This is a genomic window from Acaryochloris sp. 'Moss Beach', from assembly GCF_021497025.1.
Lineage (GTDB): Bacteria > Cyanobacteriota > Cyanobacteriia > Thermosynechococcales > Thermosynechococcaceae > Acaryochloris > Acaryochloris marina_A.
The window spans coordinates 288,358-394,275 of the sequence record NZ_CP071718.1 but is presented as its reverse complement, the minus strand read 5'-3'; the positions used below and the strand labels follow the sequence as shown (position 1 = coordinate 394,275).

The following is a 105,918-nucleotide window of genomic DNA, read 5'->3' as shown; positions in this document are numbered from 1 at the left end:
GTTCGGGGGGTGAGGCGTAAGGTCAGACTGGAGATTTGCTGAGGGGAGGGCATTAACAAGCAGTTGGCAAATCTTTCTTAAATAGACTATCCAGATAAACACGAGCTGTTCTGCGGTCTGATTGCCCGTACTGCATCAGGAATAGCGATAGTGCTGCTGAGAAAACCCGATCTTGATCCCAGTCAGGATGGGTGTCTAGATAACCTTTCAAGGCATCATGAAGCTCTTCAGGGATATCGGCCAGAATACTTATTGTTGTGGACATAAATTCGGTCATCCTTGAACAACAGTGAGGTCGGTAGTGATGGTCTAAAAACCAAAAAATTAAGCACGCAAATAGATGCCCTCTTTTATCAAACAAGTCAGTGTCGAAGAACGTTCTTCGGCCCTATAGCTTGCTCAATATTGAGTGCACGCACTTAAGCCTGGGAACACCATCTTGCGATCAACATGCGTGAATGTCAAATCCATTTTGAGGAAATTGAATTGAACTCTAACCTATACACACTAATGGATTAGACTGAATCAAACTTATATGATTTTCCACAGAAAAAGCCAAAAACCTTATCCTGCCGTTGGAACTTGTGGAAAACAACCTGTAGTCTGTGGAGAACTTTAGATATATTGTGACTAACCTGTGGAGAACTCACAATAATATTCTCAATAAAGCAGTCTAAAAATAGTCATTCATCAAAAACCAGAGTCTCTGTAAAGATTACTGCTTCAACCAAAATCTAATATGGAGATCGGTTAACATGTTCACTGAGATAGTTAGTATCGGATTCCCGTTAGTTTTCAGAATTGCTTGATTTTTTCCAGTTCAATTTTCAAGGCCACGCACCGAAATCTATATCTCTACACATTATTGATTTTGGGAATTAATTCATGTCTATTTACGTTGGCAACCTTTCCTATGACGTTACAGAGAAAGACCTAAGCTCAGTTTTTGCGGAATATGGAACTGTCAAATCCGCTAAGCTTCCTACTGACCGCGAAACAGGGCGGATTAGAGGATTTGGTTTTGTCGAGATGGGTGATGATGCCGAAGAAGCTAAAGCCATTGAAGAACTGGAGGGGGCTGAATGGATGGGACGTACCCTGAAAGTGAATAAGGCAAAGCCCCGTGAAAATAGAGGTGGTGGTGGTAATCGCTGGTAGAGCTAATTTGAAGTAAGGGGATTAGCGCTCATAGCTCAATCGTTTTAGGGCTATGAGATTACCTGATCAGATTTCTCCGCTTCACTCATAACAGCTTCCACACCCACCACCGTGACCGTGACTCCTTTTCGCTGACACTCAAAACGATAGAGTTTTCTATCCTCCAACTTCTCCAAGCACTCCTCACTGATCAGAGGTGAGTGCTGAAGAATCCTCCTATTGTTATCCAGCTTCTGATCACGCTGGACCAACACTCTTTGCTTGTGTGCATTCCACACTCCGATCAACACCCAAGCTTCAGGCTTCTCAGGGGTTACCTCAATCGCCCCTGCGAATTGTGTGAAGAGTATTTGACCATCAATAATCTGGGGATAGCATTTGACCATCAAGGGTCTATGCAAGGCGGCTTTAGTAAATTTTGCGAATCGATGCTTTACTCTCAAGGGAATCTGATGACCGTCAAGCTCTAGAAAGTAATTGGGTCGTTCCTTCTCCCCCTCAACCTCCTGAATTCGGATGATTCCCGGAAGTCGGCACCAGGCCCGATGGGTGCCATTGCCAGAGAGCAGAGGCTGTCTCTTATTTCGCTGCTTTCGCTGCTTAGATTTTGCCTGGGGAGTTTTTGTCGCCTGCTGTTGCTGGGGTGTTGCTTTGGGTTTTCCCTTGGCCGGATCCTGGTCTGTGGATTGACGTTTGGTACTAGCCTGAAAGGCTTTTGGTATTTCTTTTGATGGTGCTTTGGCAGAACCTGTTGTGAGTTGTTCTATCTGGAGCTGAGATTCGAGTTTCGCAATCGTCCGTTTTAGGAGAAGGGCAGCAGTTTCGTTGTTGCACTGCTCAAGCTGAACTTTGAGTTGGTTGAGCTTGTCGATAGTTGCAGAGGGCATAGGAAACCTCACTAGGGACAGACTTGCAGCTATTCTAGTGTATGAAGTGAGGCTTTGGGTGAAATTTAGGTTTCTTGCCAGGATACGTCATACAACCCTTGCCCAGACTTAAGATCATAGACATTATGAATAGTTGAGCTTTCCAAGGAATACTCCTAGAAAAATCCTTGCGATACACTCAGGAAAGACGTGCCATCGCGGAATTTGTCATTGCCATAGATCCATTGCGGGAGGAGGACCCCACGGAAAATCTTAAGGCACTCTATTGGGAAGAGAATGGGGAGAAGGCACGCAATGCATCAGGGCTGTTTTACGTTACTCCTAGAAAAAATAGGATGGTTCTACAGAACACCAGTAGAGAGACCTATGAGCCATCTAATCGATACGTTGAAGCAAGTCCCTGACTTCCGCAGTGCCCATGGCCGTATTCATCCGTTGTGGCTTCTGTTGCTATTGATGGTGATGGGCATGCTTGCTGGATATCAGGGGTATCGTCCATTAGAAACCTTTGCAACCGATTATCGCCAGCCTTTAAGTAAGCTATTGGGACTTGAGAGCTTCCAAGTTCCGTCTCACTGTACCTTTCGTCGAGTGATGAAGGGGCTTGACTTCCAATCGTTGAGTCACCAATTTGAAGCATGGATGCTTTCGAAAGCCCAGACTCACTCTCCAGATACTTATGCGGCATCCATTGATGGCAAACGGATTCGTCAGGGGCTCACAGATGAAAACGGCAAGCAGCGTTTTGTGGGATTGGTGAGTTTATTTGCGGTAGAAGCGGGCATCACCCTTAAGCTCGAAGCCCTTACTCAAGAAGATAATAGCGAAATCAAAGTCGTCCAGGCTTTGTTGGAAACACTCCAACTCGATGGCTTGTTGATTACCATGGATGCCTTACACGCCCAAAAAAACACTTCAGCAGATTGTGGCTTCGGGTAATGACTATCTTATCGCTGTCAAACGCAATCAGAGCCGCCTTTATAACCACCTACAAACTTACTTTGAATGTCTTAAACCTATGGCCGAGCACACCCACTCTATGCATAGTAGAGGACGAGATGAACATCGGTGTATCCAGGTTTATGAGCCTGTCGGCATAGCCCTGCAAGAATGGGAGGCCATTCGCTCTGTGCTTTGTGTCCAACGATGGGGCACTCGTCAAGGCAAGAATTATCACAACACCGCCTATTACATCAGTTCGGCTGCCACCTCACCCCATCATTGGCAAGCTCTGGTCCGAGACCATTGGGGCATCGAAAATCGCTTGCATTGGCCAAAAGATGTTGTCTTTGGTGAAGATGATTATCGACTTGAAGATGAACAAGCTCTGCTCAATTGGTCAGTGCTTAGAACCATTGTGATTAATATCCTGCGTCTAAACGACTATCAATCCCTCAAAACTGCCATGACTAAGCTTGCCAATCGGGTCGACATCATTTTTTCGCTGCTAACTTAAAACAGCCCTGCGCAATGCATTGCAAATAGGCGACCAACTGATTTTGCAAGGTCAACTTAGGATAAACAAGATGACTCATAAGACGGGCAATAAGGAATATATGGAGCAGCAGGCAAGTCTAATCATTGATAAGGTTAACCGAATCCACAGTCCAGATTGATCTATAGCAATCTGAAATCAATCGTGAGATGTAGAGAGGCTGAAATCTTTACCAGTATCCATTTAGGTTGAATATAATTCTCACAACTCACGTCAGATCGCTATAGGAAATAATGTCAAAATTTTCAGTAGATATTTAGGCTTAATGGTAGTTTCAAAAAAATAAAATAATTACTTATCAGAAATCAAAACTAGATGTTACTTATACTGATTCTTCAACTGCTTTTGCTATATCCAAATACTTATCTGGCCGTCTATCAAGAAAGAGATTATTCCTTGATGTAATTGATTTATCCCTAGCTAGACTCAAATCAATATCTGAGATCATTACTTCTTCTTGATTATTCGAAGCTTGGGTCAGAATATCACCTCTGGGGTCACAAATAATTGAACTACCTGTAAACGTAAGATTACCCTCGGTACCTATACGGTTAGCCGTTACGACAAAAATTCGATTGCATATTGAATGGCCAGGTATGGTCTTTTGGCACAAACCAGGTAAAACAATATTTGAAGGATGACAAATAATATCAGCCCCTTTAAGAGCAAGAATTCTCCATGCTTCAGGGAACACCCAATCAAAACAAATTAACATCCCTATTTTACAGATACCAATATCATATACAGAATAATCTGTATTTCCAGGAGAGAAAAAAATCTTTCTCATTTAGAAAAAGATGTGACTTTCTATAAACTTCTATATATCCATTTGGTCCAACTAGAATAGAAGAATTATACAAATCATTATTAGATTTTTCACAAAAAACCTGAAACGATATACAAATTGTAGTCATTAGATTTTTGGTGAAGAAAATGAATAAATTTACTATCCGTAAGAGATTCACTTAAATCTAGAGCTTGTTGCCTAGAGTTAAAGGCATATCCAGAATTACACAATTCTGGTAGCACAAGAATATCTGAATTTTTTGCCTTTATCAATTAGGTATTCTAGGCGTTCTAAAGTTCGAGTTGGCTTACCGAGAATAGGTGAGAACTGTATAAAACCTACTTTCATTTCATTAAGCCCAAGAAGTAGAATAATTTTGAAGATAATTAAATAAACTGAAGCAAACCAATATTATATAAATCTGGATTAACGACTCTTCTCATATCAGGTTGTAGAACTTCTACAATAAGCATTTCAACCAAAAAAAAGTACTTTAGCACTTAATAGATGACTTGTATGTCCAGAGGCAGAATAATTTTTTTATTCCAGTACTAACATGAATATGAGGAGATATTTTATCTTCGTCAAAATCATAGGCAATAGTACCACATCCACAAGCTTCTACATTGTTTAAGTGCACCTTATCCCATACTGGAGCATTGACATCATCAATCTTGCTGCAAGTTCCCACTAATTCTACTTCTGAGAATCCAGCAATAAACATTGGGATATATCCTTGATTTACTTTATTTTCTTTGCAAAAGCTTGAAAGCTCTTGAAAAAAATCTGATTGATGTTCGAAAGTAACACCAAAAGTTCTCCCTGTTTTTAGCTCTGTACTTTTCATATGATCAATTAGGTAATATTCCAAGAAACTCTTTAACAGATGTTGAGCAACTAATTTTTTTTCAAATAGTTAATTTGATTTTCAATGTCAGAAAAGAACGAACTACTTAAATTGCTAGTAGATATTATTTTATCAACATCTTCACATAATCTATCATCATCAAATAATTCATCATAAAAAAGAGCTAAAGGCTGAAATAGAACAATAGTCTAGAAGAAGTTCTGTAATCTCACAATCTTCAGAAAAGTAATATAAAGCTATTAATTCCTTATCATGTACAGATATCATATCTGCATCGACAAACATTTTTATTTTGCAATCGATATTGTCTAAAATTTTAACATCAACACCCATCTTCTCATGCAAATATGCGTTCATAATAGCATTATTTCTTACTCTAAAATCTAATGAATTCAATATAAATATTCGTTTAATCTTAACTCCATTTTTTTAGCAAGTTGACATTAGTCGCCATATACATTTTTCCTGCAATAGATGACCACCACTTCTTTAGCTCAGTATCTAAAACCATCGCTAGTAAAGTTTCTCTTGTTTCACTCACAAGCTTATTAACAATTAATTGCCACTCATCTCTAAAACTCATTCTTTTTGTATTAGAGCTGAGAAAATCTTCAGTGAAACCTTTTTTTAGAAAATATTTTTTTTAAAAAGTTCACTAATAATATCTGACTTGATCTGGCATGAGCCAACATAGTTATTTTGATTCTTTTCATAGTGAATATAAGAAGTCGGTGATGAACAAGCTTCTTTCTTGTTAATTTTATACTGACTCAGCAAAATTGGAACTTTGTTCCAGCGCATTCTATAATTTTCTGGTAGGTTTAATAATAAACTTAAACAAGGAGGCTCTCCGGGAATTCCCGTGGTGCCCCCCCCTACAGATAGTGTTTATTCCTTTGTCATCCCTATGGAATGATCTGAGGAGGTACTTCAGAACGATAGTGTCATGGATAACTCAATTCGCATCCCGCTCAACCTTCCTGATGTCCGAGTTCTAGAGCTATCAAAGACTGAGCGAGGAGATTGGCTGATCAAAATTGAGAGTACTCTCCCAGGTACAACCTGCCACCAATGTGGACGTGAGATTACCAACTTTCACGGTCATGATCAGGCGATACGACTTCGTCACTTGCCTTTATTTGAAGTGCCCGTTTATTTAGAAATTCGACCCAAGCGCTATCGATGCGGATATTGCGATAACCATCCCACCACAACCCAGCATTTAGACTGGCACGAACCTCGCAGTCCCAATACGCAAGCCTATGAGCATTGGCTGTTGCGAATACTGATCAACTCAACTGTCTCAGATGTTTCCCAAAAATTAGGCGTCGGTGAAGATGTCGTTAGTGGCACTATCGACCGCTGGATTGCCCATCAAGTTAACTGGAGCGAATATTTAGACCTCACAGTCATCGGTATTGACGAGATTGCTCTCAAGCGAGGCCACCGCGATTATGTAACTCTGATCACGGTTCCTACCACAGATGGAGTGGATATATTGGCAGTTCTAGCCAACCGTAAACAACAGACAGTAGCAACTTTCTTGCAATCGATTCCCTTTCACCTCCGTCAAACCATTAAGCGTGTCTGTACTGACATGTATCAAGGATTTGTCAGTGCCGTCCGTGAACAACTCCCTCAAGCGAAGATTGTCATTGACCGCTTTCATGTGGCAAAAGCCTATCGCAAGTGTGCTGATACGGTTCGTAAGCGGGAGGTTAAACGTCTACGACAAGAACTTTCTAAGCAGGAGTATGACACTATCAAAGGCGCGATGTGGGCCTTTCGAAAACAGCCTGAAAATCTCAAGGACTCGGAGCGAAAACTGCTGGAGCGATTGTTTGCTTATTCTCCTGAGCTGAAGCAGGCGTACAACCTCCGAGAGGAATTGACACAGATATTTGAGAGCAGGTACACCAAGCACGGCGCTAAATGTGCCATCCGGGCTTGGTGTAAACGAGTAATCAACAGTGACATCAAAGAATTTGATAGTTTCCTAACCACTATCAACAATTGGATGGACGAGATCACCAACTATTTCCTGGAGGGATGGACCAGTGGGTTTGTGGAAGGATTTAACAACCGAGTCAAGGTCTTAAAAAGACGATGCTACGGCATTTTCGATATTGATAGACTTTTCCAAAGGATTTCTCTTGATCTCAATGGGTATCAGACTTTTGCCGTAACCTAAACACCATATCTAGTGGCTACCACGGGAATTCCCGGAGAGCCAACAAGGATAAACATCTCTCGACAAAACCGTTCTAATGGTCCCTGATGATTGTCTGCTTTCAGGATTAAAGGTTTCAGCAATATTCGATGGAGATTGTCCTAGCAAAGTGCATTCTAAGTATTGCTTGGCACTATTTGACAAGCTCCGTTTATTCACCATCTCTAAATCAGAGTACAATCTTTGAAGATCCCACTCTTTATCCACTGGTGAAGTATTTCTATATTGAGAATAGGGTATTTCCATACTCCGTAATAGAAATCAACAAGCTCAATACAAGAGTACCATATAAATAGTTCTATAGTTAACATGTAAATAATTAGATAAAAATACATTTATTTATTCAATAAATTCATCTTTTGTAAGAATTATTTTGTGATATACAACATGTTTTATAAATACTCTTATTCATGTATAGAGTTAGTAGTTATTCAAATAATTACTTAATTCTTTTATAGGCAATTATGTCTCATTTTTTTAACTTACTTATGCTCATGCATTACTGCACTGTTAGCAAGATAAACTCATCTGCATAGAACTATTGACAGCGCAACTAACAACTTGTTAACAAGAACGTCAACAAGTTGTTAGTTGCGCTGTCAATAGCTTTTATTCATACTGCATTCATATGAGTTCTTATTGGCCTGATCTGATGTGTATTTTTCATATCAATGATTTTTATAGCCTTTGAAGTCTTCAATCATGAGCTTAAGGTCCTATCTATTTAGGTCTTCAACTTATATATTTTCTACCAGGAGTTTAATTAATGAGCTATTTAAAAGTTGATAATTCATTTACAAAGTTGAAACTATCAGATATAACTCTTGATAATGAAATACAACCCCGGCAACAACTCAATCAGGAGGTGATTACTGAATATGCTGAGGCTATGAAGCAGGGGGGCTACGTTCCCACCAGTGGTTGTTTTTTACGACGATTCTAAGTACTGGTTAGCTGACGGATTCCACCGAGTAAGTGCTAAAAAGAGCATTGACGAATGCATGATAGTTGCAGAAGTACAATCTGGTTCTCGGCGCGACGCAATACTTTTTGCAGCAGGAGCCAACTCAGCATATGGCCTGCAAAGATCCAATGCCGATAAGCGTAGAGCTGTTGAGAAACTATTGCATGATTCTGAGTGGAACAAGTGGAGTGACAATGCAATCGCTAAAAAATGTGGTGTCAGTAATACATTCGTTGGAAAACTAAGACATCAGTTGCCGTCCACTTTCAACGGTTGGAAGTCAACTTCTCGAAGAGGAACAGATGGACGGGTCATCAACACAAAAAATATTGGGCTGAATGGGAAAATCTCAAGAATGAAGCCTAGTCCATACCAAGAATCAAAACAAAGAAGGATAAACGCTGATTGCCTGACAGAAGTAGGTCAAAGCCTTTATTTACATAGTTTATGAGAAAAGAGTGGAGAGACATGTGAGGCTAGATTTAATCACAAATCAGCGTTATTCAAATGTCAGGCCCCACCCAAATTTATCGTCAACTGTTTTCCTTTTTACGTCAACACAGCCATTATCGAGATTTGCGCCATCTCATTGCTCTGGGCTGGATGGTAAGCGCCTTAATCTGTAGTGAACGCTTAAGCTTATCTGCCTGGGAATCCTATGTTCCCTGCCGAGCCAGAAAAGCCCAAAGTGTCGAGCGTCGGTGGCAACGATTTATAGCCAATCAACGCATTGATATTAACAAGCTATATGTACCTCTAGTCCTGCTAGCCCTTAAGAACTGGCACTCTCATCGTCTATACCTGGCAATGGATACAACGGTGTTATGGAATGAATATTGCATGATTCATCTATCCGTCGTCTGCTGTGGCAGAGCAGTACCATTGTTGTGGAAAGTATTAGAGCACAAGAGTGCAGCTGTCGCTTTTGAGGAATATCAACCGTTATTGCGCCAGGCCCGTTGGTTATTGCGGCAGCATCCAGATGTCATGGTGTTAGCAGATCGTGGGTTTGCGAACCATCAACTGATGAGCTGGTTACAACAGAGCCATTGGCATTACTGTCTGCGTGTCCCTTGTGATGTCCTTCTCCATGGTCCACGTCAATGTCCAAGAGAAGTCCGACAATTGTGGCCATCCAAAGGCGAAGCCCTCCTCTACCGCAATGTCGGTCTTTGGGAAGATGGCATCTATCGGTGCAATCTGGTGTTGGCTAATATCCGAGGAGTGAAAGAACCATGGGCGGTGATTACAGATGAATCACCCACGCTACAGACCTTGTGGCAATACGCTTTGAGGTTTCGGGTCGAAGAATTATTTCTCGATAGTAAGTCTGGAGTGTTTGAGCTAGAAGAGTCGAAAATTCGCTGTGCTGATGCATTAGAGAGGCTTTATCTGGTTGCTGCTGTGGCACTGCTGTCGAATGTCAATTACATAGTCCGAAAGTATTTTGATTTTCCTCCTGCTATTAGAGATTTGATTTGAAGCTTTGTCACTTGTACTTGAGATCGATGATCTTCTGCCTCGGTGATGGCCGAAGGCCGGTCGGAGACCATCGCGACAGAGAGCAAATGACAATTATCAATAAAACCACCATCAATAGAGATGCTTTCGAGTAAGCATCTCTATTGATGGTGGGGTAAAGGAGGTTTATTCTCGCTTGGGATTAGCTAGAAGTCTTTGGAGAATTGGCCGCGTTTTTAGCAGCTGCTTGTTTTCGAAAACTCTCAGCCTGCATCTCGAAAATGGTGGCATGGTGAATTAAGCGATCAATAGCAGCCACTGTCATCATCGAGTTGGGGAAGATCTTATCCCATTGGCTGAAAGGCTGATTAGCCGTGATGAGTAGGCTCTTTCGCTCATAGCGATGAGCAATCAGTTCGAATAGGACCGAGGTTTCAACATCAGACTTTTGAATATAGCCGAGGTCATCAATGATGAGCAGATCGTACCGGTCGAGCTTAGACAACAGGCTCTGCAATTCCAGTTGGAGTTTTGCCAGTTCCAGCTGTTGCACCAACGCTGTGGCCGTGACAAACTTCACCCGTTTCCCCAACTCAACAATAGAAGTCCCTAATGCAGAGCTGACATGTGTTTTCCCTGTTCCGCTTGGCCCAAATATCAAAATATTACTGCCCGACTCTAGCCAGTGAGTTGTTTGGGAAAACTCCATGATGGCTGCTGGATTGAGACTGGGAATATGGTCAAACTCAAAATTGGTCCAGGACTTGCCGTAGGGCAGCTGCGCTTCGGTTAGCGCGCGGGAGATCCGATTCTGTTCTCGACGGCTGGCTTCCCCTTGGGCTAAAGCCAATAGAAACTGGGCGTAGGACCAATTCTCCTGAGTCGCTTGATGCTCGATGCTCTGCCACTCGTCGAGGAAATGTCTTAACCGGAGCTGCTTGAGCGTCATCATCAAATTGTCGTATGGATTGTCCGGTGCTGCATTGGAGGAGTTGGTCATAGTCGGAGAGAGCGTGCTGTTGTGAAATGATGTCAGGATATTGCTCAGTCGAGAGCTTGAACTCAAAGGCTTGTTTTAATCTACTCAAGGTCAGGGTGGACTGTTCCAGTTGGGTTTGTAGATAGTCAGCTACCTGGGATTCTTGATCCTGAGTTGCAGCAATGTAGAGGGCTTCTGTCATCAAACGGGCAGCCTGGTCCCGCTCAAAGTCAGCTTTGAGGGATTCCCATAGCTGATGCCATTGAAGATTGGGCAGTAAGTCTGCTTGCCATTGGCAGTAGAGAAACGCATGGGGCTTTCTCCTGAGACTTTCTGCCACATGCTTGTAATCGATACTACGAGCCCGTCTCTTCTTCCCAGAGCCATGGACATGGACCCGCGCCAATTCCACTACGGGAGTGGTGCCTAAGAAACCGACAAGGCGGTCATGGTATAGGTGCAGTTTCAACCGATGACCAATTAAGCGAGAGGGGACTGTGTACAGGACACAGCGGACGGCAATCGTGCTGTTGCAGCTGACTTTAGCGCTGCGGATTTCATAATCAGGGGTGCGATATTTGGGCAAAGGTTGTAATGTGGGGAGCTCCAGTGCAAACTTCTTTTGACACTTGGCATTCAGCTTAGCGATGACTTGCTCGATGAACTGTTGATACTCAGCTACGGATTCGAAGTCAAAGCTGCCTCGACGATACAGGGCCTGGCATAATCGCCGCTTGAAATAGCCATGGGAGCCTCTCGATGCCGCCATTCTCATGAGAGACGCCCAGATTGTTGCGGGTCGGCTCCATCCGGTAATGGTCACACAGAGTGGAATACAACTGAGTCAGCTGGGGGTTACGACCGCCGGTATTGCGATAGGCGGCACTCAGACTATCGGTACGGTGGGTCTTAGGAACACCACCACAGGCAGATAAGGCATTTTGTAGTCCTTGAGATAAGCCGATAAAACTCTCTCCGCCTTGAATCACCTGCACGTACTGCCAGCCGCTATAACTCAGTCGATAGTGATACAAGATATGGTGAAAGGTTTCACCCTGAACCGTCACACTGAAACCTTTGAGCTGGGTGAAGTCTGACTGTCCCATCTCTCCAGGATGATGTTGAATTTTGAACATCACTTCTTTGGGCTTGCCATGAGCTGCCTTCCATTTAGCGGTTCGGCGTTGCACGGTTCTGATCTTGTCATCATATTGCCCAGGATGGTCCTCTTGTAAGGTCTCAAATAGAGTAGTCGCTTCTAATCGAGGCTCACGCTCTAACATCGGCTCAAGTTCTAATTCCCATAATCCATCCAGCGGATCTTCACGGGTTTTCCAGTCATGAGGGCGGCCTCGTTGGGGACGATGGGTGCCACTATCAATACGACGGGCAGTGCGGGTTGAGATCCCTGCTTTGGCAGCTGCAGTGTCTTGGGAAGAGCCGGATTGTTTTGTTTTCATATAAAGCTGTACCTGTTGAGGTTTAATAGGAGCTGGCACTAGAGGTCCCTAATCGTCTTAGGTGTACAAACCCTAGTGTCTTTCCTGTATGGAGTTATAAAAAAAGTGAAAAGGTATAGATGCTCTCTGAACTGATTTGAGATCTCTTGTGTTTTGAGAATGAGATCCTGATTTCTAGAGAGGTCTACGTAATTGTCAGGCGGTCATGTATTCGGTCTATGCAATTGTCGCCTATCAGGCACTGCTATTCAGCACGACTCAAGGAATGGCTGTTCACATTAAAGGGCTGCGCCAACAGGTTGATCCACATTGGCGGCGAGGCATTAGTTATCTCAAAATTGGATTGCGATGGCTCAAGGGGGTAGTCCATAAAGGACGGGAGTTGTTGATGCCAGTCCCCTTGCTCTGCCATGATCCACAACCGTGTTTTGCGTCTAAAAAAGCTCAAAAGAAACACTACAACAAAATCTGGTTCTCTCGCATCCGCTCTTTACAGTGCAAGGCTTTATGAGCAGGGGAAGGCGAAGATCTGTCAGGCAGTCAGGGATAAACGACTCTAAATCACCCAACACTAATTCAATTGCTATCGAAATATATTAACGGATCGTCTAGTTTCAAGAAACTTGTGACTTAACTTGACTTAATAATAGACTTACGATTCTCTGGATTGCTTGTTGCTTATGGGTTTAAATGCTTTCATGGCGTTATACTGTTGTCTATCGCTAGCTCTGAATGCCGCCCCAAAAGCCCTCAAACGAATCTTCTGAATCGACTATCCAGTCAATCGAGATATCTAATATTCGTATGGATGGCGGGACTCAGCCTCGCTCTCAGCTATTTAAAGAGGTGGTTGCTGAATATGCTGAGGATATGAAACAAGGGGCCAATTTTCCCCCTGTCACTATTTACTATGACGGAGAAGAATACTGGCTAGCAGATGGCTTTCATAGAGTCCGGGCTAAAGAAGCTATAGAGGCAACAGAAGTCACTGCTGAAGTCCATCTCGGGACACAACGAGATGCTGTTTTATATGCTGTCGGCGCTAACGCAGCACATGGATTAAGGAGGACAAATGCCGATAAACGCCGATCTGTAGAAAGACTATTGCGCGACCATGAGTGGAGTTTATGGAGTGACAATGCAATCTCTAAGAAATGTGGTGTTAGCAATACATTTGTAGGAAAAATCCGTAACGAACTCATGCTCACTAACAACGACAACACTGCTACCCTTCGCAGAGGTATAGACAATCGATTAATAGACACCTCTAAGATTGGTGGTAAATCTCTTCAAGATACAAAAGACACTACTAAACGACAACGAAAGAAGAAGCAGGCCAGCAAAATTACCTCACCCACGCCTCTCGTTCAATCTAAGGAGGTTGTAAGAGGTGATACCTGGAAGTTGGGTAAATCTCACTATTTATTCTGTGGTGACTCATCTTCTAAGAAATTCCAAAAGCTCATACCCTCTGAGATTGGCCTTTTCATGATTTTTATTGACACAAAAGAGCATTGGCCGCAATTCCTCCCAGAAAACACAATGAATGCTTTCTGTTTTTATTCTTCCTATGGAGAAGACATAGACCTAAGAAATTTACGACAAATTATTGAGAATTGCCTTGCTACTACAACAGACGCTGATGACACTGTTATTATGATTAACCTTCCAGATCCTTCTTTGTTTATTTTAATGGAGAGTCTATATTGCCCCTGCTACTGTGCGGAGCCAGATCCTCAGCGCTGTACAGATGCTCTTACAGCTTGGGCTGCAATCAACCAGCCAGTGAAAAAACTATGAATTGGATGAAATCTATATATCTTCGAAATTTAAGATCACCTTACTGTGTCATTGGGAAAAAATCTTGCTTGTGGCAAATCCTGATTTTTCAATCACTTTTAATTAAGATCATAAGTCTTTCATGTTCAAACCCTTTGAGTTTGTTGCAAAATAATGATTATTGTATCTGGCTATTGATATTTCGCTTGAGGAGCGTGAAATTCAGTGTCTGCTTCTGATATACATCAAACAACACAAAAAGTGGACATCAGGGTGTATGACTTTAACCCTGATGAACTGGTTACACATTCCGATATGACAATTAGTCTAGATTGTCATGCTGATGTATTAGCTGCTGATAAGACAAGAGAACATCTCTCTTCAAAATCTCATCACTTACCAACTTTAAACTCTGAAGATCAAAATTTCTTCACCAATTTATTGATTGATGTTGCATTAGAACAATTTGTATCTTTAGATTTTCTGGATCAGTTGATCGACTTTTTGCTTGAAAGGACTGATCTATCAAGATTAATCATTCAACATCTTTACTTGCACTTACTTAAGGTTTATAAGTTTAAGATTGAAGAAGTTATTAAAGAGAAAGGTGTGAGTGCTCTAGATACCAATCTGACTCACATTCAGATTAATGCTGATATACCTCATGAATCTCAAGTACTACATTTGAATATTGATGAAATAACCGTTAAAAAGTACTTGAATGAATCACTTTCTGACTTTTTCACTCATGACTCATTTAAAGAGACCATCTCAAATACCTTTTGTAGAGAATTGTTGAATTTGGCTTTGCAGCAATTAGAGTCTGAATTTGGAAGTAAGGCTTTGCAAGAAATGCCTGCATCACAACTACAACAAAGAATTCTAAAATTTCTTAAGTCCATTAATGCTGGCCCTACTAGTGATCAAATAAGTTTAAGTGCTTCTTTTCATAGTCAGGGAATTTCGTCGATTTTAATTGAGCGGTTAAATTTACCTAGCTGCTCACTTGAAGATATGCATGCTTTATTAGGGCTTCGACGTTCGCCACTGCCTAAAAGAAAAGCCCGAGTGGAACTACCTGCTGTAACTGCTTTGCCTACTTCGATCCCCATTGCTAGCAGTATAAAGGCACAGCTTCGCCCCGATCTATGGCGGCAAGATGAGAATGCGAATGCAAAATTTCAGTATCGTAGCTTATCTAATCCAGGTAACTATATCGAACATTACATTACATCTCCAGGGGATATTGCCCTGTTACCCTGGGAAGCTGCGGAACAGATAATTGATATTTTTGGGTTTGATACCGTTAAACTTCAGCTTATTTTTGCTGCGAAAACAATGGAGCAAAAAGAGCCTTGGAATAGTTCATTCACCATTAATGCGACGGATATAATAAAGCTTCTCGGATGGGATAAGAATCACAATACTGCGCTACCAGAAAAGAGAATTGCCGTTGCTAGCACAGCCTATGCACTTTCTTGCTTATTGGTAAGGTCAGTATGGATAGAGGGTAGGGGTAAAAATAAAATCGATGCTAGTACTCCTACAGGAAGGATGTGGGACGTTTTGATTGAGCCTACGGGACAGTTTGACTTTGTGACGAAGAAAATTGAAAAGCCAGAAGAGGTGTTTATTACCGTTTCTCCGGGCTTGTGGACAATGAATTTTCTTAATCGGGCTGGTCTTAAAGCACAAGAAGCACTATACCAATTTGGCTACCTTGCTAAAGATATTTTACAAATCGATCCATACCATAATGAAATGGCTCTGCGATTAGCCATCCAACTTACGCTTGATTCTCGTATTAGAGCTAGAAATGAGAATCCATATGACTATACCGTGGGAAAACTTCTTGAGGAAGTAATTCCACTTTCAGAAATAGAAGCGGCACGAAATCTAAAAAGCAAGGCAAGAGATCTGAGAAAACGGTGGGATAAATCCTTGAAAATGCTTAATAAATTAGGATGGCTTTTACAGTTTGATCCTGACTCGTACCCAAGCTGGTTACAACCTGATAGTGAGACTCCGAAACCGAAGGATTGGCGAAAGGTCAAAATAATGGATCGATTGCTTGATGCAAAGTTGACAATTAGTCCACCAAATCCTATCCCTGAGCTCCTAACCAAACTAGGCTCACCTAAGAAAATGACTCTTGTGGTTAGCCGTTTCCAGGAAGTTGATATTGCACCAAGGAGCTTACTTAATGCTCGAAAAGCTAAAGGACTCAGTCGGAAGCAGCTGGCAGGGTTTATTGATGTGAGCCCTGACTATATCGGCAAGATGGAGAGAGGTGATCGTCCTATTACTCTTGAGATTGCTGAAAAGCTTAAGCGTATATTGGCTTTTTGAAGTGCATTATTGGTTGAGACAATTCAAGACAATTTTCTCCCTATCTCTACACCTACTATCCCAACCACATTTATCAAATATAAAGCGAAGTAATAAGTTAAGTTGAGACAATCTTCTTCTTGTTCCAATACCTCTGAAGTAAATGGTTGTATAAATCTCAATCGAGGTTGGAATAGTCTTAGATAAGCTTCACGGCATTACAGTAGGTAATCCTTGTAAAGCAATGGTGAAGTAGACTTTTTTATCCTTCGATCGATTCATAGAGTATCTTTATCAGCGTGTAAGCCATTGTTGAGACAAACGGAGACAAAACTCTCCGTATAGATGCACCTTGTTGATATAAGCCTTTATATATAACTAAAAAAGCCTATTGAGACAAACGGAGACAAAACTCTCCGTATAGATGCACCTTGTTGATATAAGCCTTTATATATAACTAAAAAGCCTATTGAGACAAACGGAGACAAAACTCTCCGTATAGATGCACCTTGTTGATATAAGCCTTTATATATAACTAAAAAGCCTATTGAGACAAACGGAGACAAAACTCTCCGTATAGATGCACTTTAGACTAATAACCTTAACATCCGTATTACAGCACTTGAGAGTATTGTTGTATCAATAAAAAAAAATTGCATAATTTTGCACATAAGCGATGCTGGGTAGTTATTTAAGGCAAAGACAAAATTCTCCGTTTCTATGTACTAAGTTCTCCGTATGTCTACACTAAACTCTCCGTATCCATACACTAAGTTTTGTAAAAACCCTTTCTACTACTGCTTTGTAGCTTCCTAAGACAACCTAATTATTTAAAATAATTTAAATGCAGATATAAACAAGACAAAATTTTTTTCTGTGAAAATACCCCAATCCTAAATTTGGGAGTATTACAAAGACATGCTTAAGCGTCAACATGGCTCACCTTCCCATGTCTTTGGGTCTTCTATATCTCTACATCCCAGACGCTCTCAAAATGACCCATTACCAGTTGATCCGGTGGGTAAGCATTTGGCCACCCTTTTTCCCAACGGTTGGGACTGGATCTTTGCTTCAGCACCAACCCCAGGAGATCCAATCGATTGGGAAACAGTGAAGAAATTCCCCCTCTCCCCCGTGGAGTTGTGGTCACTGCATCAAGATCCAGAATGCCTAATCGGCATCAGACCCAGTGCCCAAACCCGTTGGTTAGTCCTCGACATCGACAAAGACAGTCGCTATCACCCAGCCAGCGATCCCCAGTGGCTCCCTCAGATACGCCATGCCCTAGAAGACATTGGTATTTGCCGCTCACTCCTTTGCCAAAGTAGCCACAGTAGTGGACTCCATCTATACCTCCCCCTCCCTGAAACCGTCAGCAGCTTTTGGCTGAGCAACTGCATCAAGCTCAACCTAGAAGCCATTGGCATCAAGTTCTATGGGGGGCAGTGCGAACTCTACCCCAACCCCAAACGGTATGTACCCAAAGGCAAAGGCTTTAGTCTCTTTGCCGCCTTCCGACTCCCCATGCAGCCTGGAAGCGGCTTCCATCCCCTCGACGCCGATCTAAATCCTTTACCCTGGTCCCTGGAACATTGGCTTGACGCCTTCGAGCTATGCGCCGATGGCCAGGACATGGGGCGTCTCCATCATGCGATCTCAGATGCACAACAGAACTTCAAAGTCCGTAAATCAGGCCATGCCAGCTCCCTCGCCACCTGGCAAGAGCGGATCCATGAAGAGAAAACCCAAGGCTGGACCGGCCCCGGCCAAACCAACGAGAAACTAAAGATCCTCGCCTGCGAAGCCCGTGTATTTATGGGCATGGACTCCGAAGACCAGATAGCAGAATACGTATGCCAAACTGCCCAGAACACCCCCGGCTTCTATGAGCATTGCCGCCACCAGCATGAGATAGATAGAAGAAGTCATGAAGTAGCGATCTGGGCCATGCGGTATTATTGGCCCACCGGCACAGCTCCATGTAGAGAAGCTAAATACCACGACAAGCAAGTCGCTCCCGCTGACTTCGGATACCACCAAAGCAAGCGAGAAGCCGCCCAGACTCGGATCAAAAAAGCAGTCTTAGAACTGAAGCGAGTCGATAAATTTCCCCCTGGAATTACCGCTCGTGCCCAAGCCATCTCAAAGCTAGCCCACTGTAGCCAGAAAACCTTATACAGACGGTCAAACAAGGAATTATGGCATCCACATCATTTAGTTGAAGAAACTCCTCAGAAATCCCCAGAACCCATACAGGAAGGGGAAATTACACAACAAGGGTCAAACAATCATTACCTTGTAAACCAGCGAAAGCTGGAACTACTGATATTAAAGGATCTTTTACAACTCTATATAAATGTAGGGTTTGTAATAACAACGATGAAGATCCAAGCCACCGTCACCCTGGCCCTCAAAGGCCAAAGGGTGGCGAAAGTGGCGCTTACAGATTCCGAAGTCCCAGATCAGGGGGGGGGGTTGGGGGGGAAATTCTAAGGTCGTTCCCATTCAAAATTGGGATCAGTTGAAACTCTCTTTACCACCGGGATTACAGAACAAAATTGGTAAAGCCAAGCAGCAACAGCGACGACAACAGGAAGTGGTACAGCTGCGCCAGCAGAGGAAGAAACAAAGAAGGCAATCCCCAGTTGAATCTGTGAGTTTGGTCCCAGAACCATCCCCACAAAACCTGAACTTAGAACAGCTTCCCTTGAAACTGCTTGAGACTCAGGAACCCACACAGGAAAGGATTGTACGTCAAAGTGAACAACAAGAATTTGATACTTGGTATCGAGCAGCTCAACGATGCAGGCTAGTCACTGACTACTCCTGGAGAGAAGGAGAGTACTGGGTACTGACAGAAGAACAGTGGCAACCCTATGCAGAAATAGCTGCCGTGTTCACCTTGAAATCGATGAATAGAATGTTTGGAATCTCTATGGATATCGAAAGTGAACGAGGTGACTAAAATTCTGGTTTTTTTCTTAAGAAAAACGATTTGGCTTTTGAACAAATCTTGGGAAAGAGCAACAGTATCCATATCAGCTAAAAGTCGGTTACGGCACCTTCCGTTACACAAATTTAAGTCGTTTGAACCTTGGGTGAATAATGGCTGAAAGCTAGGTATTGAAAGAAATAGGGTGATTGAACTAGTGTTGTCGGTGTAGCTGCTTTCGAGCTGTCTTTACAGATTGCAACAATTATTTTGACGTGAATCCGTGTTTGCCGTTATGGTGACCCCAAGTGAAATAAGTGATTATTCACCCGTCCAAATTTTTTTAGTTTTCTATTTCCACTATTGCCCACAAAAAAACAGCAAAGGTCTAGCCTTTGCACTGTCTGTTTTTAAAAAGTCGATTCTTACCAGGATTCTCTGACAGGATTCCTGTTCGTTTCTGTATTGCACAGAAATATTTCACTTAAAATAGCAAACCACGGCCTGTCCAATTACCACATCGATCAAGCCGTGATTCTCGCTCCCTGACAGGAGTTATCACTATGGTATCCACAAACCCTGAATTGGGTAAGCCCCTTGGTACTGATCAAGGGACTCAACTCTATGTCCAGTCCAGTTCTCCAGGGATTAACGAGAACTGCCTAGATATTTATCTACAATTAGCGGTCATCGCTCAGAGCTTTATACCTGATATCACAACATTGGATACCTATGAGGCCCTGTATCAGCTTGGTTGTGATGATCCTCAGTTAAGCCGAGAGATTGATGAACATATTGCTTCTAGATTAAAGCAGAGTGCATATCACCCTGATGATCGTTTCAGATGTCTATTTCAAGGCCCCTATATTCAGTCTCAGATGCTACACCACCACCTTTCTAAAGAAGGTGCAGAACAAATTGTACGTAAATTGCTTGAAAAGCCACCAGTACAGAGACTATTTCAACCCCAAACTTTGCCTACTACTGCTGCGTAGTAGCCTCTGAATTTTGGGCACCTGCCCTCTTCTCTAATAGTTTGATTAAATCAATCTTTCAACATTCACGCCACACAGGAGTTGAAGAATGCAATTTGCGATGGCAGAAATTGGCGATACTCATCTTTTAGTTAATGCAGATGGAACGCCCATCTCGCACAAGGATAGTGATACTCCTATCTTTCATATACTCCCCAGGCTCTTCAATCCTTTTTCATAATATTGGCTTGGAGAGCATCAGGTTAAGCAAGGTAGAGATATTCCTGCCCGGATCTAAGGAAGCCCTTTCCGTCTTACCAGAGAAAGTGGTGATCCGACGCCCCTATCCGAATGTGACCATGTGTGTTGCTGGAACTTCAGATAGAAAGATGGGTTGGTCTATTCCCCTGGAAATGGATACCCTTCCTCAGTGGTTGAGACTGGAATGGCTTATCCAGCTTCCGGTTGATTGTGAACACAGTCTGATGACTATTCACCATCAATTTAAGCTGGACTTCAACCTCACCCAGCAAGGTCATGTCTTTTCAATGGATCAAACCAGCACTTTTTATGATCCGAATGCACGGGCCGTCAGCTTTTTAGATCTAGATCATATAGAAGAGAGCTTTACGAAGGGTGATGAATCCTTTAAGCCCTATGTATTGGACGAATCATGTGGTTTTGGTTTTGCTTATTTTCAGACCCTAAACCTGAATTCTTGTGCTTGGTCAGACCTGATTTGCGATCAGATTGAGGACATGGCATTAGAGCGGGATATTGAACCCGCTACTCAGTTCACTACTTATATAGAAGAACACCATAACAATGCCTGTTGTGAGATCCTGGCAGCAGATTTCTATAACGCCATCAGACTGGCAAGAGAGGTCATTGTCCCTGAACAGGCCACCTACTTCAACGACTCTGAAAAACACCCTGCCATCAAACTTATCTGCCAATGGTGGAACGATCTTGCCCCAGACCCTGCGACTCGGATAGCTGCCCAGATCCAAATCGACGTAAGGATTGCGGATGACAATCAGTATTGGAGTGGCATGGATGAAAAGCCCCCTTGGCCGATCGATGGAGAATGGCGGGCGAAATCTAGAAATGCCTGTGCCCGGTGGGATGAATTTGTCTTAATTGAATTCGCCCAGTCTAAAGCTGCCAATTTCTATAATGCTCACTCATTTCAGGTATTCAACGTTGCGGGCCAAGACTTTTGGAGTGGCGATGGCGTTGCTGGTGAAGAAGCCCAAACTTGGGACTTTGCTCGGGAAGGATTAGAAGCTCTGAGGTCTTTCCCCGAACGCTTTCCCGTTGCCTGGGAAAAGCTGAAAGCTGCACTTTAAGAATCCGACTGCATAAAGTCCACTCTCTTCAACCTTGCACGGAGGATGAGCCATGACTGATAAGAACTCTTCAGAAAATATTTTTAAGCTGAACCAAATTCCGAGTCACACCCAGATATTGGGCGAAACGGGCGGTGGCAAGTCAGTTCTTGTAGCCTCAAAACTGCTCGATGAACGTTCCAAAACGCCTAGCCACCTAAAGATTAACTTCCATCCCAAACCCTCTTACTAATTGCAGTCACCTTCTTCAGGAGGTTGGACCTATGACCGCTACGATTGCTAATTCTGCTTCAGACGGTATCTTTTTACCCGAATACCTTGCTCAGTTCTTGGGCCGCTTCCCCATCCCCGACCCAGAGCAAGAGTTGGAGCTGATCCAAAAAGCTAAACGAGGACATGAAAACTCTCTGTCATGCCTGATGCTGGGGCATATTCGTTTAGTGTCCAAACTTGCCAATCGATATGCCCCGACCCTTGAGGACGGTCAAGACCTCTTGCAAGAAGGGATGATGGGCATTCGTCGTGCAGTTGAGAAATTTGACCCTACCAAAGGATATAAATTCTCTACCTATGCGCGGGGCTGGATTCGCGGATATATCCGTAGATTTTGCTATAAAAACAGACCCAAGCAACTGAGATTACCTGAGAAGAAACAGATTCATCTAGATAAGGTATATGAATTCCAAAATCAGTTTCCTGATGCCAGCCTGGAAGAGATTGCCCAAAAAACCAATCTAAAGCTGGAATATATCGAAGATTTACTCTATTGGGGCCGTTCATTCCAAGAAATCACAGACTGGTATGAGTTTACGATTGATGATGCGTCTTTTTATGCAGATGACGATGAGTCTTTTGATTTCGAGATTGAACCTAAGACAAAGACAAATCTCGTCCTAATCCAAGCACCTCCACTTTTTATCCCACCGAAATATCAAATCCCTGTCCATCTCCTCAAGCAGTGGTTCCGGGTTGGCATGGCGCAGTTCGTAAATGCAGCCAAAGGCCAAGTGAAAGCCGCTCGACTGGGATTTTCCCAATGTTTCAGCAGCTACTCTCAACCAACCGCACCAGAAGCAGACCAAGAGCGAGTAAACCTCAGCACTTGGCCTGCTTCTCTTTCCTTCTGCTACGGAAACAGCACTACTCCTTCTGCTTATTCCCAGCATCTTCCCCAAACTCCCCCCGCTACAGAGTCTCTTCCTGCCAAAGCCGTCAACTTAGTCAAAGGAGCCGTTGCCCATGCTCAGAAATCTCTTTTGGTTCTTCGTGGGTGTCGCAGTGACGGGCCTACTGATCGACCGAGGCATCAATCTCCCTCAGCGGATCAGCAATGCCGTGGACTGGGAGAGCCTGGAACGTCTGGGGGAGGACATCTGGGATTCGGCCAAGCAGTAACCCGATTTATCTACAGACCATTAGCAACGATATCTCAAAGCATTCGAGGATTTCCATCACGGGCTGGCCCTGACTCCAGCCAACAACCACAACGAGGGGCTGTCTTTGATAGCAATCCCCCTCCCCAGCAGACAAACTTGCCAAGGACAACCACTATGTACAAGACTATTGCCGCCATGATCGCGGCCTGGTTGGGGCTGCTCATCTCCCCAGCCACAGCGGAAACCATCAAGATTGCTCCCGGTCATGGTCACTTGATTGACCTCACCTCCAGCGGGTGCCGAGTCTCTAAAGCCTATATGGGCACTAGGGGCATCTTTGACCTGAGCTTGGATCAGCCCCAACCCCAGACCCAAAAGATTTACCTGACCTGGAAACCCAACGCCCAGGTGAAATCGACCAACTTGATTCTAGATTTAGTGGGCTGCATGATAGGCGACAATTGCATAGACCGAATACATGACCGCCTGACAATTACGTAGACCTCTCTAGAAATCAGGATCTCATTCTCAAAACACAAGAGATCTCAAATCAGTTCAGAGAGCATCTATACCTTTTCACTTTTTTATAACTCCATACAGGAAAGACACTAGGGTTTGTACACCTAAGACGATTAGGGACCTCTAGTGCCAGCTCCTATTAAACCTCAACAGGTACAGCTTTATATGAAAACAAAACAATCCGGCTCTTCCCAAGACACTGCAGCTGCCAAAGCAGGGATCTCAACCCGCACTGCCCGTCGTATTGATAGTGGCACCCATCGTCCCCAACGAGGCCGCCCTCATGACTGGAAAACCCGTGAAGATCCGCTGGATGGATTATGGGAATTAGAACTTGAGCCGATGTTAGAGCGTGAGCCTCGATTAGAAGCGACTACTCTATTTGAGACCTTACAAGAGGACCATCCTGGGCAATATGATGACAAGATCAGAACCGTGCAACGCCGAACCGCTAAATGGAAGGCAGCTCATGGCAAGCCCAAAGAAGTGATGTTCAAAATTCAACATCATCCTGGAGAGATGGGACAGTCAGACTTCACCCAGCTCAAAGGTTTCAGTGTGACGGTTCAGGGTGAAACCTTTCACCATATCTTGTATCACTATCGACTGAGTTATAGCGGCTGGCAGTACGTGCAGGTGATTCAAGGCGGAGAGAGTTTTATCGGCTTATCTCAAGGACTACAAAATGCCTTATCTGCCTGTGGTGGTGTTCCTAAGACCCACCGTACCGATAGTCTGAGTGCCGCCTATCGCAATACCGGCGGTCGTAACCCCCCAGCTGACTCAGTTGTATTCCACTCTGTGTGACCATTACCGGATGGAGCCGACCCGCAACAATCTGGGCGTCTCTCATGAGAATGGCGGCATCGAGAGCCTCCCATGGCTATTTCAAGCGGCGATTATGCCAGGCCCTGTATCGTCGAGGCAGCTTTGACTTCGAATCCGTAGCTGAGTATCAACAGTTCATCGAGCAAGTCATCGCTAAGCTGAATGCCAAGTGTCAAAAGAAGTTTGCACTGGAGCTCCCCACATTACAACCTTTGCCCAAATATCGCACCCCTGATTATGAAATCCGCAGCGCTAAAGTCAGCTGCAACAGCACGATTGCCGTCCGCTGTGTCCTGTACACAGTCCCCTCTCGCTTAACTGGTCATCGGTTGAAACTGCACCTATACCATGACCGCCTTGTCGGTTTCTTAGGCACCACTCCCGTAGTGGAATTGGCGCGGGTCCATGTCCATGGCTCTGGGAAGAAGAGACGGGCTCGTAGTATCGATTACAAGCATGTGGCAGAAAGTCTCAGGAGAAAGCCCCATGCGTTTCTCTACTGCCAATGGCAAGCAGACTTACTGCCCAATCTTCAATGGCATCAGCTATGGGAATCCCTCAAAGCTGACTTTGAGCGGGACCAGGCTGCCCGTTTGATGACAGAAGCCCTCTACATTGCTGCAACTCAGGATCAAGAATCCCAGGTAGCTGACTATCTACAAACCCAACTGGAACAGTCCACCCTGACCTTGAGTAGATTAAAACAAGCCTTTGAGTTCAAGCTCTCGACTGAGCAATATCCTGACGTCATTTCACAACAGCACGCTCTCTCCGACTATGACCAACTCCTCCAATGCAGCACCGGACAATCCATACGACAATTTGATGATGACGCTCAAGCAGCTCCGGTTAAGACATTTCCTCGACGAGTGGCAGAGCATCGAGCATCAAGCGACTCAGGAGAATTGGTCCTACGCCCAGTTTCTATTGGCTTTAGCCCAAGGGGAAGCCAGCCGTCGAGAACAGAATCGGATCTCCCGCGCGCTAACCGAAGCGCAGCTGCCCTACGGCAAGTCCTGGACCAATTTTGAGTTTGACCATATTCCCAGTCTCAATCCAGCAGCCATCATGGAGTTTTCCCAAACAACTCACTGGCTAGAGTCGGGCAGTAATATTTTGATATTTGGGCCAAGCGGAACAGGGAAAACACATGTCAGCTCTGCATTAGGGACTTCTATTGTTGAGTTGGGGAAACGGGTGAAGTTTGTCACGGCCACAGCGTTGGTGCAACAGCTGGAACTGGCAAAACTCCAACTGGAATTGCAGAGCCTGTTGTCTAAGCTCGACCGGTACGATCTGCTCATCATTGATGACCTCGGCTATATTCAAAAGTCTGATGTTGAAACCTCGGTCCTATTCGAACTGATTGCTCATCGCTATGAGCGAAAGAGCCTACTCATCACGGCTAATCAGCCTTTCAGCCAATGGGATAAGATCTTCCCCAACTCGATGATGACAGTGGCTGCTATTGATCGCTTAATTCACCATGCCACCATTTTCGAGATGCAGGCTGAGAGTTTTCGAAAACAAGCAGCTGCTAAAAACGCGGCCAATTCTCCAAAGACTTCTAGCTAATCCCAAGCGAGAATAAACCTCCTTTACCCCACCATCAATAGAGATGCTTACTCGAAAGCATCTCTATTGATGGTGGTTTTATTGATAATTGTCATTTGCTCTCTGTCGCGATGGTCTCCGACCGGCCTTCGGCCATCACCGAGGCAGAAGATCATCGATCTCAAGTACAAGTGACAAAGCTTCAAATCAAATCTCTAATAGCAGGAGGAAAATCAAAATACTTTCGGACTATGTAATTGACATTCGACAGCTGCAACCGCTCCTCAATGGAGTTAACCCTCAATCGGTCTGACAGTGCCCCCAGGACTGCCATCACTCGGATTGGAGCGCCCACCCCCATTGCTCACACCCCTGAGCAATCGCGAGTTCTCACAGGTCGCCAGGGTCAGCCCCCCTGTGAGAACTCGCTTCCCTCAACCCGTGGCATCAGGTCAACAACCTTTGACCTTGAAGCCCCAGGCCGAGACACGTCCTGAGCCGAAGACCGTTAAACCTACTCCTGTGCGGCGCATTCGTCTCACACCGAAGGCAAAGCCCGTCCCCGTGGCTAAACGAAACGTGTCCGATAGTAGCATCACTCCACAGACTCTTTTGAAGGGGCTAAACGTCGCTAGAGCGTCAGGAAACAAGACATATCGCTATCGCTCGGAGATGCACTGGCGAGTCAACGGCATGATTCGCCAGATGCGTTGGGGGAAGTCTTCTGAAGACGCAGCAAAGCTAGCCAATGTATCCCCTGACCAGCTCCAGACCTTGATTGATTACGCCCAGCAATAACACCTTTTCCCAATGACCCATCAGAGGCAATTGCCATGAGACTCCTTAGAACCTGTTATCACCGCCTTGATCGCTTTCCTTGGTGGTCAAGCCAACTCTTCCTCGTCAGCATCGGGATGGGGGTGGGCTTACCTGGCATTGTTTGGGCAGGCATTATTCAGTTTTTGATGCTGCTATCGGGACTGCTGTGGAAGCGATTAGCGGGGTCACCCCCAGTGCATTATCTGCTAGGTGCCTGGGCCTTTATTCTCAGCATCCTCATCCATAACTCTGCCTTTGCCCAGAACATCACCATCACCGAAGTGGCCTGTGTCGAGATTGGCCCCATTAAAGGTGCAGCCTCCACCATCAAACAATTACTGGGACAAGTCACCGTCGGGTCCATCAACTTCGCGGGGATGACCTGTGTGATCATCGGGGCCATCGTTGCCTTTGTATTCGTGACTGCCGTGGCCTATGGAGGCAACGCTATTTTCCAGCATAACCATAACGGCACGGGGTATCACGAGATGCTGCGGCCTTGGATCGCCATCTTGATCTTTGCTGCCTTTCTAACGATGGCAGCATTCATGTTCTTTGGCGTATAGGAGAGAGAGTTATGAATCGAGACATGCTCAACGAGGGAGATGTCAACACCATCATGGGCACCAACGTTTTGTTTGGAGGCGTCCATCCCATCGTTCTCCTTGCGGGAGCGATGTTGTTCTTTCTGATGACCCCCATCATCTTCAAGAACCTATTTATCGGCATCCCCCTATTCATGCTGGCGTTTGTGCTGATGTTTCTGTTTTTAGGGAATAACCCCCCACAGAAATTGCAACGCCGCACCGTCCCCAAGCAATACCGTTCCGGTCATCCCACTCTAGAGTATGACCGGGCGGGCCTGCCCAAAATGGAGCTGCCCTCTGTGAAAACCAACTACAACTTTATCGAATCAAACTACAAATCCTTCAAGAGCTTTGGGCAGATGGCCTATGAAGGTCTAGACATTGGCTACTACCTGCTGCAACGGGGAAGCGAGAGCTGATGTTCATCTTTGCGTTTCGAGTCAAGAAAGGCCAGGAGCCAACCCTCACAGATGACATGGCATGGAGTGGTCTCAAAGGGGGCACTGCTGCGGTCACAGGGGCGACAGGGATTGATTTTAAGTCCTATTGGCACATCCATCGGAGTGCGGATGAGCCAATGGTGCAGTTGGCTGATGAGTACGAGACCAGTAATGACCCCCCTCTCCCAAGCTTTAACCCAGAGTGCAGCAGAAAACCTAGACCGCTTGGAAAGCGAGGGGCGACTCGTCAAAAGTGACCTGATCTACTTCGCCAAGTACCGGATGATTTTGGGGGCTGACTTTGAGATTAACCAAGGCTGGATGGATGCGATTGCTGAGAAAGTGACCCTCGTCCTGTCCACCCTCAAAGATGACAACTTCGACTCCCTACCGGGATGGGGAAAAGCCATTCGCCAAGCCTATGTGCGGGGCTATCGTCGGGCCTTGATTGCCCTCACCGCCTCTGATGGCTTCGGCTTAGACGTGGAAACCTTGGGGGTTCAGGAGATCATGGATATCCCCTATCAAGCTACGGTGTACACACAAGTCTGAATTAGACTGTAGTGAAGTCGTATAGAGCATCCTCATAGATATGGAAAATCCTATTTTGGTGCACGAAGAACTGATTAATGGAACTACCTTTGGCGACCTTCGTTTGCTCAAAAGGGGGCTTCATTATTCGATGCCATTCATCACCATCAGAGCGTAAGCATCCGTCAAATCAGCCAAGGTCGCGCAGAGCAAGTGGGCTTCTATCGCTTCTTAGAGAATGAAAACGTGTCCATATCTGAGTTGGTCAAAAGCCTCTGTGACCACTGCCAGCAACAAGTCAAAGGACGACACGTTTTAGCCGTCAGTGATACAAGTGAGGTCAACTTACAATCTCATTCAGGACGCTTAAAGCTAGAAGAGTTGGGTGTTGTCGGCAATGATCGCGATGTGGGCTTTTTTTATTCACCCGACTCTCGCCTTAGATGCAGGGGACTGGTTTCCCGTTAGGATTGAGTGCACTTCAACTGTGGACTCGGGACCCGAATCGTCCAACCGTCAAAGATAGAGGAGGATATCAAAACCTGCCGATTGAGGAGAAAGAATCCTTCAAATGGTTAGCATCTGCTGAGCGAAGTCAACACTGTCTGAAGACAGGAGGGGCTAGCCTGGTCACTCATATCGGTGACCGAGAATCGGACTTATATGAAGAGTGGGCAACGGTTCCCGATGCATTCAATCATCTCCTAGTCAGGGTTCGTCAAGACCGTCGTCTGCTAGGTCAATCCAAATCACTCTATGGATATCTCAAATCACGGTGGGGGATTGGATTTACCACGATTACGATTGAGTACGAATCCCGTACTCAGCGGATGGCTAGAGATGCAAAGCTACTGATCCGCTGTGCTCCAGTCAAAATTCAACGACCTGAACATTTGAAGGAATTGGACTATCCACCGAGTATTCAACTGTATGCCATCGAAGCGGTAGAACAGACAACGCCCAAAGGTCAGAACCCGATTCATTGGCGCTTATTGACCACTCACACGGTGGAATCCCTTGAGCAAGCGCTACAAATTCTGGAATGGTACAAATTCAGGTGGAGAATTGAGCGGCTTTTCGCGCAACTCAAGAAGACGGGGTTAGATCTTGAATCGACGCAACTCGAATCGGGTGAAGCAATTCAGCGCCTCACCGTCTTAGCCTTATCGGTTGCGATTGCGACATTGCAAATGGTGGAAGGACGAGACGAGCCACAATGGCCTGCATCTATCACTTTTACCGATGAACAGCAGCAATACCTGAAACAAATTGCCCCCACAGTCCAAGGTAAAACTACAAAGCTACAAAATCCTTATCCGATTAACTCCTTGGCCTGGGCAACTTGGATTGTTGCCCGCCTGGGTGGATGGAAGGGGTATCAGTCTCAAAGACCTCCAGGCACAGCAACGCTAACCCATGGCCTAAAACGGTTTGAGACGATGTTCTTTGCATGGGAAATAGCTCAAAACCGACTTATGTGTACACCGTAGCCTATCAAGCCTTACATCCTGGGGAGAGCGCCCCCCTCGGCCAATACATCCGCACGGATGACCATTCAGAGCAGCCTGAAGTCATTATCCAGGACTACGGAGATCATGACTTGGGAGCCATCTTTGAACCCTATCAAGGACTCCCCACCACTCCAGACTTCACCCGCTCCACGGTCTATATTCCCAGTACCGGGAAGCATTGGGCCTTTGTCCGTTTAGGTAAAGTGCGCCACTATCCCGTCGATGGTCAATCCGTCCCTCGGGGCTATCTGAAATTTTTTGTGGACTCGGCTAACCACCCCCCACCCCCATTCTGGGACTGCCAAGTGATTACGGAGCTAACGGAAGACCCCTCCGACATCGAGATCAACAACATGGACTTGGTGATGAAGAACTCCATGAAGCGGATTGCCAAGGGCCTGCAAGAGCAAAGCCCGGATGTCACCGCAGAGATGCGCTTGACGGAAGCCAAGGAACTGCAAGGGTTCATAAAAAGCGGCTGTCGTCCCTTTTGGGCTAGCTGCGGCATCTGGGTCTATCGGGATAGTAAGCAGGAAGTGATTGAAGCATGTAACGAGCTGATTGACCGACTCAAGACCGTACCCACCGAACTCGTCACCGAGCAGATAGAACAGTATTGGTTTCAGTCCTTCCCCTTTGAATGGAACAGCCTACTCACTAAACCCTTTGTCCAACGGCCCAAATACCTCAACTACCAGGCCGTGCCTCTGCTGCCCCAAGTGCAGATGCCGAAAATGGACGACAAAGGGCAGATGTTTTTGGGTCAGGAACTGCCCTGCCCCTTGTACCTCGATTTGCTCAACAAGTCCCCCAACCACACCGCCATCTTCGCCACCACGGGGAATGGAAAATCGGGAATCTTGTCGGGAATCTTGTTCAGCTACATCCTCAATCGCCGGGTCACCATCGTCTTTGAATACCCAAGGCCCAACGGTGAGAGTACCTATACAGATTTAGTCAACACCTTTAATCGGATTGGCGTGAGTGCGGCCTACCACAACGTCAAAGAGCATGTCATCAACATCCTAGAATTGCCCGATATGCGATGGGTGGATGCCCTGCCCAAACCCGGTGAACCGGGCTATAAATCCACCCTCGCCACGAGGGCAGACCTGTTTGAATCGGCCTTCAACAACCATCTCGCCATCCTGCAAGCGCTGGTCATGGGCACGACGGATGATCCGACCACAGAGTTAATGGTCAGCTCCTTCCTCTCCCGTTGCTATGAAGCCTTTCATCACATCCCTGAGATTCAGCACCGCTATCAGGTCGCCAGTGAAGCCGCCTTTGGCACCCCTGAATCTCAGCAGATGCCTATCTATGAAGAATTCGTCGGCTTTGCTGAGAACTGGTTTATCCAAGAAGTGATGCGTGAGGACATCTCCGACCTGGAGAAAAATACCATTGGCCTAATTCGTACCCAGCTTAAAGGCGTCCTGTCCAAAGCCCTAGGCCGCTCCATCAACGGCATCTCCAGCTTTGATAGCAACGTCCAATGCCTCGTTCTCGCCATGACCAACGTCAGCGACTCCATTGACTCCTTGATCTACTCAATGGTGGGCTTTAACCTGCTGCTCCGCAAGGCCATGAGTACATTAGGGTCTGCCCTAATTACCGATGAAGGCACCCGCATCTATAAATTTGCCTCCTATGCGCGGCAGGGGCAGCGCAAGAAAAATGAAGCTGTAATATGCTATGGAACTCCATTCTGTTAAAAGGGTTTCCCCATGGCTACAGGATTCAGCAAGCCGCCTTCCTCACCAGCTTCCACTGACTCATCCTCGTCACTCCTGCCTGCCAGTGATTGCGATCAGGCTTATCAACAGTTGTCCGAGTGTTTTGAAGATTTGCCTGATCCACGGGGAGGCCAAGGTGTCCAGCATCCGTTTGTCAGCATCGTCGTGATTGGACTATTGGCAAGTTTAGGTGGCGCACAAGGGTGGGAAGACATTGAAACCTATGGTCTAAGCCATCAAGATTGGTTGTCGAGTTTTCTGAGCCTACCGTCTGGGATGCCGACAGCAGACACCTATCGACGAGTGTTTGAGCGTATTTGCCCCTCCGCTTTTGAGCGGAGTTTCAATCACTGGTTGGATCAGGTAGTGACAACCCTCGGCGCTCAAGTGATACCGATTGACGGCAAACAACTCAGAGGTTCCTATGATCGCAATCAAGACCAATCCGCATTGCATCTGGTCAGTGCTTGGGCCAGTGAGTATCGGTTATTTCTAGGACAGGTCAAAGTTGCAGACAAGAGTAACGAAATTACCGCTATTCCAGCACTGCTAGAGCTATTAGACATTGCCGGGTGCATTATTACCATTGATGCAATGGGAACTCAGCACGAGATTGCCCGCCACATTCAAGCTAAAGAGGCTGACTATGTGCTGGCCCTCAAGGAGAATCATCCCACGCTGTTTGAGCAGGTTGAGCAATGGTTTGAAACGGCTGAAGCGAATGAGTTTAAGTGCATTGAGCACAGCTATGATGCGCGGGTGGAAGCAGGGCACCATCGTCGCGAGAAACGACAAGTTTGGGCCGTGTCCCTTCAACAGATGGGTCCTCTGTACAAGCAGGCGCAGTGGAAGGGCTTGCAAACCATCGTCAAGGTCGCTCGAACCCGTCACTTGTGGAACAAAACCACCTATGAGGTGATGTTTTATATCAGTTCTCTACCGCCAAATGCTCAGCAGTTGGGCAAAGCCATCCGCCAGCATTGGTCGATTGAGAACCAACTCCACTGGGTCTTAGACGTGACCTTTGGCGAAGATGCTAGCCGCATTCGCACAGGACATGCGCCGGAAAACATGGCCATCCTGAGACGCTGGAGCATCAACCTTCTCAATCAAGAAACGTCCTTTAAGAAAAGTACCCGTCAAAAACTAAAACGGGCGAGCATGGATGAAGCGTATATGCTCAAAGTTCTAGGCGCTTCTATTCCTTTACAGTCTAGCCTTTCAGAGGCTTGATTTTCTTGCGCTTACCCTGCTATGCGCGGCTGTCCGGTCGAGTGCCGTCTGAGGGCCGCAAGTGGGCCTGCAACTATATTGTTGCCGCCACAGAAGTGGAAACCATCTATCAATCCGTCGCCGGCAATGAAATCTTCACCAACCTGCAAAACATCTTTTGTGGGGGATTGCAGGATATCTCCATTAACCGCCTGTGCAACGATTTGGGATTTAGGCGAGAGATTTTAGAGAAATATGTGGGTAAAGGGATTTCCCATACCCGGCAAGAGAGCTACTGGTATTGGAAACGAGACAACCAGCATGTGGAGGTCAGCTTTAACCCCTCCAGCATGTTGATGGGCCTCGTCGCCACGGACAAAAAAGAAGTGGAATTGAGGGACCGCATTTTAGAGCATTATCCCCATGACCCGATTACAGGCTACCGCATCCACGGTGACCTCCTCGCCCGTGCCCACCGAGCGGGCCTATGCCCATCCACCATCACAGAGGAACAGTATGTACCCCTTCCCCCAGCGTCTGAAGAAGCCCCTGCTGATCGTGATTCTGTGGGTATCCGTTAACCCCCCGATTCATGCCCAGAGTTTTACCCAGCCAGATTATGACTACAGCAGTGTGATTAGCAACACCGCGAGTCAACCCGGTGACAGTCCTTACAACGTCGGGGATATCTATTCCAGCTCGGATAAGGGCAACGGTCAGCCCAAAGGACTGCTCGACCGCATCTTGAGCAAGAAAGCTCAAAAGAGCCTGTTCAAAGTGATTGAGCATGGGTCCAAAGCTCTTAAAGCCGCCAAGGTGGGCCGCAATGTCTACCGGGCCGTCACGGGTAAACGACTTCAGCCCGCCCTCAAAGGCGTCACCGATATCTTGGTGCTATATGGCATCATTGATCCCCCCAAGACTACCGCTCAAGGAGGCAGCTCCACGGATGGACGCCCCATCTATAAAGGGCCATCCTATGAAGATAATCCGTCTCGGTTGGACATCGAGCCGAATAGCCCTCGTGAAGTCTATGCCATCGCCCGTAATGTCCGGGCCATCGGTGAAGAGTTCCATGAGAAGCTGACCCAGATTGTCCTCAGTGACGAGGGCCAAGAACTGATTCAAGCAGAGGAAGCCACCGCTGCCCTCGCCCAAGAAGAGGCCATTGCCGCTCAAGACAGCATCACGGAAATCGTGGGGGTGAGTGAAGAACAAGCGAGTGCCAATGTCTCCGCTGCTGAAGAAATCCAAGTGCTCGGTGCCGAAGCTCAGGGAGATAAAAGCTCCCAAAGCATTTTGAAACGCCTCTCTCTCCAGCAAGCCTTTAGCTCCAGCATTGGTGCCCAGACCTCCCAGCAGCTCACCGGGCTGACGGCAGCATCGGCCCATCAGAACCGGAGCTTGGGAGCCATCGCCAGCCAGAACCTTGTACAGACGCGCAAATTGAGCAAGCTAGAACTCCTTCAGGCATCGGGGAACCAGCAGCGTACCCAGACCAATTTCATGTTAGAGGCATTGAAGAATGGAGAAGACCTTAAGCAGGATATCCAGGCCGCGAGTACCAAATACTCCTTCTTTACCCCGCAGATCCCTGGACTGGGTGAACCGGAATCAAAATAAGGTTCTGCTGTTAGCGTTCCTATTCGCCTTTGTCTGGGTGCTGTTGACTGCCCACCCTGCATGGGGCAAGGAATCGCTGAATTACAATGGCCTCGATTACCTCCAGAGAATCACGGAAAACATCACCAAAACCGCTGCCTGGTGGGATGACCTGTGGGACGACACCTTTAATCCTGACAATGCGGGGAATACCATCAACAACCGAGCCGTCATGGATGTCGTCCGGTATGTACTACTGGCGGGATTTATGACCTGGAGCTGGAAGATTGGTCGCAAGATCTTTGAGAAAGGGAGCGATATTGGCGACTGGGTGAAGTTCATCATCCCCGTGGTCTTAGTGTCCTTCTTCCTCGCCAACTCAGGACAAGCCATCTACTATACCGCTCATGGCATGAGGCAGATCGTCAATGCGGCCCCTGCTGTGGTCGCTAAGGCCCAAGTCGCAGGCTTTAATGTCCGTCTAGCCATTAACGATGCCCTGTTCTCCCAAGTCACCCGGACGGTCATTTCTCAAGAGGCGAAGAAATGCGCCCAACTCCATCCTCCAGGCGTCAATCTGACGGAAGAAGAAAAGACACAGCTGAGCCTCAAGAAATTGGGTCGAAGGCAGGACGTCAGTCGACAAGTGGGGCGAGAACTGACGGGGGAGGAGGTTGCGACAGTCTACAAACAAGCCTCCATGAATCAGCTCCAGTGCCTCCAGTCTTTAGATGTCTTTATCTTGGAACAGAAAAAGATTATTAAAGACGGTTGTCCCGACTGTAAGACCGCCCTGGAATTAACCGAGCGGAGTCAGGAAGCGGCTCAAGAAGCCATTAAAAGGAATATGGAGGGCCTCGCCGTCAAGGGCTTTGATATCGCCGCATCAGCCGCCTACAAAACGGCCCTATTCGCCATCAATCCAGGGTTAGCCCTAGCGGAGATGATTGCCCCGGACTGGCAGCAAGTCTTGACGGAAATCGCCATGATGATGGCCTGGATCTTTATCGCGAGTCAGGAATTGTCTCTACTGCTTGCGGCCTTACTTGGCCCCATCGCCTTTGCTTTGGGCACGATCCCCCACGGCCAGAACGCCATCGTGGAGTGGTTGCTGTTCTTCGCCCGCGTCCTGCTTGTGCGCCTCGCCTACGTCATCCTGATTGGGTTTGTGGCCGTGATGTTAGCGGGCGTGGCTGCGACCCCCTTAATCTTCCCCCTATTCTTCGGCATCTTTGCTCCCTACATCGCCTACAAAGCTGTGAACGATGGGGTGGGTTTAGCAGGAGATGCCTTCCGCTCCAAGGCTACTAGTGCCGCTACAGCGGGGGCAGGCATTGTGACGGGGGGGGACTGATTACCCTCAACAGCGTTATGCAGACCAGAGCGATGCGAAATCGTTAGGAGAAACCACCATGCTCACCAAAATCACCATCCCGAAAAACCCCCTGCAAGCCGTGGAGAAAGGCAAGTGGATGCCCTATCTAATCATCGGTTTAACGGTACTCAATACCGGCCTGCTCTTTCGAGTGGGCCTCAGCAGCAAGCAGGCTGCTCAACGAGAACTCTCCAATGTGTTTGTGCAGCTTCCCAACAACCAGACCGTGGAAGCGAAGTCCGTAGACAAACGACATCGGGAAACCTCCCATATCCAAGACTTTGCTCATAAGTGGGTGAGTGCGGCCTTCTCCTGGAGCAAGGGAGAGGGGAAGACCGAGGGCAAGATTGAGTACCCGGCCCAATTCTATGACGTGTCCTACGCCATTGACCTGTCTTACCGGGTGGGGTGGATGGAGTCGATCCACAAAAAAGTATGACCAGGACTTTCCCTTTCGCAACTACACCTCTGGCAATTGGGAAGCTCAAGTGCAGATTCTAGATCGGCAAAAAGACATCGTTGTCGAGCAACTCAAACCGGGACTGTGGAAAGTGACGGTGATTGCGACCCGACTCCATAACCGAGATAAAGAACGAGACTTCATCGAGCGGTTGAACCAAGAGCTGATCCTCAAATCCGTTGATTTTGTGAAAACCGAAGACCAAGACCAGACCCAGCTTGCCAAGTTGATGCGCGTGGGCCAGGAATATGGCCTGCAAATTGTTGAAATCCGAGACGTAAAGGTGACCTTATGAACACGACCCAAAAAGCCAAACATGCTAGAGATGTACTGCTCAAGCGCAAACCCGCCCCATCCGAGGGAACATCTAACGCGAAGCAGGATGACCCTAAAGAGACCCGTACACCAGCGGTATCCCTCGCTAACCTAGCGATGCCAGAGACGAAGACCACCGTCCCCAAGAACAAGCTGTATAAGCGGCTGTGGTTTCAGCTTTTGCTCCTCACCGTCGTGGGGACACCCTTTGCCTTACTCGCCACGGGGATGCTGTATGGGAGCGCCCCTCAACAGGCTGAGTCAAATCCTCAAAGTGAAGAGACGGGTTCTACGGTAGCTCAGAGTCAAGAAGAAGTACTCACCCAAGAGAATGCGGATCTGAAGGTGGAACTCGCGGCATTGCGGCAGTCCTTGGACGGTCAGCCCGTTTCTCCTGCTCAGAAGAAGGGGCCAAAGCCCGCAGCCGTTCCCCCGACCCCCAAGCCTCAAGGGAGACCTCCCAGTCCGACCCATCGAGTGACCCGACCGATTCGTTATCAAAGCGCCGTTCCTCGGACCCAGCCCAAGCCCCGAATCGTCTACAGAGATAGACCCGCACCCAAGACTCAACCCGTGGTTGCGGCTAGACCTCCAGCACCTAGACCACAACCTCAGCCCGTTGCTCAAGCTGCCCCCCCCAGCCTGCTAGTAACTTCAGCCTCAGCAAACAATCGGCTTTTGCCCCCTAAGCCCATCCACCCCAAGCCCGTCCGTCCGATTCAGGTTTCCACCTCTCACCCTGTCCGTAAACCGATAACCACGAAACCCATTGCTCAAAAGCCACCAGCCCCACCCCAAGGCGTTCTGGTCGCTTCCCTCACGGGTGACTTGCTGGAGGATAACCAAGTCGTCACGGATTCACCCACGGCCCTATACCCAGCAACCAGTAACCCATTGGGTAAAGGATTGATTGCTGCTGGCACCACGGCTAAGGCGAAGCTGGACAATCCCATTACCTGGATACCCCAGAACAGTGACGCGATCATCGGTCAGCGGTATCTATTAACCCTCAATGAAGACTTGGGGACAATGGCGAAGAAAGGTTCCAAAGTCATTGCTGAAGTGACTAGTGCCGAGGGTGACTTTTTTGAGTATGCAAGTCGTGGAAGTCAACCAACAGCCCATTGAGCATATGGATCTAACGGGTGAGTCACCAGAGTCCAGGAAGACCCCTGTTGCGGTTGTCCAGTACAAGCAGTCTCCGTACCTGCAAGCCAAGCTCAAAGGTCAGGGTGAAGGCTTTGGTAACAAACTACTCAGGGCGGGCCTGAATGTGGGGATTGACCAGCTCCGCTCCAGCAGTGTGGGAGATCGAGCCTCGTCTGTCGTCAATAGTCTAGCCCCTAGCCGTTCCTCCAGTGGTTCTAGGAATGGCCTCTATCACTTCAACAAGGAAGTTGAAATCTATTTTATGGAGGGCGTGTAATGAAAGGTTGTCTCGTCATCGTTCTGATCGTCTTAACGCCCTTCCTATTCCTTGCAGGCCCCATCGGTTGGATTTTGGGGGTTATCGCCTGGATTCTGCTGCTCAAAGACTCTGGAAATGATCAGTAAACCTCAATTCGTTGAGCTTTAGTTTTCCCTTCAAATATGGGTTCAGATAGCGGCTCCAATCGGGGTCGTTTTTCTTGAGCGGTACATTCTTACATCGCACCAAAGCCTTCCCCTTATGAAACAGAAATTACTTGCATTTTTCCTGGCTAGCCTGCCCACCTTGACGCAGATAGCCCCCGTCCTAGCCCAGCAGCAACAGACGGCTGCACTCAGCCCGGATACTCCAGTCAACTTACCGGGCCTCTACTATGACCCAGACCCTGGCCCTTCCCCGACATTCCAGCAGCTCACGAGTGCAGAGCAGGCAGGGTATGTTGAAATCCCACCTTTACCCAATGGGGTGCAGCTTCCCTATCAAATAGACAGAGCTTGGCCGCAGGGGGCAACACCAGACCAAATCCTCAAATTTGGAGACTTGCAGCAGAACCCTGTCACGGCTGGGTTTACCAAGCTCACCTTGAGAGATATTTCCGCTCAGCAAGGGACAAATATCGCTGGGGTGCCCATTGGAGATGTGCCCCTTGTCTATGGCTTAACGGTTGATGAAGTCGATAACCTCTACACCAAGCTCAACAATGGCGAGAAAGTCACCGTTGATGATGCCGCCCCTGCCATTCAAGCAGCATTAGGAGTGTTGCATGACCCGTCTCAAGCAGGGAAGCACCTTCAGCAAGCGGCATTGACCACGGGCCAGAAAGAGCTGATTACCAAGCTCAGTAGGGTTCCCGCTCTCAAAGGCATTCCTCTCCAAGACCTAGCGCGGGGTAACTGGCAGGGGGTAATCTCAAAGGCTGAGCAGATTGAGCTAGCGGGCATTGGCAAGAAGATTGGTCCCACCCTCAAGAAGCTGCCCGTCAATCAGATTGTCCCTCTCGTCGGTGATGTGATTAATGGCAACTGGCAACAAGTCCGACAGCGGGCACAAGCTTACGTTCTGGCAAAAGGGACAAATATTGCCGTCAAAGAAGTGATCAAGGCTGTCCCAGAACTGAAAGATTTACCCTTGGGCGCGGTTCCCGATCTCGTCAATCAGCCTGTAGAGCAAGCCTTACCTAAGATTGCAGACTTGGCGATTGAGGAAATACCTGGAGTAGAGGATGAGCTGATCAACTCCGTTCCGGGTCTGTCTGAGATTCCCGTCAACAAGCTGCCCTTTGACCTGGCCTTTAGCTTCCTTGCTGGAGACTTATTTGCGAGGTTTGATATCGCCTATAGCGGTGTAGAAGGGCCAGAGGAGCCATCCGTTCAACATGCCTTGTCGGGTGGCAGTGAAGACCAGAAATTTAAACCCATCAAATGCACCCTAGGCAAAACCAAAAACCAGAGAGCAGACAACTGTCCTCACTTTGAGATGCGGAAGTTTATTAGCTCTCCTCTCGCCCAAGTGACGGGGGATGATGATATTGAAGGTAAGCAATGGGTACAGGGGCACTCCAAGGGCAAGAACGGTCAAGGCGTGAAGGGTGGTAAGGGACTCATGAAGTGGGTGAATGGGGGTTGGGAACCCGCAGGCATCCATCCCTTTGGTACAGGTTCTCACACCAAGTTTGTGTTGAAGAATATTAAAGAATATCCTGATAAGCCCAGCACGGCGAGGCTGCATCTTGCTATCCAGTTCTGCTACTCCATCCCGATCCTGGGAGAGCAGTGTACCCCCCACTTCATTGTGATCCCCACACCGTTCACCGTCCGGGAAGGGGGCTTGTTCCTAGTGGCGAGTCGAAGAAGTCTGCCTGCTGAGATTGCCAAGTTCAGAGACCGGGCGTTGACGGCAGCGGGCCTCAATCAGGTGTACTGTGACCCCAATCAGCTTATTGCCGCGTCGGGCCAGAGTGATGTCTCTCCATCGAATTCAAAATATGGTCACTTAGCCTATGCAGAAAACACGGGTCAATTGGTCAACGTGACCTCCGTCGATGGAGTACAGGAAACCCTAGCCCCAGATGCAGCCCAAGCCTTTGAGCAACTGAGAGCAGATGCAGCGGCTCAAGGGTTGGATATTAAAGCAGTCTCAGGCTTCCGATCCGTGTCTGTTCAGCAGTCTATTTGGGATGATAAGGTGGCGAGTGCTTCTCCTGAAGTGGTTGCTAAGACTTCAGCTCCTCCCGGTCATTCAGAGCATCACACGGGTCTAGCGGTGGATGTGGGCAATAACCAGAATGCGGGTCTGAATGAGTCTTGGGCACAGACACCTGAATATGCCTGGATGCAAGCCAATGCCGGGAAGTACGGGTTTGAGTTGTCATTTCCCCAGGGGAATAGCCAAGGCGTTATATTTGAGCCTTGGCACTGGCGGTATGTGGGGACAAGTCAGGCGCAACAGACCTTTGCGAATGCTGCTGGGAGTCAGAATAAAGGTACTACTGCGTCATCTAATGGCGTCCTTCAACCGATTGATGGAGCGTCAGGTGCGCCGCAATTGCAGGGTATTCCGGGTAGACCAGGTTCAGTGAGTCGCCAGGGAAGCACAACCTCAACCCCTGCTGATCCTGACCATAATCTCAGGCAGTATCTCGCCCGCATCAGAATTGGAGAGAGTACTGACGGGACCAATTGGAGACCCCATCCTGAAACGGGTGCTTATGGAATTTATCAGTTCACTCCAGAGTCTAGAACTAGTCTTCTGCAACGAACAGGAATAGATGGCTGGACACGAGACCGGGCGGTTGCGGCTCAAGCAGCGGTGGAGTGGATCAAGATTATTGGTGCTGAGCAAAACGTTGATTTGATGGCCGCAATTCAGAGAGGGGATTTTGCCTTGGCGGATCGGGTGTTAGCTCCTTGGCAGTTTACCTCGTTGCCGGGTGGTCCTGAACAAAGTGAAGTGTGGAGTAATCCAGCGAATTTTGAGAAATATGGTCCGACTGGAGACGCTTCGACGAATGAGCCTGTTGGTGTGGCGTCTAGTGGACTGCCTTGTAAGCCCGTTGCGATCGCGAGTGCGGGAAGACCTCTTGGGAAATTGCTTCGAGGCAAAGGGGAACCTGGAAAAACGTATCCTGAATATTATGATCCTGTTCCAGGAGTTTCCATAAATTCTGAACGAGGATGGAGATGGGGTAAATGGCATGCTGGTGTTGATCAGGCAGCTCCTGAAGGCACACCTGTGCTAGCTACAAATGGTGGAAACGTAGTAGCTGTATTCAATACATGTACGAATAATGGTGATCAAGGCTGTGGTTATGGCTGGGGAAACCACATTATCATTAGGCACGAAGACGGTACACTTTCAAAATATGCTCATCTATCTCCAGGTACGACCGCTGTGGAAGTAGGAATGGATGTAGGAAGAGGTGACCAAATTGCGGGTATTGGCAATACAGGACATAGTACAGGCCCTCATCTCCACTATGAGCAAAGAATCAACACTAATCCCAATGACCCATATTCAGGAGAAGATGTAGATCCAAGAGATTATGTTATTTTCGGAGGTTGAAATGAAGAATATTTTTATGCTGACGATGTGCGGATTTTTTATCCCTTTCTTAGATGTTGTTGTAGCTCAAGAGCTTCATAAAAACTGTGTTATGAAAGCACTAGGACCAAAGTCTGAATATGCTCCATTGAATATAAAAAAATGTTGATTTACTTCATTCAGAACAATATAAGGGAGATATGTATTATTTATTAGTCGCAAAGACAGGCAGCTCACCATATAGTGGATCACGAGCACTGCTAAAAGGTTGCAAAGTTGAATTTTTTTGATGGTCCGGGCAATGGAATTAACTATGGAGCATTACCCAAAAGTATCGTAGGTGTTTTTGAGGCTAAGTCAAACGAATATTGGCAAACCCATAAATGATTTCTAAAATATAGTGTTCTAATTAAACTTGAATCTCATGGATATGAGGATAAAAATAGTTCCTGTTTTTTGCTATTTTATCTATCTTTCTTCAAGCTAACTCGAAGCCTATAATCTTAAAGCCAGTTGGCAAGGCTTTTGCAGGTCAAGATTGCCCGCAAGGTTATCAAAGTGCGATAGACAGACTTAATGAGGAAAAGCCTGCAAGAGTTGTCTACGCTCAGATATATGATTTGTCGCGTACATACGGCAAGAATACTCCTGCGTATCGCACGTATGGCCAGGGTAAGCGCAAGAAAATCAAGCCTCTGAAAGGCTAGACTGTAAAGGAATAGAAGCGCCTAGAACTTTGAGCATATACGCTTCATCCATGCTCGCCCGTTTTAGTTTTTGACGGGTACTTTTCTTAAAGGACGTTTCTTGATTGAGAAGGTTGATGCTCCAGCGTCTCAGGATGGCCATGTTTTCCGGCGCATGTCCTGTGCGAATGCGGCTAGCATCTTCGCCAAAGGTCACGTCTAAGACCCAGTGGAGTTGGTTCTCAATCGACCAATGCTGGCGGATGGCTTTGCCCAACTGCTGAGCATTTGGCGGTAGAGAACTGATATAAAACATCACCTCATAGGTGGTTTTGTTCCACAGATGTCGGGTCCGAGCGACCTTGACGATGGTTTGCAAGCCCTTCCACTGCGCCTGCTTGTACAGAGGACCCATCTGTTGAAGGGACACGGCCCAAACTTGTCGTTTCTCGCGACGATGGTGCCCTGCTTCCACACGCGCATCATAGCTGTGCTCAATGCACTTAAACTCATTCGCTTCAGCTGTTTCAAACCATTGCTCAACCTGCTCAAACAGCGTGGGATGATTCTCCTTGAGGGCCAGCACATAGTCAGCCTCTTTAGCTTGAATGTGGCGGGCAATCTCGTGCTGAGTTCCCATTGCATCAATGGTAATAATGCACCCGGCAATGTCTAATAGCTCTAGCAGTGCTGGAATAGCGGTAATTTCGTTACTCTTGTCTGCAACTTTGACCTATCCTAGAAATAACCGATACTCACTGGCCCAAGCACTGACCAGATGCAATGCGGATTGGTCTTGATTGCGATCATAGGAACCTCTGAGTTGTTTGCCGTCAATCGGTATCACTTGAGCGCCGAGGGTTGTCACTACCTGATCCAACCAGTGATTGAAACTCCGCTCAAAAGCGGAGGGGCAAATACGCTCAAACACTCGTCGATAGGTGTCTGCTGTCGGTATCCCGGACGGTAGGCTCAGAAAACTCGACAACCAATCTTGATGGCTCAGACCATAGGTTTCAATGTCTTCCCACCCTTGTGCTCCACCTAAACTTGCCAATAGTCCAATCACGACGATGCTGACAAACGGATGCTGGACACCTTGGCCTCCCCGTGGATCAGGCAAATCTTCAAAACACTCGGACAATTGTTGATAAGCCTGATCGCAATCACTGGCAGGCAGGAGTGACGAGGATGAGTCAGTGGAAGCTGGTGAGGAAGGAGGCTTGCTGAATCCTGTAGCCATGGGGAAACCCTTTTAACAGAATGGAGTTTCATAGCATATTACAGCTTCATTTTTCTTGCGCTGCCCCTGCACGTATGGCCTTGTTCTCGTGATGGGTGGAGATAATAATATGGCCCACAATATTCTTTGTTCTTCTGCAATCTTAAATGATACCAGTCATAGAATAATCACCAACTGTCCTAATATTTGGACAGTTGATTTTGCTGTTTACAGAACTGGTTGTGGTCGAACATTTGGAATATTAAATAATGAAACGATAAAAGAATTTGATTGTATAAGTGAACTGTATCCAAACCATAAAGGTCGTGGTCCAGCCCCTTCTGGTCTCGAATACAAATAGGGATATACATGGTGTTAATGTCTACCCCTCGCTATCCCCAAAGCCACTCCAGCTCCAGGCTAAACCCCGGCAGGACCGTCTCTCCAGGCACCATCTCTAGAGATCTCAGTACCTCGATGCCCGAAGGGCGGTCTTAGACCATCGCGCCAGGAGCCGAGCCATCCGAAGAGCTGAGCAACGGGTGATGGTCTTACGCCCAAGCTGAAGAATTGGGGGAAGACCAGGAGGAGTCCGTTAGTCAGGTTGGTCGGAAGGGGTGGAGTTAAGGAATAGCGGGCTATGGCGACTGTGACATTTCCACTTCTAATCGAACGTCAAACTAAAGGCTGGAATCATTTTAGTCTGTGCTGATGAAATATTATGCAGGGCAAGGCAATCAGATAAGTATACCCATGGAATAAAATCCGAAATGAGTTGATAGTTTATTTTGCTGTGCAAGTGTAACCTAAAATCTACTGTTTATAAACCATGCCTCAATCGCTCAAAATAGCTATGCAAAGGCTTACCAACCGGGTCGATAATATTTTTTCGTTGCTAACTTAAAACAGCTCTGCCTTCAGGCGAGTAAGCTTTAGAAGTCTATGTTGTAGCCTTTACCTTTTCATATGCCTGAGCCAGCTAATAGACTAACGCAGGAGAAATTAAAATTTGTATGTATAAATGTTCTTAATCATTCATTAACTGGCATCGTTGTTGGCTTTATACTTACAGGTGTGATCGGAACTTTATTGTCAAACTATTACAGTAATGAGCAGCTCGATCGCCAGAAATTTCTTCAGATAACGACTTCACGCCGCTCTGCTATTAAAGATTTTGCTAGCTTATTATACCTTCGTCTTTCTAGAGCTGACATGTTGGCTTCTTCACTAAAACGTTCAGCTCCACTTGAAGAGACAAAAGAAAGGAAGAAACTATATGATGACGCTTTTGTTATACTGCAGACGACTTGTGACTTAACATTGTAGCGGAGAGATTTGGCACACTGGGAGTATCCCCCACCTACTCTCTTACTTGCATGATTAAAATTGATTTCACCGCAGAGGAAATCCAACACCTCAACTACGAACGCTATCATCATCCTCACCCACGGGTGCAGCGACGGATGGAAGTGCTCTACTTGAAAAGTCAGGGTCTTCCCCATGCCCAGATTTGTCAGCTTTGTCAGATTAGTCGTCCGACCTTAGCTAAAACCCTTCGTCAGTATCAACAAGGCGGAATTGAAGGACTGAAGACCCTGGAATACAAAGGTCAACCTAGTTCACTCAATGCTCATAGCGATAGTGTGAGAGCCTACTTTGAGCACCACCCGCCCCGCACCAGTGCAGAAGCCCAAGCAGTCATTGAACAATTGACAGGCATTAAGCGTTCTCCAACCCAGATCAAAGCCTTCCTCAAGCGCATTGGTTGTCGCTATCGAAAAGTGGGGTATGTGCCGGGAAAGTCGAGTCTGCCCGAGAAAATTGAGGAGCAAGAGCAGTTTCGACAAACTCGCCTTGAACCCTTATTAGAGGAAGCTCAACGCCAAGAGCGTCTTGTCTTTTTTGTGGATGCTGCTCATTTTGTTCACCGGGCTTATCTGGGGTTTCTCTGGTGCCTTCGTCGGATCTTCATCCCGTCTCCTTCTGGCCGTCAACGATTCAATGTTCTGGGTGCACTCAACGCTGTCACCAAAGAAGTCACCAGTATCACCAACCACACCTACATCAACTCTCATAGCATGTGTCTGTTGCTAGCCAAGCTGGCACTACTCGACCCAGTCATACCCATCAGCGTCATTTTAGACAATGCCCGATATCAAAAATGCCAGCTGGTGACTGACTTTGCTGAGATCGTCGATATTGAGTTAGTCTATTTGCCCTCCTATTCACCCCATTTGAATTTGATTGAGCGGCTTTGGCGCTTTGTGCGCAAGGAATGTCTCTACTCGAAGTATTATGCCGATTTTCACTCTTTCAAAGGGGCCATTCAACATTGCATTGATCAATGCAATGGAGAGCACAAGGCGAAACTAACAAGCCTTCTATCACTCAAGTTTCAGTCTTTTAAAGAAGTTAATATCTTAGCCGTCTAGAGTATAACTGGAATTCCAATTTACAGGCGAACCTGTTTCTTATCCGAAGTGTAATAGGTTCTCAAGGCTATTCAGATTTTGAAAGACATGTTGAATTTCGCTTAACCCCCAAGACTTGCAGAGGTTGATGCCTGTTTAACCCAAGCTTATGACCAACGACTAAAAAAATATAGATCCTAAAAAAAATATTAGACGATTGCAAAATCAAATATATTCTCAGTTTTTCTCAAGATTGTAGCTATGCCATCACAGATGGATTATTCAAAATTGCAGCACCTATCGAACCGTTTCCTTCAGACAAAGTTAATCAAATGCTAGAAGCTGAGAATGCAGAGGTGATTAAACAATGTCCTTCTATCTAAATTCTGTAGCAAGTGAGGTAGTGTAGATGCCGCAGAGCTAATTGTTAGTAATTATAGAACTACAAAATAACTTATTTCTTAGAGTTCAGATCACAGTGAGGCTTTCCCAATGGGAAGAGAAAATAATGAAGTGCTGGAATTAGTTGCACCAATAGGGCTTGTATTCTTAGCATTATTAACAGCGTTAGGCGCAATTATTAGAATGTTCTTTGCGACTGAAATAATATTAGAGCGAATTGACAATACTACCCTATTTTACTTAATTATTTCAGGTGCTTTATTACTACTAAGGCGAGTCAAAACCTTGAGTTTTGGCGATGTTAAGTTAGAAATGCTTGAGGAAGTTAAAGAGCAAGTTCAAGGTGTAAAGAAACGACAAGAAGATACAGAAGAAGTCTTATATGCTTTAAGCACAGCTTTAGAAGGAATTGTTACAAAATTTGAACGTAAGCACCTAGAAAAGCTAAAACCCCGAAGTGCCGATATAGTTAAGTATGGACCAGATTTCTTCAATGAAATTGAAAGGCTTGATGCAATTGGCTTTATTGAGCCAATAAAGAATGAAGGACTTGTTTCAATAAAGAATGATCATGGACGTGATGGAGAAGAGTTCTCTCTCCGTGAATACGTTGATATTACAGAAAAAGGTGAGAAATACCTTCAAATTTATGATGACTTTAGTGCAAAAGTTAGTACAATAATTCAAAACTATTCTTCATGACAGCCTGATGAATAATACACAGTTCCCTGAAGTCAAGATTTACAGTGAAGGTGAGAGGGAAGCTTTTTGTGAGAGAGACTTTTGCTACTCCTGAATTCTTCTGGGAGAGCGGCTTGCAGATTGAGGAGAAGTTTGAGATTAAGTAGACCTCTTGCATAATTCAGCTACCGATATGGTAGAGGACTAAAAAATCATGTCAGATCGCGTCATAAATTGAGTGAGTAACACATCATGAAACGAATATTGCAAGAGGTCTAGTAGGTAAACGAGTTGTGCGATGGAGCGGACTGGGGAAATGATAGTGAGGATCTCTAGGGTGATAGTCGGCAGCTTTTCCATTACATTTTACAGTTAGCATAAAACTACGTAATATCGCTATCAGAGAAAACCACTAGAGATTTTTGGAACTTGATCCTTATTAATCGGTGATTACTCTGTTTCACTCTACAATGCTTTGCCTGATGATATAGAAAGACTCAGGAGCAACGCGCAGAAATCATGTTAACCAGCTTGTTAGCCGAAGCATTAGCAGTCACCTTTGATAGTTTGAACACAACAACAAGTGTCTTTGAGCTGACTGCCTGACATAAGTGCCTCAAAGCCTTTAGATACGTGGCTTTTGGATGCTGAATAGCAGGGTGTATAAGGCTAAATTTTGGCATTGTTCGCACGTCAAACGCAACCTAACCGTACTACCAACTCTCTTGCCTTAGGGGGCAACGTTGCTATTCTTACAGTGCAAACCCATACGAGGAAAAGGCTTTCAGAGATGTGTCAGGCAGTCAGGTCTTTGAGTGTGTAGGAGAAGCTACTGAAGACCTAAACCCAGAAGTCAAACAAAGGTTGGGCCTGGTTCATGCAGGGTTAGCACTTGCTATTCAAGGGATGGAATGTGAAGAGCTTCAGCAACTGATCAAGCAGTCTGAGATCTACTGTGATTGTTAAAAATTTCAAATTTCATTTATTTAGATTCAGTTGATTTCTTAAGAAGTTGCCTAGGACGAGCAAATGCAACATCATCGTAGAACTCTGGATGATTAATCAATATATAATGCTCGTATTCATACCAGTGCCTTTCGCCTTTTTCTCGATTGCAATAAAGACAAATTACCCAAAAGTTCTTAAAATCTAGGGATACCCAGGGATATTGGGCACGAGGTAATTTGTGGTCGATAGATCTGCCACCCCTAGAAGAAAACTGTTTACAACATACTGGGCAATTCCATTCAGAGTTTTCGTTTACCCAAATTTTGCTTTCTTCTGTTGTTCCGCATTCGCCATCTCCGTTAATATATCTCCAATTATCATATTTGCGATAGTCTTTAAAATCATCATTGGTGAGTTTGTGATACCGACGTTTTCCAGCTTTGTCGGCAAGAGTAAAAAGTTCTTCTAGTGTAGTTTCTTGATTGTCATTCATGATTAATAGTGAGTTATTTAGATAGGTATAATACTTGAGTCTCTAACCTGTGAACTGTAGTTAATAATTTCAATCTCAGTTTCTGGAAACTGTCGATCAATGACTTTAGATACATTGGCAACTTCTTTAGAAAACTGTTGATTAAAGGTAGAAAGCTCTTCTGGAGTTTGGTACTTATTCCCAATTCGATCAGCTTTGATAAATAATTCTTCAAGAGTATCTTCTCTGAGATCTGATTGGGCTGTTATGTTGTTTATCGCTTGATAAAGCCTTATCACATATTCCCATCCGACATTTTTATGCCCTTGCCTTTTAAGTAATTTTCGTTTCTTTTTAGGTAACTGACTCTGTCGCTTAGTATTCGATCTTTGAACCTCTCGATAACCCATACCGCTGAATAGTCTGACCTTGCGTTTAATCTTTGCCATTACAAGTTCTCCCTAACCCAAGGTCCAACGAAATAATCGGATTAATGCTTTGCGAATTTCACTATCTTCATATTCCAATAGTTGTTTCGTATCCCGAGCTAGGCGTAAACGAATCTGGTCAACAATATTTTTCAGATCTTTGTTGTCTTTCTTTAGCACTTCATTGGCTGCTTCAAGCTCATCATTGCGGGTTGTTGATGTTTGAACCTTCAATTTTAGTGCTGTATTCTTCTCAAATAGCTCTTTGATTTCTTCTTCTGTTTTCTGTATTTCGGCTTCCATCTCTTGTTTACGTTGTGTGAGGTTTTGCTTCGCCTTCTCTATATCTGTAATTTGCTGCTCTAATTTTTCATAATCTGCTTTAACAGCATGAAGCTTTTTCTCAGCATGGCTTCTTAATTGTCCGAAGTGCCTATTGCTATTGCCAAGAAGTTGGTTCTTATCAGTGAATGATTTTACTAATCTAAGTACGCTGGGTTGATTCTCTAGATTTGAGAGTAGTTGATCACATTCTTCAGGACTAAGAGGCTGACTGATGTTTTTGTTGATACCATATCGATCTTTTAATTGAATTTGTAGATCTTGTTTTGTTGGCATAGCCTATGTCCTGATTAGCTCCTATCTATTTTTTTTAAAAAATTAAATTATAGGGAAGAAAGTTTCAAGTATTCTCCAGCTCATTGTTGTTAGTATCTATATAGTTCCCATCTCTTATAAGCTATTTAAAAAATAATTGTTAAGGTATGCCTAGTATTAATGATGAGGATCAAAGTCTTGATTCCATAACAAAGGGAAATCGAGCATTAGAGCTATTCACAGATAGATATAATTTGACGCGGATATTTTTAGACCGCCTAAATGAAGATCGACTAAGTGAGCAGGTTCTATTCTTCTATGGAGCAGGTGGGAATGGAAAATCTTTGCTGCTGAAATATCTCCAAAGGAAATGTTGTAGACGCTTACTGGAAGAAACTTGGACGCAAATTAAAGAGTATTCCAATGAGAGGCTGGTTGGACATGTTTCCAGATTGGTAGGAGGTATGTACCTTCCTATTCCTTCGGCACTATTAGATTTTGGAGCAAAACCAATGGGGATAGAGCATCCCCAAGACCGTTTCTATGGACCTCTCATTCTACGGCGCAATTTAGCAGAGTCAGTATCCATTGAAATACCTCATAGTTCTATCCAGTTTCCGTTATTTGATTTTGCCTGTATTTGGTATTTACACAAGAAAGGCAAATCACCAGAAGAGATCAAGGCCACGTTCCCAGCGATTGATATCACAGGTCTGATAGCTTCCTTGATTACTTTAGTGACAACAAATCCAGGTATTGGGATTAGCCAAGCGCTATTCAATCTTGTAGCCAAGTGCTTAGGACAGCAATTCACAGTTTACAAAGCTCAAATGAATCTTTCTAAGGAAGATTTTAATGATATTTGTAGCAAAGATTTAGATACAGAGTTGATTGAGATGTTACCGGGTTTGCTGGCCCAGGATTTAAATGCAGCAATGGCCCAAGACAATTCTCCTAAACGAGTAGTGTTATTTTTTGATGCCCATGAAGCCTTTTGGGGGAATCAGCGAAACCTCCCCAACTCAATGTACTTTTTTCGTGATGAATGGCTGCGACGGTTTTTGCGCAGTCTCGACTTTGCCTCAGGAATAGTAGTTGTTATCGCTGGACGAGAGATACCTCAATGGCCTGATGCGAAAGAGGTAAACAATAGTACTGATATTCCTAAGAAGAATCTACAGTTGGAAACCGTTGGTCATTTTTCAGAATCGGACGCGGTTGTGTATCTCATTCGAGTAGGAATCGAAGATGAATTACTACGGCAAGCACTGATTGGGTATGCCGTAGTTCAACCTGAAGAAATACACCCACTGTATTTAGGTTTAGGGGCAGATGTGGTTTTGCAGGCTCAGGTACAAGAGAAAAATATAACGGCTGAAGATTTTCTGTCTCTAACTGAAGTCTCTGAGAGAGGCAAAGTATTAATTGAATTATTACTGAAGTATGTCAACTCAGATATTCGTGACGCTATTCATTGTTTAAGTGCTTGTCGTGCCTTTGATTATGAGCTGTATACCCAGTTGGGAGATGCGCTATATTTTAGCCCTACCTATTCCAACTTTGAAATACTGACTGCTTTCTCGTTTGTTTGGCAGATTTCCCAACGAGGGCGAAGTTACTACCGAATTCATGATTTATTACGACGATTGAGTTATGAAGGAGGTGAGGATAGGGGACGGTCAGCTCATAAGTTTCTAAAGGAGTATTACCGTTCTCAAGCAGATATTGCTGAGACAATCTATCATATGAATCGACTGGACCCGATACAGGGAGTATCTGAATGGCACTCAGAATTTAAAAAAGCTTTGTTGATAGGTCAGTACGAGCAATGCGAAGCGTTGATAAAAATTAGAGAGGAGCTAATAAGCTTAGATCCTTTTCAAAATGGCCTTCTTAGCAATTTCGAGGGTCAATACTTTGCAAAACTAGCGCGTTATGTTGAAGCAGAACAGGCTTTCTCTCAGTCGAAAGATTTCTATGAGGTTGCTCTTGAAGAAGCACCAGACAATATATATATCATCAATAATAAGGTATATACGCTTCAGTGTATGGGGAATTTATATGTAGATTTAGCACACTACAAAAAAAGCAGAAGCGATATATAAAACATTGATTGCTATTTTTGACGATCTTCTTAAAAATAAATTAGATAAACAAGATGAAGTTTTCATCCTCAGCAATCAGGGAGACACGTTTCGGTATCTAGGAGGATTACAAAAAAGACTTTCTAAATATCCTGAAGCTAGAAAGAACTATGACAGATCTATTGAAGTCTATGATAGTGCTATTAGTAAAAGCCCAAAAGACATTAAAACTCTTAATAGTAAGGGGCTAACACTTCAAGAATTAGGAAATTTGTGTGAAAATCTTGAAAGAAATGAGGAAGCAGAAGATTTATACTTAGAGTCGATTTGTGTTTATGATATTTTGCTTAATAAATTAGATAGTCTATATAAAACACAATTTTTTAAATAATAAGGGTATTGTATTAAAAGATTTAGGAAGATTACAAAAAAGACTTTCTAAATATCCTGAGGCCAGAAAGAACTACGACAAATCTCTTGAAGCTTATGATAATGCCCTTGGTCAGGATTCTGATCTTATCGATGCCCTTAGTAATAAAGGAGATTTGCTACGACATATTGGAGATTTACTCAGAGAAATAGCTCAGAATCAGGGGCAATTAAAAAAATGATCAGGAATTAAGTAAATTATTTGAAGATGCTTTATATAATTACCAGGAATCAATTGATGTTTTAAATATTATTCTTGGAATAGCCCCAAGTCATATTGGGGCACTGAATAAAAAAGGTTATGCGTTAAAATGCTTAGGTGACTTGTTTAATTGGTTGGGTTACAGCCCAAATGCATTGGATACCTATCAAAAATCTATTGATGCATTCACAGAAGCTCTATTGTATGCCCCCAAATTTATTGAAGCACTCAGGAATAAGGGGATGGTACTGGCAAGCTTGGGGAAATTACAAGCAGATTTGTCGAATAAAGAAGAAGCATCCAAGAATTTAAAATCTTCTATTGAGACTTTATCGCTTTCACTACAGCTTAACCAAGATGATGACTATATTTTGACCTTTTTGAAAAAGATACAGGAACTATTAGATCAATGTCACTGACTTAAGAAAGCAGAAAAGGGCTGCAAGTCTTGATAGATATAGAATCAAGACTTGCAATCCATCAATAATCTGCCTTCCACTATGTCTGAGTCAGCCGAAATTCTCAAGCACCAGTTTTCCCAAAGCCTGGGATTGCCCTGGACGGATATTCTTCCTGCTTCAATGCTGACCGACATCCTAGCAGAGGAATCAATCTCTTATCGCAACCGTGTGTATACGCCCATCGTTACGTTGTGGGCCATGCTCTACCAAGCATTATCTGCAGACAAAAGCTTGCGCAACACGGTCAAATGCATCACCACCTGGCTCACTGCCGCAGGAATCCAACCCCCATCATCAGATACAGGAGCCTACAGTAAAGCCCGAGGAAGATTACCTGAGTCCCTGCTGCAACGGTTAATTCCCGAAACTGCTAATCACATAGAGCAAAGCATTCCCCAAGAACACCACTGGTGTAATCGAACAGTGAAAGTCTATGACGGCACGACAGTGCTGATGGCTGATAGTGCGGCGAACCAAGGGGAGTATCCTCAACATGGCAATCAGGCTCCTGGCTGTGGATTCCCCATTGCCCGTTTAGTGGTGTTTTTTTGCTTAATCACAGGGGCAGTGGTCTCAGCCTGCATTGCCCCCTGGAGCATGAGTGAAATCGTCATCAGTCGGCTGCTTTATGAGGATCTGGAGGTTGATGATGTGGCCATAGCAGATCAAGCCTATGGCAGCTATGTTGCTCTAGCCCTGATTCAACAACAAGGAGCCGATGGGGTTTTACGTAAACATCATGCCCGTCATACAGACTTCCGTAAAGGACGTAAGAACGGGATAGGAGACCACCAAGTTCAATGGCAAAAGCCCACACGGTGTCCCGCCCACATGAGTGCAACGGAGTTTGCAGAGATTCCCAAAACGTTGACAGTCAGGGAGGTATCGCTACGTCTATCGCGTCGAGGCTTTCGAGACCAGTTCATTATCGTCGTCACGACCTTACTGGATGCTCAGCGCTATAGTGCTAAACAATTGACTCGCTTGTACGGATGGCGATGGCAGGCGGCTGAAGTCAATTTGAGACACCTCAAAACCACCTTAAAGATGGAAATGCTCACGGCAAAGACACCTGAAATGGTGCGCAAGGATATTTGGTCTCATTTGCTAGGCTACAACTTATTGAGAAGTCTCATGGAACAGGCTGCCCCATGGGCAGAATATGACCGCTCTCGACTCTCTTTACAAGGGGCTCGACAACACTTTAATCAGATGCTGGTTTTGTTAGCAACGGCGACACAAGCTATACGTCAACGGTTGTATGCTCATCTGCTTGAAAATATTGCTACTGACCTTCTGCCTATTCGACCCCATCGGCTCGAACCCAGGGTTGTTAAACGAAGACCTAAGCCCTTCCCCAGAATGCGACAACCGCGCTCTGTCCTCAAAGCCAATCTGGCTGCTTGATTAAGCTTATCTCAGTGCCATTGACTTAGGGATAACCACCTTTGCCACCCTCAGTACAGGTCAAAAAGTAGAAGCTCCTAAACCCCTGAAGCGATATCTGAGGAAACTAGCCCGCTTACAAAAGACCTTGAGCCGCTGTGTAAAGGGGTCTAACCGGAGGCAGAGAGCAAAGCTCAAAGTTGCTAGACTCCATAGTCGGATTAAGGATATACGGACTGATTTTCTACACAAACTCAGCACTCAGTTGATCATCGAGAACCAAGAGATCAATCTAGAAGACTTGAATGTGTCAGGGATGCTCAAGAATCGCAGATTGTCTAAGGCGATCAGTGATTTAGGATGGCGACAATTTAGAACTATGCTTGAGGCAAAAGCCACCATGTATGGTCGTGAACTCAATGTCATCAGTCGCTGGGAACCCACCAGCCAAACCTGCTCATGCTGTGGGCATAGAGAAGGTCGAAAGCAGTTGGGGGTTAGAGAGTGGCAATGTCTCAATTGTGGCGCTTTCCACGATAGAGATATCAATGCTGCATTGAATATCAAAGCCGCCGGGGGGCACTCGGAGGCGATAAACGGATGTCGGAGAGAGTGTAAGCCTGAAGTCAATTCAGCCGTTCTCAGTGATGCGTCAACTCGTCTAGTAGATGAGCAGTTAGAACTGTTTGCTAGCTAGGGAATCCTCTTCCTTCAGGGAGAGGAGGATGTCAACATTGTGAATTAGCAAGCTTTCACGAAAGTCTGCTGGGATTGATTGACCGAGTTCTACTTCCAATGGAGAGTGTTTAGATTTTTGTGTAAGCCGTAACGTATTCAATAGTTGAATCGTGTTGGGAACAGAATAGCAAAATGGGACAGCGCCGCCTTCCAATTCAAAATCGGTCTGGTCCATCTCTTCGAGATATTCCTCATCGCCAGAAACATCAATTTGTGTTAGTGTCCCGATTTATTCGCCATGAGCTGAGATAGCTGAAATGCTTTGGTAATAGATAATTCAGAGCATTCCTTGATGAACATTGCCCAACGCGAGCAGCAGATTATCCGTATTCAGTCTCAAAGTTCCTATGCCTCTATTAACAAAGCCCTAGAAGCAACCCTTCGCCTTGAAGCAAACCGAGTCACCCAGAACGCAGTAGAGTCAGCACTAGACGAAGAAGTTCAAGCTTATCTATCAGAGGTTCAAGGGGATCGACCTCGACGTTCAGGCTACTATCAACGGGTCCTCGATACTCAATACGGCCGTATTGCTCAGCTGTCTGTCCCTAAGCTACGGAAAGGGAATGCAGACCGAGAGTGGCAGATTTTAGAACGTTACCAACGAGTCTCTCGGTAGTCTCCTCGATTTTTTGCCTCGGCTTGTACGTCATGGGGTTATCGCTTCGGGATCTGCAAGAAGCTCTCTATGAGATTCTAGGAGCAGTCTTATCCGTTAATGCCATTAACCGAATTACGCTAAAAGCTCAGAAGCAAATGTTTCAAAGCCGTCAGACTCGTCTTGAGGAAACCCCTCCTATTCTGATTGTCGATGGTGTTTGGGCTAGTGTTCAGTGTTCCTCAGAAGACTTTTGGGAAGACCAAGCTGGGCATATCCGGAAACTACGTCATGCGGAAGACCGAGTCATTCTAGTCGCTATGGCAGTGTGGCCCGATGGCACCCAAACGGTGCTTCATTATGAAATGGCGCCGCAAGAATCGGAGGCAGCTTGGTTACTGTTCTTTGCGCATCTGTGGCAACGGGGATTGCAACCCTATTCGGTGAAATTGATTGTCAGTGATGGCACGACTGGGTTGCCTAAGGTGATTCGTGCTCTGTTTCCCCTCGCACAACATCAGCGATGCATTACTCATAAGGTTCGAGCGATGCTCCGGCATTTGGGATATGAGCAATTGCCACACCTGGATGCTCAAGGACAAGAACTGTCCCACTCTGAAGCCAAGAAGCTGCGATATTCACAAATTAAACACGATGCCTATGCTATCTATAAAGCGCCAGACTGGGAAGAAGCGATTGTGATGTTGCTCGTGTTTGCACAGAAATGGACAGACCTTGAACCCGATGCGGTCAGAACCTTTATCAAAGATTTTGCCCTGACCTTGAGTTTCTATGATTTTGATGAATCCCTTCATTCGCTGATTCGTACTTCCAATGCCCTAGAAAGGCTGTTCCGGGAATTCCGAACCAAAGCTGATGAAATTGGTGCTTTCCCCAATGAGGAGAGCTGTTTAGCGATTTTCTTCCTCGTCTCACGCAGGGATCATGCCAAGCATGATCGGCTCAAAAACCATGGCGAATAAATCGGGACACTAACCAATTTGTAGACAGACTCTTCATTCGGGAAGACAGCTTTGGTCTTAATCACCTTTCGCAGTGAGCGATTGAGCGACTCAATGGCATTAGTGGTGTAGATAACCTTTCGGATGGCCATTGGGTACTTAAACAACGGAGCAATATTATCCCAATGCCGTATCCAGATTTGGCTGATGCCAGGATACGTCTGGTCCCATTTGTTGGCAAACGCATCCAAGGCAGCCTCAGATTCCTCCAAAGTGGCCGCTTGATAAATGGGCTTGAGGTCTGCAGCTACGGCTCGACTTTCCTTCCAAGGCACATGGCGCAAACTATTGCGAATGAGATGAACGATACAAACTTGAACTTGAGTATCGGGATAGACCGATTCAATCGCCTGGGGAAAGCCTTTGAGACCATCACAGCAAGCAATCAAGATATCCTGAGCGCCTCGGTTTTTAAGGTCTGTGAGCACTGAAAGCCAGAATTTTGCTCCCTCCCGCTCGGCAGCCCCTATCCATAATCCCAACAGCTCTTTGTTTCCCTCCACAGTTACCGCTAGCGCGACATAGACGGCTCGCTTGCTGACTTGGCCATTGACTTTGATGTTCACATACAGGGCATCGAGATAGACAATCGGATACACCTCATCCAATGGTCTTGAGCGCCAGTCTTTAACCTCCTCCATGACACTATTGGTGACGTCACTAATCAGACCCTCAGAGATATTGGCCCCATACAGCTCCACCAATTGAGACTCGAATATCACGAGTGGTCATGCCACGAGCATATAAGGCGATGATTTTCTCGTCGAGTCCCGCGATACGTCGCTGGCCTTTGGGCACGAGGACAGGCTCAAACTCACTGCAACGGTCGCGAGGAATCGATAGGTCCATCTCTCCTTGTTCAGTCTGGACGGTCTTTTTCGAGTAACCATTGCGACTGTTTCTAGGGCCATGAGAACGCTCATCGACGGAGGATTGATGCAGGTGATGAGTCAATTCACCTGCCAAGGCTCGTTCCACTAGGCGTTTGCTGAGTTGTTTGAGCAGTCCTGATTCGCCCAGAATATCCTCTGGCTGTGGATTCTCTCCAATGAGTTCATCCAATAGCTCATCAACTCGATTGGGTACTTGTTTCTTTCTAGACATGATGCGGTCTCCTGGTGTGTTTGGATTCTAGACCGCTTACACAAAACTCTGATCAGTCTCTCCAATGCTGCAATCTGCTCCTCTGACGCTCCGGGATTAAGATCTGTGAGCATTTCTGGGGCATTTCGATTTCCCCACTCAATTATCTTCTCCCAGCTTTCAGCGATCATTTGGATCCTCTCTTTATCTATTTCAGAACTCTAACCCCAAATCCATCCCAGATTGAGGTTGAATTCTGGCAACACCTCTTTTCCAGAAACCGTACTGGGAGTTTGCAGCACCTCAACATCCTGCCCTGGCCGGTAAATCTCCACCTGCTTGTCTTCCGGGTTGATGAGCTACCCTAGCCGTATCCCACAGGCTAGATACTCCTGCATCTTCCGCTGCGTCATGGTGAGGTTATCGCTGGGTGAAAGCAATTCTAGAACGAAGTCAGGGCAGATTGGCGGGAATTTGCGCTGTTGTTCTGGTGTGAGGCTATCCCAGCGGGACTTTTCTACCCACGCTACATCAGGAGACCGATCTCCACCACCTGGAATTCTGAAACAGGTGGATGAATCAAAGACTTCACCAAGGCCATATCGTTCACTCCAAACAACGAATCGGGAGGTAAGTTTTGCATTCCCTCTGCCCGTTTCCCCGCCAGTCGGTGGCATGATGACAAGTTCTCCAGTTGGGGTGCGCTCAAACTTAATTTCAGGATTTGCCTTACAGAGGAGGTCAAACTGATCATCCGAGAGAGTTGTAATCGGGCTGAAGTCAATAGTATAGGCTGTCACGACACTTCCCCATTCTTTGAAGGACTTAGCTTGAGATTCAATCCTACTTTAGCTTGTTGCCTCAGTTTCAATACTTCTACTCTCCCTAACCCACCTCAAAAATTGCATGGCGGTACATTACTACGTACCTAAATTGCGGTAAGCAACATGCAAACCCAAACAAATCAACCTCAACCCACACAGCCCCCCGTGGATCTGGGTCCGTTGTTGAGCAGTCCCTTGCCCTGGCTCTTGGGCATGATCGGGTTCCTCCTCCTCCTGGCGACTATCCTTGACAGCAAGAATGGGCATGGACGGAGTAAACGCGATGCCCGATTTGCCACCCCTGGAGAAATTCGTAAAGCCCGATGGCGAGGACTCAAACAGATCCGAGATGCCACAGTAGACGGATGCTCCTTAAGTCTGGGGAGTGATCGCAAGCTCATCCTCACGGACTGCCAGCCTGGAATTAGCGTGATTGGCGCGAGTGGCTATGGCAAGACTAAAAGCGTCGTTGATAATTGTATTGACGATATCCTTCGACAAGGCTTTACAGGTATCATCTACGACATCAAAGGGAGTCTACAAAAGCGACATGCAGCCCTGGCCCATCGATTGGGTTATCAGCAGTATTTTTTCTGCCCTGGCAAAGCTCACACGGATAGCCTCAATCTCCTAGACTTCATCCCAGAACGGGGTGGCTCGAAAGAAGCCCTGGAACTCGCTAAGACCATCAACGCCAACTTTGAAGTACCGGGAAGTCGCAAAGATGGGTTCTTTGGTCCCCAAGGGGATAGCTTACTCAAGACCGTCTTCCTTCTCGCCAAGAGCCACGTCTATCAAGATCTGGTATCTGCCTGGGGATTCCTGAGCTTAGAAGACCTTCCCCAACGTCTACTCGCAGCCCACCAGTATGGTCAATTTGACTTAGGGGGTGACTTAGACTTTTGGGCCAACCAAGCGGCATTAGGTTTAAGGTCCGTCTCCAAAGCAGAGAAAACGGCTGGCGGGATTGTCGGCACAGCAGTAACGAACTTTCAAGCGCTGATGGATGCCAGTGTCATTCCCTCTATTACCAGCTCCACGATTCCCTTGGACCTCCCTGGTAAACAGGTTGTATGGGTTCAAATTGATGAGAACGCTGAGAGTACGACCTCGCCCTTATGTGCCGCAGTCATTCATATGTTGATGCGGCACAACCTGAACGCAGAAGTGAGTCGAGATCGGCCCTTGTTTTTGTGTTTGGATGAATTCACCTCGATTCGCCTGCCAGATATTGAGCGGTGGATAAACCTATACCGAGAGTATGGAATGTGTTGTCTCCTGTCTTATCAGAGTGATGCCCAAATCAACTTGAGGTATACACGGGACCATGCCATGTCAATTCTCAGTTCCCTCGGCACGAGAATCCACTTTCGCACAGGCCATCATTCCACTGATAAGAGCTTGAGCGACTCCCTAGGGACATTTACGGAAATCTACAAGACTCGCTCTACGGGGCATAACAGTCGTTCAGGCAGCAGTCGCAACCGCTCCGAGCAGCATCGCAAAGTCCCACTTATCACAGCGGACGAGATTGATACCTTTGAACCTGGAGAATGCCTGATCCAATCCCCAGGCTGGAAGCAACGGGCACATCGCCTGAAAGTTCCACTCAACAAAACCGATGAAGCCTTGAGAGAAGAGAATAAAGCGCTTTGGTACTCTCACATCCACCCGTTTCTGCTGTACTGTCGCCAGTCGAGAGATCTAGGCATCACACCAGAGTACGTCGTCAGTGAACGTGCGGACATTGCAGAGTCGATGTTACCTACGGGGGCTGAGTTAGAGAAGCTCCATAAATCGGAAACTCTGAGCGAACGGAAAGCAGCAGTAGATTCTGTATAACTTAAACGAGGAAGATAGCCATGTCATCATCAGACGACCAAGATTTCAGAGAAATGCTGGGGGCAAGTAAAGAACTTACGCAAGCCATACTCAGCAGGGCAATCCAATCCAACTTTTTGAGACCCCCCAATGTGACCGCAACCTTTAAGCAAGCGGTGCAAGTGGCAAAGGAAGGTCAACAGCGAGGTTTCAGCCCAAAAGAACTATCAGGGGCAATCAAGCAGACGGGGTTTCTCGATGCCGTTGAAGCTCAAGGGGGTGACGTTAAGAAAGCGGAGTCCTTAGTTGCGCGTAAGGCCCAGATTTCCAATGCCGTAGACCAGTTCCCCAGCTCACCCCAACGGGATCCGAGTATCGACAGACAGCAGGAAAGATAGCTGGCGGTACATTACTACGGGCATCAAGAATGCTCCATATGGAGGAAATGAATAATGGAACATGAAGACAACAATATTGTTAACCAAAAAGAGGCGACTGAGAAATCTAGTCCACCGATAAAGTATCAATATCACAACTTCATTGGTGATAAATACAAAGAACTTCGGGAGGCAGAACAACTCTATTTTCAATCCGCTCCAGTCGCTCGGCTAGCTAAGGGACTCATCCAAGTCACGGCTGTTGCCCCTATCGCAGCTCATGCTGCTACTTACTTGCCCGTTGCAGGCCCTGTGGTTGCGGGTGCAATATCCAAAACAACCCATCTGATGCATTCGGGGATTCATGGGATACGTGCTGATCAGATAGCCAAAAACTTTACAGATCTAGCCAGTCAAGTTCCACATGGTTGGGGTCGGCAAAGTGCATTTGATGCCTGGGCGAAAGTCAGAACCGCTGACATGTTGGCGAAGACGGATGCGTGGGCACGACCGTTGAGCGGGATTGTCGCTCCTTCCATGATCGGCAAGGGCTTGATCGACTCAGGCAAGCTGGCGGTGGGCTATTTAGCCAAAGGCATTCCAGTCGTAGTGGCCCGCCCCGTGGTTCACATGTGGAAGATGACCAACCACTATATCGACCGCACCAAGACTTGGCTGGCCGAGATGCAGCAAAGTGTTCAGCAAAGCATTCAAAAACTACAAGGGAGACAGACGAAAATGGCAGACACAATCAACCAAGCCCCCACCGCAATTGAGCCAGATATGGAGCGACGGGCTGAGTATGCAAGACTGCTGTCTGAATACCACAAAGATCCAGACCTCAGTAGCTATGAGCAGATTGAGCAAAATATCCAAGGCAAACCAGAATTAGCCTTAATTTATGACGAGCATGTTGCTCACCAGGCATTGAGAGAAGGTAAAGATGTGGATGAGGCAACCGCCATCGTTGCTCAGGGTCCGAATGTGACCGATATGTCAGACAAGAATCTTCAGGATGTCTCTCCGTATTTAGCGGATGCGACAAATACAGCCTTAGAGCAGTACAACTACGAGAACTCGTCTAAAGAAGCTGAAGATAACTTGCTAGAGGCGTTGTCTGGTTTAGACCAGCGGGGTGTGGATATCTCCAGGATGGCGGTCTTTTATAACAAAGAGCAAATCTTTGGGATGCGTGGAGGAGATATTGACCGCTCCGTCACCCAGATTAGTGACCAGCAAATGGAAGATATCAAAGAAGCATTAACGAATTTTAAGGATTTTGAAGGTGAATTCAAGATTAAAGTGGGAAGCAGAGTAGTATTACACCTAAAAGAAGGTCAGAAGCTCGTTGATACCTATAATCTTGCTCCTCAAGAGAAGCAACGTGCTGAAGGTGAATTTAAGACTAAAGACCAAGTTAAACAGGAGCAAGGAAAGCCCATCGATCCACGCATAGAGAAAGTAAAGCAGCAGGGGGGGAATGTGGAACGTGCCGAGAAATATTTAAAGAGAGCCGAGCAGATTGCCAAGGCCGTTAGTAATGGCGTATCCCCCAAGCAGCCAGAGAAAGAGCCTGCCTTGGCCCACAGTGAACCGGAACTATAGGAGTTGCCATCATGCGTAAGTTCACCCGAAAACATAGGTTTCCTACCCTGCGTAATTTTATCCGCAAATATGGACCTCCCATCCTGTTGATAGGAATGGTTTATCTAGGGATCGAAGCATTTCATGCTTTTATCGACTATCTCAAGCGAACATGGGATGTAGGTGCATTGATCATGGCATGGGCTTGCGTTATCAGCTTGTTCCAAGGCACTTGGCGAATAACTTTGGGATTTTTGAGAGATTTTGGTGATCGGGATTAGCAAAAGGGAGAAGCTGTTGCGATAGCTGCTCCCTTTTGTTGCCTCTGATATTCTGTGATTAAGCTAGAGGAATGCCAGGGGCAGTATGAACGAGCTTTCTCCCACCCAAGATTTAAAAGAAGTTCTGTTACGTCCAGTGCCGATTCCTGAGACGACCCTGGAGCGGTATATCTCGTTCAAACATGCACTCAACCTTCGTTTTCCAGATGAAGATACTGGGGATTGGCATTTTCAGCCCTACTTTTTTGAACAAACGGATGCCCTAACAACTCAAAAGAGCATCCCCCTTGCAGGAAAGGGCCAGCAGGTTGATACAACGCCTTCCCTAGGTCATCAGGGAGTGCGAGATATGTCTTCAATTTTGTTTCAGGAAGGATTATCCATTCCCTCAGATCAACCTGTATATGTCGCCAATCATTATCGGGCTATCGCAGACTTAGCGATGCTGGATCTCCAGAAATCGCGACCGCCAAGTATTGCAGACAATGCAGCAATTAACAGTTGGCTGGATAGCCAAGAGCAAGTTGATCACCTCAAACGAGAGTACTTAGAACGCTTGGCAATCCAACTATCAGGTGAACCCTCCAGAATTTTTAAGCAATGGATTCAGACCGTGAAATTCGTATAAACCCTTCCCAGTCCATCCACTTGGACTTGATGCGGTCAGTCGCTCAACAAGTCGGTGATACGCCTTATGTCCTCAAGGGAGGTGCGGCACTCATCTTCACTCGTGCCCTGGATCGCTATTCCACGGACTTAGATTTTGACTCTACAAAAAAGCTAAATCTCAAGGGTCGAATTGAGTCTGCCATTAGGAATGTGAATGGTATCGAATTGAAATCACTAAAGTTGGTCAAAGATACGGATACTGTCCAGCGGTACAAGCTTCATTATTTAGATCAGGTTACAGGGCAAGATAGGTTACTCAAGGTAGAGACTAGCTTTCGGGAAAGCCCCCAGTCTGAAGCCATTGAGACAATCTCAGGTATCAAGACCTACCGAATAGAGCAGCAATTTGATCAGAAGTTATCAGCGGCCCAACATCGAACAGCGGCTCGTGATTTGTATGATCTTGATTTTCTGGTGAATCATTATGGGTCACAACTACGGGATGACCAGATGGAATCCATTCACCAATTTGCCTCTGATCCAGATCATCTGGTAGATCGGTACAGTTCATCCTTTGAAACGGATGAGGTTCTGAGTCTTTTCAATAAAGGTGAGGATGTTGTTCTCTCCCTACATCTTGGTGCAGAACAACTTTTGAATGAGCGGCAGCAGAGTACAAGCAATATCCCTCTATCCAAAGAACAAGACAGCCAAACTCTCTACAACGAGTTCTCATCTAAAGTTGATCAGCCAGGCTTAATTGGGGCGGGCCTCGTTGCCCAGAATGCACTGAAGGCAGGGTATGCCAAGTCTAAGGTTGAATCAATGTTGCTAAAGCATGATCCAACTATTCGAGGAATTGTGGCTGAGCAAGGACAGGAAAAAGGTGTGCGGGCAGCAGCGATTGTCGTCAGGGGTGCCCGGATGAAAAGCTTGACCACTGAAAGCCTGGAGCTGGAGCAGGGGACGCAAATCCCAAGCCCGGATCAAGGTCCAAGCCTATAACCTATGTCTGACAGTGGTTTCAGTTGGTTTTATTAATTTTAGGGTGTTACCCTAGTTTGGATAGTTCCCTTTCAACCAGAGGTAATGCTTATGGATGGCTCAGAATCTCATATCTCTGAGGATATGGTTGTAAAGGTGTTAGCTGAAGCATCTCGGCTACAAGCTGAAACAGACAAAACCTATTTACTGGAAGATTTACGGAAAGTTTGTGCTGAATCGCAAATACTACCCGAAAATTTAGAGAAAGCTCTTGTCAATGTTGATGAAGAGCAGTACCGCGCTCGAAAAGAAAAAATGCTGCGGCAAGACCTTATTCAGAAAAGGCGACAAGAGTTTAAAAATCAAGGCATCAAAAGTATCTCTATAGGGATGAAATTATTAATCCCTGCGATAGCGGTGTCTAGTCTTTTTCTTTTTCGATCTAAGTTAGAACCACTGATCGATGATTGGATATTTCGATTGAATTCTCAGCATCAGACGCAGCTAGAAACTGAGATAAAAACCCTTCAAGGAAAGCTTTTCACCCTGACCGAAACTCAAAAAGATCTGAAAGCTCAACTTAAGACTACAGAGTCAAAGTTAGAAGCCACCCGAAAGGCTGAATTGCCACCGATTCAACAACGGGTGACAGGAATTGTTGAATCGGTGAGAAGACCGATTGCAAAACAAAGGCCAGAGGTAATAAACCGAAAAGATTTCCGAAATAGAGTGATGGGAAAAACGGAGCAAGAAGTGCTTCAAGCTGTCGGTAGACCCAGTAGTACGAGCGACCTGTCAACACTAGTTTTTTGGCGCTATGTTGGTATCGTCAAAGATGAGATCTCAGGCAATATAGGGGGCGCAAAAGTGCAATTCAAAAACGGAGTTGTTACGAAAGTCAGTTTCAGGTGATACCACAGTGGGTTGCCATTGAGAGGCCCATGCATTGCTGGCCTGCTAAGCTCGAATTTGCAATACCTTATGAGTACTATCACCAGTTTGCATCTGATCCAGATTGTCTGATGACCCAATGTGATCAACCCTTCAAATCTCCAGCTCATTCTCTAAAGTCACGGCTTGAGTGGGTTGAGATTTATGCTGTAGCAGGAACAATCTACGCTCAAATACTTTAGTGGACCTCCCTTTGTGTAGGGCATCCTGGTATGAGTGGGTAAAGCCAATCACCCCTTGTATATAGCGCTCTTTCTCTTCAGGTGATTTCATCTTTCTGACTGCATCTGACTGCATGATGACTCTTACCCCATCCATCGCATCACCATCACCTTGAGCGATGAGGTAAATTGCAATATCGTTTGTATGCTGTGGGTTCTCCCGACTTAATTTATTTTTGATCTGGGTGTACTGCCCCCGATAGTGCATCTTGATTTCTCGCTCCATCGGATAGGCATTCTGATCGGCCTGCTCAAAGGCGATGGGGCCATGATTCCCGATCAGGTCATCGACGCCTTTCCCTTGATCTGCCTCCCACGGTATTCTCCATGTCTTGCAGCCTCTTTCTTCAATGAGTTCAGCCTCTCTGACCATTTCACGCCGCACATTCCAGACCGTGGATTGCTCTGAATCCCAGTCATGGGCATACCTGAATTGCCTGCCTGGAACCGCAAACACCTCTAGATGAGGATGTAGTACCCGTCTTTCAAGTTCTTCATCGTACTGGTTCTTGGCCCGATAACCGATGTTGACCCCCTGCCCACCAATGACGACCCGACCTTGAGAGACGAGAGCAGCATCCTTCTTATCTCCTTCAGTTCGATAGATGGGAATCTCAGGGTGTTTATAGACGGTGTACCAGAATCCTTTTGTTTTCTCTTTATTAGTTTGTACAACTCCATACTTGGCAAAGATTTTCTGAGCGATGTGATCGGGAACGGGTTGGAATGCCATATCCCGCTCAAATAGTTCGTGTTTAGGCCCCAGTGGATTTTCATACTTGCGATACCGTGGGGGTGCATTGGGATCTTTTCTCCTTGCTTTCTGAGTTTTTTTGATATCTAATCGAGCGGTTTTAGGGTTGGGCTTAAAAGTCCCATATAGACTGTGGGCGGGTTTTTCATCCGGTCCCAGTTCTTCAAAGGATAGCGGATTCACTCCAGAATCACACCACCATCCGCCACCATCCGCTAACTCCTGATAGCTCAGTACATCAGGGTGAGAACGGTCATTAATCAATGATTGGATGGGTTTAGTCCGAAACTGACTGCGAACCTTCTTGAGAGATCCATCCTTTCTGCGCGTTGCCAAGTCCTCAATCTTGGCACCGAGCAGCCGATCAATCACCTGATCGCCCTCAATCGATTGCAACCGAGCCGTGATCACATCAGGATGAACACAGCTATCCACCCATTCATTCCAGTGGTTCTCATCAATACGCTCAGGTCTCTCAATCCCCGAGTAATCCGGTTGCCAGAACACCTGATCCTTGATTCTCTTGGGCTTGGCCTTGGACTTGGCCTGCTTCTTGGGTTTAGGAGTGATGCTCATCCCTTTGTCCGTCAACTGCTGAGCGACTTCCTTGAGCTGGTCTGCGACTGGCCCATTCATGAGTGCATCCACTGAGCGCATTGTCTTCACGGATTTAGCCAATTGCTGCATGACTGGGAAGGTCTTCAGACTTCGCTGAGCGCGAACGGTCAGATCATTGAGTGTGCCAATGTGTTGAGCAATGGATTCATGTGCCCTCCATTCACTGACGGTATCGGCCAGCTCCTTAATTCTGGCAAACGAATAAGTGGGTTGCTTGGCGTTAAACGCTTCAATCTGTTGGGTGATGGCCTGGAGCTGGGGCTGCACCTGAGCAAGGGATTGACCCTGCTGGAGTACGCTCACTACTTCGGCCAACTGAGCTATGCCCTCAAATTGAATCTGCTGAGGTTCAGCTAACTGGTTAATCTGAGTGGTCAGTGTAGCTAACTGCTCAACCAAACCACTCTCAGCCAGAGCTTGTTCTTCATTGAGGTCATGCACATCCTGAGCTAGGTTACCCATGTCAGGAAATTGAGGTATGGTCAGACTCTCAACCAAGTCCTGCACTTCGCCAATGGCAGCGGAAACCTCCACCTCAGTTTGCCAATCTTGGACGGCATCGACCAACTCAGCCATTGCGGGGAATTTGACATCCAGAGGTTGAGTTGCTTCCAAGCCAGCTTGTAATCGGATGATTACCCGGTCTAACCCTTCAGTACCTTGAGTTAAGACATCAACCATCTCAGTCACGGCATCTGCCAGCTCCTGACCCGTTCGCCATTCTGTGACGGCATCGGCAATGCTCCTGATCCTTTGCTGACTGAGGGTCTGTTCAATGGTTTGGTCTATCTGCTCTATGGATTGGGAAATATAAGTAAGGTTCTGGGCGAAGGCTTTTTGTCCTTGCAGCTCCCTTGCAAGATCAGCCAATTCGCCCAGACCCACAAAGGAATCAGGTTCTAGGCTTTGGTGCAAAGCATCAACCCGTTGAGCAAGACTCAGCAATTGAGACTCTAGTCCACTCTCAGCTAATGCTTGCTCTTGGGACCATGCCTTTACCTGTTCTGCTAGGTCTAGGGAAGCTGGTTCCCATTCGGTTGAGTAATTGTCAATGAATTGGGCAACCTGAGCTAGGCCCTGGCTGAGATCTTGTTGTTTCCTTGCATTTGCAACAGCCTCAGCCAGTTCTTCCAAACCTTCAAAGGAATTAGGTTCTAGACTTTGGCTCAGTGACTCTATATCCTTAGCAAGGGCTAGCAAGTGATTATCCAACCCACTTGTCGTTAGCTCATTCTCCTCAGACCACTGCATCACCCAATTAGCTAAGTCTGAGGTGGCTTGCTCCCATTCTGTTGAACGACCGTCTTGGGTGGGGCGTGTCGGGGGAGCTTGTCCTTGACTTGCATAATCTCCTCTGCCGCTTCCAATACCTTGTCGCTCATGGTCATTTGCAAGACGCTCGAATCCTCGATCTTGGTACTCAGACTGTCCATCGCCTTGGCGAGTTGCTTGATACTCTCGCTCATATCCGAGGGCTTCTTGGCTGCCATTGCGTCCTTGAACTCCTGGATGAACAGGTTGAGAACGGCTTTGACTTCCATCGGGATAGTGTTGATCCGCTCCCTGACCTGGGACTTGAGTTCTCTGTTCTCGTCTAGGATGTGTTGGTTCTGAGCCTGGACTTCTTCGACTTGATTGGTCAGGATGGTGATCGCGTCCGTGAGTGGGGCTAATCGGTCTTGAAGCTCGTCCACGATCTGCTGTTGTTGTTCGTTGGTGTCCATAGGTTTCCTCAATTAAATCTAAAGCACTTTCTTGGGCGTTGGATTTTACAACCCGTTTCTTCAGCTTTTCCAGGTTTTCGGTATAGATGGTCAGTTCATGTTCTTGGCGGGAAATATCGACTAGGAACGGCTCTCTGCTGGAGGTGCGGTCATTGGTGGTGATGACAATCGTCCGTTTCTTGCTGCCACTCTGGGAGCGGTAGGAAGTCCACACCCGGTCATACTCCAAGGCCAAGGGTTGAGTGAGGGGCACATCATGGGAGACTCCCTTATGGTCCCTAACCGTCATATTCAAACTATCCAGGGCGGTGACCGTGAGCTGCTGACCGTTAATCCAGTTGTTTTCCCGGATAGTTGTCGTCCACCGCAGCTTATCCCCGACTGCCACATCAAATTCTTGGGCACTGTAGACCTCCTTTTGCTTGTATTTAGCTGGATTGAATCGATAGAGCCGACCGCCGAAGGAAGAGACTACCAGCTCATCTCCTTCGCGTTTCTCCACCTTGTAAAGCTGTCCTCGCTTGATGGATGACGTTTTAGACGTTTGCAATAGGCGAACGTAATCCCCTTTGCGATACCAATCCACCCGTCGTTTTTGCTCAATACTCAGGTTTCTGGATTTGAGCTGGACAATCTTGCTGGATTCCCCGAGTCGCCCAAGTTTCTTCTCCCCCCTGCGAATGGCCTTTTCAGCCGCGAGTCGTTCCTTGTTGGTCCCAGCAATAATCAGGGTTTGGTCTTGTTCATTGGGGGAGAGGGCAAGGAACTGAGCTGCTGCGGCTTGGGTCATCTCAGTCTTATCGTCTGCCTCAATCACATACCCCTTGGCATTGAGGAGGTCCAGTGCTTTGAGTCCTTGACCTCTGGCGATGAGTTCAACGGCTTGCTTTTGGACATCAACCTTCTGCCTGACAATCTCCTCAATCCGGTGAGTGGTCGCTCCATTGTGCTGCATGAACTTGAAGGGATTGCCCGCTTCAATCGCGGAGTTCTGGCCCGCATCCCCTACGAAGATGACCTGTGCTTTGACTGCCTCTGCCTTTTCCAGAATCACCCGCATCTGTCTTCGGCTCATCATGCCCGCTTCATCAACCAGCCAGACTTGATTGGGGGTGTCATCAACTTGATGCAGAACCAAATGCTCAACGGTGTTGGTGGCGATACCTAGCTCATCCTGGAGTTTCTTCGCTGCTGGGATAGTGGGACTAAAGCCCCGAATCGTCAGACCGGAGCCATTGAGTAAAGTCTTCAGTACTCCTAATGTTCGAGACTTGCCCACCCCTGGAAAGCCCTGCCAGATTTGGTAGCGGTCAGTACTAGTGAGGGTGTTGAGAACTGCCTTGGCCTGGTCTTCATTCAGTTCAACTGCAATCCCTAAGAGTGAGGGATTAGCAACCATTGGTTGAGCTTGATCTTGGCCTGCCATCCAGCGCTGATGGATCTGGGCTTCTTCTTCAACGGCAGTGACGGTGGTGAATCCCCGATCGACGGGTATCAGTTCTTTGCTTTGGCTAATGGCCTCATCAACCTGTTCCATCGCCATGCCCTGACGCTTGAGGGTCTTGAAGACATAGGCATAGATATCATCCGTCTCAAATATGGATGACCATTCAGCGTAATGACGGATGGCGCTTTCAACCTCATACCTGGCTCGGTCTGGGTTAGGCATTACGGCCAAAGGTTCAGCCAATACTGGATGACCCACTCCTTGAGAGTGAGCCTCATCCCGCCAATGGTCTTGGATGATTTCAAGCTTTTTGCCCACCCCTCGTTTAGCCTTGCGAGTGGTAAGTACCTTCAGCTTCTTATTCTCAGGAGTAACTTCTAGCCCTTCATCCCGAACTGCTTTGACGATGGCCCGATGGCGCTTGCTGAAGACCTCGACATCAGAGCGGTTGTAGCCCTCTAGCTCAAACCCATCCTTAGTTTCATAGATGCGATACCCTAGCCGTTGGACCTTCTCTGCTAACTTCTGACGGTAGAAGCTGCCTATCCACTTAGCTTTAGCCAGCTTTTCATGAGAGAGGGAGCGCCACTGACCATCTGGCCCCTGTGTCCCATTCATGAGCAGCATGTGGGTGTGAAGCTGCATGTCTCCATCGCGGGAAGTATGGTGAGGCATCAACGCCGCAATCATGTTGCTTGTATTGACGACAGAGCGTACTCCATTTACTTGAATCCGGGTCTGGGCATACTCGCGCTCAAGTAATTCAAAGGTTTCTAGAACTGCCTCCATGTGGGCATCGAATAAGCGATTGTCTCCTTCTAAGTGCAGTGCCATCGACACACTTTTGGGAGCAGACAAAGTAACGTCATGGGCCAGTCGTTCTTTGTCTTCCTCGTTGGGTTTCTTGCCCCTAATCCTTTGAACTGCACTACCAGCGATGCCTTTTAAGGAGTCAGGCAAGAACCCTCGACTGAGCGCTTTGAAGTCCTCTCTTTTAACGTAGGTGCCTAACTTTTGAACAATCGCGCTGGAGCCGACCCAGACAGCAGTACTCATGCGGTCAATATCAGAGACCGTCTCAGATTCACCGTAATAGCGCTCCACAGCATCTACGAGAGATTCATCTTCCTCGTAGTACTCGATCATGTCGCGTGTTATGGTCTGCATCGTCCGCATGGGTCGGCCTCTGGCTTAGCCTTCCAGATGCTTCAAGCAATCATCGACAGCGGCTTGGTGCGCCTCATACAGTTCTGGGTTTGCTTCGAGATGCTGTGCCATTGAGATTTTCTTGGATGCTTCAAAGGCAGCTATGAAATCTACTTTTCTGACATAGGGACCGAGCTTCTTTAGCAATGGGTTGGAGCCGACCCAGACAGCGGTAGTCATGGGGTCAATATCAGGATCAGGCTCTACGCTCTGGATGTCATAGCCCAGTTCACGGCAAGCCTCTACCAGTTCGTGCTGATAAAGTCTCCTACGATTACCAGGTTCAATCAGTTCTTTGCGGTAGAACCTCTTGAATTCCTCAGCCTCATCGACTGGATCATCAGCTTGAGAACGAACGAACCTTTGAGTGACTTGTTGCCAAAGTCTGGACAAGAAAGTTTTAAGCATGGGAATACCTGCACGAATTTTTAAAAAGCGATTCCATCGACCACAGAAGTGATCATTCTCGTGAAAACTACAAAGATGCTACTGAGTACTACAGAGCGGAGTTACAAAACAACTACGGTTGTACTACGTGATGTTACGAAAATGTTTCTGAATGTACTACGAAAATTTAGGGTCAGCCCGATCTTGGATATTCCCGTAACGGTGCCTCGGAGTGGTGATGGGTGTGGGAGCCTCAGCGACCCTCCAGAACCTCTTGAATCTGCCCTCAAAGTAGCACCATCCCTAGGATCCTTGCAAATCCTTGGTTTCCACCCACAAACGACCGACAAACGACCGACAAAAACGGCAATTTTGGGCGGGGGTATATTACCTTGTCTAACTTAGGATTTATTCAAGATGACTACAAAAAATATTTTTGACGGTCGATGTCGGTGCAAGTTTGACCAAAGCCTTCTTGCAAATTGCAGCAGATGGCAAGCTTCCGATCGAGGAATGTATTACACAGCCCTCCGCTGTTCTCAGAACGACTGAAAGTTTCTATGAGGAGATGGACCACGATAACTCTGCCCACGGTTCCATTCTTTGCTATGGGGGGATGTACTGGCAGACGGGCCAGATTGCCGAATCTAATCTGAGGCAGACCAATACAGATCAGCACAAGCACCCGGAAGCGATTGCCAAGGTGCTGTCGATTGCGGGGTATGCCATTTCCAAAGCTGGGAATGGAGCTGAGATGTATTTGGACTTGCTGCTGCCGAAGAGTGAGGAGCCGAGCTTTACCCAGATGAAGCGAGATTTGGCGAAGTACGTCAGCAAGTTTTGGTATGGGTCGAAGCAACTGACCTGTGCGCCGAAGTTTGTGAGGGTCTTACCTGAGAGTGCGGGGGTGGTTTCCATAGTGCAGACCTATCCCTCGATCATTCTGATGTTTGGTCATAAGGACTTTACTTTGACGAAGATCAAGGATCGGCACAGTGGCTTGGCCTACATCCAGACATGGGCAGGTCGAGGTTCGCTGATGATTCAGCGTCATATGAACTGGACCCCCTCGAATGAGCTGACAGGTGCCAAGCTGGTGTTTTCACAAGGAACAGGTCAAAAAGGGCTTGAAAAGGCATTTGGGGATGAGGCTGGCCCTGTCGTGGCTTCCTTGCGCCAAGCCAGAGAACTGTACTGGGTGAATCTCCAGCAGCAACTGAATAGTGACATTGATGTGGTGCAAGCCAAGCGCATCTATGTTGCGGGTGGTGGAGCGCCCGCCTGGTCCAAGCAGCTCAAGGAGTCTTTTAGCGGCAAATTGGACTTGCTAGGCCCTGTGATCCGCACCATTGGCCGAGAATTTCCAGAATGGTCAAAGTCTCCGATGACCTACCGACTGACGGATGCCTATCTGGTGTGGCGGCAGAATGCGGATCGGCCTGAAACGCTGCAAACTCCGCCCACACGCAAGAGCACCAAAACAACCAAGACTACTAAGTCAGCAAAGAGCGCAAAGGCGGAGGTGAGCAATGTCTAATGTTTACTTTCAGGTCAATACTCACTGGAAGCCCACTTCTGAACGAGGGACTATCTTCTCCACCGTTCGCAACCACTATGGCGCAGGGAAATACTTCACCCGCCTATGCATGGACATTATGTTTTCGGTCCTGAAGGTGCTGGCCGTAGCCATCCAAACTCGTAATCGAGCTGCGATTCAAGGAGCCATAGAGGTTTCCAAGGTTCAAGTTGAAGGCTATTACCACATGGCTTTGGGGCTAGCTCAAGCGGAGGTGCAATTGCCCGTCATGGTCGAACCAGCACCGAATACCTCTGACGGACCATTATCAGCGGCAGTTGATGACCTTGGTGGTATATCCCCTGTGGATGAGTCACAAGTGGAATTCGAGGAATTTGAACCGTTCGTTATGGATGACTGATTCAACGGGAGGGGGCATGTTCTCAAGTCCCCTCCACTGCCATAAAAACCCTCGGCGGTACATTCTTGTAGACCAATAAATGGAGACATAAACAATGACGAATGCAACTGAACTAACCCAAACACTGGGCCTTGAACAGAATGACCTCGACAAGCTGCTACGGGCTTGCGGGATGAGCGAGGACGGCTATGACCTGGAAGCCCTGCAAGGTGTTCTCCAACTCAAGGCCGAAAACATCGCTGATACCTACACTCATGGCTGGTGCATCTACACCGCTGACACGTACAAGGTTGACCTCAAGCCCATCCACAAAGCGATTTCTGCTGAAGGGATTGAGACAGGCGATGACCTATACCATCCTCTGTTCACCCTCGTCTGTGAGCGTGTCTCTGAGGAAGGGGTTGACCCCATTGATGCGGTCAAGACTGAGTTGCAGGGCACCGATGAAGTAGAGGAAGATGCCAGCCTCGACGACATTGATCAAGTTGACGAGGGTATGAAACAGGCACTCAAGGCTGAGTCGCTTAGGACTGCCCGCCGAGTCGCCAGGAATGCTCACAAAACATCAGATCGGGTCGTGGCTGCTGCCCACCAGTTCCACATGAAGCAACTACGCCATGACCTCAAACAAGTGTTTGCCGAAGAATGGGCGAAGGAAGATGCCCAGGAAGCCCTTGAGGGCCAGTCGGAGCCGGGAAAGCTTTTGCCAGCCGAGGCCACGGAAGTCTAGAGCGTCAGGTGCTGCTGGAGATGATGAACAGCCAATTCCAGGTGTGGGCGATGCAATCGAGAGAGGCTATCGCCACTAGAGAGCGGGCAATGATCCTCGCAGACCAGGAAGCCTTACGCGAAGCTGCCAAGAAGCGCAGAGAGTATGAGTACCGCATGGCACTGCTAGGCGATGTCAGCTACTGGGGCTGGCTGGTGGTGCTAGTCACCCTTCTCGCTGGGTTTTGTGGCTGGTGGCTGCGAGGAACCATCGCCCCAACTTCGGCAAATAACAGTGGCGGTATATTACCTGTCACCAGTCAGCCAAATTCACAGGAGGTACATTAATCCGTTACCTCCGACTAAGCAAATCAGGGCGGCGGTATATTATCCGTCACCTTCAAACCATCTCATTAAGGAAAGAAAATTATGCTTACCCAAGATAGACTCATCCAACCAAAACCTGAACTGTGGGTTGAGTCTCCATCCTCAAATCAACTTTTTCTCAAACGCCTGATCCTCGTCAAGGCCATTGTTACCTCTCTATGGAAAGACGAAGCCCGTCAACAGCTCCAATCGCAAGCTGACCAACTGGATGAACAACTAGGCCAACTGGATGCCCAAGTTCAACAAATGGTTGGGGAGCTGAGCCAGCATACTGTCCAAATCCATCCAGAGGGCAGCTCCATTGCCCAGACCCAGACTCAAATCCAAAGTATCCAGACCCAGGCTAATGAGCGCAAGGGTGAACTGCTGGAGCAGAAGACTCAGGTCTTGCAACAACTGGAGCAGATCGAAACCTTGGAGTTGGGCGAGGAAGTGGAGCAAGGCCAGGTCGATAACTTCTTTTATGCCAAGCAAGGCGACCATCTGATCCGCAAGATGCAGATTGAGGTTGTGATCCGTGATGGCGTGATTGAAGAGATTCGGGGGGAGTTGTAATTCCTACCTGCCTATTTCAAGGGAGGATGGCATACTATTTTGCCCCTTCCCAACTCATCAACTGAGGGTAGTGGCATATTAATCCATTACCCTCTCCACCAAAACTCAGGAGAAAAAATATGTTAACTGAATTGGGGGCAAAGACCGTCCCCAGACAACCCACAATCTTGGAAGAGTTGGGTTCAACGCTCAAGGTTGTTCTAGGTGCAATGTCTGTGAGCTGTGTTGTATTTGGCTTTCTAGCGGTTTCGCCTTATTTGATTGATGCCAAATGTTCTCGGCCTGGGTATACGCCCGTTACCCTAGCGCAGTGCTTACCAGAGTCTGAAGTCAAGTCCACGATTTGGGAGGCAAGAATCCCTACACCAATGGGAGGTTTCTATTTGGCGAAAGGAGAACCCATTGCCCAGGTATTTCCTCGGCTTTTCTCCCTGTGGCTCTTGACCCTTCCTACGGTGGTCGCCACTCATGCTTTGGGGCGTTTTGTTTTCGTGAAGCTAGCATTGACCGCCGCTCAATCGGGTGAATCACGAGATCGTAAATGAGGGACATCAAATGACTGACCTACCCCCCACAGATGAAACCTTGAAAACAGAATCACTCTCGCCTTCCAGGGAAAGACTCAAGCAGCGCTTGTGGATGCTGTTTGTTTGGTTCCCATTGGCACTGCTAGTAGCTGGGATGATATTCACTTTTGTTGAAGCACCTGATTCCTGTAAGCAATCGTTAGCCTGCTTCACAAGCTACACCCTCTCATCCGTGCAGCGAGGTCTAGGGCCAATTGTCGATCCAGTGGGGACGCTACTTTACGCTCCCGGTGTAGTAGCAATCCCATTAATCCTAGTAGTTGCCTATGTGTACTACTTCGTATTTACGACCATTTTGCAAGTGCTGTATGCCTTGCTTGAGGTTGTGATTGTTCTGCAAACGAGAGGGAGACAGGACGATACGGGGTGATCGCAAATCCATATCAATGACAACTACCCCAATACCAACCCCCAGACTTCACACCTAACCACAATAAAAACGACCCCCCAGCTCTTCCAGTCCAAGAGGTCGCTAGATCGAATCATTCCAATTATATCGAGGTCACCACAATGCCGACTAACCCCTTTTTCGACTTTTTCGAGCAATCCTGGGTTAACCACCAGACCGACCACGGCCAGCACCCAGATTCATGCACAGGACTGCCATCAGACCAGATCCTAGACCGGGTTTCGTCCTGGGTGTCAGAGTTCAATCCGCTGATATCACCTGAGTCGCAGATAGCTGAGAGTATCCGGGTGGGTATTGTCCAGCGATTTTACGGGTGGCAGTGATGAATGAATCAACATGGACGATTACGGTTGGTGCAGAGACGGGAATTGACCCCAATCGCTGGTTTGATCTGAAGCCTTGCCACTCTGATGAGGAAGTTGAAAGCGTTGCTCAGAGTCTACATGAACGATCTGAGTATCCCGACTACTGTGACCCTGAAGGCGATTCAGTCATTATGGAGCTTTTGGCTGAGGAGTATTGGTGTCGCCGCATTCGCCCGGTCTATTTGCAGCAGGGAAAGCTGGGCAATTGCTCACTGGCAATTCGAGTGGAGCTACGGCTAGGAGAAATTGGCACGATCCATTGTGGCTCAAATGTTTTCCAACATGAGCATATTTCTCATGCCCTGCAATTCATTGAAGCACTTGAGGGTCAGGATCTGGAGTATAGCGAGTACTGGATGGCAATCGCTGAACATTCTCAGCCACTGCCACCAGCACCGACGCTTGAAGACTTCTACCAATATGTTTTGCAGCGATGCCAGCTAGCAATTGAGGACTATCACGAACTCCTTAGCTTCTATGTCACGGATCGGAGTGGCTACCTGGAGATTGTCCACGGGCGAGAACCTAGGAGCCTTGAGGGTAAGTATGTCTGGGCACGGTTTGAAGCTTCTGAATTCCCTGGTGATTGTAAACGTTGCATCAAGCCACAGAAGGAGGGGTTTGAAACACCTGAAGAAGATCAGCGAGGGATTGAAGATTATTCCTGCCAGGTTGCACGTCATCTATTTGATGGTTTTCAAGATATCCAGCGTCGTAGGACTGATCGGGGTATGTATTCCCAGAGTCCTCAATCCCTTGCTGAACGCCAATCTACTGCTCCCGATCCAGTAACCCAATCCAAGCAGAGAGTCGAGGAACCCATCTTCGACCAGTTAGCACAAATCATTGCTGCCTTTGGAAGTCCGATGGCTGATGCCGAGGGCGGCACCCTATATGACGATGGTACGTACCTCTTTATGAGGAGTGAGCATGAAATCAATGTTGCCCGGAGTGCTGAGGGTGATTATGTCCATCACATTTATCGGAATCTCTGCCTTTTCGACCATCAGGATATTCGGGGTGTTGGACACAACTACTTTTTTGACCACACCACTACTGAGGATCGGGCTTACTTTGCTCGATTAGCTGAATCTATTGAAGGCAGGGCACAGGAAGATGCTGAGCCTGAGCTGAATCCTGTCGTTTAATTTTTTATTTTCTTTAGAGAATTTGTATTACCTAGGCACTTCAAATCCTGCACAGAATCTGTAATGCCTAGATAGATTTTCCACTTCATACCCATCACTTGTACTAAAAACTCCCACCTATGGAGGTGAATTAAATGACTACTGCAACCGTCCTGCAACCGATACCCTTCAATACTGACAGACCGATCATCTTCAACGTTGACCTTGAAGAAATCGACCTAGATTCATCCTTCCCTTATACGGGCTTCTTGTGTATCACTCAACATTGGCATTATCCGCTTGAAGTGGAGCTGTGGCCGCAACCTGAAGGGATGAGTGAACCTGAGCTTCTGTCTCAAGGCTTTTACCAGACTAGCGCTGTATTGAGTGGTGAACGGCTGTATGTCCATCACACTCAAGTCGCTGAATTTGTCGAAGCCCAAGACCTGTTTGACCACTCCAACCCTAACCCAGAGGCTAAGACCGTACATTACACAGCCCCATTTGAGATGCGGGCATTGACGCCAGAGATATTCTTGTCATTCTTCGGTAATGAGAAGCCTAAGCCATCCAGCTCCAAGGCAATCCACCCACTCCTGGTAGAGCCATCCAAGCAAATCCTAGAGAGGGTCGAAAGACTTGATCATTTACGCGAGTCTGGTTTTCTCACCGAAGTCTTCAGACCCCACGAAGTTTTGAGAGTTTCCCTCTCCCACCTCGACCATACGCTGTTGCCGTGCTGCCTGGAGGTCGAGGCCCAGTCACCATCTCGCATCCTTATCTTTAGCGGTGAGCCATTCTTCCAACTCAATGGCATCGAGACGACAATGGATATCCCGCATCTGTGGAATGTCGTCAAGGGTTTGCAGATGTGCTTTTGGGATTTTGACTATTTTGAATCATTTAGCAGCTTGGATATCATCTATCTGCTTTGTCGATATTTTAATTGCATCCCGTTGTCTGGACTTGCCAGTGGTTTTGATTCCCAGTTGGATTTGTCTGGTAATTGGGAATGGTCTTGCCTGCCGGGTGCTGATTGGGATGTCTGTGCATCCCTGGTATCAGGCGAGGTGCGGGCTGATGCTGAGCGTATCTCGCAAGGGTGGAAGATTCGAGAGAAAGGAATTGCCGAGGATACCGACCCCAAAGACTCATGTCTAGAAGTCGCTCCTGCAAACGAGTCGGGTGAGGTGCAGCGATATTTGTATCTATCAGCCGAGGGGTGGGAAGAGCTGCATTCACAACAGCCCCTCGACTTGGAAGATTTTCAATTGCTGGTGGGTGTTAGGGGTCATAAAACGACTATCGAGTATTTGACTGATCGCTTCTCAATGTCAGGTTTAGAAGTAGAAATCTTGGGCGATTTCTGGGAAAGAACTCACGGACTAAATTGGCTTAATGAGGATGTCCCACTTGGGTAATTGAGGATTTCTTTCCAATCGTTTCTCAATCCCTTTCATTGCTTTTTTAGTCAACGAAATCCCTGTTTCATAAATCTTCTGTGTCAAAGTTATAACGGGATGCTTACCCTTCCAAGTCATGGTTCTAGCCCATCCCAACAGGGTATCAACATCGGTTAACAAAGTTCCGTTCCAGTGTTGCTCCAAAATCCCCCAACATCGTTCAATGGGGTTGTACTTGCTGTGATAGGGCGGATAGTACAGCAAGTGAATAGCGGTGCCGATGTGATCGCTAAAGGTCACAAGTCGATTGAGGAACTGAGTGCGTACCCCACTATTCTCAGGACCGTTATCCAACTTGATCTGGATGAGCTGAAGGGTTTGCTGTTCGTTGAGGGCAAGGGTGTTCCACCAATCCTGGAGATTATCGACCATAAAATCGCTCGTTTTGTGGGAATTACCAAAGGTGATGTGTAACGTATTGGTGTCCTCATCTAGGATGCCGCAGGGAATATATTTTGGCCCACTCCCCATATCGTGGTCACAAGCTTGCGTTTGGGTTCGAGTCTTGCCCCGACGCGAAGACTCCCCCAGTTCAACGGTGGCTTTGCAATCAATACTCAACCGTTTGACCGTGCTGTCAGAGTCGTATTGGTCTTTGTGTTTGAGGTTGTCAAAGATGGCATCAGTTTCCGGCAGTTTTTTTGGGGTTTAGCTTTGAGGACGGGGCGGAGTCGATAGCCTAACCGATTCAAGACGACGGCCATCGTACTCTTTGCAGGGATAGACTTGGGAGGAAACCCTTGTCCACTCAGGTGTTCGATAGCGGCAGCTGCTGTTAAGCGAGTATAGGCAGTGGAGCTGGAAAAGGTAGGGTCTTGTTGGCTATGGGCTTCTGCGAGTTCCCGTAAGGCTGTTGCGACCTCTGGGTGAAGGTCTTCCCAACGTTTCTTACCACAGAAACCGGACTGAGCACCCGCACAAATCATCCCTGTTCGCTTCTCGCCTAAACCTGTTGCCACCGTATTGCGACCCCAACCAAATATCAGTTCTGTGAGATTGGGGTTCCCGTTACAGTATTTGAGGGCGATGTCTGCCTGGAAAGCACGACGGCGGATTCCTGTCATTTTTGAAGAGGCAAATTTCAGATCTTTAATTTGATTCCACGTTAATTGTTCACGCATACTCAGAGTTAGATTCAATGCATTACTATCGCATCAAGTGACCGAAAATCCCGTGAGTTCTTTCCCAGAAATCGCCTTGATGGACGCCGAGGCCCGCACCAAAGGTCTAGAGCCTTATTGCCTGGACCCGAAAACCTTTGAAGCCTTGCCGGGGAATATTCTCATTGTCACTAGAGACGAAGGGCGTATAACAGGCTTTCCTGAAGAACGTATTGAGTGGTGCTTGTCGTTGATGTGTACCAGAGGGGATCTGCCTTACCACGGCACCCGGAAGACAACGGATTATTGTCGGGGGGAGATGTTGGCAGCTTTCCAAGGCAGACCTCAATCGCGGCTCTCCCCGTCATCAGTCCAGATTTATCACGTCACGCACAGATATCGATATGACAAGCCCTTGGATACCTGTTTCAAAAGCGACCGCCCGCTACTGGAGCTGAAAGAAACCCTCTATTACCTGATGGGGATTGCGGCGATCATGCTTGAAGAGGATTTGTGCGGCCCGCTCAAGTATGATGACTTATCCAGTGAATCTATCTGCTTCTTGTTGCGGCAATACTGTGACTTTGAGCTGTGCCCTTACCAGGATGGCGCAGTTGAGATTGACCTGTACTATCTCTGGGAATTTGACGAGGATGTGCAACAAACCGATCCTGCATGGGATCTGGAGCTACATCAAAAGTATGGTCGAGCTGGGGTGATTGACTGCATTGGAATGCTGATGCGAGGGGAGATAGAGGGATGCATTGGTGAAGATCATCAGCTAAAGGTCAAGAGCAATCTTCCTAAGATGGCTCTGTCTAAATCCTTGACTCCGATCAGCAATGGTGATGACTTCAGGGTTATCCAGGATTACCAATCTCGCTCTAGTGACGAGCAAGTTTTCGTAGACGATTATTTTGATGATTCTCCCGACATCAATGAGTTGGAATTCAGCGAACGGCTTATTGAGTCAAATAACCGACAGGATGAAGATCAGAAGAAAGATTTATTAGACTTTGTTGGTGCTATGGAAGAGCATATTAACGAGCTTCCCGCCAATGAGAGAAATGATTACGCCGATCAACTTGAACAGATTAAGGCTGCTGATGCACTTCCAGAGTTAAAAGATAGAGTCAATCAGCTTTCTACCGATCTTTATGCCAAGTCTTTTGACACCATCCAGCATGACATTGCGATGATGACTGCTATCTCAGAAGGGGTTGTCTCAAAACAGCCAGAAAATATCACTGAACAGCTCCAAGAGTTAGACGACACTCAAGGAGCTGCAACGCCTTCTATTCCTGTCATCAAACCCACTCAGAATACATTCTGGATAACCCACGAATGCAGCTATCTAAAAAGCAAGATGACCTGTGTTCGACATCCAACCAGAACCCATACCCAAGCAAAGCTCGATGCCTACTATCTCATTTCTGAAGGATATAGCATGACTTATGAGTACCACCAGCAATGTCGATTTGATATCTCCGACTGTGAGCCAGGGCCTAAAGCCGTCTGTCATCTACTGGTCAAGTTCTTTGGCTATGAGATTTGTGAGTACGATGATTCAGCGATAGAGATTGACCTGCTGTATATATGGCAAGGGCCAAGAGACCCTAATATCAGGCCATCTGACAAGAATTGGTACAAGTGGCTCAACTTATCGCGTTTCCGTTGGGGAGTCTACCGTGAATTGCTGTCAATCATGGAAGGTCGCCTCAATGTCGATAGACTGCCTCAATACCCTTGGAATTCTCAGCACAGGTCAATCACAGGCTGGGACTGTGGTGATTACATCATCGAAGTGCCGTTTTGCTCATTCAATAGCGAGGCAGAGGCAGAGGAATTTGGTCAATCCTGTTATGCACTTCAAACTGATGAAGAACACCCTAGCCTGTTTCAGCTCTTCTATGGAGATGGCGACGAGGCTTGCCTTCGCAAAGATGACGTGATTGTATACCGCAAGCCTTCCATCACTTCCGAGGTCAATCCTGATGATCGGTCTAGCTGGGAAGTGACAGACTTGAGCGCTGAGGATATCCCAGATTTGGAGATCAGCGGTCCCCTTTACTGCCAGGGTCGGGATCATGAAGAAATCCAGAATCTAGGAGAGAAAGTGCCTGAAAAAGAAGAGGTGGCAGTTCAGATATACAACGAAGTCCAGTCTCCTGAGCATATTCAGCAAGATCTAGACAATCATTTAACGGTTGAGGTGATCTACATAAATAGTGAAATCCCGGTTTGGCAACTTAGAACCACGATTCGAGATGTGGTCGTAGACATGGAAATCGGGTATGAATCCCATCGCGGCGAATTTAAATCCTACGATAATTTTGATCTATCAGTTGTCGAGGCGCTTGCAAAAGATCCCAGATTTACTGAGCTGCTTGCTATCTCATCTGGGATGATCGATTACCCTTATGTGAAATACCCGGACTTCAGTAATGTTAACTGCTTGGATTCTGGAGATGAATTGGAGCGATTCGTCGAAAGTCGGGCATACAAACTGGGTGAACAGTATGGCAGTCCATCAACCGCTGAGGATCTGATTGAAAAGATCAGTATTCGGCATTCCTCAGAAGTAGAGGTTTATAGATATCAAGTCCTAGACAATGCAGTAGAAGGCATTCCCTTTAAGCCGTCAAAATTTATGAGGGGCAAGCTCGATCAAAGCGGTCGCCTTCCTGAGTCCCATATCAGTATTGGCGAGATTTACACAGGTGACAGTATAAAAAATCTAGAATTGCCCATCAAGATTGGTTCTGAAGAGTTTACTGTGACCGTGGGTGTTGAAACCCAGAACGGCACAAGTTACCGCTATGGCGATTCAATAGAGCCTGTCCGAGGTATTACTCAGGATCAAAGATTCAATGAGCTAGTGGCTGCAACCGCTGGACTTCGGGAATACCCCTACACCCGTAACCTTGATTTTCGTCATCCCGAAAAACTAACGTCTCAAGAACTGCAATCAACCATTGATCAACGCGCCAAAATTCTTGGAGAAGAATACGGATCACAGTTCATAGGGGAGTCTTTGGTTACTAACGTTGGCACTGTCTATGCTGTGCTGACAGACACTACCAGAGAAGCTTTATTGCAGAGTTTCGTTGCTTGACTATTGGTCAGGAGAGGATGTCAATCGTCGTGAACCCAGAGCATGAGCATCATGGCGATTCATGTCCTCACCACAAACGAAATTTTACCCGAGACAATCTAGCTGACTTGAGGGCATAATCATGTCGAAAATTGCTACCGAAGAAACTAATCACACCAGCCCCAGCACCCACCAGCCCCAGCAGATAGACAAGGTATTGCTCCCCCACGAGGCTGCAGCGTTTCTGGGCCTGACCGAGGAACAACTGATGAACGCCACTCTGCAAGGTAATTGCCCTGGTGCCTGCATTGATGGTCAGTGGCGGTTTAGTCAGCGAGGGTTAAGTAAGTATCTGTTGCAGCAGAGCAATCATGGGAATGGGATGCCTTGGCTTGATGAGCATTACGGTCCCTACTGGCTCGACGATGCCGTTGAGAGCAAGGCCAAAAAGGTTATTGAGAGATATCAGGCAGGGGAACGGTATTTCCCTCTGCTTGAAATTGAGGGTGGCAACTTCGCGGGTCTTGATCTGACAGGCATCGACTTTTGGGAGTCGAACCTCAAAGGCTCCAGCTTCGAGAGGGCAACACTCAAGAATGCCGTCTTTGTGGGCTGCAATCTGGAGTCCACCAACTTTGCAGGGGCAGATCTGACGGATGCAGATTTCCGGTCTGCCTCGGTCAGGGGTGGTGATTTCAGAGGTGCAATCCTCAATCGCACAATATTCAGAGTCAGGAGTTGGCGAGGGGTGAACCTGGACGGGGCACAGATCAGCCTTGCGAAGTTCTGAGATATAGAGAACCAGTACAACCCAAATATGGAAAAACCATTATGAGCGCAACATCAATTAATCCCGGTGTCATGGCCTCTTAATCCTCAAGATTTAATTATATAGCCCTAGTCCAAATGGTCTTTAAGACGGGCCTAAAATCGCTTTGAAGGTATTTGTGATAGAATTTAGGGGTTTTTGGTATTTACCCAGATTAATATAGCTTTAATCCGCTTATAAGAGCGCTTCATTACATGGCCACAAACTATAATGCAGATCAGATTCAAGTCCTGGAAGGGTTAGAACCTGTCCGCAAACGTCCAGGGATGTATATCGGTAGCACTGGCCCTAGGGGACTGCATCACTTAGTGCACGAGGTGGTGGATAACTCTGTTGATGAAGCCCTTGCAGGACACTGTAAGCATATTCATATCTATCTCAATGAAGATGGATCCGTAAGGGTTACCGACGACGGTCGGGGCATTCCCACCGATTTGCATCCCACCACTGGCAAATCAGCTCTAGAAACGGTGATGACCGTCCTCCATGCTGGGGGAAAATTCGACAGCGATAGTTATAAAGTCTCGGGGGGCTTACATGGTGTTGGTATCTCTGTCGTCAATGCCCTATCGGAATGGGTCGAGGTCCAGGTGTGGCGCAATAATAAAGTCCATACCCAACGTTTTTCGCGTGGCATTCCGAAAACGGAGTTGGTAGCCGAAGACACTGATCGTAAACAGTCTGGTACTGCCATCACCTTCTTGCCCGACAACCAAATTTTCACCGTTGGTACTGAGTTTGACTACAAAACTCTGTCCAGTCGTCTCCGGGAACTTGCCTATCTCAATGCCGGGGTAGAAATTACCTTTCAAGACAATCGTCTGGCGTTATTGGGCACGGACGAACCTAAAGTTGAAACCTATCGCTACGACGGTGGCATTAAAGAATATGTCGATTATATGAATCGGGATAAAGAGCCCATTCATGCAGAATGTATCTATGTTGAGGGTGAGCGCAAGAATGTTCAGGTAGAAGTCGCCTTGCAATGGTGCCGAGATGCCTATTCTGACAACCTTATAGGGTTTGCCAACAATATCCGTACTGTTGATGGGGGCACCCACCTAGAGGGGTTGAAAACGGTGCTCACTCGGACTATGAATTCCTTATCCCGTAAACGTGGCAAGCTCAAAGAAGGGGATTCTAATCTGGGGGGTGAACATATTCGTGAAGGGCTTACCGCCGTTATCTCTGTCAAAGTCCCTGACCCAGAATTTGAAGGTCAAACCAAAACCAAACTGGGTAATACGGAAGTGCGAGGTATTGTAGATTCTTTAGTCGGTGAAGTCTTGACGGAGTATTTAGACTTCCATCCCGATGTGGCTGAGGCCGTGATCGAAAAGGCACTGCAAGCCTTTAATGCGGCTGAGGCCGCTCGCCGGGCGAGAGAGCTGGTGCGCCGTAAATCGGTGTTAGAATCCTCGACTTTGCCCGGTAAGCTGGCGGACTGTAGTTCCCGTGACCCTAGTGCCTCAGAAATCTACATTGTGGAGGGAGATTCTGCGGGAGGTAGTGCGAAGCAAGGACGCGATCGCGGTTTCCAAGCCATCCTTCCCTTGCGAGGTAAGATCCTCAACATCGAAAAAACTGATGATTCCAAGATCTATAAAAACAATGAGATTCAGTCCCTGATTACCGCTCTAGGGCTGGGTATTAAGGGTAACGAATTCGATGTTTCTCAGCTTCGCTACCATCGCATTATTCTGATGACAGATGCAGATGTGGATGGGGCCCATATTCGGACCCTGTTGCTCACTTTTTTCTACCGCTATCAGCGAGATCTGGTTGACCAAGGCTATATCTATATTGCCTGTCCGCCTCTATACAAGGTTGAGCGAGGGCGATCTCACTACTACTGCTATAGCGAGCGTGAACTTCAGGACCTAATTCGGGATGAGTTTCCCGCCAATGCTAACTACACCATCCAGCGATTTAAGGGCTTAGGGGAAATGATGCCTACCCAGCTCTGGAATACTACAATGAACCCTGAAACCCGTACCCTCAAAAAAATTGATATTGAAGATGCTGCTGAGGCGGATCGGATTTTCACAATTCTGATGGGGGATCGCGTGGCTCCTCGTCGGGAATTTATTGAAACCCATGCTTCTCGCCTCAACTTAGCTGAACTCGATATCTAGGAGAAAGAAGTCATAACTCAACTTGCTAAAAAATCATTGTGCTGGACCAGTGCTGATATTGAGTCGTTGGCAACAGATGAATGGACGTGCTGGCGTAGTGATATCTACAGAAAGAGTGATTTGAAAGGTTTCATATGGATAAGGAAATGCTCAGAGGTCATGGTTTAGCTGTTATTCCTGATTGGTCGAGAATAACAGAGATTTATTCCTCCACCCACAGACCCCACAATCCCAGTGACTCCTCGGTGGCGTGGTCTCCCTGATCGGCCTCTCGCAGTTGGGGCATCGGCCCGTGAAGATCGGGTGCCAGTCCAGCAGATCCATCTTCTGTTCTGTCGTCAGATGATTTGAGGGTGAGGCGATGGGGGTGCCGTTGTAAAAGGCATCGGCGGGAGTCATCCCTGAATTATGGCAGGTGTGACACCAGAGACACCCCCGAATATCCTCAGATTTGATTGATATGTTCTTAGTGGGGATTTCCTTAGAGTCCCCTTTCTCTATGATATGAAACTTCTTAGCTGTATACCTCCTGGAGAAGCCGTGCTTTAGGAGGTTTTTTGCTGTCCTGGGTCTTGGCAATAGCTAGGCAGTTCTGACTTTTGTAGCTTGGTCACTGTTTTTCTGTAATTTCTTCATGGCTTTGTTGATGATTTGTCGAATCCGTTCCCGGCTGACGCCAAGCTGTTGACCAATCTCATTCATTGTCTTAGGTTCACCATCTTCTAATCCATACCGCTGGATAATCACATAGCGTTGCCGTTCATCAAGCAGTGATAAATAGCTCGATACCTCATCGCTCTGATTGAGCAGTTCAAGATAGGTTGGTGTCGAATGTTCTGCTTCAATCAGCTCCCCCAATGTTGTGTCTTGTTGATGCCCGACCCACATATCTAAAGAGAGAATATCTTGAAGATGATGCATGTTCTTCTTCAGTTTGTCGAGGTCAATTTCCATTGCCTTAGCAATTTCTACAAGTGTCGGTTCACGACCAAATTCCTGAGAGAGTTGTCGTCGAGTCTGTTTGATTTTGTTGCCTGTCTGCCAGTGGCATGCAGGTAGACGAATCACACGGCTATTACTCTGTATGGACCGGGTAATTCCCTGTCGAATCCACCAATAGGCATAGGTACTGAATCGATACCCCTGCTCTGGCTCAAATTTATCGACGGCTCTACTCAATCCGATGCTGCCTTCCTGGATCAAGTCTATGAATGGCAAGCCCCGATTCTGATGTTTTTTAGCAATGGAGACGACTAGGCGCAGGTTGCACTCGATCATTCGTTGTTTGGCTTGAAGATTACCTGCTTTAGCTTGTCGTGCTAATTGGATTTCTTCTTCATGGGAAAGGAGAGGATAGCGACCGATTTCTTTAAGATAAGTACCCATGCTGTCCGTATGAGTGACCATCACTGCACCTCGTAAACATTACTGGTAGAGAATTACCCCAAAATGCTAGAGATGGGAATGGTCTTGTGTTATTTCTTAAGAAATGAGGGAGCTGAATACTAGAAAAAACTGACAGGTATCCATAACACTGTCAGTTAAGCGTGGTGTGAGGATTGCAGTTTGCAAGCCCTGCTATCTAGTCTAACGAATTCCCCCAGTACCTTGGAGGCCCCTCTCAAGCCATTCCCTTGTCTGTTCTCTGGTGTTCTTGGGTTACTATCCCATCATCAGCTAGAGCAAGAAAAAACTGGCAGCTCCGCCAAGGTGCTAGCCAGTGGATTTAAAAGTGAATTCAATCACTCTATCAGCCTTTAATTTCCTCTTCATCATGTTTCCGTCTACCGTCATGTTATTTGATGAATACTGGGCATCATGTGTTCTGGTATGTAGATTCTGGGTTGCTTGCTTGGCGCTTGCCAGGTCAAATCAAAAATAATGCTAATTAATACGCCATTAACCAGTGTGGAAAATAGCAACAGCCCCATTGTCATCTTGAATTTATAAGCACTTAGCTAAAATTAATTACATAATCATCGCCATAGGTTTTCAAAACTCTTTCCACATATTCGACCAAAGATGACCACCCCCAGTAGGCACTCATTTCAATCCACTGATATTTCATGAATTGCCACAGACGCTCAATCAAATTTAGATGGGGAGAATAGCTTGGTAACTCAAACAAGGTAATTCCCCGTTCGGCCCACTCTGCCTTCATCTCATAGATTGCTTGGCTCGTATGGATAGGGGCTTGATCCATCACAATGACGGTGGGCAACTCCACGTCAGTAAAGAAGGTATCAATGCAATGACTGACAACCTCACTGGTGATGGTCTGTTCTGATGTAAAAGCATGTAGCCCTTGTCGTCGACTCAAAAACCCCAGAACATTCAAGCGTTTACTTGAACGAGTCGGTATTTCCAGATAAGTCCCTATGGGTTGCCATCCATAGGGAATACAGGGGACTAACGAAAAACCACTCTCATCCATAAAGAATAGGTGGATGTCTCCCTTCTCTTCTTGTTTCTTGAGATGTTCTAACTGCTGTTTTTTTCGAGGTAGTCGGCATATAAAGGCTGGCCTGATGTCCCTTGGCGAAAGCGATGCCAGCTCATATCCATCTGCTTCAAGACGCGTTTAACGGTGGCCTTTGACACGCGCACTGACCACTGCTGTTCAATCTGAGCTAGCACCCGATTGAGTTGGATGGGAGATGCCTGAGTCCACTCATAAATCTGCTGTTGTTGGTCGGGATTAAACATCGGTTTTCGACCTCGGCCTGGGCGATTATAGAGTCCTGCAAAACCACGGTTATTCCAAGCCTTAAGCCAGTTGTACACGGTTTTAGGACTCACACTAAAAAGGGAGGCTAAGGTGTAGGGACTCCCACCCTGGGCAGACAAAATCAGGCAATGGGCGCGTTGTCTGACCTGATGATGGCGACTACAGCGATAAATCCGATGCAATAAGCGTAAGCTTTCGGTGGAGATAGGACGGACAATTGACATCAAATCAATGGATGTAAAAAAGAGGACTCAGGTAGTTTACAACCTGGAAATTCTATGTAATTAATTTTGTCCATCTGCTTACTCTGCTTGGATGCAACGATGATACAGCTGCTCCGCCGTTTTGACCGCCTCTCTGTATAAGAGGTGCTTTTCCAGTAGTGTGCGGCTAGCTTGAGTGAGTTTTTGTTGCAGATGAGCGATTGTTGCTTGATCCTGGTCTGTCGCCTGTTTCCACTGGCTATTCCTGCTGATGCTAGAAAGATGCTCTGCCATGGGTGCGCCTTCCGAGATGTGTTTTAGCGTTTGGGATAAGATAACACCTTAGACCCTATTGTGGTGTATCCCAGATGCTGCTCTATTCAAGCTGTTCTAGCCTTTTTCTCTAGTTTTTTCATGGCTTTGTTGATGATTTGGCGAATCCGTTCCCGGCTGACGCCAAGCTGTTGACCAATCTCATTCATTGTCTTAGGTTCACCATCTTCTAGGCCGTACCGCTGGCTAACAATAAATCGTTGTCGTTCATCGAGTAAAGACAGATAGCCCGAAACTTCCTCAGATTGCAAGAGAATTTTCAGATATGGCTCTGGTTCTTGGAATTTAGACTAAAAAAAGTACCTTCAGCAGAAATTATCACGCAAGAGAAGTACTGACGTGAATGCAGGTGGTGGGAGTTAAATCGGTAGATTAGGCTGCTACCTTCTCCTTCTTTTTGGGCTTAGATGCTCTTTTCCTTACAGTTGGATAGCGAGGTCGCTGAGTTCTTTTTTCTACCTGTTGTCCACCCCGGCGACTTTCCACGAGGTTTGGGGTCAGTTGCAGGGGAACCAACCCTAGCTAAAAGTGCAGTAATAGAGTCAGCAACCCGTCCTGGAGACAATGAGGTCAACCTTTTTTGCCAGGGTAGTGGCGTATCTTTAACGATGGTACGAGCCAGCCATAGTTGCCAGGTAAGCACTGGCATCAGGTCAGACCAGGCTTCCATTTGCTCCGCTGTGGACAGTTGCGGGACGGTCCAATGTAGACGTTGACGAACAAACCGATACCAATGCTCCAGGGCAAATCGACGGAGATACTGACGCCACAATTGAGTCACGCTCAGATGCTGTTTGGAAATCCAAACGAGCCACAACGGTTTTGAGGATGGAGCATCCAATCGCTCTATTAAAATGACTGAAAACGGATGTTCTGCTGCCTGCTTGAAATGCAGAGATGTCCAGCACCTCACTCGCACTCGTCCCAGCTCATTGTCCTCGAACATCAGCTGCTCTTGAGGTTCATGCCACGTATCTGGAGCTTTGAGGGCGAATTTAGCACCATGTTTTCGGGGTCGACCTTTGCCCTGATATGGAGGAGGTTCCTGATAGAGGACTCGGTTGGGACGTAATCGCAAGAGTTGGTCACAGAGTATATCTGCACTCTGTTTGAGAAAGGGGGCACACCCATACTCACTATCTGCCAAAAAGAGAATCAGACCCGTCAGTTGGAGACACACTTGCCGCAGTTGAGTAGCGGCTTTCTCCAGTGGCGTTTCAAAACTGGTGATGCGTTCATGCACTAAAGGTAATGCCCAACTCCCTTGGGCTTCAGGAATCCAGGCTATGCTGCTGTACCCTTGGCCAAGGGTGATGGGTTTCACACCACTTAGCGGTTGAGGTTGGTGTTCATACGTGCGTTCACGCAGAGTCTTAGCATAAATCCGTGGCCAGGCCGTATGGTCTCCCGCTAAGACGATCAGCTCTGAGGGGGGAATCTCCTTGGCATATGCCTCCATCAAGAGTTGACGAGAAGGATCGGCATCTTGAAGGGCTTTATAAATACTCGGCCATTTGCGGCGAAACAGGGGACTGAGGGACAGCTCTACAAATGAACTGATGCTGCGAGTGGTAAGTACTGCATCCATCAAGTCGAATAAAGCATCCTTCGCATTCCCTAATCGGTAGTAGATTGACTGGCGAAAGTTCTTTAGTTTGTCCAGACTAGTCATGATAAAGCTGTTGAGAGGTTCAATCTTCAGCTTTAATCATTGGGCAGTCGGTTGCTTCAAACTGACTGTCTTTTCTTTTTCTTAAAAGGAGCTATTAGTCTAAACTCCAATGGTTCATCTTGGCTTTCAACTAACTCCCCTAAAGATGTGTCTTGTTTCTCCCCCACTCTCATGTCCAAAGAGAGGACATCTTGCCTGAGTTGCAGGTTTTTCTTGAGCTTCGTGAGGTCCATCTCCATTTCCTCTGCAATCTCAGCCAAGGTTGGTTCACGGCCCAGTGTTTGGGAGAGTTGTCGTCGAGTCTGTTTGAATTGGCTGCCAATCTCCCAATGCCTTGCAGGAATGCGAATCACCCGGCCTGAGGTTTGAATCGAGCGGGTAATTCCCTGTCGAATCCACCAATACGCATAGGTACTGAAGCGGTACCCCTGCTCTGGCTCAAACTTATCGACCGCAGTACTCAAGCCAATGCTGCCTTCTTGAATCAGGTCTTGTAGGGGTAATCCCCGGTTCTGATGCTTCTTCGCGATGGAGATTACTAGGCGCAGGTTACATTCAATCATCTGCTGCTTGGCTTGGAGGCTCCCCATTTTTGCTTGTCGTGCTAATTGGATTTCTTCTTCGTGGGACAGAAGGGGGTAGCGAGCTATTTCTTTAAGGTAGAAATGAAGACTGTCCTGCTTAGTCGCCACCATTGAACCTCGAAAACATCATGGGTAGAGGAATACACCAAAATGCTGGCAATAGGGCTGGAATCTTTTTATTTCTTAAGAAAACCAGAAGAATGATTGACAAGTTTCTCAGAGTTCGGGAGTATTGCTGAAAATAGTTCAGTAGTCTCACTCAGGCTATTCTGCTACTCATTTCAGACCATAGAAACATCCAATAGCTCAATTCTCAACTGTTTCCTTTGATCGATGAGTTCTCCATCCCAACAACAGTTTATTCAGTACCTGCAAACTGAGCTAGAGATTTCAGAAGAGGCGATTGACCTAGCCTTGCGTCGTCAAGAGCCATCTCGGGGTCCGTTGCATATGGTCCTATGGCAACATGGGCTGATCGACCTTGACCAACTTGGCAAAGCATTTGAATGGCAAGTGAATGAATCTATCGCGACTGCGAAAAGATTCTAGCCTCCATAAAAAAGCTGATGGGTCAAAGGATTACCCACCAGCTTGGTTGTAAGGAATAGAGTGAAAATAGAGCCTATTCGTTAGTCTATCAGTCCTTCACTTTCTCCTTGAAGTCTTTGCCAGCACTAAATGCAGGAATTCTAGTTGCTGGGATATTCATTTTTTCTCCTGTCTTAGGATTACGCCCTTCTCTAGCCTTGCGGTCCCTGGCTTCAAAGCTGCCAAAGCCGACGAGAGTCACTTTTTCATTAGAGCTAACAGCATCCACAATTGTCTCAATACTGGCCGAAAGGATTGCATCAGCTTCCTTCTTAGTGGCACCAGTATTCTCAGCTATCGCATTGACCAATTCGCCCTTATTCATATAAATCTATTGAAACGCCGTTGAGCATTGTAACTCAGGGCTTTAGGAGGAAATGATGAATCGTTAGAATCTTATTCCGAATTGGGAATGCTAGAAAAGTCATGCGAACTCTGTGAGCGTAGTTTACGGAGTGTATGGCTCCCTAGTCGTTTTCTAATTCTTTTTGAATTGGAGAACGACGCACCAAGATTCATCTGTGATTAATATAGAAGAAGATAACCATTTTTCTGGTTATCTCGCTTACTCTTGCAACTCCCAGCCCAATGTTCGACTGGGCTTTTCATGGCTATCTGAAAACTCCCCAGTACAAGGCAAGGACGTTTGTTGCATCAGCACTTCAATGGACTAAGCAACCTTGGTCAAATGAATGTGCTTGCGACCTACAGAGATTTCAAATTCGTCTCCTGGGTTGAGATCCATCTCTTTGGTGTAGGCTTTACCCACTAGTAAGTTGCCATTGGATTGCACACTAATCTTATAAGCTGCTTGTCGTCCTGCCATTCCCTTGCCGTTAGGGGATTGACTATCTAAATCAATACCTTCTGCGTCTAAAAGGGCATTGAGGAATGCGATAGTTTTAATTCGTTCAGAGCCATCTTTATCAGTAGCAACGTATCCGCAAGCCTTAGCTTTTTCCTCACGAGTGAAATCACTCAGTTGCTTCACTTTAGCTACTAAATCTTTTCCGGTTAGAAGTTTAGTCTGTTTCTTTTTTCTAGGCATGAGTTAAAAAAATTTCTCTAGCAGTATCAAATATTACTATTAACCACTAGATAATTGCATATTTTTTTGTAGTTAACGGAAAACCGATCATATACGTAAATATAAAGTAGGTTATCGAATTTTTTATATCAGAAGAAGCTACCGAAATAAGATAAGCGAAACTGTTAGTAATTTAGCTCTAAACCTTCGATAATTCCTTGATTTTGACTGTAGACCGTGAGGTTGGCTTTTGGGAAGGGTCATGCCGATAAAAGTCTAAATCAATGGCCGAGCCAATGGCCTGCCCATTGGCAGATATCTCATACCACTTGTTAGTAAAAATATGCTGAACAAAGGTTGCATGAGACATCCCACATCGAGATATCCCTGCTGGTTTGTCAGCCAAGGGAATACCTTTGATCGGACCTTGAGTGCTGGACATCTTAGGTATTTCCCCAGTTCTATCATCTAAGTTGATGCTAGCAGTCCTATTCAGGCAGCTTCAGATTTCCTGTCAACACGTCCATCGCCAGCTCCATGTCGCTCTTGCCCAGAATACTATCGATGGTTTTACCTTTGATGTCGTCTGCAATCTTCAGGATGCCCGTGAGTACCTGATCAATTTTATCTACCTGTTGCTCAAGCCTGTTGATATCCTTTAATTGTTGGGGTGTGGGGCTTTCCTGTTTCCAACGAGAGAACTGTTCCCGATAGACCCAGAGGAATTCATGCTGCTCAGAGTAAACGTCAATGACCCTTTGAATGGTGGCATCATCCATCGTATGGGGTTTCTTCTGGGCTTCTAGCATGTTGTTGTGCTGGCTTTGCACCTCCTCCAACATGCCATCGACCATCGGAATACATTCTTGCATCACCCTAATGGGTTGCCATTGAGGAGACTCGGGTTGCTGTGACATAGTGACATTAGACTCAAAGGATTAGTGGCAACCTATCAGATTCTGCATCACACCTTCAAGATTGGTTTAATACGGCAACCTGGACAGCAGTTCCTCCACAGTCCCCTGCATTGTTTTTTAACACCCACTGTTCAATGTGCGACATTGAAAGATATGAATCGAAACCCTGACGTCATCAATATTAGTGAGGCAGCATGAAAGATCCTCCTGAAGTCAAAGCTCTCTTATTAGATGCAGACTGGGTAATCCAAAGAATTCCTCCAGACTGGGTATCATATATCGAACGACTGATAGATCCAGATACCGATAAAAAATCTTTTCTTATTGAAATATTCGAGGCTGAAGGCCAATGTATGACAGGCCAGGCTGACTTTGAAGTAGAGCTTTCTAAAGTACTGACCCGTTGGGGGTCTAAGGTTCATGCAGATGAGGCTGCGAGGATCTGGCACAAGATTCTTCCAGATCCCGATATTCTGAGATGTATTAGGGAGCTTCGATCTGCTGGAGAACTAGTATGCTTAGCGACGAATCAGCATGACTACCGATATCGATTTATGGCAAACGAACTTGGGTATGGGCAAATGTTTGACTACTTATTTGCTTCGTGCGAGATGGGCGTAGCGAAGCCGTCAAAACTCTACTTCGTCAAGATTTGTCAGCAGCTTAATTTGTCTGCCAGTAATCTATTATTCATTGATGATGTTGCTGAAAATGTAGAGAGTGCGAGATCCTGTGGGTTGATTGCAGAGCGCTTCCATCTTATAGAAAATCAGGGTGAATTCGAGAAGATTTTGTCAAAGTACAATTTCAATGCTGAATAATCAATCATTCTGTTAACTATCACGTAGCTAGCATCTGGGTCGGTTGCGTTCTCATCCTCGGTATTGTCGCCGCTAACGTTTAGTTAGACTCAATGATTCCCAATGCTAGGAGGAATCCTACTACCACTAAAGTGCTGCCGAGTAGTCCATAGAACACTCTGGCCCCATTTCTGCCGAAGATATGAACAAAGAATCGTGCCCTTCGATTATTCATAAACCAGTCCCAATTCAAGACCGCCCCACAAATGGAGAAAGCACCACAAATCACCAATACCCATCCCATTGCCTTTACCCTAGAACTACTTTGAGATTGTACTTATCAATGGACAGTGTAAATTTTACGCCTCGCTGAACGATTATCTTAAGAAAATTATTGCCCAATGGGTAGGGTTTAGAACCTTTTCAGATTAATACCACCACATCTCCCTCACCCGAATCTCCACCAGGGCACTGCGGGCCTGGTGAACTGCCAGAAGCAGACACTAGAGGCTCCTAAGAGAATGCCGAGGATTGGGCTGGGGTTGTGGTGTTCTAGTCTTCCATTAGACGGAGTTGATGAAAGCAGTTGAAAGAGCATTTATAGGTAAGTAGCTTGTTTGAATGTGTTGCTGAAGTTATGTATTTTGTCTCTGATCGTCATGCAGCAGCAGAATGGTATTCATGCTTGTTTGACATCGAAATTACCTGGCTAGAGAATTTAGAGCACTTCTTTATAAGAGTTGGCGATCAAGAAGTATGGTTTCATCAATCAGATAGCAAAGTACCATCAGGAGCAGCGGGACATGTTGCCTATTGGCAAGTTGCAGATTTCGATGTGGTACTTGAACGAGCACTCAAATTAGGAGCAGAACTCTATCGAGGTCCATTAGATCGACAAGATGGGAAGTATATGTGCCAAGTGATGGATCCTGACGGAAACCTGATTGGCCTAATTGGCCCAAGACATGAAGAGAACTGACATCGCTTTCTCCAGCATCTTCATGGGTAACACCATCGCCAACCCTTCTAGAATCGCTATCAGTTAGATTTATTTTTTGTCTCAATAACGGCTTGGAGTAGCTCTTCAAAAGAACAGTCGTATAGCTTCATTAGATCAGAGATTTTTGTAACGCCGAGAGATGGTTCTGTTTTTCCACTCTCCCAATTTCTGATTGTTGAATGAGCAACTTTCAGCTTAAAGGCTGCTTCTTCAGGGCTTATAGCCGCTCTTTCCCGAAGCCCTCTCATGTCCATAAGGTCTAAACAAATCATAGGTCTACCTCAATAGACTAAAGGATTACACAATTTCAGGAAACACAAAGTATTGGATTAATGTACTGATTTAGTTTTAAGCAATGCAATGTAGCTATACATTAGCACAACAAAATAGAGCAAAGTATTGACTTGTCCATTTGATTAGACTAATATATTGACATGGATGAGGAAAGCAAACGGCCTCTCCGATAAATAAAAATCCAGCGTTGCAAACCAACTAAATAAGTGAGTTCTACGAAGTGCTAGGTTACCCTGCTGAATACCGCAGTCACGAAACCGGGGTAACGCTGGATTACGGTCTGATGCCCTCGGTGGATAAATTAAAAGTTCAAAAACTATTCCCAAGTCAAAGCGGAAGAGATTCGATTTGTACCCGGTTCTCTTCCGCTGGCTTGATGTAAACCAAGGAGATCATAACAATGAAACAAGGACTTACGCTCGTTGAAATGGCCCAAGCTGTTCAAGACCAGGCTGAGGCCAAGCGCGATTTTGTTGCTGATACACGCACCCTTGAGATGAACCCTGATGGCTCGATCACAGTCGAGTCTGAAGAAGTCGAGGAAACTTTCACAACTACTGAACACACCCACGGCCAGATTTCCCAACGCCTCAGCATTCCCCTCAAATACTATCGACGGATGCAATCGTCAGCTCCCCAGCTCCTAGCTGAAAACGTCAACCACTGGTTCAACACCAATCCAGAGCGGCGTATGATCCGCACCCTTGACGGTTCTGCTCGGGCCTTCCTCTCAGACCGATATCGCAGAGTGGACAACTTTGAGATTGCTGAAACGGTCTTGCCCGTCCTGAATGAATTTGGTGAAGGCTTAAAAATTGTCAGTGTTGGCCTGACTGACTCACGGCTGTATATCAAGGCAATCAATGAACGAGTTCAGCTTGACGTGAAAAAAGGTGACGCCGTTCAAGCTGGGGTAGTCATCAGTAACTCTGAGATTGGCCTCGGTTCAATACGGGTTGAACCTCTTGTATTTCGGTTAATTTGCCTCAACGGCATGATTTCTCAAGACCACAGCTTTAAGAAATATCATGTGGGTCGCCAAGTCGGTGAAAGTGATGCCGCGATGGAACTATTCAGCGATGAGACGATGCAAGCAGATGACAGAGCGCTGTTGCTCAAAATCCGAGACATGGTGCGCGGTGCTGCTGATGTCGCCAAGTTCACCCAGATTGTTGATCGGATGCGCGATGCCACCGAACGCAAGATTGAGGGTAACCCCGTCACTGCTGTGGAGGTGCTAGGCGATAAGCTCAACGTCAATCAGGAGGAGAAGTCGGGGATACTAACCCATCTGATCCAGGGTGGTGACCTGACGGCTTACGGGATGATGAACGCTGTCACCAGAACATCCCAAGATGTTGAGAGCTACGACAGAGCAACGGAGTTAGAGACGATGGGTTCTCAAGTCTTGAGCTTGCCCCAATCCACCTGGCGAGAGATAGCGGTAGCTCGGTAGTCTTTGCCTTCAGCCCTGGCTCTTGTGGTCGGGGCTGGGTTTCTATCTTAAAGATTGCGATACACTTCTGAATCATTCCGCTTGCCAATGCGAAAGATTGAAACAGTTTCATCCTCAATTGTGTAGAGGATCCGATACTCTCCCTGATCTACTCGATAGCCTCCAGGGTAACCCTTGAGTGCTTTGCAGTCCTGGGGTTTGGGTTCAGATTGGAGAGAAAGGGCTTTGATCATAATCTGCTTGAAAACCTTGAGGGGAAGTTTCTTCAAGGTTTTCACTACGGGTTTGGCAATCCGAAGTGCGTAGCGTTCAGCCATCCAGTTCCGCCCTGGTTACTCCCTGGTCAACGAGAACCTGATCCGCAGAAACAAACTCATTGTTAGCCTCTGCGATCGCTTGTCTGAGCAACGCAGAATCGATGGTGTCTTCAATCGCTTCAAGTTCTTGGGTTCGCATGACTGTGACCTGACCACGGCCCAATTCTTCTATGAATTCAGAGACGGACATCCCCATCGATTTGATGAGTTGTCTAGCATTATCCCAACCTGATTCAGTGACGCTTAATCGGCGAGTCTTTTTAGGCTCATCGTACTTAAGCGGACGACCCTCATGAATTAAATTATCGAGAGAGTTTTTATGGGTTCCTCTGGGCATATTGCACCTTAGCTCTATCTCATTGATAGCACATTAATTAGAAATACTTATCTAAAAAGTAGCTCAAAAGGGTTGATTCTCTATATCATAAGCGATATAATAGAGATATAAACAGAAGACCGGGCGACAGCGACCTTCCCCCCAACAGCTAGCAACCACCTGGAGCTGGTGCCGCGACCGTAAGGCGATGCCGACTAAGGCTAAAAACTAGAGACAAATTTCAAAACTTTCAATTGCAAGAGCCGCTGTCATTCCCGCGAAGAAACCCAGCGGCTCTCCATGTAAACCCTCTACGAGGTTCACGACATGACTGTAGCACTTCTGACTCCAGAGCAACGATACGCTGCTCTTTACCCAAAGACGGTCAAGTTCGACATCACCATTGACTTCTACCCTGGTGTGGAAGAAGACGGTGAAGAACTTGACCTAAGCATTGAGCTTCCCAGTCAGGCTCATGTGACTAGTCGCCAACAATGCGAACGCTGGGTAGCAGAAAACTATCCTTCAGGGCGGCTGATCAGTGTCCAGCCTATCTTCACGACTCAGCAGTTACTCGCTGAAGACGAATTCTAGACCGTCCGGGGCACCTCTGCCCCTTCGACCGTTTCAGGAATTTCAGAGGACAATCTTATGACCGCTATCGAAGCAACCCAAGCCCCCCACCATTGCCCAGCTAAATGACCGCTTTCGTCAAGGCGACCACACCCTAGGCGAGATCTACACCACTCAGCTTGTTAAAGGTCTTTCGTCAGAGGAACAACAGGAACTCTTTCGACTGGTCCGTGTGTTCGATGAGTTCACGGAAGATAATGACCCTTATGGCGAACACGATTACGGGCGGATCGAGTTCAAAGGAGAGCAATATCTCTGGAAAATTGATTATTACGACAAAAGCTTAGAATACGGCTCGGATGCCCCTGGTAATCCAAAGGTTACCACCAGGGTTCTGACTCTGATGCACTCCAGCGAGTACTAGTATCCCGTCCCTTCTGCGCCCTGGCTCTTGGCTGGGGTGCCCCTCTTCTCTGATTGATACAATGATATTAACGAAGGAAAACGATATGACAGCAGCATCCCCTGATAGGCTCGACCGGATAGAAAGCACTCTAGAGACTGTTCTAGAGAAGATTCAGCAGATTGATACCAAAGTAGAAAAGCTGGATACCGATGTTCGAGCAGCCAATGAACGAACTGATACCTACTGGGAAGCCTCGAAACTGCTCATCAACCTGGCCTTTGGTTTGATTGCAACGGCTGTAATTGCCATCATCGTTCCCGCAGTGTTAAGGTAATTCCCATTCCTTCATTTCATTATCTCCAAAGCACCCCGGCATCTACTGTCCGGGGTTTTTCTTCTGAAATATTGGCGGGATATCTCCAAGCCTTGCAACCCAATTAACAGCACCTCCCTCCCCCAAACCTTTCTCTTTCTTCTCTTATCTTTCTTATTCTCCCCACACCAATCAGTCCCCTGGTTCACTGCCGGGGGGCTTCCTTCTGAATCACTGGAGGCAATCCCATGAAAATCCACGTCGCAAAAATCGAAGTCTGGAATGGCCGAACTTTCCAGCTCATTGACTTTCAGCAGGCCCAAACCCAGGAAAGCCTTGGGTCGGTCATCAGGGAGTATGTTGCTGCGATGGGTCTGAGATTGGTGTATTGGTGCAAGGTTTGATTGGTAGAACATCAATGAAATAGAGATTTTAACTCAACCATCTCCTATCATCCATTGTCAGTAGATCGTCTTTTTACCTGGCGCTAAGACTTTTTCAAAAGAGTTTCGAGCTGCTGAGAGCTGCTGAGCATCATATTCACTCAATCGCTGCCCCAGTTCATAGTGAGAACGTTTAGTTTTTGCATAGACTTTGCCATCAGCACTTGTCTTGTAGCCTTGAAGTGAAGAGGTCACAATTCTCTGACCATTTTCATAATTAGGATGGTTATTGATGACACCAGAGATGACCACTCTGTTACCAATTACTAATTCAATCCAATCATCTAGCTTGGGTGTTGGACCGTCTTGCTCAGTCTGATGAATTTTGGGCTGATTTAAAAAGCCTGTGACGTCTTCCACTGTGTTGTTTCCCCGCTTATCCGCACATTTACTCTAACTAGAGTAATAGAAGATCGTCTTGCGTAACCTCACGGTAATTTGTCTATTAGTCCTAGCGGATGCGATCACTTGCGGTCCATTTGCAATCGCATCCACCTACAAGCTAACTCAAATCTTTTTCCCATTTCACACCTATTAAAAGACTTCACACCTATTAATTCCCCTGGCTTATCTGCTGGGGGTTTCGCGTATCTGGAGAAAATCATATGACCGTATCTATCCCACCCCTAACCCTAAAAGCGAGTGCCCCACAGACCAACGTCACCAGCTACAGCACTGACCCTGCTGATCATCCCATCCTTGAGCAGATCTCAAGTCTCCTCCCGAATCTTTCTCAGGCTGGCAAGGTTGCCCTGGTTCGGGGGGTTGCAGAGCTGTTGGCAGTATCGCTTAGCCTTCCATCCCAGCCCCAAGAAATTACTCTGCCCCCCTGTGCTATCTTCGCTGACCAAAGGAGCAGAACAATGACACAAATACTAACTGCTAAGGTCAAATTTCCCGCTAAAGAATGGGATACCCAGCATGGTCCAAGACTCAATGCAAAAATCACACTCCCTGATGGAGAAGATATAAAGATTTGGGGTAATCCCGATGATGCAGTGCTCAAAGCTCTCCGCAAAGGCCAACCTGTCCAGGTCGCTAAGGATAGCAAAGGGAAGTACAGCCTGGTGGAGCAAGCCCCGGCTCCTGGTCAGACCCCGGTGGTCGAGGCACCACCCCTGGATACTGGGGAGTTGGATGCGGATGCCAAGAGTGCGATCGCAAGTTACATCATGAGTCGAGCGGATCTCTATGCGTTCTGCTTCAAGCAGGCGTCCAGGGCGCTAGGGGAGTCTGGAGTGGCTGAAGAGACACTCAAGTGTGCGGCCAGTACCTTGTTTATCGCCGCTCAGAAAAAGTTTGGTATATGAATCTGAGTATCGACTGGCAAACCCTGACGGAATATTGCCGGGACGATATCAAGGGCTTCTGCCAAGATGAGGGCTTACCGATTTACCCCGGTCGTCTTCATCCCTACCAAGCCCTTTTTCTCCGCAATCTTCTGTTGTGCAACTGGTCGGTGCGCGAGGGGCATTTCCCTTATTACTGGCAGACCCAGCAAGCTTTCGATTTGTTCTGGGCAGAGCTACCGGATGATGTTAGTGATTGCCAGTTGGCGAAATCTTGGATTGCCTAGTGCGAGGGAGGCTTGAGACAAAAAAAAGACAGCTTCGGTAAGGAGAAGCTGTCGAGATCTATGTTCCAGAAACAAGTTGGTGAAATTTTCCCCATTCCCACAACTCTATTAGTGAGGATGCCCCAATCGAGATGAAGGATGACAAAGCTGGTGAAAGAGCTTGGAGCCTTTTCACTTAAGGTTGCTCAGAGTCAATTGCATCAAACAGGAAATGAGGTGTTTTGATTGTTTTAGATTATGGAAAAGGGCGACGTGGATGTAGAGTGTCGCCCCTAAAGAGATTGCTGTTCACAATCGCATCAGAATTTATCACGGCAGCAAAATAATCTGTTCGATGTTTATAAAATCTTTTGCTGCTGAGTTAGTGAATTTAGTGAAAGGGCAATTCACCGTTAAGAAAATTGCCCTGGTTAAAGCATTTTGTGCTTCTGTTTCTCACAGAAGAATCTACCACGCTTATTGAAATAGACCTTGCTATCTATACATTTCTGCATGTTCAACACACTGCTTTATAAAAAAATTAGAACAATTACAATAGTTTTGATTCCCACTTAATCATGGGAGCATCATTATGACCATCATTGTCATTAATCTTCGCCATAATCGCAATGTCGAGGGTCACCGCTGCGACCGTGCCAGCGTCCTTGGTAATCCCTTCCATATGTTCCAAGAATCCGAGCGTACAGCAGTGGTCGCCGCATTCCGCGAATATCTGCATGAAGTCGCCAACTTAGAAGCCAATCCCGTTGATGTGGTTCCAGGTCTAGCTGAAAATTACAACGTCACGATTTCTGGGATGTGGAAACGTCCCAGTCGCACTCAGGTGATGGCAGAGCTAGCCAAGTTAGAGGCCATGTCAGAAGTGAAGTTGCTCTGCTGGTGCGCGCCCTTACCCTGCCACGGCGATGTTATCAAGTCTTTTCTGGAGTGGAAGCACCAGAAACCCTGTAGTTAGGGCTGTCTTGACTCAATCGAATCAATAAAAAAGGCGATTCCTAACTAGAAGAATCGCCCCTTTAAACCTTCTAGGAGAATTTACCATGCTTAAGGAAAAATCTGTGCGGCTTCTTCATATGCCGTGCGTGAATCGTTGTTGCGGTTGTCAGGAATTGCGGTTCGCCATTGCATCTCAAGCTCTCGTCCATAAGCCCTCTGGCAAGACCCATTTTCGCTGGATATGCGAGAGCTGTGGTCACAAACGAGGGATACGCCCGACTCCTGAATATCTGCAGAAATTATGGCAGATAGATCGTGAGACTAGCACGAAAAAAATTATCAGGACTTTAGCGAGGGCTTGAGGTGTGGGTAGCTACGCCGATGTCAGCCTAAGACTCACTTTTAAGCATCTATCAAAGCTCTATAAAAATCGCATAACTCAAACAGGAGGTAAATCATGCAGTGCCTTAAACCGTTGACAGCCTCGATTGAGATTCAAGAACTGCGGGAAGTGGGTTGTGATTGGAGCGGTGACCTGTTTGGCTACTATGCCATCGGTCATCACGATCCAGTTGCTTTTATCCAAGCTGTCAACGCTGAACATGATCCAGATTGTCCTGCTGAAGCTCAACAAGTTCATCAAGGATTTTGGATGGAATATCCCCTAGAAATCGATAGTGATTGCTACTGCTTTAGAAAGTGCAATGCAGATATTGAAGGCGCGTTTGCCGTCACCTATCTCGAAATTTAAGGGGAGCCACAACCCCAATTAGCCAACTAAATATTGGAGGAAACTCTCATGCGCGATTTAGTCTACTCGCCTCAGAATCATCTCGTGTACTTCCTCGGCTATCTCAGGAGACAAAATGGTACCCGTCTCAAGGTGTTCTCAACCGTTTCCCGGCAACACGTTCTGATGATTTCTAAGGATAAATCAGGGAAGTTTAGGGAGGATTTCACCTCAGTTAAAATCACCGATTTACGCCCTGCTGTCCGACTTAGGTTGTGTTGTTAGGAGAGTGACTATGAGTGCTGTCCAAACTGCCCTCCCCCTGAAGCTCCCGCAATCTGGCCCAGTCAAGACAACCGGGCAGCGCCAATCCTTTGAAAAGATGCTGGTGGAACTCCGTCAGGAAGCAGCGGAGATACTTGCAATAGCAAACCGGATGTTTCAACAATGCTGGCAGCGATTGCAGGATGTACCCACCCCGGAGATGGGATCTGCGGTGAAGGCGTATCACAAGAAAAACGGTATTGTTATCCCCCAAGTCAATCACTCTGGTCCGATCTCTAGCAAACCCAGTCGTCCATATCGACCTTGGCCTCTGGAGCGGAAGTATCGAGAACGCATTCGACGGATGCAGGCACGGGCGCAGAAAAAATTTTCCATACCCAGCTTGCAATTTGATTTCATCCAATTAGAGTTGGTGCGGTTGCCCCATTATTTCGGCATTTGCCCACTGCCGAATGAAGAGAGTTGCACATTGAACCTTCAGGATTTACTCCTGAATCCTGCAATCGAACGGGAAAAGCAACTACGAGAACAAGAGAGTCAAGCCAGCTCCGGTTATCCCTGAGCAATGAATACACAGCCCCAATCCTCGTTGACCCGAATACCTGGACCCTACCTGCTGGGGCATTTGGGGAGAACGCAGGCCCGACTTAAGGAGAAGCAGCAATGAAATCAGAACATAGCTTTTTGCATCGGATTATCCAGGCAATTCAGCAAGGTCTTAGCCCCAAAGCCAAACAACAATGCCGTACCTGTGGCGAGTGGTACAGACCCTCACAGCTCGATAGTAAAGGGTTCTGTCGGGAATGCAATTAGTGGGGGGCTTAGCGGTGAATAAACAACTTTGGAATCTGCTTCAGCGAGGTCGAGGTGTCCTGCAACTGCAACCCTTGGGATGCCTAAGCGATCGCAGTAATTCCTTTTGTCTGGGCTGCGAACCAGGCCAGTATTACGAGTGTGAAATCTGCGGCTATCTTCAACCGTATTGCAAGGGTGCTGACGACGATTACTTTGAACTTTGCGATGACTGTTGGGGCATTGCAGAGCAGATGCATGTAGCTACAGGAATTGCGATGGGGGTCGATCTATGAAAATCCTTACCCTCTGGCAACCGTGGGCAACCTTTATTGCCCTGAATCTCAAGCGCTATGAAACCCGATCATGGGGCACTCACTACCGGGGCAAGCTGGCTATTCATGCGGCCAAGCGAACCATCGGCTTAGATGGGCAAGCCATAGTCAGTCAAGTTAATGATCTGACGGGTGGCAAGGTGCCGCGCAAGCCACGTGATTACCCACTCGGTTGCATTGTGGCGATTGCGGATCTGGTGGACTGTCCCCAGATGGATTCAAGGCTCATCAGCAGACAGACTGACCTGGAGATGGCCGTGGGGTGCTGGCAATCTGGGCGCTTTGCTGGGCAGCTAGGAAACATCGTTGCACTGCCTGATCCTATTCCCTATCGCGGGTGTCAGGGACTCCGAGATGTCCGATCTGAAACGTTGAAAATTTTGATGGAGCAAAAGACATGACCACTATCGAATGGACCGATCACACCATCAATTGTTTGGTGGGCTGCACAAAAGTTCGAGCTAAGGGAGCCAAGGAAAGCGGCTGTGAACATTGCTATGCGGCCAGAGCTTCTAAGTCAGGACGACTGCAACAGTTCTCCCAGTATCACGGCGTTGTAGATGAGCAGGGGAACTGGACAGGCCAGGTGAATTTTGTCCCTGAGCAGTTGGAGAAGCTATTCAAGTTTCGGAAACCGATCAGGGTATTCATGCCATCGATGTCTGATCCATTCCATTCAGCAGTGAAAGACGAGTGGCTGGATCAGATTTTTGCTGCAATCGCGCTCAATCCTCAAGTCACAGTGCAGATGCTGACCAAACGACCAAGGCGAATGCGGGATTATCTCATGACTGCCAAAAACAGAATTCGGATTGCTGCTGTCATTAAGGGCCGATCAGCCAATGTTAACTACGAGATATTAGCTGGCCTTGAATCATGTCAGTGGGATTGGCCGCTCCCTAATCTCTGGTTAGGCGTATCATACCAATTTGAGCCTAAAAGCGTAATCATGAAATTCGTGAAACCCTTTTCTGGCAGAGTTTAATAGCAAATCAAAATTACACTTTTTGATGCTTATTGGTATCAGTTGAGAATCAGCAAGCCGCAGATGAGCGAATTCCTCTGCTAGTGCAAACACCAGCACCAGTAAGATTCCTGAGTTGTGAACCGCTGCTCGAACCCGTGAATCTTGGTGCCCTTCCCGCAAATTGGTGTATTACCGGGGGTGAATCTGGCCCTGGCGCACGGCCCTGTGATGTGGACTGGATTCGCTCAATCCGGGACCAATGCAAGACCGCAGATATCCCCGTGTTCATCAAGCAGCTCGGTAGTAAGCCCGTGGGCATTCCCAAGCTCCGTTCAGCGAAGGGTGGAGATATTGAGGAATGGCCTGATGATTTGCGAGTGAGGGAATTTCCAGAGTTTGGATGATGGAGGTGATTGCGGATGAAGAGGGAATACATTCAGGGGTGGCGAGTCGGCATCACGGATCATCCTGGTAGGCGGGAGCTTGAGATTCAGGGGCCAGGGGAGCTGTA

108 protein-coding genes and 11 pseudogenes (1 of these 119 only partly in view) are annotated in these 105,918 nt (G+C 46.8%); 86 read left to right on the top strand and 33 right to left on the bottom strand.

Going from position 1 to position 105,918, the window contains the following annotated elements:
- Positions 1-52: 52 nt before the first annotated feature.
- Complete coding sequence (locus tag HRE53_RS28415; RefSeq protein ID WP_235111524.1) at positions 53-265, bottom strand: DUF2811 domain-containing protein; 213 nt, start codon at positions 263-265, stop codon at positions 53-55.
- Positions 266-885: 620 nt separating this feature from the next.
- On the opposite strand from HRE53_RS28415, the gene HRE53_RS28410 reads away from it, so the two are divergent.
- The gene (locus HRE53_RS28410) at positions 886-1,158 is read left to right on the top strand and encodes an RNA-binding protein (protein WP_235111523.1); all 273 of its coding nucleotides are present in this window, start codon (positions 886-888) and stop codon (positions 1,156-1,158) included.
- Positions 1,159-1,208: 50 nt separating this feature from the next.
- Here HRE53_RS28410 and HRE53_RS28405 read toward each other — a convergent pair whose 3' ends face one another.
- Entirely contained in the window at positions 1,209-2,045 is an 837-nt protein-coding gene (locus HRE53_RS28405; protein WP_235111522.1) for a hypothetical protein, read from the bottom strand.
- 366 nt (positions 2,046-2,411) lie between these two features.
- Between HRE53_RS28405 and HRE53_RS28400 the strand changes: the two genes are divergently transcribed.
- A protein-coding gene (locus HRE53_RS28400; protein WP_235111520.1) for an ISAs1 family transposase occupies positions 2,412-3,501 on the top strand; the annotation gives its coding sequence in 2 pieces (ribosomal slippage) (positions 2,412-2,951 and positions 2,953-3,501; 1,089 coding nt in all).
- 361 nt (positions 3,502-3,862) lie between these two features.
- On the opposite strand, the gene HRE53_RS28395 is transcribed toward HRE53_RS28400, so the two are convergent.
- The 3 genes and pseudogenes from HRE53_RS28395 to HRE53_RS28385 all read right to left on the bottom strand — a co-directional run bounded on the left by HRE53_RS28395 (position 3,863) and on the right by HRE53_RS28385 (position 5,591).
- Positions 3,863-4,327 carry a nitrilase-related carbon-nitrogen hydrolase gene (locus tag HRE53_RS28395; protein WP_235111518.1) on the bottom strand — a complete coding sequence of 155 codons (465 nt, stop codon included), beginning with the start codon at positions 4,325-4,327 and terminating at the stop codon, positions 3,863-3,865.
- A gap of 386 nt (positions 4,328-4,713) precedes the next feature.
- Positions 4,714-5,174, bottom strand: a pseudogene (locus tag HRE53_RS28390) (PPC domain-containing DNA-binding protein).
- 171 nt (positions 5,175-5,345) lie between these two features.
- Positions 5,346-5,591, bottom strand: coding sequence for a hypothetical protein (locus tag HRE53_RS28385; protein WP_235111516.1), 246 nt, complete (start codon positions 5,589-5,591; stop codon positions 5,346-5,348).
- 550 nt (positions 5,592-6,141) lie between these two features.
- Here HRE53_RS28385 and HRE53_RS28380 point away from each other — a divergent pair.
- From HRE53_RS28380 to HRE53_RS28370, 3 genes are all read left to right on the top strand, one after another.
- Positions 6,142-7,386: an ISL3 family transposase gene (locus HRE53_RS28380; RefSeq protein WP_235111514.1), complete on the top strand. Its 1,245-nt coding sequence runs from the start codon at positions 6,142-6,144 to the stop codon at positions 7,384-7,386.
- 956 nt (positions 7,387-8,342) lie between these two features.
- Positions 8,343-8,840 carry a hypothetical protein gene (locus tag HRE53_RS28375; protein WP_235111513.1) on the top strand — a complete coding sequence of 166 codons (498 nt, stop codon included), beginning with the start codon at positions 8,343-8,345 and terminating at the stop codon, positions 8,838-8,840.
- Positions 8,841-8,896: 56 nt separating this feature from the next.
- The gene (locus HRE53_RS28370) at positions 8,897-9,871 is read left to right on the top strand and encodes a transposase (protein ID WP_235111510.1); all 975 of its coding nucleotides are present in this window, start codon (positions 8,897-8,899) and stop codon (positions 9,869-9,871) included.
- A 181-nt stretch (positions 9,872-10,052) separates the two neighbouring features.
- Here HRE53_RS28370 and istB (HRE53_RS28365) read toward each other — a convergent pair whose 3' ends face one another.
- A complete protein-coding gene (gene istB / locus HRE53_RS28365) occupies positions 10,053-10,802 on the bottom strand; it encodes an IS21-like element helper ATPase IstB (RefSeq protein ID WP_304518439.1) in 750 nt (249 codons plus the stop codon).
- A gap of 719 nt (positions 10,803-11,521) precedes the next feature.
- Positions 11,522-12,328: an IS21 family transposase gene (gene istA, locus HRE53_RS35350; protein WP_396133485.1), complete on the bottom strand. Its 807-nt coding sequence runs from the start codon at positions 12,326-12,328 to the stop codon at positions 11,522-11,524.
- Between the two features lie 166 nt (positions 12,329-12,494).
- Between istA and HRE53_RS28355 the strand changes: the two genes are divergently transcribed.
- From HRE53_RS28355 to HRE53_RS28225, 28 genes and pseudogenes are all read left to right on the top strand, one after another.
- Positions 12,495-12,800, top strand: coding sequence for a hypothetical protein (locus HRE53_RS28355; RefSeq protein WP_235111503.1), 306 nt, complete (start codon positions 12,495-12,497; stop codon positions 12,798-12,800).
- A 293-nt stretch (positions 12,801-13,093) separates the two neighbouring features.
- Positions 13,094-14,089, top strand: a complete 996-nt coding sequence (locus tag HRE53_RS28350) for a streptomycin biosynthesis regulator (protein ID WP_235111502.1) — start codon at positions 13,094-13,096, stop codon at positions 14,087-14,089.
- A gap of 204 nt (positions 14,090-14,293) precedes the next feature.
- Complete coding sequence (locus HRE53_RS28345) at positions 14,294-16,417, top strand: helix-turn-helix transcriptional regulator (protein ID WP_235111500.1); 2,124 nt, start codon at positions 14,294-14,296, stop codon at positions 16,415-16,417.
- 897 nt (positions 16,418-17,314) lie between these two features.
- Positions 17,315-18,889 carry a hypothetical protein gene (locus HRE53_RS28340; RefSeq protein ID WP_235111499.1) on the top strand — a complete coding sequence of 525 codons (1,575 nt, stop codon included), beginning with the start codon at positions 17,315-17,317 and terminating at the stop codon, positions 18,887-18,889.
- A gap of 28 nt (positions 18,890-18,917) precedes the next feature.
- Complete coding sequence (locus HRE53_RS28335; RefSeq protein ID WP_235111498.1) at positions 18,918-19,361, top strand: hypothetical protein; 444 nt, start codon at positions 18,918-18,920, stop codon at positions 19,359-19,361.
- Positions 19,362-19,891: 530 nt separating this feature from the next.
- Positions 19,892-20,323 (top strand): hypothetical protein, encoded by a 432-nt coding sequence (locus tag HRE53_RS28330; protein ID WP_235111497.1) that lies wholly within the window; start codon positions 19,892-19,894, stop codon positions 20,321-20,323.
- A gap of 227 nt (positions 20,324-20,550) precedes the next feature.
- Positions 20,551-21,651 carry a hypothetical protein gene (locus HRE53_RS28325; protein WP_235111496.1) on the top strand — a complete coding sequence of 367 codons (1,101 nt, stop codon included), beginning with the start codon at positions 20,551-20,553 and terminating at the stop codon, positions 21,649-21,651.
- Positions 21,652-21,703: 52 nt separating this feature from the next.
- Positions 21,704-21,883, top strand: coding sequence for a hypothetical protein (locus HRE53_RS28320; protein WP_212666761.1), 180 nt, complete (start codon positions 21,704-21,706; stop codon positions 21,881-21,883).
- A 31-nt stretch (positions 21,884-21,914) separates the two neighbouring features.
- Entirely contained in the window at positions 21,915-23,528 is a 1,614-nt protein-coding gene (locus tag HRE53_RS28315; RefSeq protein ID WP_235111495.1) for a sigma-70 family RNA polymerase sigma factor, read from the top strand.
- 144 nt (positions 23,529-23,672) lie between these two features.
- A complete protein-coding gene (locus tag HRE53_RS35345) occupies positions 23,673-24,353 on the top strand; it encodes a hypothetical protein (RefSeq protein WP_396133476.1) in 681 nt (226 codons plus the stop codon).
- An 846-nt stretch (positions 24,354-25,199) separates the two neighbouring features.
- Positions 25,200-25,949, top strand: a complete 750-nt coding sequence (gene istB / locus HRE53_RS28305) for an IS21-like element helper ATPase IstB (RefSeq protein ID WP_304518439.1) — start codon at positions 25,200-25,202, stop codon at positions 25,947-25,949.
- Between the two features lie 294 nt (positions 25,950-26,243).
- Positions 26,244-26,726: a hypothetical protein gene (locus HRE53_RS28300; RefSeq protein WP_235111494.1), complete on the top strand. Its 483-nt coding sequence runs from the start codon at positions 26,244-26,246 to the stop codon at positions 26,724-26,726.
- A gap of 35 nt (positions 26,727-26,761) precedes the next feature.
- On the top strand, positions 26,762-27,313 hold the full coding sequence (locus tag HRE53_RS28295; protein WP_235111493.1) for a hypothetical protein: 552 nt from the start codon (positions 26,762-26,764) through the stop codon (positions 27,311-27,313).
- Positions 27,314-27,324: 11 nt separating this feature from the next.
- Complete coding sequence (locus HRE53_RS28290; protein WP_235111491.1) at positions 27,325-27,753, top strand: hypothetical protein; 429 nt, start codon at positions 27,325-27,327, stop codon at positions 27,751-27,753.
- Positions 27,753-28,031, top strand: coding sequence for a hypothetical protein (locus tag HRE53_RS28285; RefSeq protein WP_235111489.1), 279 nt, complete (start codon positions 27,753-27,755; stop codon positions 28,029-28,031). Before HRE53_RS28290 ends, HRE53_RS28285 begins: the two co-directional genes overlap by 1 nt.
- Positions 27,946-28,326, top strand: a complete 381-nt coding sequence (locus HRE53_RS28280; RefSeq protein WP_235111488.1) for a hypothetical protein — start codon at positions 27,946-27,948, stop codon at positions 28,324-28,326. Before HRE53_RS28285 ends, HRE53_RS28280 begins: the two co-directional genes overlap by 86 nt.
- 135 nt (positions 28,327-28,461) lie before the next feature.
- Positions 28,462-29,795 (top strand): annotated as a pseudogene (locus HRE53_RS28275) (IS4 family transposase).
- Positions 29,756-31,531 (top strand): ATP-binding protein, encoded by a 1,776-nt coding sequence (locus HRE53_RS28270; RefSeq protein WP_235111483.1) that lies wholly within the window; start codon positions 29,756-29,758, stop codon positions 31,529-31,531. The pseudogene HRE53_RS28275 and the gene HRE53_RS28270 overlap by 40 nt, the downstream one beginning before the upstream one ends.
- A gap of 12 nt (positions 31,532-31,543) precedes the next feature.
- The gene (locus tag HRE53_RS28265) at positions 31,544-32,785 is read left to right on the top strand and encodes an ISAs1 family transposase (protein WP_235111482.1); all 1,242 of its coding nucleotides are present in this window, start codon (positions 31,544-31,546) and stop codon (positions 32,783-32,785) included.
- 5 nt (positions 32,786-32,790) lie between these two features.
- Positions 32,791-33,345: a hypothetical protein gene (locus tag HRE53_RS28260; RefSeq protein WP_235111481.1), complete on the top strand. Its 555-nt coding sequence runs from the start codon at positions 32,791-32,793 to the stop codon at positions 33,343-33,345.
- Positions 33,281-34,387 (top strand): hypothetical protein, encoded by a 1,107-nt coding sequence (locus HRE53_RS28255; protein ID WP_235111479.1) that lies wholly within the window; start codon positions 33,281-33,283, stop codon positions 34,385-34,387. Before HRE53_RS28260 ends, HRE53_RS28255 begins: the two co-directional genes overlap by 65 nt.
- On the top strand, positions 34,368-35,720 hold the full coding sequence (locus HRE53_RS28250; RefSeq protein WP_235111478.1) for a hypothetical protein: 1,353 nt from the start codon (positions 34,368-34,370) through the stop codon (positions 35,718-35,720). The genes HRE53_RS28255 and HRE53_RS28250 overlap by 20 nt, the downstream gene beginning before the upstream one ends.
- A gap of 58 nt (positions 35,721-35,778) precedes the next feature.
- Entirely contained in the window at positions 35,779-36,180 is a 402-nt protein-coding gene (locus HRE53_RS28245; RefSeq protein ID WP_235111477.1) for a hypothetical protein, read from the top strand.
- Positions 36,110-36,496 (top strand): hypothetical protein, encoded by a 387-nt coding sequence (locus tag HRE53_RS28240; RefSeq protein ID WP_235111476.1) that lies wholly within the window; start codon positions 36,110-36,112, stop codon positions 36,494-36,496. Before HRE53_RS28245 ends, HRE53_RS28240 begins: the two co-directional genes overlap by 71 nt.
- On the top strand, positions 36,493-37,644 hold the full coding sequence (locus HRE53_RS28235; protein ID WP_235111475.1) for a hypothetical protein: 1,152 nt from the start codon (positions 36,493-36,495) through the stop codon (positions 37,642-37,644). The genes HRE53_RS28240 and HRE53_RS28235 overlap by 4 nt, the downstream gene beginning before the upstream one ends.
- On the top strand, positions 37,604-37,942 hold the full coding sequence (locus HRE53_RS28230; RefSeq protein WP_235111474.1) for a hypothetical protein: 339 nt from the start codon (positions 37,604-37,606) through the stop codon (positions 37,940-37,942). Before HRE53_RS28235 ends, HRE53_RS28230 begins: the two co-directional genes overlap by 41 nt.
- Positions 37,942-38,070 carry a hypothetical protein gene (locus tag HRE53_RS34665; RefSeq protein ID WP_255801511.1) on the top strand — a complete coding sequence of 43 codons (129 nt, stop codon included), beginning with the start codon at positions 37,942-37,944 and terminating at the stop codon, positions 38,068-38,070. The genes HRE53_RS28230 and HRE53_RS34665 overlap by 1 nt, the downstream gene beginning before the upstream one ends.
- Positions 38,071-38,185: 115 nt before the next feature.
- Positions 38,186-41,506 carry a D-alanyl-D-alanine carboxypeptidase family protein gene (locus tag HRE53_RS28225; RefSeq protein ID WP_235111473.1) on the top strand — a complete coding sequence of 1,107 codons (3,321 nt, stop codon included), beginning with the start codon at positions 38,186-38,188 and terminating at the stop codon, positions 41,504-41,506.
- 666 nt (positions 41,507-42,172) lie between these two features.
- Here HRE53_RS28225 and HRE53_RS28220 read toward each other — a convergent pair.
- Positions 42,173-43,414 (bottom strand): annotated as a pseudogene (locus HRE53_RS28220) (ISAs1 family transposase).
- A 109-nt stretch (positions 43,415-43,523) separates the two neighbouring features.
- Here HRE53_RS28220 and HRE53_RS28215 point away from each other — a divergent pair.
- The 4 genes from HRE53_RS28215 to HRE53_RS28200 all read left to right on the top strand — a co-directional run bounded on the left by HRE53_RS28215 (position 43,524) and on the right by HRE53_RS28200 (position 46,908).
- Complete coding sequence (locus HRE53_RS28215) at positions 43,524-43,754, top strand: hypothetical protein (RefSeq protein ID WP_235111465.1); 231 nt, start codon at positions 43,524-43,526, stop codon at positions 43,752-43,754.
- A gap of 605 nt (positions 43,755-44,359) precedes the next feature.
- The gene (locus HRE53_RS28210; RefSeq protein WP_235111464.1) at positions 44,360-44,719 is read left to right on the top strand and encodes a hypothetical protein; all 360 of its coding nucleotides are present in this window, start codon (positions 44,360-44,362) and stop codon (positions 44,717-44,719) included.
- Between the two features lie 50 nt (positions 44,720-44,769).
- Positions 44,770-45,825: an IS630 family transposase gene (locus HRE53_RS28205; RefSeq protein WP_235107354.1), complete on the top strand. Its 1,056-nt coding sequence runs from the start codon at positions 44,770-44,772 to the stop codon at positions 45,823-45,825.
- 471 nt (positions 45,826-46,296) lie between these two features.
- Positions 46,297-46,908 (top strand): hypothetical protein, encoded by a 612-nt coding sequence (locus tag HRE53_RS28200; protein ID WP_235111463.1) that lies wholly within the window; start codon positions 46,297-46,299, stop codon positions 46,906-46,908.
- A 183-nt stretch (positions 46,909-47,091) separates the two neighbouring features.
- Here HRE53_RS28200 and HRE53_RS28195 read toward each other — a convergent pair whose 3' ends face one another.
- Positions 47,092-47,247, bottom strand: coding sequence for a hypothetical protein (locus HRE53_RS28195; RefSeq protein WP_235111462.1), 156 nt, complete (start codon positions 47,245-47,247; stop codon positions 47,092-47,094).
- 432 nt (positions 47,248-47,679) lie between these two features.
- Here HRE53_RS28195 and HRE53_RS28190 point away from each other — a divergent pair, with 432 nt between their 5' ends.
- Positions 47,680-47,853, top strand: coding sequence for a hypothetical protein (locus HRE53_RS28190; RefSeq protein WP_235111461.1), 174 nt, complete (start codon positions 47,680-47,682; stop codon positions 47,851-47,853).
- A gap of 16 nt (positions 47,854-47,869) precedes the next feature.
- Here the strand turns inward: HRE53_RS28190 and HRE53_RS28185 are convergent, their stop codons facing one another.
- The 3 genes from HRE53_RS28185 to HRE53_RS28175 are packed head-to-tail and all read right to left on the bottom strand — an operon-like array spanning position 47,870 to position 49,353.
- Positions 47,870-48,328, bottom strand: coding sequence for an HNH endonuclease (locus HRE53_RS28185; RefSeq protein ID WP_235111460.1), 459 nt, complete (start codon positions 48,326-48,328; stop codon positions 47,870-47,872).
- A gap of 17 nt (positions 48,329-48,345) precedes the next feature.
- Positions 48,346-48,756 (bottom strand): hypothetical protein, encoded by a 411-nt coding sequence (locus tag HRE53_RS28180; RefSeq protein ID WP_235111459.1) that lies wholly within the window; start codon positions 48,754-48,756, stop codon positions 48,346-48,348.
- Positions 48,757-48,768: 12 nt separating this feature from the next.
- Entirely contained in the window at positions 48,769-49,353 is a 585-nt protein-coding gene (locus HRE53_RS28175) for a hypothetical protein (protein WP_235111458.1), read from the bottom strand.
- A 146-nt stretch (positions 49,354-49,499) separates the two neighbouring features.
- Between HRE53_RS28175 and HRE53_RS28170 the strand changes: the two genes are divergently transcribed.
- The 6 genes and pseudogenes from HRE53_RS28170 to HRE53_RS28150 form a co-directional block, all read left to right on the top strand.
- A complete protein-coding gene (locus tag HRE53_RS28170) occupies positions 49,500-51,437 on the top strand; it encodes a hypothetical protein (protein ID WP_235111456.1) in 1,938 nt (645 codons plus the stop codon).
- 4 nt (positions 51,438-51,441) lie between these two features.
- Complete coding sequence (locus tag HRE53_RS28165; RefSeq protein WP_235111454.1) at positions 51,442-51,807, top strand: tetratricopeptide repeat protein; 366 nt, start codon at positions 51,442-51,444, stop codon at positions 51,805-51,807.
- Positions 51,776-52,027 carry a tetratricopeptide repeat protein gene (locus HRE53_RS35340; RefSeq protein ID WP_396133495.1) on the top strand — a complete coding sequence of 84 codons (252 nt, stop codon included), beginning with the start codon at positions 51,776-51,778 and terminating at the stop codon, positions 52,025-52,027. The genes HRE53_RS28165 and HRE53_RS35340 overlap by 32 nt, the downstream gene beginning before the upstream one ends.
- A gap of 142 nt (positions 52,028-52,169) precedes the next feature.
- The gene (locus HRE53_RS28160; RefSeq protein WP_235111451.1) at positions 52,170-52,466 is read left to right on the top strand and encodes a hypothetical protein; all 297 of its coding nucleotides are present in this window, start codon (positions 52,170-52,172) and stop codon (positions 52,464-52,466) included.
- Positions 52,467-52,495: 29 nt separating this feature from the next.
- Positions 52,496-53,915 (top strand): annotated as a pseudogene (locus HRE53_RS28155) (IS4 family transposase).
- A 19-nt stretch (positions 53,916-53,934) separates the two neighbouring features.
- Positions 53,935-54,591, top strand: a pseudogene (locus tag HRE53_RS28150) (RNA-guided endonuclease TnpB family protein); the annotation flags it as partial.
- Here the strand turns inward: HRE53_RS28150 and HRE53_RS28145 are convergent.
- Positions 54,571-54,807, bottom strand: a complete 237-nt coding sequence (locus HRE53_RS28145) for a hypothetical protein (RefSeq protein WP_235111450.1) — start codon at positions 54,805-54,807, stop codon at positions 54,571-54,573. The pseudogene HRE53_RS28150 and the gene HRE53_RS28145 overlap by 21 nt on opposite strands.
- 117 nt (positions 54,808-54,924) lie before the next feature.
- On the opposite strand from HRE53_RS28145, the gene HRE53_RS34660 reads away from it, so the two are divergent.
- Together HRE53_RS34660 and HRE53_RS28140 are read left to right on the top strand one after the other, a co-directional pair.
- Positions 54,925-55,248 (top strand): transposase, encoded by a 324-nt coding sequence (locus HRE53_RS34660; protein ID WP_255801504.1) that lies wholly within the window; start codon positions 54,925-54,927, stop codon positions 55,246-55,248.
- A gap of 32 nt (positions 55,249-55,280) precedes the next feature.
- Complete coding sequence (locus tag HRE53_RS28140) at positions 55,281-56,210, top strand: transposase (protein ID WP_255801509.1); 930 nt, start codon at positions 55,281-55,283, stop codon at positions 56,208-56,210.
- Positions 56,211-56,221: 11 nt separating this feature from the next.
- Here the strand turns inward: HRE53_RS28140 and HRE53_RS28135 are convergent.
- Positions 56,222-57,353: pseudogene (locus tag HRE53_RS28135) on the bottom strand (IS256 family transposase); the annotation flags it as partial.
- Between the two features lie 200 nt (positions 57,354-57,553).
- Positions 57,554-58,132: pseudogene (locus HRE53_RS28130) on the bottom strand (Uma2 family endonuclease).
- 147 nt (positions 58,133-58,279) lie between these two features.
- On the opposite strand from HRE53_RS28130, the gene HRE53_RS28125 reads away from it, so the two are divergent.
- From HRE53_RS28125 to HRE53_RS28095, 7 genes are all read left to right on the top strand, one after another.
- Positions 58,280-59,998 (top strand): type IV secretory system conjugative DNA transfer family protein, encoded by a 1,719-nt coding sequence (locus tag HRE53_RS28125; protein WP_235111449.1) that lies wholly within the window; start codon positions 58,280-58,282, stop codon positions 59,996-59,998.
- A 20-nt stretch (positions 59,999-60,018) separates the two neighbouring features.
- Complete coding sequence (locus HRE53_RS28120) at positions 60,019-60,375, top strand: hypothetical protein (RefSeq protein ID WP_212666772.1); 357 nt, start codon at positions 60,019-60,021, stop codon at positions 60,373-60,375.
- Positions 60,376-60,429: 54 nt separating this feature from the next.
- Positions 60,430-61,959 (top strand): hypothetical protein, encoded by a 1,530-nt coding sequence (locus HRE53_RS28115; protein WP_235111448.1) that lies wholly within the window; start codon positions 60,430-60,432, stop codon positions 61,957-61,959.
- Between the two features lie 11 nt (positions 61,960-61,970).
- Positions 61,971-62,219, top strand: a complete 249-nt coding sequence (locus HRE53_RS28110) for a hypothetical protein (RefSeq protein WP_212666631.1) — start codon at positions 61,971-61,973, stop codon at positions 62,217-62,219.
- Between the two features lie 85 nt (positions 62,220-62,304).
- Positions 62,305-62,847, top strand: a complete 543-nt coding sequence (locus HRE53_RS28105) for a hypothetical protein (protein ID WP_235111447.1) — start codon at positions 62,305-62,307, stop codon at positions 62,845-62,847.
- Positions 62,820-63,833, top strand: a complete 1,014-nt coding sequence (locus tag HRE53_RS28100) for a nucleotidyl transferase AbiEii/AbiGii toxin family protein (protein WP_235111446.1) — start codon at positions 62,820-62,822, stop codon at positions 63,831-63,833. The genes HRE53_RS28105 and HRE53_RS28100 overlap by 28 nt, the downstream gene beginning before the upstream one ends.
- A gap of 90 nt (positions 63,834-63,923) precedes the next feature.
- Positions 63,924-64,724 (top strand): hypothetical protein, encoded by an 801-nt coding sequence (locus HRE53_RS28095; RefSeq protein ID WP_235111445.1) that lies wholly within the window; start codon positions 63,924-63,926, stop codon positions 64,722-64,724.
- 132 nt (positions 64,725-64,856) lie between these two features.
- On the opposite strand, the gene mobF is transcribed toward HRE53_RS28095, so the two are convergent.
- Both mobF and HRE53_RS28085 read right to left on the bottom strand, forming a co-directional pair.
- Positions 64,857-70,703, bottom strand: coding sequence for a MobF family relaxase (gene mobF, locus HRE53_RS28090; protein ID WP_235111444.1), 5,847 nt, complete (start codon positions 70,701-70,703; stop codon positions 64,857-64,859).
- Between the two features lie 15 nt (positions 70,704-70,718).
- A complete protein-coding gene (locus HRE53_RS28085) occupies positions 70,719-71,141 on the bottom strand; it encodes a hypothetical protein (protein WP_235111441.1) in 423 nt (140 codons plus the stop codon).
- A 141-nt stretch (positions 71,142-71,282) separates the two neighbouring features.
- Between HRE53_RS28085 and HRE53_RS28080 the strand changes: the two genes are divergently transcribed.
- The 11 genes from HRE53_RS28080 (at position 71,283) to HRE53_RS28030 (ending at position 78,616) form a co-directional block, all read left to right on the top strand.
- Positions 71,283-71,525: a hypothetical protein gene (locus HRE53_RS28080; RefSeq protein WP_235111440.1), complete on the top strand. Its 243-nt coding sequence runs from the start codon at positions 71,283-71,285 to the stop codon at positions 71,523-71,525.
- 31 nt (positions 71,526-71,556) lie between these two features.
- A complete protein-coding gene (locus tag HRE53_RS28075; RefSeq protein ID WP_235111439.1) occupies positions 71,557-72,657 on the top strand; it encodes a hypothetical protein in 1,101 nt (366 codons plus the stop codon).
- Positions 72,650-73,057 (top strand): hypothetical protein, encoded by a 408-nt coding sequence (locus tag HRE53_RS28070; RefSeq protein WP_235111438.1) that lies wholly within the window; start codon positions 72,650-72,652, stop codon positions 73,055-73,057. The genes HRE53_RS28075 and HRE53_RS28070 overlap by 8 nt, the downstream gene beginning before the upstream one ends.
- Positions 73,058-73,151: 94 nt before the next feature.
- Positions 73,152-73,787: a hypothetical protein gene (locus tag HRE53_RS28065; RefSeq protein ID WP_235111436.1), complete on the top strand. Its 636-nt coding sequence runs from the start codon at positions 73,152-73,154 to the stop codon at positions 73,785-73,787.
- Positions 73,788-73,807: 20 nt separating this feature from the next.
- Positions 73,808-74,113 carry a hypothetical protein gene (locus HRE53_RS28060; protein ID WP_235111434.1) on the top strand — a complete coding sequence of 102 codons (306 nt, stop codon included), beginning with the start codon at positions 73,808-73,810 and terminating at the stop codon, positions 74,111-74,113.
- Positions 74,114-74,194: 81 nt separating this feature from the next.
- Complete coding sequence (locus tag HRE53_RS28055) at positions 74,195-74,707, top strand: YlqD family protein (RefSeq protein ID WP_235111431.1); 513 nt, start codon at positions 74,195-74,197, stop codon at positions 74,705-74,707.
- Between the two features lie 119 nt (positions 74,708-74,826).
- A complete protein-coding gene (locus HRE53_RS28050) occupies positions 74,827-75,252 on the top strand; it encodes a hypothetical protein (protein ID WP_235111430.1) in 426 nt (141 codons plus the stop codon).
- Positions 75,253-75,262: 10 nt separating this feature from the next.
- The gene (locus HRE53_RS28045; protein ID WP_212666784.1) at positions 75,263-75,664 is read left to right on the top strand and encodes a hypothetical protein; all 402 of its coding nucleotides are present in this window, start codon (positions 75,263-75,265) and stop codon (positions 75,662-75,664) included.
- Positions 75,665-75,804: 140 nt separating this feature from the next.
- A complete protein-coding gene (locus HRE53_RS28040; protein WP_235111428.1) occupies positions 75,805-76,026 on the top strand; it encodes a hypothetical protein in 222 nt (73 codons plus the stop codon).
- Positions 76,026-77,216, top strand: a complete 1,191-nt coding sequence (locus tag HRE53_RS28035; RefSeq protein ID WP_235111427.1) for a hypothetical protein — start codon at positions 76,026-76,028, stop codon at positions 77,214-77,216. Before HRE53_RS28040 ends, HRE53_RS28035 begins: the two co-directional genes overlap by 1 nt.
- A gap of 134 nt (positions 77,217-77,350) precedes the next feature.
- Positions 77,351-78,616 carry a hypothetical protein gene (locus HRE53_RS28030; protein ID WP_235111426.1) on the top strand — a complete coding sequence of 422 codons (1,266 nt, stop codon included), beginning with the start codon at positions 77,351-77,353 and terminating at the stop codon, positions 78,614-78,616.
- On the opposite strand, the pseudogene HRE53_RS28025 reads toward HRE53_RS28030, so the two are convergent.
- Positions 78,581-79,584 (bottom strand): annotated as a pseudogene (locus HRE53_RS28025) (ISAzo13 family transposase). The gene HRE53_RS28030 and the pseudogene HRE53_RS28025 overlap by 36 nt on opposite strands.
- Positions 79,585-79,831: 247 nt before the next feature.
- On the opposite strand from HRE53_RS28025, the gene HRE53_RS28020 reads away from it, so the two are divergent.
- From HRE53_RS28020 to gyrB, 3 genes are all read left to right on the top strand, one after another.
- Positions 79,832-82,873, top strand: coding sequence for a hypothetical protein (locus HRE53_RS28020; RefSeq protein WP_235111425.1), 3,042 nt, complete (start codon positions 79,832-79,834; stop codon positions 82,871-82,873).
- Between the two features lie 121 nt (positions 82,874-82,994).
- Complete coding sequence (locus HRE53_RS28015; RefSeq protein ID WP_235111424.1) at positions 82,995-83,642, top strand: pentapeptide repeat-containing protein; 648 nt, start codon at positions 82,995-82,997, stop codon at positions 83,640-83,642.
- Positions 83,643-83,875: 233 nt separating this feature from the next.
- On the top strand, positions 83,876-85,816 hold the full coding sequence (gene gyrB / locus HRE53_RS28010) for a DNA topoisomerase (ATP-hydrolyzing) subunit B (RefSeq protein ID WP_235111423.1): 1,941 nt from the start codon (positions 83,876-83,878) through the stop codon (positions 85,814-85,816).
- A 582-nt stretch (positions 85,817-86,398) separates the two neighbouring features.
- Here the strand turns inward: gyrB and HRE53_RS28005 are convergent.
- The 6 genes and pseudogenes from HRE53_RS28005 to HRE53_RS27980 all read right to left on the bottom strand — a co-directional run.
- Positions 86,399-87,223 (bottom strand): RNA polymerase sigma factor RpoD/SigA, encoded by an 825-nt coding sequence (locus HRE53_RS28005; protein ID WP_235111422.1) that lies wholly within the window; start codon positions 87,221-87,223, stop codon positions 86,399-86,401.
- A gap of 547 nt (positions 87,224-87,770) precedes the next feature.
- Positions 87,771-88,768, bottom strand: a protein-coding gene (locus HRE53_RS28000) for an IS630 family transposase (protein ID WP_235111421.1) whose coding sequence is annotated in 2 segments (ribosomal slippage) — positions 87,771-88,315 and positions 88,315-88,768 — 999 coding nt in all. Because the reading frame shifts where the segments join, the coding sequence is not laid out codon by codon here.
- A gap of 78 nt (positions 88,769-88,846) precedes the next feature.
- Positions 88,847-89,041, bottom strand: coding sequence for a hypothetical protein (locus tag HRE53_RS27995; protein WP_235111419.1), 195 nt, complete (start codon positions 89,039-89,041; stop codon positions 88,847-88,849).
- Between the two features lie 86 nt (positions 89,042-89,127).
- Positions 89,128-89,331: a sigma-70 family RNA polymerase sigma factor gene (locus HRE53_RS27990; protein WP_235111417.1), complete on the bottom strand. Its 204-nt coding sequence runs from the start codon at positions 89,329-89,331 to the stop codon at positions 89,128-89,130.
- A 121-nt stretch (positions 89,332-89,452) separates the two neighbouring features.
- Positions 89,453-90,752, bottom strand: a pseudogene (locus tag HRE53_RS27985) (NF041680 family putative transposase).
- 116 nt (positions 90,753-90,868) lie between these two features.
- Positions 90,869-91,447, bottom strand: a pseudogene (locus HRE53_RS27980) (RNA polymerase sigma factor RpoD/SigA); the annotation flags it as partial.
- A gap of 222 nt (positions 91,448-91,669) precedes the next feature.
- Here HRE53_RS27980 and HRE53_RS27975 point away from each other — a divergent pair.
- Complete coding sequence (locus tag HRE53_RS27975; protein ID WP_235111416.1) at positions 91,670-91,885, top strand: DUF2949 domain-containing protein; 216 nt, start codon at positions 91,670-91,672, stop codon at positions 91,883-91,885.
- Positions 91,886-91,973: 88 nt separating this feature from the next.
- Here HRE53_RS27975 and HRE53_RS27970 read toward each other — a convergent pair whose 3' ends face one another.
- The 4 genes from HRE53_RS27970 to HRE53_RS27955 all read right to left on the bottom strand — a co-directional run bounded on the left by HRE53_RS27970 (position 91,974) and on the right by HRE53_RS27955 (position 93,868).
- On the bottom strand, positions 91,974-92,249 hold the full coding sequence (locus tag HRE53_RS27970; protein WP_235111414.1) for an HU family DNA-binding protein: 276 nt from the start codon (positions 92,247-92,249) through the stop codon (positions 91,974-91,976).
- A gap of 345 nt (positions 92,250-92,594) precedes the next feature.
- Positions 92,595-92,972: an AbrB family transcriptional regulator gene (locus tag HRE53_RS27965; RefSeq protein WP_235111413.1), complete on the bottom strand. Its 378-nt coding sequence runs from the start codon at positions 92,970-92,972 to the stop codon at positions 92,595-92,597.
- A 178-nt stretch (positions 92,973-93,150) separates the two neighbouring features.
- Complete coding sequence (locus HRE53_RS27960) at positions 93,151-93,393, bottom strand: hypothetical protein (protein ID WP_235111412.1); 243 nt, start codon at positions 93,391-93,393, stop codon at positions 93,151-93,153.
- Positions 93,394-93,439: 46 nt separating this feature from the next.
- Positions 93,440-93,868 carry a hypothetical protein gene (locus tag HRE53_RS27955; protein ID WP_235111411.1) on the bottom strand — a complete coding sequence of 143 codons (429 nt, stop codon included), beginning with the start codon at positions 93,866-93,868 and terminating at the stop codon, positions 93,440-93,442.
- Between the two features lie 194 nt (positions 93,869-94,062).
- Between HRE53_RS27955 and HRE53_RS27950 the strand changes: the two genes are divergently transcribed.
- Positions 94,063-94,689 carry an HAD family hydrolase gene (locus HRE53_RS27950; protein WP_235111410.1) on the top strand — a complete coding sequence of 209 codons (627 nt, stop codon included), beginning with the start codon at positions 94,063-94,065 and terminating at the stop codon, positions 94,687-94,689.
- A 79-nt stretch (positions 94,690-94,768) separates the two neighbouring features.
- Here HRE53_RS27950 and HRE53_RS27945 read toward each other — a convergent pair whose 3' ends face one another.
- Positions 94,769-94,972 carry an immunity 17 family protein gene (locus HRE53_RS27945; RefSeq protein WP_235111409.1) on the bottom strand — a complete coding sequence of 68 codons (204 nt, stop codon included), beginning with the start codon at positions 94,970-94,972 and terminating at the stop codon, positions 94,769-94,771.
- 333 nt (positions 94,973-95,305) lie between these two features.
- Here HRE53_RS27945 and HRE53_RS27940 point away from each other — a divergent pair, with 333 nt between their 5' ends.
- Positions 95,306-95,647: a VOC family protein gene (locus HRE53_RS27940; protein WP_235111408.1), complete on the top strand. Its 342-nt coding sequence runs from the start codon at positions 95,306-95,308 to the stop codon at positions 95,645-95,647.
- A gap of 59 nt (positions 95,648-95,706) precedes the next feature.
- Here the strand turns inward: HRE53_RS27940 and HRE53_RS27935 are convergent, their stop codons facing one another.
- Positions 95,707-95,940 carry a helix-turn-helix transcriptional regulator gene (locus tag HRE53_RS27935; RefSeq protein ID WP_235111407.1) on the bottom strand — a complete coding sequence of 78 codons (234 nt, stop codon included), beginning with the start codon at positions 95,938-95,940 and terminating at the stop codon, positions 95,707-95,709.
- Positions 95,941-96,362: 422 nt separating this feature from the next.
- On the opposite strand from HRE53_RS27935, the gene HRE53_RS27930 reads away from it, so the two are divergent.
- Complete coding sequence (locus HRE53_RS27930) at positions 96,363-97,418, top strand: DUF932 domain-containing protein (protein ID WP_235111406.1); 1,056 nt, start codon at positions 96,363-96,365, stop codon at positions 97,416-97,418.
- 47 nt (positions 97,419-97,465) lie between these two features.
- On the opposite strand, the gene HRE53_RS27925 is transcribed toward HRE53_RS27930, so the two are convergent.
- Complete coding sequence (locus HRE53_RS27925) at positions 97,466-97,735, bottom strand: type II toxin-antitoxin system RelE/ParE family toxin (protein ID WP_235111405.1); 270 nt, start codon at positions 97,733-97,735, stop codon at positions 97,466-97,468.
- Positions 97,728-98,072, bottom strand: a complete 345-nt coding sequence (locus HRE53_RS27920) for a hypothetical protein (protein WP_235111404.1) — start codon at positions 98,070-98,072, stop codon at positions 97,728-97,730. The genes HRE53_RS27925 and HRE53_RS27920 overlap by 8 nt, the downstream gene beginning before the upstream one ends.
- A gap of 306 nt (positions 98,073-98,378) precedes the next feature.
- Between HRE53_RS27920 and HRE53_RS27915 the strand changes: the two genes are divergently transcribed.
- From HRE53_RS27915 to HRE53_RS27900, 4 genes and pseudogenes are all read left to right on the top strand, one after another.
- A complete protein-coding gene (locus tag HRE53_RS27915; protein ID WP_235111402.1) occupies positions 98,379-98,645 on the top strand; it encodes a hypothetical protein in 267 nt (88 codons plus the stop codon).
- A gap of 57 nt (positions 98,646-98,702) precedes the next feature.
- Positions 98,703-99,048: pseudogene (locus tag HRE53_RS27910) on the top strand (DUF3768 domain-containing protein).
- Between the two features lie 85 nt (positions 99,049-99,133).
- The gene (locus HRE53_RS27905; RefSeq protein ID WP_235111401.1) at positions 99,134-99,364 is read left to right on the top strand and encodes a hypothetical protein; all 231 of its coding nucleotides are present in this window, start codon (positions 99,134-99,136) and stop codon (positions 99,362-99,364) included.
- Positions 99,365-99,591: 227 nt separating this feature from the next.
- The gene (locus tag HRE53_RS27900) at positions 99,592-99,747 is read left to right on the top strand and encodes a hypothetical protein (protein ID WP_235111400.1); all 156 of its coding nucleotides are present in this window, start codon (positions 99,592-99,594) and stop codon (positions 99,745-99,747) included.
- Positions 99,748-99,804: 57 nt separating this feature from the next.
- Here the strand turns inward: HRE53_RS27900 and HRE53_RS27895 are convergent, their stop codons facing one another.
- Positions 99,805-100,146 (bottom strand): hypothetical protein, encoded by a 342-nt coding sequence (locus tag HRE53_RS27895; protein ID WP_235111399.1) that lies wholly within the window; start codon positions 100,144-100,146, stop codon positions 99,805-99,807.
- A 245-nt stretch (positions 100,147-100,391) separates the two neighbouring features.
- Here HRE53_RS27895 and HRE53_RS27890 point away from each other — a divergent pair, with 245 nt between their 5' ends.
- The 11 genes from HRE53_RS27890 to HRE53_RS27840 form a co-directional block, all read left to right on the top strand.
- Positions 100,392-101,096, top strand: a complete 705-nt coding sequence (locus tag HRE53_RS27890) for a hypothetical protein (protein ID WP_235111398.1) — start codon at positions 100,392-100,394, stop codon at positions 101,094-101,096.
- Entirely contained in the window at positions 101,093-101,362 is a 270-nt protein-coding gene (locus HRE53_RS27885) for a hypothetical protein (RefSeq protein WP_235111397.1), read from the top strand. Before HRE53_RS27890 ends, HRE53_RS27885 begins: the two co-directional genes overlap by 4 nt.
- Positions 101,363-101,933: 571 nt before the next feature.
- On the top strand, positions 101,934-102,317 hold the full coding sequence (locus tag HRE53_RS27880) for a DUF4326 domain-containing protein (RefSeq protein WP_235111396.1): 384 nt from the start codon (positions 101,934-101,936) through the stop codon (positions 102,315-102,317).
- A gap of 438 nt (positions 102,318-102,755) precedes the next feature.
- The gene (locus HRE53_RS27875) at positions 102,756-103,049 is read left to right on the top strand and encodes a hypothetical protein (RefSeq protein ID WP_212661535.1); all 294 of its coding nucleotides are present in this window, start codon (positions 102,756-102,758) and stop codon (positions 103,047-103,049) included.
- A gap of 274 nt (positions 103,050-103,323) precedes the next feature.
- Entirely contained in the window at positions 103,324-103,875 is a 552-nt protein-coding gene (locus HRE53_RS27870; RefSeq protein WP_212661536.1) for a hypothetical protein, read from the top strand.
- A 101-nt stretch (positions 103,876-103,976) separates the two neighbouring features.
- Positions 103,977-104,126 (top strand): hypothetical protein, encoded by a 150-nt coding sequence (locus tag HRE53_RS27865; RefSeq protein WP_212661537.1) that lies wholly within the window; start codon positions 103,977-103,979, stop codon positions 104,124-104,126.
- Positions 104,117-104,401 carry a hypothetical protein gene (locus HRE53_RS27860; protein WP_235111395.1) on the top strand — a complete coding sequence of 95 codons (285 nt, stop codon included), beginning with the start codon at positions 104,117-104,119 and terminating at the stop codon, positions 104,399-104,401. Before HRE53_RS27865 ends, HRE53_RS27860 begins: the two co-directional genes overlap by 10 nt.
- The gene (locus HRE53_RS27855) at positions 104,398-104,841 is read left to right on the top strand and encodes an ASCH domain-containing protein (RefSeq protein WP_235111393.1); all 444 of its coding nucleotides are present in this window, start codon (positions 104,398-104,400) and stop codon (positions 104,839-104,841) included. The genes HRE53_RS27860 and HRE53_RS27855 overlap by 4 nt, the downstream gene beginning before the upstream one ends.
- A complete protein-coding gene (locus tag HRE53_RS27850) occupies positions 104,838-105,425 on the top strand; it encodes a DUF5131 family protein (protein WP_235111392.1) in 588 nt (195 codons plus the stop codon). Before HRE53_RS27855 ends, HRE53_RS27850 begins: the two co-directional genes overlap by 4 nt.
- A 32-nt stretch (positions 105,426-105,457) precedes the next feature.
- On the top strand, positions 105,458-105,811 hold the full coding sequence (locus tag HRE53_RS27845) for a DUF5131 family protein (RefSeq protein WP_396124520.1): 354 nt from the start codon (positions 105,458-105,460) through the stop codon (positions 105,809-105,811).
- A gap of 15 nt (positions 105,812-105,826) precedes the next feature.
- On the top strand, positions 105,827-105,918 hold the 5' end (the start) of the coding sequence (locus HRE53_RS27840; protein WP_235111391.1) for a hypothetical protein. 187 nt of this gene lie beyond the right edge of the window; only the first 92 of its 279 coding nucleotides appear in the window; its start codon is at positions 105,827-105,829; its stop codon lies off the right edge, out of view.

Bases quoted from the DNA above. Each gene is read 5' to 3' on its own strand.
- HRE53_RS28415 (WP_235111524.1), bottom strand. From the start codon at position 265: ATGTCCACAACAATAAGTATTCTGGCCGATATCCCTGAAGAGCTTCAT.
- HRE53_RS28410 (WP_235111523.1), top strand. From the start codon at position 886: ATGTCTATTTACGTTGGCAACCTTTCCTATGACGTTACAGAGAAAGAC.
- HRE53_RS28405 (WP_235111522.1), bottom strand. From the start codon at position 2,045: ATGCCCTCTGCAACTATCGACAAGCTCAACCAACTCAAAGTTCAGCTT.
- HRE53_RS28395 (WP_235111518.1), bottom strand. From the start codon at position 4,327: ATGAGAAAGATTTTTTTCTCTCCTGGAAATACAGATTATTCTGTATAT.
- HRE53_RS28380 (WP_235111514.1), top strand. From the start codon at position 6,142: ATGGATAACTCAATTCGCATCCCGCTCAACCTTCCTGATGTCCGAGTT.
- HRE53_RS28370 (WP_235111510.1), top strand. From the start codon at position 8,897: ATGTCAGGCCCCACCCAAATTTATCGTCAACTGTTTTCCTTTTTACGT.
- istB (WP_304518439.1), bottom strand. From the start codon at position 10,802: ATGATGACGCTCAAGCAGCTCCGGTTAAGACATTTCCTCGACGAGTGG.
- HRE53_RS28355 (WP_235111503.1), top strand. From the start codon at position 12,495: ATGTATTCGGTCTATGCAATTGTCGCCTATCAGGCACTGCTATTCAGC.
- HRE53_RS28350 (WP_235111502.1), top strand. From the start codon at position 13,094: ATGGATGGCGGGACTCAGCCTCGCTCTCAGCTATTTAAAGAGGTGGTT.
- HRE53_RS28340 (WP_235111499.1), top strand. From the start codon at position 17,315: ATGCTTAAGCGTCAACATGGCTCACCTTCCCATGTCTTTGGGTCTTCT.
- HRE53_RS28330 (WP_235111497.1), top strand. From the start codon at position 19,892: ATGGTATCCACAAACCCTGAATTGGGTAAGCCCCTTGGTACTGATCAA.
- HRE53_RS28320 (WP_212666761.1), top strand. From the start codon at position 21,704: ATGACTGATAAGAACTCTTCAGAAAATATTTTTAAGCTGAACCAAATT.
- HRE53_RS28315 (WP_235111495.1), top strand. From the start codon at position 21,915: ATGACCGCTACGATTGCTAATTCTGCTTCAGACGGTATCTTTTTACCC.
- istB (WP_304518439.1), top strand. From the start codon at position 25,200: ATGATGACGCTCAAGCAGCTCCGGTTAAGACATTTCCTCGACGAGTGG.
- HRE53_RS28295 (WP_235111493.1), top strand. From the start codon at position 26,762: ATGAGACTCCTTAGAACCTGTTATCACCGCCTTGATCGCTTTCCTTGG.
- HRE53_RS28290 (WP_235111491.1), top strand. From the start codon at position 27,325: ATGAATCGAGACATGCTCAACGAGGGAGATGTCAACACCATCATGGGC.
- HRE53_RS28285 (WP_235111489.1), top strand. From the start codon at position 27,753: ATGTTCATCTTTGCGTTTCGAGTCAAGAAAGGCCAGGAGCCAACCCTC.
- HRE53_RS28280 (WP_235111488.1), top strand. From the start codon at position 27,946: ATGACCCCCCTCTCCCAAGCTTTAACCCAGAGTGCAGCAGAAAACCTA.
- HRE53_RS28270 (WP_235111483.1), top strand. From the start codon at position 29,756: ATGGGAAATAGCTCAAAACCGACTTATGTGTACACCGTAGCCTATCAA.
- HRE53_RS28265 (WP_235111482.1), top strand. From the start codon at position 31,544: ATGGCTACAGGATTCAGCAAGCCGCCTTCCTCACCAGCTTCCACTGAC.
- HRE53_RS28255 (WP_235111479.1), top strand. From the start codon at position 33,281: ATGTACCCCTTCCCCCAGCGTCTGAAGAAGCCCCTGCTGATCGTGATT.
- HRE53_RS28245 (WP_235111477.1), top strand. From the start codon at position 35,779: ATGCTCACCAAAATCACCATCCCGAAAAACCCCCTGCAAGCCGTGGAG.
- HRE53_RS28240 (WP_235111476.1), top strand. From the start codon at position 36,110: ATGACGTGTCCTACGCCATTGACCTGTCTTACCGGGTGGGGTGGATGG.
- HRE53_RS28235 (WP_235111475.1), top strand. From the start codon at position 36,493: ATGAACACGACCCAAAAAGCCAAACATGCTAGAGATGTACTGCTCAAG.
- HRE53_RS34665 (WP_255801511.1), top strand. From the start codon at position 37,942: ATGAAAGGTTGTCTCGTCATCGTTCTGATCGTCTTAACGCCCTTCCTA.
- HRE53_RS28225 (WP_235111473.1), top strand. From the start codon at position 38,186: ATGAAACAGAAATTACTTGCATTTTTCCTGGCTAGCCTGCCCACCTTG.
- HRE53_RS28215 (WP_235111465.1), top strand. From the start codon at position 43,524: ATGGCCCACAATATTCTTTGTTCTTCTGCAATCTTAAATGATACCAGT.
- HRE53_RS28210 (WP_235111464.1), top strand. From the start codon at position 44,360: ATGCCTGAGCCAGCTAATAGACTAACGCAGGAGAAATTAAAATTTGTA.
- HRE53_RS28205 (WP_235107354.1), top strand. From the start codon at position 44,770: ATGATTAAAATTGATTTCACCGCAGAGGAAATCCAACACCTCAACTAC.
- HRE53_RS28200 (WP_235111463.1), top strand. From the start codon at position 46,297: ATGGGAAGAGAAAATAATGAAGTGCTGGAATTAGTTGCACCAATAGGG.
- HRE53_RS28195 (WP_235111462.1), bottom strand. From the start codon at position 47,247: ATGGAAAAGCTGCCGACTATCACCCTAGAGATCCTCACTATCATTTCC.
- HRE53_RS28185 (WP_235111460.1), bottom strand. From the start codon at position 48,328: ATGAATGACAATCAAGAAACTACACTAGAAGAACTTTTTACTCTTGCC.
- HRE53_RS28180 (WP_235111459.1), bottom strand. From the start codon at position 48,756: ATGGCAAAGATTAAACGCAAGGTCAGACTATTCAGCGGTATGGGTTAT.
- HRE53_RS28175 (WP_235111458.1), bottom strand. From the start codon at position 49,353: ATGCCAACAAAACAAGATCTACAAATTCAATTAAAAGATCGATATGGT.
- HRE53_RS28170 (WP_235111456.1), top strand. From the start codon at position 49,500: ATGCCTAGTATTAATGATGAGGATCAAAGTCTTGATTCCATAACAAAG.
- HRE53_RS28145 (WP_235111450.1), bottom strand. From the start codon at position 54,807: ATGGACCAGACCGATTTTGAATTGGAAGGCGGCGCTGTCCCATTTTGC.
- HRE53_RS34660 (WP_255801504.1), top strand. From the start codon at position 54,925: ATGAACATTGCCCAACGCGAGCAGCAGATTATCCGTATTCAGTCTCAA.
- HRE53_RS28140 (WP_255801509.1), top strand. From the start codon at position 55,281: ATGGGGTTATCGCTTCGGGATCTGCAAGAAGCTCTCTATGAGATTCTA.
- HRE53_RS28125 (WP_235111449.1), top strand. From the start codon at position 58,280: ATGCAAACCCAAACAAATCAACCTCAACCCACACAGCCCCCCGTGGAT.
- HRE53_RS28120 (WP_212666772.1), top strand. From the start codon at position 60,019: ATGTCATCATCAGACGACCAAGATTTCAGAGAAATGCTGGGGGCAAGT.
- HRE53_RS28115 (WP_235111448.1), top strand. From the start codon at position 60,430: ATGGAACATGAAGACAACAATATTGTTAACCAAAAAGAGGCGACTGAG.
- HRE53_RS28110 (WP_212666631.1), top strand. From the start codon at position 61,971: ATGCGTAAGTTCACCCGAAAACATAGGTTTCCTACCCTGCGTAATTTT.
- HRE53_RS28105 (WP_235111447.1), top strand. From the start codon at position 62,305: ATGAACGAGCTTTCTCCCACCCAAGATTTAAAAGAAGTTCTGTTACGT.
- HRE53_RS28100 (WP_235111446.1), top strand. From the start codon at position 62,820: ATGGATTCAGACCGTGAAATTCGTATAAACCCTTCCCAGTCCATCCAC.
- HRE53_RS28095 (WP_235111445.1), top strand. From the start codon at position 63,924: ATGGATGGCTCAGAATCTCATATCTCTGAGGATATGGTTGTAAAGGTG.
- mobF (WP_235111444.1), bottom strand. From the start codon at position 70,703: ATGCGGACGATGCAGACCATAACACGCGACATGATCGAGTACTACGAG.
- HRE53_RS28085 (WP_235111441.1), bottom strand. From the start codon at position 71,141: ATGCTTAAAACTTTCTTGTCCAGACTTTGGCAACAAGTCACTCAAAGG.
- HRE53_RS28080 (WP_235111440.1), top strand. From the start codon at position 71,283: ATGTTTCTGAATGTACTACGAAAATTTAGGGTCAGCCCGATCTTGGAT.
- HRE53_RS28070 (WP_235111438.1), top strand. From the start codon at position 72,650: ATGTCTAATGTTTACTTTCAGGTCAATACTCACTGGAAGCCCACTTCT.
- HRE53_RS28065 (WP_235111436.1), top strand. From the start codon at position 73,152: ATGACGAATGCAACTGAACTAACCCAAACACTGGGCCTTGAACAGAAT.
- HRE53_RS28060 (WP_235111434.1), top strand. From the start codon at position 73,808: ATGATGAACAGCCAATTCCAGGTGTGGGCGATGCAATCGAGAGAGGCT.
- HRE53_RS28055 (WP_235111431.1), top strand. From the start codon at position 74,195: ATGCTTACCCAAGATAGACTCATCCAACCAAAACCTGAACTGTGGGTT.
- HRE53_RS28050 (WP_235111430.1), top strand. From the start codon at position 74,827: ATGTTAACTGAATTGGGGGCAAAGACCGTCCCCAGACAACCCACAATC.
- HRE53_RS28045 (WP_212666784.1), top strand. From the start codon at position 75,263: ATGACTGACCTACCCCCCACAGATGAAACCTTGAAAACAGAATCACTC.
- HRE53_RS28040 (WP_235111428.1), top strand. From the start codon at position 75,805: ATGCCGACTAACCCCTTTTTCGACTTTTTCGAGCAATCCTGGGTTAAC.
- HRE53_RS28035 (WP_235111427.1), top strand. From the start codon at position 76,026: ATGAATGAATCAACATGGACGATTACGGTTGGTGCAGAGACGGGAATT.
- HRE53_RS28030 (WP_235111426.1), top strand. From the start codon at position 77,351: ATGACTACTGCAACCGTCCTGCAACCGATACCCTTCAATACTGACAGA.
- HRE53_RS28015 (WP_235111424.1), top strand. From the start codon at position 82,995: ATGTCGAAAATTGCTACCGAAGAAACTAATCACACCAGCCCCAGCACC.
- gyrB (WP_235111423.1), top strand. From the start codon at position 83,876: ATGGCCACAAACTATAATGCAGATCAGATTCAAGTCCTGGAAGGGTTA.
- HRE53_RS28005 (WP_235111422.1), bottom strand. From the start codon at position 87,223: ATGGTCACTCATACGGACAGCATGGGTACTTATCTTAAAGAAATCGGT.
- HRE53_RS27995 (WP_235111419.1), bottom strand. From the start codon at position 89,041: ATGGCAGAGCATCTTTCTAGCATCAGCAGGAATAGCCAGTGGAAACAG.
- HRE53_RS27975 (WP_235111416.1), top strand. From the start codon at position 91,670: ATGAGTTCTCCATCCCAACAACAGTTTATTCAGTACCTGCAAACTGAG.
- HRE53_RS27970 (WP_235111414.1), bottom strand. From the start codon at position 92,249: ATGAATAAGGGCGAATTGGTCAATGCGATAGCTGAGAATACTGGTGCC.
- HRE53_RS27965 (WP_235111413.1), bottom strand. From the start codon at position 92,972: ATGCCTAGAAAAAAGAAACAGACTAAACTTCTAACCGGAAAAGATTTA.
- HRE53_RS27960 (WP_235111412.1), bottom strand. From the start codon at position 93,393: ATGTCCAGCACTCAAGGTCCGATCAAAGGTATTCCCTTGGCTGACAAA.
- HRE53_RS27955 (WP_235111411.1), bottom strand. From the start codon at position 93,868: ATGTCACAGCAACCCGAGTCTCCTCAATGGCAACCCATTAGGGTGATG.
- HRE53_RS27950 (WP_235111410.1), top strand. From the start codon at position 94,063: ATGAAAGATCCTCCTGAAGTCAAAGCTCTCTTATTAGATGCAGACTGG.
- HRE53_RS27945 (WP_235111409.1), bottom strand. From the start codon at position 94,972: ATGGGATGGGTATTGGTGATTTGTGGTGCTTTCTCCATTTGTGGGGCG.
- HRE53_RS27940 (WP_235111408.1), top strand. From the start codon at position 95,306: ATGTATTTTGTCTCTGATCGTCATGCAGCAGCAGAATGGTATTCATGC.
- HRE53_RS27935 (WP_235111407.1), bottom strand. From the start codon at position 95,940: ATGATTTGTTTAGACCTTATGGACATGAGAGGGCTTCGGGAAAGAGCG.
- HRE53_RS27930 (WP_235111406.1), top strand. From the start codon at position 96,363: ATGAAACAAGGACTTACGCTCGTTGAAATGGCCCAAGCTGTTCAAGAC.
- HRE53_RS27925 (WP_235111405.1), bottom strand. From the start codon at position 97,735: ATGGCTGAACGCTACGCACTTCGGATTGCCAAACCCGTAGTGAAAACC.
- HRE53_RS27920 (WP_235111404.1), bottom strand. From the start codon at position 98,072: ATGCCCAGAGGAACCCATAAAAACTCTCTCGATAATTTAATTCATGAG.
- HRE53_RS27915 (WP_235111402.1), top strand. From the start codon at position 98,379: ATGACTGTAGCACTTCTGACTCCAGAGCAACGATACGCTGCTCTTTAC.
- HRE53_RS27905 (WP_235111401.1), top strand. From the start codon at position 99,134: ATGACAGCAGCATCCCCTGATAGGCTCGACCGGATAGAAAGCACTCTA.
- HRE53_RS27900 (WP_235111400.1), top strand. From the start codon at position 99,592: ATGAAAATCCACGTCGCAAAAATCGAAGTCTGGAATGGCCGAACTTTC.
- HRE53_RS27890 (WP_235111398.1), top strand. From the start codon at position 100,392: ATGACCGTATCTATCCCACCCCTAACCCTAAAAGCGAGTGCCCCACAG.
- HRE53_RS27885 (WP_235111397.1), top strand. From the start codon at position 101,093: ATGAATCTGAGTATCGACTGGCAAACCCTGACGGAATATTGCCGGGAC.
- HRE53_RS27880 (WP_235111396.1), top strand. From the start codon at position 101,934: ATGACCATCATTGTCATTAATCTTCGCCATAATCGCAATGTCGAGGGT.
- HRE53_RS27875 (WP_212661535.1), top strand. From the start codon at position 102,756: ATGCAGTGCCTTAAACCGTTGACAGCCTCGATTGAGATTCAAGAACTG.
- HRE53_RS27870 (WP_212661536.1), top strand. From the start codon at position 103,324: ATGAGTGCTGTCCAAACTGCCCTCCCCCTGAAGCTCCCGCAATCTGGC.
- HRE53_RS27865 (WP_212661537.1), top strand. From the start codon at position 103,977: ATGAAATCAGAACATAGCTTTTTGCATCGGATTATCCAGGCAATTCAG.
- HRE53_RS27860 (WP_235111395.1), top strand. From the start codon at position 104,117: ATGCAATTAGTGGGGGGCTTAGCGGTGAATAAACAACTTTGGAATCTG.
- HRE53_RS27855 (WP_235111393.1), top strand. From the start codon at position 104,398: ATGAAAATCCTTACCCTCTGGCAACCGTGGGCAACCTTTATTGCCCTG.
- HRE53_RS27850 (WP_235111392.1), top strand. From the start codon at position 104,838: ATGACCACTATCGAATGGACCGATCACACCATCAATTGTTTGGTGGGC.